Source organism: Pseudomonas fragi (genome assembly GCF_025426255.1).
Classification (GTDB): Bacteria; Pseudomonadota; Gammaproteobacteria; order Pseudomonadales; family Pseudomonadaceae; genus Aquipseudomonas; species Aquipseudomonas kulmbachensis.
In genome coordinates this window covers 169,202-283,093 of record NZ_CP104861.1, presented here as the reverse complement: position 1 = coordinate 283,093, position 113,892 = coordinate 169,202, and the positions used below count along the sequence as shown (strand labels likewise).

The window sequence follows — 113,892 nt, the reverse complement described above, 5'->3', positions numbered from 1 at the left end:
GGCCTGAACACCTCGCGTAAGGCGCCATGGGCTGATTGAAGCTGCCAGTTTTTTGTGAGCTCGCCGCACAAACAAAAACGCCCCGATCAGATCGGGGCGTTTTATTGTCGGGCCGTGTTAGGCGGCAATCGACAGTTTGAGCTTGTTCATCGCGCTTTTTTCCAGCTGACGAATACGCTCTGCAGACACGTTGTACTTCTGTGCCAGGTCGTGCAGCGTGGCTTTTTCTTCAGCCAACCAGCGCTGATACAGAATGTCACGGCTGCGGTCGTCCAGTACTTCCAGCGCTTCATGCAGGTTGCTGGTGGAGTTATCGGTCCAGTCAGCATCTTCCAATTGGCGCGCCGGGTCGTACCGGTGGTCTTCCAGGTAGTTGGCTGGCGACTGGAACGCACTGTCGTCGTCAGCTTCGGCCGCCGGATCGAACGCCATGTCGTGACCGGTCAGGCGGCTTTCCATCTCGCGGACTTCACGAGGCTCTACGCCGAGGCTTTCAGCCACACGATGAACTTCGTCGTTGTTCAGCCAGGCCAAACGTTTTTTCTGGCTGCGCAGGTTGAAGAACAGTTTGCGCTGAGCCTTGGTGGTCGCGACTTTCACGATCCGCCAGTTACGCAAAATAAACTCGTGGATCTCTGCCTTGATCCAGTGAACGGCGAACGAAACCAGACGCACGCCCATTTCAGGGTTGAAGCGTTTGACCGCCTTCATCAGGCCGACGTTGCCTTCCTGGATCAGGTCAGCCTGAGCCAGGCCATAACCCGAATAACTACGGGCAATGTGTACAACAAAACGCAGGTGGGCGAGCACCATCTGCCGAGCCGCCCCCAAATCCTGCTCATAGTAGAGACTCTCGGCCAGTTCACGCTCCTGCTCCGGTGTCAGCAATGGAATGCTGTTCACCGTGTTTACATAGGCCTCAAGGTTCGCACCAGGGACCAACGCATACGCAGGTTGCAAAGAAGTGGTCATACGAAAAAACCTCCGTCTTACATAACTCGTGCAGTTCAGCACTGCGAAAGTTGACCGGGAATTCAGAAAAAAGTTCCCAAAAAAAGCTGAAAAGGTCAACAGGTGTAAAAGGAACTACTTGGGCGAAAGCTCACGTAAGTGACGCGCTACTGCAATCCATGCACCGATATACCCTAACAGCACCGCGCCAAGCAAGAGAGACAGACCATCGGCTACCGGCACACCCGCCAAAGCAAAATTGCTGCCGTACAAGCCAGCCAACCCTACCACCGCGTCATTTAACCAGTCCAAGCCGAATGCCAATACGCCCCAGGACAATACTCCCGCACCAAAGCCATAAAGCGCACCCATATAAAGAAATGGCCTGCGTACATAGCTGTCAGTACCACCAACCAGCTTGATGACTTCGATTTCGATACGGCGATTCTCGATATGCAAACGAATCGTATTACCGATAACCAGCAGCAAAGCCGATACCAGCAATACCGTCAAGCCAAACACAAAGCGATCACCCAACTTCAGGATGGCCGCCAAACGCTCGACCCAGACTAGATCAAGTTGCGCCTGTTGCACCTTCGGCAACTGCGCAAGACGCTCGCGAAGGGCTTCAAGGGTGGCTTTATCGACTTCGGCCGGGGTCACCAGCACCACACCGGGCAACGGGTTATCAGGCAACTCTTTCAGCGCTTCGCCCAGCCCTGACTGCTGCTGGAACTCTTCGAGGGCCTTTTCGCGGCTGATAAATTCGGCGTCAGCCACCCCCGCCATACCTTTTATCTGATCGCTGAGTTTTTCACCCTGCTCACTGCTGGCATCCATCTGCAAATACAACGAAATCTGCGCCGCACGCTGCCAGGAACCGCCCAGACGCTCGACATTGTTCAGCAACAACGACAAGCCCATGGGCAAGCTCAGCGCAACGGCCATTACCAGACAGGTAAAAAAGCTGCCAATTGGCTGCTTGCCAAGGCGTTTGAGGCTGTCGAGCAAACTCGCACGGTGGGCCTCAACCCAGGCGTGAAACAGCATGGCGAAGGTCGGACCATCGTCATCATCGTGTTTTTTCTTCGGCGGCTGCGGGTCGGCGGCCTTGGGCGCTACGCGTTCGGACACTTTGGAGCTGCGGGTCGCACTCATACAGCAGCCTCCCCGTCGCCAATCAATCGCCCGCGCTGCAAGGTGAGCATGCGATGGCGCATACGCGCGATCAGCGCCAGGTCATGGCTGGCAATCAGTACGCTGGTGCCCAAACGGTTGATGTCTTCAAATACGCCCATGATTTCCGCCGCCAAACGCGGATCGAGGTTACCGGTGGGTTCATCGGCCAGCAGCAAGGCCGGACGATGGACGATGGCGCGGGCAATACCGACACGTTGCTGTTGGCCCGTGGACAAGTCTCCGGGGTACAGATCGGTTTTATCCGACAACGCCACGCGCTCCAGTGCCGAGTCAACGCGCTTGGCGATCTCGGCCTTGGACAACCCGAGGATTTGCAGGGGCAAGGCAACGTTGTTGAATACCGTGCGATCAAACAGTAACTGGTGGTTCTGGAACACCACGCCGATCTGGCGACGCAAAAAAGGAATCTGCGCGTTGCTGATCTGCCCCAGGTCCTGCCCCGCCAGCAGCAATTTGCCGGTGGTCGGGCGTTCCATTGCCAGCAACAGGCGCAACAGCGTGCTTTTGCCTGCGCCGGAGTGGCCGGTCACAAAGAGGAATTCACCTCGACGGACCCGAAAGCTCAGCTCGTGCAGGCCCACGTGTCCATTTGGATAGCGCTTACCGACCTGCTCGAAACGAATCATGGACGCTCCCGCTCCGCAAATAGAGCCTGGACAAAGGGTTCGGATTCAAAATCACGCAAATCATCGATGCCTTCACCCACACCGATAAAGCGAATAGGGATATTGAATTGCTTGGCCAGGGCAAAAATGACCCCGCCTTTGGCCGTGCCATCCAGCTTGGTCAACGCCAGGCCGGTAAGAGCAACGGTCTGGTCAAACTGTTTGGTCTGGCTAATAGCGTTCTGCCCTGTACCGGCATCCAGTACCAGCAGCACTTCGTGCGGGGCGTCTTCGTCGAGCTTGCCGATAACCCGGCGAACTTTCTTCAGCTCTTCCATCAGGTTGTCTTTGGTATGCAGGCGCCCGGCAGTATCCGCGATCAAAACGTCGATGCCACGGGCCTTGGCTGCTTGCACGGCGTCAAAGATCACCGAAGCCGAGTCAGCACCCGTGTGCTGGGCAATCACCGGAATGTTGTTGCGCTCACCCCACACCTGCAACTGCTCGACGGCGGCTGCGCGGAAGGTATCACCGGCCGCCAGCATGACTTTCTTGCCTTCGAGCTGCAGCTTTTTAGCCAATTTGCCAATGGTAGTGGTTTTGCCCGCACCATTGACGCCCACCACCAGAATCACGAAAGGCTTGTTCCTGGATTCGATTTTCAGCGGCTGCTCAACCGGCTTGAGCATGGCTGCCAACTCATCCTGCAATGACTTGTACAGCGCGTCGGCATCGGTCAGTTGCTTGCGGGCGACTTTCTGCGTCAGGTTTTTAATGATCACCGACGTTGCTTCAACACCCACATCGGCGGTCAGCAAGCGGGTTTCGATCTCTTCAAGCAGATCGTCATCGATAACCTTTTTGCCCAGAAACAGGCTGGCCATACCTTCGCCGATACTGGCGCTGGTTTTGGACAGACCCTGCTTGAGACGGGCAAAGAAGCCGGTCTTGGGCTCAGCCGCAACTACCGGAGCCGGGGCGGGGGCTTCAACCACAGGTACAGGTACAGGTGCAGCCACTACCGGAACAGGCACAGGCACGACCACCGGCGCTACGACGGCAACTGGTTCTGGTTCTGGTTCTGGTTCTACAAAAGTCTCGACCACCTCAAGCACTTCAACCACAGGCTCAGGGATCGGCGGCACGAGATGCGGCGCTTGCACATCCTCGACCAGCGCCACCGGCTCTTCGGCAACGGGCAAGGACGGCCATGGCGCCGGCTCAGGAACGATCTGTGGGACAGGGGCCAGCTCAACAACAGGCGCTGCCGTCACCACTACCACTTCAGGGGTTGCCTCGACGACCACTGGCGTGGCCTCGATCAACGGCTCTGGGGTGATTTCGGGAGCAGGCGCGGGTTGTTCCACGACGGTTTCCTGCGGCTTTCTGCGCAGCCATCCGAACAGGCCTTTTTTCTCGCCAGCCGCAGCTGGGTTCTTCTTGTCGTCGTTGGAACCAAACATGGAGGACGGCTATCTCATCGTAGCGACGCGCCACTGTGGCGCCCCGGCAAATAATATTCGGTGTGAAACAGACTGCAATTTTGTCAGCTTGTTCGCACGCAACTGTGATCCGAGGGTAAAACACACCTCGTGAGCTTCGTATTAACTCGGGTCTGGAACGGGAAAATCGGCAAAAAAGCGAAATTTACCGTGATACATCCACACTTCCAAGCGGGCTTCTATACTGCCCGATCAAACTTCGTCTGATCGTCAAAGGCCTGATAGGCGTGGCCGCCAGTAAAACGGATCAGTATCCTAGCACCTCCTCACCCGCAGACGCTAAGGCCAAGCGGGCAGCCCAACAGGTTTAAAAACGAATGAACGCTCTAGCCCGCCGCGCTGCTGGCCTGTTGCTCAGCACAGTTTTAGTCCCGCTTTCGGCCCTGGCGGCCGAACCACAGCCTACCCACGAGTTCCGCCTGGACAATGGCCTGAAAGTCATCGTGCGCGAAGACCACCGTGCACCCGTGGTGGTATCCCAGGTCTGGTACAAAGTCGGCTCAAGTTACGAGACGCCCGGCAAGACCGGCCTGTCCCACGCCCTTGAACATATGATGTTCAAAGGCAGCAACAAGGTCGGGCCCGGTGAAGCCTCTCTGATCCTGCGCGACCTTGGCGCACAGGAAAACGCCTTCACCAGCGACGACTACACCGCTTATTACCAGGTACTGGCCCGCGACCGCCTGGGCGTTGCCTTCGAACTTGAAGCCGACCGCATGGCCAGCCTTCGCCTGCCGCCTGAAGAGTTCAAGCGCGAAATCGAAGTCATCAAGGAAGAGCGCCGCCTGCGCACCGACGACCAGCCCATGAGCAAAGCCTACGAGCTGTTCAGCGCAATGGCCTACCCTTCCAGCGGCTACCACACCCCGACCATCGGCTGGATGGTCGACCTTGAGCGCATGAGCGTTGGCGAACTGCGCGACTGGTACGAAGAGTGGTATGCGCCCAATAACGCCACGCTGGTAGTGGTGGGTGACGTAACCCCGGACGAAGTCAAAGCCCTGGCCCAGCGCTACTTTGGCCCGGTTGCGAAACGCGAGATCCCGGTTGCCAAAATCCCGCTGGAGCTGCCGACCCCTGGTGAGCGCCTGCTCAAGATTCACGTACAGACCCAACTGCCAAGCCTGATGCTGGGCTTTAACGTGCCAAGTATTGCCACCGCCAAAGACCCGGTTACCGCTAACGCCCTGCGCCTGATTTCTGCGCTGCTGGACGGCGGCTACAGCGCGCGCATGCCAACCCAACTGGAACGCGGCGAAGAACTGGTCTCCGGCGCATCGTCCAGCTACAACGCGTTCACCCGTGGCGACAGCCTGTTCATGCTTTCGGCGATGCCCAACAGTCAGAAAAAAGTCACGCTGGCACAGACCGAAGCCGGTTTGTGGCGCTTGCTCGACGACCTGAAAAAGACCCCGCCTACCACTGAAGAACTGGAGCGCGTGCGCGCCCAAGTGATTGCCGGTCTGGTTTACGAGCGTGACTCGATCACCAGCCAGGCCACCTCGATTGGCCAACTGGAAACCGTCGGCCTGTCCTGGAAGCTGATGGACTCCGAGCTGGCTGATCTGCAAAAGGTCACTCCAGCTGATATCCAGCAAGCGGCCCGCACCTATTTCACTCGCGACCGTCTCAGCGTTGCGCATGTACTGCCCGAGGAGAAAACCCATGAGTGAGCGTAAAGGTTCCCGCTACGCACTGCTCGGTCTGAGCGCCGTCGTACTGGTTGGCGCACTCGGCTACTTTTTCGCCAACCCCGACCAGTCGGTTGCCAGCCAGGCGCTGGATAAGGCCAAGACCGAGCACAAGCTGCAATCCTTGGCCGAACTCGACGGCAAGGCACCCAGCCATCGTGAGCTGGACGTACAGACCTGGAAAACCGCCGAAGGCTCCAAAGTACTGTTTGTCGAAGCCAGGCAACTGCCGATGTTCGACCTGCAACTGACCTTCGCAGCAGGCAGCAGCCAAGACGACTCCACCCCCGGCCTGGCCCTGCTAACCAATGCCATGCTCAATGAAGGCGTGGCCGGCAAGGATGTCGGCGCCATCGCCCAGGGTTTTGAAGGCCTGGGCGCGGAATTCGGCAATGGTGCTTATCGCGATATGGCCATAGTTTCGTTGCGCAGCCTGAGTGACGCCGACAAACGCACCCCGGCGCTCAATCTGTTCTCTGAGGTTGTGGGCAAGCCTGCGTTCCCGGCCGACTCATTGGATCGGATCAAAAACCAGTTGCTGGCCAGCTTTGAATTCCAGAAGCAGAACCCCGGCAAACTGGCCAGCATCGAGCTGTTCAAGCACCTGTACGGCGACCACCCGTACGCCCACGCCAGCGATGGTAATGCCCAAAGCATCTCTTCAATTACCATCGACCAGCTCAAGGCCTTCCACAACAAGGCTTACACAGCAGGCAACGCGGTGATCGCGATTGTTGGCGACTTGTCTCGCGCTGAAGCCGAAGCCATCGCGGCCCAGGTCTCTGCCGCCCTGCCAAAAGGCCCGGCCGTCACCAAGACTCTGCAGCCTGGCGAACCAAAAGCGGGCCAGACTCATATCGAGTTCCCGTCCAAGCAAACCCACCTGCTGCTGTCTCAGCTGGGTATAGACCGTGCTGATCCGGACTACGCCGCGCTCGCACTGGGTAACAGCATCCTCGGTGGTGGCGGTTTCGGTACACGCCTAATGACTGAAGTCCGTGAAAAACGCGGCCTGACTTACGGCGTATACTCCAGCTTCACACCCATGCAGGCCCGTGGTCCGTTTCTGATCAACCTGCAAACACGTGCCGAATTGAGCGAAGGCACGCTCAAACTGGTGCAAGACATTTTGGCTGACTACCTGAAAAACGGTCCGACGCAAAAAGAACTCGACGATGCCAAGCGTGAATTGGCGGGCAGCTTCCCGCTGTCCACTGCCAGCAACGCGGCCATCGTCGGCCAACTGGGCGCAATGGGCTTCTATGATTTGCCTTTGGACTATCTGGAAACCTTCATGCAGAAGTCCCAGGACCTGACCACCGAGCAGGTCAAGGACGCCATGAACAAGCACCTGAGCGCCGACAAAATGGTCGTAGTGACCGCCGGCCCTACCGTGCCGCAAAAACCACTGCCACCTCCTACCGACAAACCTTCAGAGCAACCTCTTGGGGTTCCGGAGCATTAATGGCAAAGCCAAAAAACACATCGCACTCGGGTGCGGGTCAGTTACGCATCATCGGCGGGGAATGGCGCAGCCGCAAGCTGGACTTCCCCCATGTAGAGGGCCTGCGCCCTACGCCGGATCGCGTGCGTGAAACCCTGTTCAACTGGTTGGCCCCGCATATCGGCGGCGCCAAAGTACTGGACGTATTCGCCGGTAGCGGCGCGCTGTTCCTCGAAGCCATGTCCCGCGGCGCGGCCAAAGGCGTGGCGCTGGACAGCAACCGCGATGCGATCTCCAACATTCGCGAGAACATGGGCATCTTGCGTTGCACTGTTGGCGAAGTGCAGCAAACCGACGCCCTGCGCTACCTGGACGCGACCCCGAGTGACACCTTCGACGTGGTGTTCCTCGACCCGCCGTTCAACAAGGACCTGCTCAAGCCTGCCTGCGACCTGCTGGAGCAGCGCGGCTGGCTGGCCGAGGACGCCTGGGTTTACACCGAAAGCGAGTTGCGCCCGTCCGAACTGGGCCTGCCCGCCAACTGGCGTCTGCACCGCGAGCAAAAAGCCGGAGGCGTGAACTACGCCCTGTGGCAGCGCGAGGCAATCGCACAGTAACAGCTAAACCTGTAGATACTCTGTAGCCGCTGCCGCAGGCTGCGATAAGGGCCGAAGGACCTTCGCTTTTGAAAAAGAGCGACCCCTACGGGCTCAATCGCAGCCTGCGGCAGCGGCTACAGATTTTGGACGATTCATTAAACGCGCCTTAGTACACAAGATACCTGTGTAACGCCCTCACCTGCCCTCCCAAGCCCAACCTGTTCTAACGATCAGAAGACCATCGCGCAGCCGTAGTTCACTCGCAGCTCTGGTATCGCGTCGGCTCGAGCTATGAGCCTGCGGGCCAATCCGGGCTGTCCCATGCCCTGGCTGTCGCACTTGAAGTGATGGCCGACCAGATGAGCACTGCGCAACTGGACGACATCAAGCAGTACCTGCCGCGGGCACTGCCAGAGGTTATAGCGCCTGATCCGATACTGGCGAACATTTGTATGTCAGCCATCAGTTGAACACGCAGCACTTGGGTGCAAAGCTCTGATGTGGCAATTTAGAAACCCGCCGTACCTGTAATCCGATGAGAACCACCGTGCCTTTTTCAGCCAGCCATGCTCTACCCCTCAAGCCATTCACCCCGGCTTTGGGCCTCGGCAACCCCCATGTACAAACGTTATGGGGACCGTTATGGCGCACCAAACCTGCCATTGAACATCGGCGTGAACGCTTGTGGTTGAAGGATGGCGACTTTCTCGACCTGGACTGGCACGGCACGCCATCGGCCCATGCACCCGTGGTGTTGGTGCTGCACGGTTTGACCGGCTCATCGGGCTCGCACTATGTACTGGGGTTGCAAAACGCTCTCGCCGCACGTGGCTGGACCAGTGTGGCGCTGAACTGGCGGGGTTGTTCGGGTGAACCCAACCTGCTGACCCGCAGCTACCACTCAGGTGCCAGCGAAGATCTGGCCGAGGCCGTGGCACATCTTCGCGCCAGCCATCCACTGGCACCGTTGTATGCCGCAGGCTATTCGCTTGGGGGCAATGTGCTGCTCAAGTATCTGGGCGAAAGCGGTCCCGACAGCGGCCTGCAAGGTGCCGTCGCCGTATCGGTGCCGTTCCGGCTTGACCAGTGTGCCGACCGAATTGGCCTGGGATTTTCCAGGGTCTATCAAGCGCACTTCATGCGCGAGATGCTGGCCTACGTCAAAGACAAGAAACGCAGGTTCCAGCTCGATTCCCAACACGAAGGTCTGGCCAGACTGGCCCAGTTGGGCTCGGTGAAAGCATTGAGCAAAATGCGCACTTTCTGGGAATTCGATGACCGCGTGACCGCGCCCCTTAACGGCTACCTCAATGTCGATGACTACTACCGCCGCGCCTCCAGTCGTTACTTCCTGGGCGCCATCCAGACCCCAACGCTGATTATCCAGTCCGAAGACGATCCGTTCGTGTTCAGGCACAGTATCCCCGAGGCCAGCGAGCTGTCGGCCTGCACCCAACTGGAATTGCACTCCAAGGGTGGGCATGTCGGGTTTCTGGAGGGCTCGCCAGGCAAACCCGCGTACTACCTTGAACGCCGCATTCCGCAATGGCTGGCCGCGCTTGGGCATGAGTCTGCGTAATGGACGGCGCGCAGGGTGAATCGATCCATTTCTGGCAAGCGCCGCCCCTGAGCGGCGTCGAGTTGCTCACGGCACGCTACATCGAACACCGCTTCGTACCTCACGTTCATGATGGTTTTGTGATTGGCATGATCATCGCGGGTGCCCAGCGGTATCGCTATCGGGGCGCCGAGCACCTGGCCGCCACCGGCACGCTGGTTCTGATCAATCCGGACGAAGTGCACAATGGCCACAAAGGCCACGATGCTGGGTGGCGCTACCGGGCGTTTTACCCGGACAACGCGCAACTGCACCAGTTACTTGACGAACTGGAGCTGCCCACGACGCACTTGCCAACCTTCAGCGACACACTGCTGTATGACTGCGACCTGTTCCACGGGTTGTTCCAGTTGCATCAGTTGCTCGAAGGGCCAGAAACCGCGCTGCACCAGCAAACCGTATGGCGCCAGATGATGCTTGCCTTGCTCAACCGTCATGCCCGCCTGCCGCTACCGGCAAAGCCGGGGATCGAGCATCGCGCCGTGCGCCAGGCCAAGGAACTGCTCCACGCCCGACTGGCGCAGCCGCCATCACTGGAAGAACTTGCGGCGGCGGTCAATCTGTCACCGTTCCACTTTGCCCGAGTGTTTCAACGGGCCACTGGCATGCCGCCGCACACTTGGCTGATGCAACAACGCATTGCCCATGCACGGGCCTTGCTGCAACAGGGTTGCTTGCCGCTGCAGGTCGCGACGCAATTGGGGTTTGCCGACCAGAGCCACCTGAGTCGGCAATTCAAGAAGGTGTACGGCGTTGGCCCCGGGGCGTATCGACTGGCCAGCGCCAATAGGGTGTAGGGGCAACGGCTCAATCCCCTGTAGCAATGCCCCGCGCAGGATCGTTGATCCACTCACTCCAGGAGCCGGCATAGAGCCTGCCCAATGGATAGCCCGCCAACCCCAATGCAAACAGGTTGTGGCACGCCGTCACCCCAGAGCCGCAATAAGCCACCAACTCCTCGGGCGAACGGCCCGCGAGCTTTTCGGCGAAACGCTGCCTGAGCTGCTCGGCAGGCAGAAAGCGCCCGCTGCTGTCGAGGTTTTCGCTGAATGCCGCACATTGCGCGCCCGGAATATGCCCGGCGACCGGGTCAATCGGCTCGACCTCGCCACGAAAGCGCGGTTGAGCGCGGGCGTCGATCAAGGTCAACTCCGGTTTGGTCAGGCGTTTTTGCAATTGTTCGGCACTCAGCAACATATGACTGTCGGGTTTGCCCATCAACGTGCCACGCAAGGTCGGTGCTGCATCCAGACTCAAAGGGAAACCCGCGCCATGCCAGGCCTTGAGCCCACCATCCAGAATAAACACGCCGTCACGCTTGCCCAGCCAGGTCAGTAACCACCATGCCCGAGCGGCATAAGCGCCCGGGCCATCGTCGTACAACACCACATCGCTATCGGCATTCACACCCCAGCTGCGCAGTCGCTCAAGCAAGGTCTGCGGATCGGGCAGCGGATGACGGCCAGTCACGCCTTTAATCACTGGCCCGCTCAGGTCACGGTCAAGATCGGCAAACTGCGCGCCGGCAATATGCCCTTCGGCATAGCTGCAACGGCCATAGTCAGGGTCTTCAAGGGCAAAGCGACAATCCAGAATAACCAGACCGGGCAGCGCCTGACGTTCATTCAGGGCTTGCGGGCTGATCAGTTGCGCAACGGGCATAGTGAACTCCTGTGAGGGGGTGAAATGCAGTTATTGAGCGTACAGCGCATGTTCCAGAGGCACGTAATATTCCTTGATCAGCTCATCGACCGCTTCACGGGCCTGGTCGGTGACAAAACCCGACTCCAGCACCAGCAGTTGATACACCCCACGCTTGATCGCCTGCTCGCTGAGCTGATCACTGTTCTCACGGGTAGTGCACAAAAAACCGACCCACGAGGTGAGAATAATCCACGCATTCAAGCTCAGGGATTCGATTTGCTGGGGGGTCATGCGCAATATTTCGGCCTCGACAAACCCGGCATAGATCGCCTGCGCCTGCACCAGGCAGTGCTGTGAAAAACGTCGATAGCGGATGGCCAGCTCCGAGTCACTGTGCAATAAATGCTCAATGTCGCGGTACAAAAAACGGTAGCGCCACATCGCATCCAGCAGTTGCTGCAGGTAATGACGCTTGTCGGCCACGCTCGGCAAACGCCCTTCGGGTGGGTGTAAAAAACCCGATACCAGCGCTTCGTACTCACTGAACAAGACCGAGATAATCGCCTGCTTGTTCGGGAAGTGGTAATACAAATTGCCCGGCGAAATCTCCATATGAGCCGCAATGTGGTTGGTGCTCACACTGCGTTCGCCCAGCTGGTTAAAAAGCTCCAGGCTGCTATTGGCGATGCGCTGGCTGGTTTTTAGTCGTATGGCCATAGGCTTGGGCTTAAATTAAAAACGAAAGGCATCTTACGGCCTAACCTTGAATCGATAAACAACACGGCTGTCAGGCCCTTCGATTGACAACTTAGAGCATAGGCTCTAAAAACATTACTGCTCTCCAACGATAAAAACCGATAAAAAAACCGCCTGGAGCAACCATGTCTGTCGACAGTACTCACGTTCACGACACCTCAGCCCTGCAGGGAGATCTCCAGGCCCTGCTCGACAAACAGCGCCTGGCCTACACTTCTCATCCATTCCCGCCACTTGCCCAGCGCCAGCAATGGCTAAAAAGCCTGCGCCAGATGTTAAGCGCCGAGCGTGAAATCCTGATCGATGCCATCAGTCAGGATTTCAGCCACCGCAGTCCCGACGAAACCCTGTTTGCCGAACTGATGCCTTGCCTGCACAGCATCGATTACACCTTGCGACACCTCAAACGCTGGATCAAACCCACGTCACGTAGCGTGGGCATGATGTTTGCGCCCGCCAGCGCCAAGGTCATGTATCAACCGCTCGGCGTGATCGGGATTATCGTGCCGTGGAACTACCCGCTGTATCTGGCGATAGGCCCTTTGGTCGGCGCGCTCGCCGCCGGGAACCGGGTCATGCTCAAACTCAGCGAGTTCACCCCGGCCACAGGGCGCTGGCTCAAGGATTTGCTGGGGCGCATCTTCCCCGAAGACATGGTGGCCGTGGTCCTGGGCGAAGCCGATGTCGCCGTGGCGTTTTCCGGCCTGGCGTTTGACCACTTGTTGTTCACCGGCTCCACCCATGTGGGCAAGCAGGTGATGCGCGCCGCGTCTGAAAACCTGACGCCTGTGACCCTGGAACTGGGTGGTAAATCCCCTGCCATCGTGTCGGCCGATGTACCACTCAAAGATGCCGCACAGCGCATTGCCTGGGGTAAAACCCTGAACGCCGGGCAAACCTGTATCGCACCTGATTACGTGTTGGTGCCGCACGACCGGGTCGACGGTTTTGTCGACGCCTACCGCCAGGCTGTGCACAACTTTTATCCGACGCTTATCGACAACCCGGACTACACCGCAATCATCAATGAACGCCAGCTGGAGCGTCTTGAACGACTGCAGGCCGACGCGACGCTCAAGGGCGCACGCCTGATCCCCCTGTACGAACAGGGCCAGGGACGGCGCATGCCCCACACCTTGGTGCTGGATGTGAACGACGACATGCAGGTCATGCAAGACGAAATATTCGGTCCGCTGTTGCCCGTTGTGGCCTACACCAATCTCGAACAAGCGCTGGCCTACATCAACACTCGACCTCGCCCCTTGGCGCTTTATTATTTTGGCTACAACAAGGCCGAGCAACAGCGCGTCATCCAGCACACCCACTCAGGCGGTGTGAGCATCAACGAAACGCTGCTGCACGTGGCCATCGACGACCTGCCCTTTGGTGGCGTCGGGCCCTCGGGCATGGGCCATTACCACGGCCACGAAGGCTTCTTGACCTTCAGCAAAGCCAAAGGGGTATTGGTCAAGCAGCGCCTGAACAGCTCACTGATGATCTACCCGCCCTACGACCGACAATGGGTGCGGCTGATCCAAAAACTGTTTATCCGCTAGCGGAGCCTTGGCCATGCCCGATTTCAGTATCGAAAGCGCCCTGCTATCACGTCGCGGGGTCTTGAAGGTCAGCGTGTGCGCCAGTGCATTACTGGCCACTGCCGGGCTGACTGCCAGCCTCAGCGGCTGCTCAGCCAGCGCCAGCGCTCGCGGGTTTTCTGTGTTGCGCAGCAGTGACCTGGCTTTTTTGCGGGCACTGATCCCGGTCATGCTCGCTGGCAGCGTGGTCGCAGCATCAATGCCAGACGCGGCGAAGGCCACGCTGAACAAACTGGACAACAACCTCAATCACTTGTCGCCTGCGCTGCTCGGCCTTACCCAACAACTGTTCGACGTATTGGCCATGCCCGTGACACGCGGTCCGTTGACCGGGGTTTGGGGCCGATGGGAAAACGCCAGCCCGGAACACATTCAGCACTTTCTACAGCGCTGGCAAAACAGCAGTCTGAACCTGTTGAAAATGGGCCATGGCTCGCTGGTGCAACTGGTCATGATGAGTTGGTACGAATGCCCGCAATCATGGGCCGTCTGCGGCTATCCCGGCCCGCCAAAAATCTGAGCAGAGCCTTGTAGCCGCTGCCGCAGGCTGCAATGGGCCGCGTAGCGACCCCGCGCATTCAAGTTAGTACAAAGGTCCTGCGGCCCTTATCGCAGCCTGCGGCAGCGGCTACAAAAACAGCGCTTTTCAACAATAATAATTTCACTCCAGAGCACTCCTTTATGCCCGTAACCGATCCGTTCCGCGAAGGCCTGGCCCGAGGCTGGAAAACCTATGATGGCTCGCAGCTGGAGAACGACCTCACACTGGAGGCAGACGTCGCCATTGTCGGTAGTGGCGCAGGCGGCGGCACCACGGCTGAAATTCTCAGCGCAGCGGGCTACAAGGTTTTGCTGATAGAAGAAGGGCCGCTTAAAACCAGCAGCGATTTCAAACTGCTCGAAGACGAGGCCTACGCCAGCCTGTACCAGGAAGGCGTCGGACGCATGAGCAAGGACGGCGCCATCAGCATTCTGCAAGGCCGGGCGGTGGGTGGCACCACACTGGTCAACTGGACCTCAAGTTTTCGCACCCCGGCGCCGACCCTGGAGCACTGGGCCCGTGAACACGCGGTCGTGGGCCACAGCGAAGCGCAGATGGCCCCTTGGTTCGAACAGATGGAACGGCGCTTGGGTGTTGCGCCCTGGCAAGTCCCGCCCAATGCCAACAACGAAGTGATCCGCAACGGCTGCGAAAAGCTCGGCTACAGCTGGCATGTGATCCCGCGCAATGTGCGCGGCTGCTGGAACCTGGGCTACTGCGGCATGGGCTGCCCGACCAACGCCAAGCAATCGATGCTGGTCACCACCATTCCCGCAACCCTGGAAAAAGGCGGTGAACTGCTCTATCTGGCCCGCGCCTGGCGGTTATCGATCAGTGGCGATCACGTTACCGGCCTGGAATGCCAGGCCATGGACAGCCGCTGCGTAACCCCTACGGGCCGCAAGATAACGGTCAAGGCGCGGCATTACGTGCTGGCCGGTGGTGGCATCAACACGCCTGGCCTGCTGATGCGCTCCGACGCGCCCGACCCGCACAAGCGACTGGGCAAACGGACGTTTCTGCATCTGGTCAACTTCTCTGCTGCGCAATTCCCTACCGCCATTAATCCTTTTTACGGTGCGCCACAGTCGATTTACTCCGATCACTTTCAATGGAAAGACGGCACCACAGGGCCCATGGGCTACAAACTCGAAGTACCACCGTTGCACCCGGCATTAGCTGCAACCTTGTTTGCCGGTTTTGGCCAAAGCAGTACCGCCCAGATGGCCCAACTGCCTAATACCCACATGATGCTGGCGCTGATGCGCGACGGGTTTCATCCCGACAGCCCCGGCGGCAATGTGCAATTGCGCAGCGATGACAGCCCGGTGCTCGATTACAACCTCACCGACTATGGCTGGGAGGGACTCAAACGCGCTTTTCAGAGCATGGCCGAAATCCAGTTTGCAGCGGGCGCCAGCGCGGTCATGCCGCTGCACTGCGATGCCCGTTACATGAAAAGCCTGAGCGCAACCCGTGAACTGATAGACAGTTTGAGCCTTGAGTTGTATCGAACACGCTTGGCCAGTGCCCATGTAATGGGTGGGTGTGCAATGGGCGAAAATTCTCAAATGGCCGTCACCGACAGCCTCGGACGCCATCATCAATTGCGTAACGTATCGATCCACGACGGCTCGTTATTCCCCACCAGCATTGGTGCCAACCCACAATTGTCGGTGTACGGACTGACGGCAAAACTCACGACACAATTGGTCGAGCGCCTGAAAAATTCATGAAAAAGCAGTTAATTCGTCGCGTCTATAGTGCTTTCTTCTTCGAATGGCGACTTGGCCGACCGGGAATGCTGCGATACCATCCGATTCCCCAACGGATTCCCGCCAGGACGACGCGATGAACCGAGTGTTGTACCCAGGTACATTCGACCCTATTACCAAGGGCCATGGCGATCTGGTCGAACGCGCCTCGCGCCTGTTCGATCATGTGATCATTGCTGTCGCTGCCAGCACCAAGAAAAACCCGCTATTTCCTTTGGAACAGCGTGTGGAGCTGGCTCGTGAAGTCACCAAACACCTGCCCAATGTTGAGGTGGTCGGTTTCTCGACGCTGCTCGCGCACTTTGCCAAAGAACAGAATGCCAATGTGTTTCTGCGTGGCCTGCGTGCCGTGTCGGACTTCGAATACGAGTTCCAGCTGGCGAACATGAATCGCCAACTGGCCCCTGATGTCGAAAGTCTGTTCCTCACGCCATCAGAGCGCTATTCGTTTATATCGTCGACGCTGGTGCGTGAAATCGCAGCCTTGGGCGGCGATATCAACAAATTTGTACACCCGGTTGTGGCCGAGGCCCTGACCGAGCGTTTTCGCAAGAAATAACCACTGAAGCGGCGCCCGCGTGCACTGCGGGCGCCAATGCGGCACAATTGGCGCATTCGATTTCAGTTGCCCGGGCCAACCGCCCCGGCCGGAGTACCCATGTCCCTGATCATCACCGACGATTGCATTAACTGCGACGTCTGCGAACCCGAGTGTCCGAACGCCGCCATTTCCCAGGGCGAAGAGATCTACGTGATCGACCCGAACCTGTGCACCCAGTGCGTAGGCCACTACGACGAACCGCAATGCCAGCAGGTTTGCCCGGTCGACTGCATCCCTCTGGATGAAGCCCACCCGGAAACCGAAGAACAGCTGATGGAAAAGTACCGGGCAATTACCGGTAAGGCCTGATTCGTGCTTGCACCTCCTGTAGCCGCTGACGAGGCACGAAGGCTGGGGTCGACTGCGCGGCAGTCGTAAACCTGAGCCCTCGATATACCTGTCATATCGAGGTGGCTAATCGCAGCCTTCGTCCCTCGACAGCGGCTACAGAGATACTTCAAGCAGGCTTGCTCCCACTGAGGCTGACCTGGAACAGAGTATCTACAAGTGCATCGTCACGGCTACGTCTGGCAACGCGGGCAGAACACGCTGGCGCGCTGGCCCAACTTGACGTCACGCAGCTCCGTGCCACAGACCTTGCACGGCTCATAACCACGCCCGTATACGAACAGTTCCTGCTGGAAGTAACCGGGCTGGCCGTCACCGCCAATAAAGTCGCGCAAGGTGGTTCCACCACGTTCGATGGCGGCAGCCAAAATCCGCTTGATCTCGATCGCCAGCTTTAAATAGCGTGCCCGCGAAATGCTCTTGGCCTCGCGACGTGGGTCGATCCCGGCAGCAAACAACGCTTCGGTCGCATAAATATTGCCTACCCCCACCACCACGGCGTTGTCCATGATGTACGGTTTTACAGCCATCGAGCGTTTGCGTGACAGCTGGAACAGCCGATCACCGTCAAACAGGTCCGTCAGTGGTTCAGGCCCCAAACGCACCAGCAATTCGTGGTTCAGCGGGTCCAGGCTCCAGAGCATGGCTCCAAAGCGGCGCGGGTCGGTGTAGCGCAAGGCCAGCCCGGACTCCAGCTCGATATCCACGTGCTCGTGCTTGGCGGCGGGCAATCCGGCCTCCACCAACCGCAAATTGCCCGACATGCCCAAATGACTGATTAGCGTGCCGACTTCGGCGTTGATCAGCAAATACTTGGCACGCCGTTCGACCAGCACAATACGTTGCCCGGACAGGCGCACATCAAGGTCTTCGGGGATCAGCCAGCGCAGGCGCCGCTCGCGCACAATTACCCGACTGACCCGCTGCCCTTCAAGGTGCGGGGCGATGCCACGGCGGGTGGTTTCGACTTCAGGTAATTCAGGCATGGAGGCTCCGTACTCTGGGATAGCTGGCGATTCTAGCGGAAATATCCGAGCCGCTGGGTCCGTGATCCGACGCAATGCGGTGAATCAGCCAAGCCTCAAGGTTATGTCTAGGGCTATAATCGCGCCCTTTTCAATACCCGGAGCGACGTCATGTCCCTGCCAAGCCTGCGCCTTAAAGCCAATGCCGATCGACGCCTGCGCGCCGGCCACTTGTGGGTCTACAGCAACGAAATCGATGTAGCCGCCACACCGCTTAACGGTTTTAAGGCCGGCGACCAAGCGGTACTCGAAACCGCCGGCGGCAAGCCGCTGGGCATCGTTGCCATGAGCCCCAACAACCTGATCTGCGCCCGTTTGCTGTCGCGCGACATCAAGCTGCCACTGGATAAATCGCTGCTGGTTCACCGCCTGAATGTGGCCCTGTCCCTGCGCGAACGCCTGTTCGACAAGCCTTACTACCGCTTGGTATTCGGCGATTCCGACCTGCTGCCGGGCCTGGTGGTTGATCGTTTCGGCGACATTCTGGTGGTTCAGCTGGCCTCGGCCACCATGGAACAGCATAAAGACGACGTGATCGCGGCACTGGTGCAAGTCATCAAGCCAAGCGGCATCTTGTTCAAGAACGATTCGGCTGCCCGTGATGCCGAAGGCCTTGAGCGTTATGTCGAAACCGTCTTTGGCCTGGTGCCGGAGTGGGTATCGCTGGAAGAGAACGGCGTGAAGTTCGAAGCGCCAGTTATTGGCGGGCAGAAAACCGGCTGGTTCTACGACCACCGCATGAACCGCGCACGCCTGGCCCCGTACGTTCAGGGCAAGCGCGTACTGGACTTGTACAGCTACATCGGTGGCTGGGGCATTCAAGCCGCAGCGTTTGGTGCCAGCGAAGTGTTCTGCGTCGACGCCTCCTCCTTTGCCCTCGATGGTGTTGAGCGTAACGCTGCGCTGAACGGCTTTGCCGAGAAAGTTACCTGCATGGAAGGCGACGTGTTTGAAGCCCTCAAGGAACTTAAAGCCAACGAAGAGCGTTTCGACGTGATCGTGGCCGATCCTCCGGCCTTCATCAAACGCAAAAAAGACCTGAAAAACGGCGAAGGCGCTTACCGTCGCCTGAATGAGCAAGCCATGCGCCTGCTGAACAAGGACGGGATTCTGGTCAGCGCTTCGTGCTCCATGCACTTGCCCGAAGACGACCTGCAAAACATCCTGCTGACCAGCGCCCGTCATCTGGACCGCAACATGCAGTTGCTGGAGCGCGGCGGCCAGGGCCCGGATCATCCGGTTCACCCAGCAATCGCTGAAACCCGCTACATCAAGAGCATCACTTGCCGTTTGCTGCCTAACAGCTAAGACGGACATCGCCCCGTAGCAGCTGCCGTAGGAACGAGGCTGCGTTCGATTGCGAAGCGATCGTAAAATCTGAGCCCCCGGTCTAGCTGCTAAACCGCATATTCTGATTTCACGATCGCTTCGCAATCGAACGCAGCCTTCGTTCCTCGGCAGCGGCTACAGAGTATTCAGGGCTTTTGAGGTTTCTCCAGCTTCGGGCTCAGCTCCACTCCGCCAATCTGCAGCGATTGATAACGTGGTTTCACCACTTTCACGTTGCCCTGGCGTATTTGCTCAATCAGCGCTAACGCGCTTTCATCGCCAGCATAGGTACCGGCTCGCCGCCATTTACCTTGTGTGTCGCGCGTGTAAAAGCTCAGAGGCTCAGACCATTTGTTCTTGGGCAATTGCAGCACCTCAACCTGCCCGTCCTGATCCAGATCCACAGCCCATAGCGCGCAACCCGGAGCCCAGCAAGACGGCCCACCAATTTCCTGCGCGTCAAACTGCTCGCTGCCCTCGACCTTGGGACCGATCCATTCCAGCAGCCGGTCTGACTCTCGAGGACCGTTGCCCGTGCTCACTTCCTTGAGACGCCTCAACAACACTTCTCGTCCAGGCTCGGTCAACACCAGCCCCTGCTCGACTTGCGCCAATAAAGCCTCGTACGCCTGCTTACCTTGTGGCCCCAGACGATTGCGCAATGTGTCTGCATCAAAGGTGTCTACCGGCGTCTTGCCGCTGAGCACGCGCTGTACCTGATTGTTCGCACTCAGTTGTAACGGACTGAACCACGGCGTATGAATCGCCAGCAACAGCGCCACACACAGCAACGCAATCAGCGGGTTGCTGAGGCGCAACCTGCCCAGCCAGACCGGCTGCGGAACAAGCACCGCCCAAAGCGCCGCCATACTGTGAACAAAAATCACCAACACCAGCAGCATGGCCAGAACCCGCGACGGCGTCAGGCCGTACTGCTCAATGCGCAGCCAGGTTGAATACCCCGCCAATACCACCAGCACCGGCAAACACAGCAGGCACAGGTCAATCACCCGTACCAGCCAGGTTGGATAACCGCTGCCCTGGGTCCCGTCCTGAAACACCCCATTGAGCAAAAACAGATTGACCGCCACCAGCCACAGCATGATCGGCGTCGAATAACCGGTGTCCCAGATCGGTTCCAGCCCGGTAAAGGGCAAGGCAAAGCTGAACACAATGACAATCAGCGCACTCAACGGCAGCAGGAAGCGGCACAGCGCCAGCAAAATCCCGCGCAACAGACCGATGACCCGATCCTTTTCACGGCCCATATGCACGCCCAGGGCAAACACCATCGCCAAGCTGACGCATATAAACCCGTCGGTTGAGAACAGCTTGTTCAGCGCCACTATCCCGAGCATCTTGAACAACCCGCCCCACAGCAACAGCAACGCCCAAAACACTGCGTTCAACAGCACGCCCAGCAAGACGATAAATACGGTATCCCAAGCATGGCGAAACAGATCTTCGTAGCGCGGGAAGCGCCCTTCGCGGGTCGGCCAGCTCAGGATAAACACCGTGCACACGTAGGTAATCACTACGCCAAAGAAGCTCCAGCTACCCACCAGCCAACTACCGGCGCGCCAATACTCATCGCCGTCCAAAAACACCCAGCCACTGATCGCCGCCATCACTGCCGTGAGCCCAAGCACCAACCATGCAACGCCGCGTTGGCGGATGTTCTCACCCAGCAGCAACAGGTTGATACCGCCCACCAGCACCGCCGTTATCAGCGCATACCTCACCCCGGTATCGCCCATGGAAGTCGCCAGCCACAGCACTAGCCCCTGCACCAGGCCGATGGCCAGATATGTTTTGACAGTACGATTGAGGGTTAGCATTCACAGAGCCCATTCAAGAATCATTCCTGCACTTTATAACTTGAAAGCCTTGAACGCCTAGATACCCATTACTGCAAACAACCCTGGAGCAACCTACAGGCCCATTCCCTCCGCCCGCCAGCCGTGTAGAATCGACGTATTCATCGCCAATCATCCCCGGCGGGTTTATGAGCTCAGGCCCAGGCGCGCGGCGATCCCGCAGCGTTCACGGCAGCTAGCGGTTACGTAGTCATTTTCTGTGTGATCCGTCAGTCATTAGAAGCTCACTTCCCTGTTTGTTACCTGATTAGCCGCCCGGAGTTGCTCCATGCCTGACTATCGTTCGAAAACCTCCACCCACGGCCGCAACATGGCCGGTGCCCGCGCTTTGTGGCGCGCCACGGGGATGAAAGATGCCGACTTCAAGAAGCCGATCATCGCCATTGCCAACTCCTTTACCCAGTTCGTACCCGGCCACGTCCATCTGAAAGACATGGGCCAGCTGGTTGCCCGCGAGATCGAACGCGCTGGCGGCGTTGCCAAGGAATTCAACACCATTGCCGTAGACGACGGCATCGCCATGGGCCATGACGGCATGCTGTATTCGCTGCCGAGCCGCGAGATCATCGCCGACTCCGTGGAGTACATGGTCAACGCCCACTGCGCCGACGCCATTGTGTGCATCTCCAACTGCGACAAGATCACCCCAGGCATGCTGATGGCCTCGTTGCGCCTCAACATCCCGGTGATTTTCGTTTCGGGCGGGCCAATGGAAGCGGGCAAAACCAAGCTCGCCAGCCACGGCCTGGACCTGGTAGACGCCATGGTCATCGCCGCCGACTCCAGCGCTTCTGACGAGAAGGTTGCCGAGTACGAGCGCAGCGCTTGCCCGACCTGCGGTTCGTGCTCCGGCATGTTCACCGCCAACTCGATGAACTGCCTGACCGAAGCCCTGGGCCTGGCCCTGCCGGGTAACGGCTCGGCACTGGCGACCCACAGCGACCGCGAGCAGTTGTTCCTGCAAGCCGGCCGCACCATTGTCGACCTGTGCCGCCAGTACTACGTCGAGAACGACGAGTCGGTATTGCCGCGCAATATCGCCAACTTCAAGGCGTTCGAAAACGCCATGACGCTGGACATCGCCATGGGCGGTTCGACCAACACCATCCTGCACTTGCTGGCCGCGGCCCAAGAGGCCGAAATCGACTTCGACCTTAAAGACATCGACCGTCTGTCCCGCCACGTGCCGCAGCTGTGCAAAGTGGCGCCGAACATTCAGAAGTACCACATGGAAGACGTGCACCGCGCTGGCGGCATTTTCTCCATCCTCGGCTCGCTGGCCCGTGGCGGCTTGTTGCACACCGACCTGCCGACGGTACACAGCAAGACCCTGGCCGAAGGCATCGCCAAATGGGACATCACCCAGACTGACGACGAAGCCGTGCACACCTTTTTCAAGGCCGGTCCGGCCGGTATCCCGACGCAAACCGCGTTCAGCCAGTCGACCCGCTGGGAAACCCTGGACGACGACCGTGAACACGGCTGCATCCGTAGCGTTGAGCATGCCTACTCGCAAGAAGGCGGCCTGGCCGTGCTGTACGGCAACATCGCGCTGGATGGCTGCGTAGTCAAAACCGCTGGTGTCGACGAATCGATCCACGTGTTTGAAGGTAATGCCAAGATTTTCGAAAGCCAGGACAGCGCCGTACGCGGCATTCTGGCTGACGAAGTGAAAGCCGGTGACATCGTGATCATCCGTTACGAAGGCCCGAAAGGCGGCCCGGGCATGCAAGAAATGCTCTACCCGACTTCCTACCTGAAATCCAAAGGCCTGGGCAAAGCTTGCGCCTTGCTCACCGATGGTCGCTTCTCGGGTGGTACCTCCGGCCTGTCCATCGGCCACGCTTCGCCGGAAGCGGCTGCTGGCGGCGCGATTGGTCTGGTGCAGGACGGCGACAAAGTGCTGATCGACATTCCTAACCGCTCGATCAACCTGTTGATCAGCGACGAAGAGATGGCCGCTCGCCGTGCCGCGCAAGACAAGAAAGGCTGGAAACCGGTAGAAGTGCGTCCGCGCAAAGTCACCACCGCCCTCAAGGCCTACGCCTTGCTGGCCACCAGCGCCGACAAGGGCGCGGTGCGTGATAAAGCACTGCTGGACAAATTGGTGCCATAAGCCAATACGCTGAGCAAAAAAAATCCCGGCCATGTGCCGGGATTTTTTATGGGCAACATAACCGCCCTTGTGGGAGCGGGCTTGCCCGCTCCCACAGGAATTACTGGATCTGATCAGGCTTGACGATCACCCAATTCTTGTCCGCCGTCACCGGCAAACCTTCCTTGGCCTGCGCCGCCGCGTTCTTGGCCATCATGCCTTCCAACTGCGCCATGTATTTGTCCTTGCGGTTGATCCACAGGTGCACCCCGCCCTTGGCCACGTCTACACCGTGGAACAGCATGTAGCCATCACTGGACGGTGTATCGCCACCCACCAGCACCGGTTTTTTCCACTGATCGATATAGGTCAGGATCGCCGCCTGCTTGCCCGCCATCCAAGTCGCCGGGGTCCATAGATACGGCGTCAGTTCCAGCCCCAGGTTGGCTTTTTCATTGTAAGTACCGGCGCTTATCTGTTTGCGCGCCGTGGTCAGTTCACCGGTTTTACGGTCTTTAAGCAATGTGCTCACGCCAATCACGTTCTGCGGTTTGACGTTGTAGCCGTACTTGGGATCGGCCGCGACCATGCGCACCAATTCTTCCGAGGCAGCGGTCATCACGTAGACCTCGATGCCGTTCTCCATCAGCTTGTTGAACAGCTCGACCTGACCGGTAAACACCTTGGGCGGCTGAATCTCGGAGGTCTTGACCACATCACCCTCGAAGTAAGTGACCGGTACTGGCTTGCCCGACGCCATCAACTCGTCCACATAACCCTTGAGCTCTTGCAGGGTAAAACCGGAAAACACTTGGGCCACCCACGGATAGCAGACCATGTCGTCGACTTCGCACAGGCGATAGTAGTAACTGAACAGGCTTTCCTTGTGCTCGGCAGTGTCTTTGAACGGGATCAGCTTGAGTGACGGGTCGAGGCTGTCGCGGGTGATCAGGCCCTTGTTTTCCATATAAGGCAGCAAGGCCTCTTCCAGATCGTTGCGATAGCTGGTGTTGTCCATGTCAAAGACCGCAAAGTTGCCCTTGTTCGCATTGGCGGCGATCATGGCCTCCAGCTGCTTGGCCTGGTCAGCGGGCCAGTGTTTCAATTCTGTGGCCAACGCTTGGCCCGTAAGGCCCAGGCACAGGGTTGCAGCGATCAACTTGGCGGTCAGTTTCATCAGCTATGCTCCACGTCAAAGGCATCGAAGCTAACAAACCTGTGTGACAGTTTTAATCTGGGCGCGACCGCCAGCGTCTTGAATGCGCCACGCGCCTTATTCCAAAATCCAAGGTAGTCATTCCACATCGGTATATTTGTAGATATATCAACCTGTTAGCATTTCCGGTTCGAAATTGTTACATCCCAAGACTGGTACAAGTCGTCCCTCGGAGCTTTCATGAATTTCCCGCTGATCCTCAATCTGCTGGTGTTCCTCGCGTTGCTGTTCGGCTTGTCGCTGACCCGCCATACCGCGTGGAGCCTGGCGAAAAAAGTCTTGCTGGCACTGGTTCTCGGCGTGGTCTTCGGCCTGTGCCTGCACATGACCTACGGCGCAGACAGCCCGACCCTGAAAACCTCGATCGGCTGGTTCGATCTGGTCGGCAGCGGCTACGTGCAACTGTTGCAAATGATCGTGATCCCGTTGGTATTCGCCTCGATCCTCAGCGCTGTAGCCCGTCTGCATAATGCCTCGTCCCTGGGCAAGATCAGCTTCCTGACCATCGGCACGCTGCTGTTCACCACCATGATCGCGGCGCTGGTAGGTATCGGCCTGACCAACCTGTTTGGCCTGACCGCCGATGGCCTGGTCGCGGGCGCAGCGGAAATGAGCCGCTTGCAAGTGATCCAGAGCGACTACGCGGGTAAGGTTTCAGACCTGAATGTGCCGCAACTGCTGCTGTCGTTTATCCCGCAAAACCCGTTTGCCGATTTGGCCCGAGCCAAGCCAACGTCGATCATCAGCGTGGTGATTTTCGCTGCATTCCTGGGTATAGCCGCACTGCAACTGTTCAAGGACGAGCCGGAAAAAGGCGGCAAGATCCTCAGCGCCATCGACACCCTGCAAGCCTGGGTAATGCGTCTGGTACGTCTGGTCATGAAGCTGACCCCATACGGTGTACTGGCCCTGATGACCAAAGTGGTTGCCATGTCCAACCTGCAAGACATCATCAAGCTCGGTAGTTTTGTGGTGGTGTCCTACATCGGCCTGGCGCTGATGTTCGTGATTCACGGTGTGATCGTGTCGGTTTCCGGGGTTAACCCGCTGCGCTTTTTCCGCAAGGTTTGGCCGGTACTGACCTTTGCCTTCACCAGCCGCTCCAGCGCCGCCAGCATTCCGCTGAGCATCGAAGCACAAACCCGCCGTCTGGGGATTCCGTCTTCCATTGCCAGCTTTGCGGCCTCGTTTGGCGCCACCATTGGCCAGAACGGCTGTGCCGGTTTGTACCCGGCAATGCTGGCGGTGATGGTTGCCCCGACCGTGGGCATCAACCCGCTGGACCCGATGTGGATCGCATCGCTGGTAGCGATTGTGACCTTGAGCTCGGTGGGCGTGGCAGGTGTGGGCGGTGGTGCAACCTTCGCCGCACTGATCGTGCTGCCTGCGATGGGCTTGCCAGTGTCGCTGGTGGCGTTGCTGATTTCGGTCGAGCCGTTGATCGACATGGGCCGTACGGCGCTGAACGTCAGCGGTTCAATGGTGGCCGGTACGGTGACCAGTCAGATTCTGAACCAGACCGACAAGGCCATTTTGGCTGAAGACGATCACGGTGATCTGGCGCACGCTTAATACCTGACTGACCCCGCGCCCACTCATGTGGGAGCGGGCTTGCTCGCGATTCAGGCAACGCGGTTTGTCTGTACCAACGCGGTGATGCAATCGCGAGCAAGCCCGCTCCCACAGAGTAATGGCTTGCCTTTAAGCCCTTTCCCACACTTCAAAGCTGAACGCCGGCTTGCCATCCGCCGCCCCGTGCAGCTCTTCTGATACCAACTTCCACTGCGCCTGATCAAACTCAGGGAACCAGGCATCGCCTTCCGGGCTCAGGCCCACCCGCGTCAGGTACAAACGGTCGGCATCCGCCAGCCCCTGGGTGTACAGCTGCGCACCGCCAATCAACATCACTTCACTGACGCCCTGCTCGGCTGCCCATGTCTCGGCGCGCTCAACCGCAGCGTCCAGCGATGCAAACACCTCGGCACCTTCGAGCTGCAAACCGGTCTGACGGCTGACCACCAGGTTCAAACGACCCGGCAACGGGCGGCCCAACGAATCCCAGGTTTTACGACCCATGATGATCGGCTTGCCCAAGGTAGTGGCCTTGAAATATTTGAAATCCGCAGGCAAATGCCACGGCATGCTGTTGTCGACGCCGATCACGCGGTTTTCAGCGAGTGCCGCGATCAGGCTAAGGGGGAGTGATTTTTTCATGCCGGCGAGGATACCAGAGCAACCCGAGCCGGCAGTACCCCGTCCGACGTAACAGCGGTTATGCTCTTGGCTCACTTGAATGGAATGTCGCGTGACTCAACTTTCCCCATTACAACGCCTCTGGTTGACCGAAACCGTGCGCCTGCGCGAAGAACACGCAGGCCCGCTGGACGACCTTGAAGCCAATCGCCGTGCTCGCACCACAGCCGGTGACTTGTCCACTCGCCTGCAAAACCGCGCTCTGTGGCTGGCCGAGCGTGACGGTTTGCTCAGTGCCATGCAGCACTGGCTGCAAGGTGCCCGACTGGCGCTGCTGGTATTGGCCGTGCTGGCGGTGATCAGTGGCGCCGGTCTTGCGTTTGCTGCCTTGGGCGACGGGCAAACCCCGGTCAACGTGTTCTGGGCACTGGGCAGCCTGCTCGGGCTCAACCTCATACTGCTGCTGAGTTGGGCAACGGGCCTGCTGTTTGCCGGTGAACACGGTGCCAGCCTCGGCCGCCTATGGTTGTGGCTCAGCGAAAAGCTCGCCCGTGACGCCAAGGCCGCACAATTGGCCCCGGCTCTATTGCTGTTGCTGCAACGGCGCAAACTCAATCGCTGGGCACTCGGCACGCTGGTCAATGGCCTGTGGCTGCTGGCGATGCTCAGCGCGCTGGTGATGATGCTGTTGCTGATGGCCACCCGCCGCTATGGCTTTCTCTGGGAAACCACGATCCTGGGTGCCGACGTGTTTGTCGCCGCCACCCGTGCCCTCGGCGCCCTGCCCAACTGGCTGGGTTTTGGCGTACCGACCGTGGAGATGATCCGCATCAGCAACGACACCCGCCTCTATAACAACGAACTGGTGCGTCAGGCGTGGGCCGTCTGGTTGGTAGGCGTGGTGCTGATCTATGGCGTGATCCCGCGTCTGGTACTGGCAGCTTTGTGCCTGTGGCGCTGGAAAAGCGGGCGCAACGCCCTGCAACTGGACCTTAACCTGCCTGGCTACAGCCAGCTGCGCGAGCGCCTGATGCCCAGCAGCGAACGTCTGGGCGTCAACGACATAGCCCCCGAGCAATTGCACACCGTGCAGGCGGGCCATAGCGATTTGCACACCGATGGCGCATTGCTTGTGGCCATTGAGCTGGATGACCAGCACCCGTGGCCACCCAAGTTGCCCGCCACGGTCAAGGACGCGGGCATTCTCGACAGCCGCGAATCCCGGCAAAAACTGCTGGAGCAAATGACCCGCTTCCCACCTGCCAGGCTCGCCATCGCTTGCGACCCGCGCCGTTCGCCGGATCGCGGCAGCTTGGCGCTGATCGGCGAGCTGGCGCGCAGTGCCCGCGAAACCCGCATTTGGCTGCTACAAGCCCCACCCGGCCAGGCACTGGATGCCGACCGCCTGGGTGATTGGCACGCAGCGCTGGAAAAGCTCGGGCTACCGTTCGCAGCCAGCGCGCCGTTGAACTGGCTGGAGACAGGTCATGACTAAACCACTGACGCTGGCCGTAGTCGGCCACACCAATGTCGGTAAAACCTCGTTGCTGCGTACTCTGACCCGTGATGTCGGCTTTGGCGAGGTGTCCCATCGCCCCAGCACCACGCGCCATGTCGAAGGGGCGCGGCTGTCGGTAGACGGCGAACCACTGCTGGAGCTGTACGACACACCGGGGCTGGAAGATGCCATTGCCCTGCTCGATTATCTTGAGCGCCTCGACCACCCCGGCGAGCGTCTTGATGGCCCAGCGCGGGTGGCCCGCTTTCTCGAAGGCAGCGAGGCGCGCCAGCGCTTTGAGCAAGAAGCCAAGGTGCTGCGCCAATTGCTGGCCTCGGATGCCGGGCTGTATGTGATCGACGCCCGCGAACCGGTACTGGCCAAATACCGCGACGAACTCAGTGTGCTGGCCAGTTGCGGCAAGCCGCTGCTGCCGGTGCTCAACTTTGTCAGCAGCCCGCAGCACCGCGAGCCCGAGTGGCGCGAAGCTCTGGCCCGCCTCGGCTTGCATGCGCTGGTACGGTTTGACAGCGTGGCCCCGCCCGAAGATGGCGAGCGCCGTTTGTACGAAAGCCTGGCACTGCTGCTGGAGCATTCACGGGGGGCACTGCAACGACTAATCACCGATCAAGAGGCCCAGCGCGAAGCCCGCAAGCACAGTGCACTGCGCTTGATCGCCGAACTGTTGATCGACTGCGCTGCGTGCCGACGCAGTGTGGCCAGCGAAAAAATCGCCGAGCAGCAAGCGACCCAACAACTGCGCGAAGTCATCCGCCAACGCGAGCAGCGCTGCGTAGAAGCGATGCTCAAGTTATATGGTTTTCGTAACAGCGACGCCGCCGCCAGCGACTTGCCGTTGCTCGACGGACGCTGGGGCGATGACTTGTTCAACCCTGAAACCCTCAAGCACTTGGGTGTTCGGCTAGGAGGCGGGATTGCCGCAGGCGCGGCGGCCGGGGCGGGTGTGGACTTGATGGTCGGCGGCCTGACCTTGGGCGCCGCCGCACTGGCCGGGGCCATTGCCGGTGGCGCACTGCAAACCGCACGCAGCTACGGCAGTCGCTTGTTGGGCAAGCTCAAGGGCCAGCGCGAACTGACCGTGGACGACAGCGTGCTGCGCCTGCTGGCCTTGCGCCAACGGCAATTGCTGCATGCGTTGAATGCGCGAGGGCATGCGGCGGTGGACAGCATCAAGGTCGCCACCCCGCAGGACAAGACCTGGCGCGAAGGCAAATTGCCTGAAGCCCTGAACAAGGCCCGGGCGCACCCGCAATGGTCGTCGCTTAACCCGCATCCGAAGTTGAGTCAGGCTGAGCGCCAGGAGCAGATCGAGGTGTTGGCCCAGCAGATCTGACCTTTTTTGTGGGAGCGGTGCTTAAGCCTCTAACAGGCGCACAGCCTTGTCCTTGAGAATTTGCAGGTCCATCAGCGGCACATGCTCCTCCTTGGCCTGCTCGTCCCACATGCGCATGCGCAGGCTGAGCTGGCACAGCGGGTCTTGCTCGAACGCATCCGCCTCAACCTCGCTCATCACCCCGCCCTGATACCCCAGCGTTCGAATGCTGGCTTCACTCAGCAAATCGTAATACCCCGGCTGACGCAAGGTCAGGTAGCGCTTGGCCTGTACGTGGTATTCCACCAGTTTGACCAGCCGCTCGCTGAACCCGGCGCGGAGCAAATAACTGGCGCCTACCTGCTCATGGCTGACCACCCCATAGCCATCCATGTTCTTTGCATCATTGACGCAGAAGTGGCCAATATCGTGAAAGAACGCCGCCAACACCACCTCGTCGTCACAGCCCTCATTCAGCGCCAACTGCGCGGCCTGGGACATATGCTCAATTTGCGACACCGGCTCGCCGATGTAATCGTCAGTGCCGTATTGCTGATACAAACCAAAAACCTCTTCAACCACTTGCTGTGCGCGTGTCATCACATCTCCTCCAGCATCCGGGCGATATTGCCCTCGGCCATCGCCGGGCCCACGCTCATGCCCACGCCGGTGTGCATCAGCGCCGCATTCAAGCCGGGCGCCACCTCCAGCCAGGTGAAGGGTTTGGCCCCCTTTGCACCATAGACGCCCTGCCAGCGCTCGACCACTTGGACTTCACAGCCAAGGGTTTCTTCGCATAGCTGTAGCATCCAGTTATCGACCTGTTCGCCGTTGAAAGGCGACGGATCACGACTGTAATCGTGAGAATCGCCGACGATCAAATCACCGTAAGGCGTGGGACTGATCAGCAGGTGAATACCGTGCTCATCCAGATTCGGGTGGTTGCGCTGAATTTCGGACAGTACTGCCGCAGCTTCTGGCAAGTCAGCAAAAGCCCCGTAGTGCACACAACTCAGCCCGGTCAGCAGCGCGTGCCGCAGCTTCAAATCGACCGTGGGCCGCACGCGCAGCATTTGCAGACGGCAAACCTGCGGGTCAAGTTTGGCCAGTGGCTCAGCCAGCAAAGTCAGGTAATCATGCCCCGAGCACACAATCACCTGTGAGCCTTTGAAACTGCCCGACGTCGTGTGGACCTGGCCGGGCTCGACCTCGCGCACCAGGGTCGAAAAATGAAACTCGACGCCCAAATCTCGTTGCAGACAAGCGATCAGCGCCGGGATAGCTTCCCGTGAGTAAACCTGCTGATCGTCCAAGCCGTGCAAGGCAGCGCGGTGATGGCTGAATTGGCCGCCATACAGCGTATCCATTGCCGCCCCGCGCAGCAGTTCGGCGCGATAGCCAAATTCCTGCGCCCGGCCTTGGCAGAAGGCTTCGAGCAAGTGCTCTTCGGCTTCGGTGCGAGCGAACAGGTACGAGCCATTGCGCTTGAGATCAAAGCCTGCGCGCTGCGCCCAGTCAGCCCAAATGCTGCGGCTGGCCTGGGCCAGATCGAGCATCACGCCCGGTGGCTGGCCGGTGACCAGCGCTTGGCCAAAGTTGCGCACCGAGGCGCCCAAGGGCGTGGCGGTGCGCTCGAAGACGTGCACCTTGAGCCCGCGTTTTGCGGCGGCGTAGGCGTGGGACAGGCCGAGGATGCCGGCACCGACGATAAGGATGGGTTGAGTCATAATGATGTCCTGAAGGGCAACCTTACTCTCCTGTGGGAGCGAGCCTGCTCGCGCTTGAATCGCTGCGGTGTAACAGATGCACCGCGTCAGTTGCTTCGCGAGCAAGCCCGCTCCCACAGATTTATTCGTAGCGTCGAGAATTACTGCGCCACTTTCTCGGACTTGCCGTCATAGCGCTTGCGCCATTCGGTCAGGATGCTGTCGCGATTTTTCGAAGCCCAGGCAAAGTCGTTCTTGATCAGACGCTGCTCGTAATCCGCTGGCAGTTCGGTCTGCGGCTTGGCGATACCAGGCTGAGCGAGGACGGCGAAGTTCTCTTTATAAAGCTCCATCGCCGCCGGGCTTGCGGAGAAGTCAGCGAGTTTTTTCGCCGCTTCTTCGTGCGGCGAACCCTTGATTAGCGCAGTCGCTTCGATTTCCCAACCCAGGCCTTCTTTTGGCAACACGATGTCCAACGGTGCGCCCTGGCGCTTGAGCTGCACAGCCGGGTATTCAAACGAAATACCAATCGGGAATTCGCCCGCAGCCGCCAGTTTGCAAGGCTTGGAACCAGAGTGAACATACTGGCCGATGTTCTGGTGCAGGTCGTCCATAAATTGCCAGCCCTGCTTCTCGCCGAAGGTCTGCAGCCATGCGCTTACGTCCAGAAAACCAGTACCGGACGAAGCCGGGTTGGGCATCACGATCTTGCCCTTGTACTCGGGCTTGGTCAGGTCTTGCCAGCTCACCGGCTTGGTCAGACCCTGCTTTTCGGCTTCGATGGTATTGAAGCAAATGGTCGCGGCCCACACGTCCATCCCCACCCAGGCGGGCGGATTGGCTGCATCGCGATAATTGGCGCCGATCTTGGCCAGATCCTTGGGCGCATAGCTTTGCAGCATGCCTTGCTGATCCAGAATCGCTAGGCTGGAAGCGGCCAAACCCCATACCGCATCGGCTTGTGGACGGGCTTTTTCAGCCAACAGCTTGGCGGTGATGATGCCCGTGGAGTCGCGCACCCACTTGATCTCTACGTCCGGGTTGGCCTTTTCAAAGGCTTGCTTGTAGGTCTTGAGCTGTTCGGCTTCCAGGGCCGTGTACACAGTCAACTCGGTTTTGGCAGCAAACGCATTAAAGCTAAACGCGGTGAGGACAGCAGCGGCAAGAGCAAGCGGCTTGAACATGGTGCGGTTCCTTTATTCGTTGTAGGGGCAGGGTTGTGTGGGCACGGGTTATTGAGCAGGAGCGCCCTGGCGCCAGGCCTGGGAGCGGCGCAACAAACCGCGCGAAGCCCAGGCCAGGAGCAGGGACACACCCGCCGAGGTGAACAGGATCAGGGTCGACATGGCCGCCGCACCGCCAACGTTGCCGGCGTCGTCCATGTTCAGCACCGCCACCGCAGCAAGGATGGTGTCGGGGCTGTAGAGGAAGATTGCCGCCGACACGGTGGTCATCGCCGAGACGAACAGGTAACGGATGATGTCCAGCAACGCCGGTAGGCAGATCGGTACGGTGACGCGCCAGTAATGGCGATAAAGCGGCGCTTTCAGCGACAGTGCGGCGGCTTCAAACTCGCCGTCGAGCTGACGCAGTGCGGTGGTGGCGGTCATTTGGGCGGTGGTCAAATAGTGAGCAATGGTGCACACCACCAGCAGGGTCATGGTGCCGTAGAGCACGTGCAGCGGGTTGCCGGGCAGGTTGAAAAAGAACACATAGCCCAGCCCCAGTACCAAACCGGGTACGGCCATCGGCACGAAACTGAGCATGCGCAGGGCCAGGTTGAGGCCTTTCTGGCTTCTGGTCTTTTCCATCAGGTAGGCACCGGTGAAGATCACCGCGCTACCGATCAAGGCGGTACACAGCGCCATCGTCACGCTGTTGCGATAGGCCAGCCAGCCACCGCCTGCGGTGTCGTTGAACTGGTAATGAGCAAGCGACAACGACAGGTTGTACGGCCAGAATTTGACCAACGATGAGTACACCGCCATCCCGAATACCAGCAGCAAGGTGGCGCAAATCAACAGCACAATGGCCAGATAGCAGCGGTCACGCACTTTAGACGGCACCGGTTTGAACACCTGGGCACGGCCGCTCATGGAATCACCATGCTGGCGGCGCAACCAGGCATCGACGCCGAAGCTGAACAGTGCAGGCAGCAGCAGGACCATGCCGATCAAGGCGCCGCGACCGAATTGCTGCTGACCGACTACGGCCTTGTAGGCTTCCAGCGCTAGCACTTGATAGTCGCCCCCCACCACCACGGGCACGCCGAAGTCGGTGATGGTCAGGGTGAACACCAGACAGAACGCAGCGAATACCGCTTGCTTGGTGCCCGGCCAGGTGATGCTGCGAAACGCCTTGAAGGGTCCGGCGCCCATGCTCGAAGCTGCATCAAACAGGCGTGCATCGGCCAGCGACAGGGCCGACAGCAAAATCATCAAGGCATGAGGGAAGGTATAAATCGCTTCGCCGAGAACAATGCCCCAGAAACCGTAGATATTGTCCGAAATCAGCCCGCGCAACATGCCCTGGTTACCGAACAGGTACACCAGTGCGATACCCGGCAACATCGACGGCGCCATCAGCGGCAGCAGTGACAGCCCGCGCCAGATACGCTTGCCGGGGATCATGGTGCGTTGCAGGGCGTAGGCAAAGAGGTACGCCAGCGGTACCACAATCGCCGCCACGCTAAGAGAAACCTTAAGGCTATTACCCAGCAGCCAGTGGAAGTTGTCGCTGGTGACCAGTTCCCGCGCAGCAACCCAACCGCCACCCTGACCGTCTTCGGCACTGAAACCGCGCCAGAAGATCGCCAGCAACGGCATCAGCACCGCAACGCTCAACAGCAGCAATAACAGGAGTTTGCCGCCAACCACGAAAATGCGGTCACCGAGTTCCGCTCTGGAAGCTTTGCGCGGCATTTTACCGGGCAATGGCAGGGCCATTTCAGCGGCCATCTTAGGCAAACACCTGCAAGCTGCCCGGCGGCAGGGCGACAAAGATGTCCGGGGCGCCGAGCCGCGGCAGGTCCTGACTGCCGACTTCAGCTGTCAGCGCGTGGCCCGGTAAATGGTTGAGTTCAAAACTCATGCGGCAGCGATTACCGAGAAAGGTGATTTCCCGCACCCGAGCCGGGAACAGATTTTCCTGATGCAGCACCGGGTTCACGCTGATGGCTTCGGGGCGGCAGAACAGGCGGCCCGAGGCGGCACGTCCGGCATCGTCTGCCAAGCGCATGCTCATCCCGCCTACCTGGGCGTGACTGGCGCTGTTGCGCTGGAACGGCAGCCAGTTACCCTGGCCGACAAACTCGGCGACAAACGGGGTGGCGGGTTTATCGTAGATTTCTTGCGGGGTAGCGTATTGCTCGACCTTGCCGTTGTTCATCACGGCGATGCGGTCGGCCATCAGCATGGCTTCGTCCTGATTGTGGGTCACCATCAATGTGGTGATACCCAGGCTGCGCTGCAATTGGCGCAGTTCGGTACACAGGTGCTCGCGAACCCGGGCATCGAGAGCCGACATCGGCTCATCGAGCAACAGCAAGGAGGGCGCTGGCGCCAAGGCTCGGGCCAGTGCAACACGCTGCTGCTGGCCACCGGAAAGCTGGCCCGGGAATTTCTTTTCACTGCCGGTCAAGCCCACCAGCTCCAGCATGTCGCCAACGCGTTTGCGCACCACATCGCGATTGCTGCCCGCCAGGCCGTAGGCGATATTGGCTTCAACAGTCAGATTGGGAAACAGGGCGTAGGACTGGAACAGAATTCCGTAGTCGCGGGCTTGAGGTGCAAGCTCAGACACATCGCGTTCACCCAGATACAAGGCGCCGTTGTCCTGGCGCTCAAGCCCGGCGATGCAACGCAGCAACGTGGTTTTGCCGCAACCGGAGGGCCCGAGCAGGCACACCAGTTCACCGGCGGCCACTTCCAGCGAGACGTTGTCCAGCGCGGTAAAGGCGCCAAAGCGCTTGCTCACATTGCGCACCTTCATCGGTACGCCGGGTTGGGTCAAAGCGGTTGCGTTCGAGCGGTTCATGGGTGCACCTCATCAAGCAGATGGGGCTCATCCTAGAGACGCAATGCGTACAAGATGTGGCAGCAAGGCCAAAGCTGCCGATAGTGGTATTGGTGAATTTGGGTGATCCACACTCTGTAGCCGCTGCCGAAGGCTGCGATCAAGCCCGAAGGGCTTGCGCCTGTTCAAAAACCCAAAGTCTCAGGCCGGAGCCATTTCCTGCGCCAGCCCCAGAAATGCTGCTGGCAAACGCGCGGCCTTGCGCTCTTTGAGGCAGTACAGGTACTCGTGGATAACCGGCGCACTTTCCAGGGTCAGCACTCGCAGTTGCGGGTCGTGGGGGACTTCCTGGCGGGCGATGATACTGATGCCGATATTGCGCAACACCGCCTCACGAATCGATTCCCGGCTGCCGATTTCCAGCAGCGGACCAAAACTGACGCCAGCACTGGCAAGCAGTTCTTCGGTCAACTGGCGTGTGGTCGAGCCCTGTTCGCGCATCAACAGACAATGCCCGGCCAACGCGCTCAACGGCACATGGTCGAGATTGGCCAGCGGGTGATTGCGATGCACCGCCAGCACCAGCGGATCGGCACCCAGTACGCGGCGAATCAGGCGCGGGTCTTCCAGCAACTGCGACGAAGCGGCAATGTCGACCCGATACTCGTCCAGCGCTTCAAGCACCTGCTGGGAGTTGCCGATATCCACCGACACGTCGATCTGCGGCAAGCGCTCGCGAAAGGCTTTAACCAGATCGAGGATGTAATACGGCGCCGTGGCGGCAATGCGCAATGTGCCAGTGCCTTGGCCGCTATTGCGCAAAAAGAACTCAATATCGGCTTCTTGCTGCAGCAGCGCCTTGACCATCGGCAGCAGGCGCACGCCCTCATCGCTCAGGGTCAGGCGCCGTCCGCCGCGATAAAACAGCTCCACGGCGTACTGGCTTTCGAGGTTACGGATCTGCGTGGTCACGGTCGGCTGGCTAAGCCCGAGCTTCTTTGCGGCCTGAGTAATGCTGCCCAGTTGGGCCACCCGGTAAAACGCTTTCAGCTCGGCACTCAGCACAGCGGCCTCTCTTGGTCTATTTGCGCAGCAGGCGCAAACCGTTGAACACCACCAACAGGCTGACGCCCATGTCGGCAAATACGGCCATCCACATGGTGGCCAACCCAAGGAAGGTTACCGCAAGAAAGATCGCTTTAATGACCAATGCCAGGGCGATGTTTTGTTTAAGGATGCTGGAAGTTTGACGTGACAGGCGAATGAATGCTGGAATTTTGCGCAGATCGTCGTCCATCAGGGCTACATCTGCAGTCTCTATCGCGGTATCTGTGCCCGCCGCGGCCATCGCAAAACCAATCTCGGCGCGAGCCAAGGCCGGAGCGTCGTTGATCCCGTCACCCACCATGCCAACGTGATGCCCTTTGGCGTACAACGCCTCAATCGCCTTGAGCTTGTCCTCCGGCAACAAGTTGCCTTGCGCTTCGTCGATCCCGACCTGTGCGGCAATAGCGCGGGCGGTGTGCGGGTTGTCGCCGGTCAGCATCAGGGTTTTGATGCCCAGTTCATGCAGCTCGCGAATCGCTTCGCGGCTGGTTTCCTTGACGGTATCTGCCACCGCGAACAACGCCATCGGACCAGAACTGTCACACAACAAGATGACGGTTTTACCTTGTTCTTCCAGCGCAAAAAGCTTCGCTTCCAGCTCGGGCGAGCACAGGCCCAGCTCTTCAACCAGACGGTGATTGCCCAAATGATAAAGCTTACCGTCGATTTCCCCGCGCACACCACGACCTGCCAGGGCGGCGAAGTTATCCACAGCGCTCAATGCCAGTTTTTTATCCACAGCCGCATTGGCCACGGCCAGTGACACCGGGTGGTCGGAGCGGCTGGCCAGGCTTGCAGCCAGCAACACCGCACTGTCGGCAAACAGCGGATCAAGCGGCAGATAGTCGGTTTGCACCGGCTTGCCGTGGGTGATGGTGCCGGTCTTGTCCAGCGCCAGAAAATCGAGTTTGTGGCCACTCTCGAGATACACCCCACCCTTGACCAGAATCCCCTTGCGGGCCGCTGCGGCCAGGCCGCTGACGATGGTTACCGGGGTCGAAATCACCAGCGCACACGGGCACGCCACCACCAACAACACCAGTGCGCGATAGATCCAGTCGAACCACACGCCGCCCATGAACAAGGGCGGGATCACAGCCACTGCCATGGCGAAAACGAACACCAGCGGGGTATAGATTTTCGCGAAGCTGTCGACGAAGCGCTGGGTCGGTGCCCGTGCACCCTGGGCTTGCTCCACAGCGTGGATGATTCGCGCCAGCGTCGAGTTGTTGGCCGCCGCTGTCACCCGGTACTCCAGGGCACCGGACTGGTTGATGGTGCCCGCGAAAACTTTATCGCCTACGGTCTTCTCGATAGGCAGGCTTTCGCCGGTGATCGGCGCCTGATCGATGGTCGAGTTGCCGGACACCACCTCACCGTCCAGGCCAATGCGCTCACCAGGCCGCACCCTTACCAAGGTGCCCAGGGCGATATCTTTGACTTCAAGCTCGACCCAACTGCCATCCGCCTGTTGCACGGTGGCCTTGTCTGGCGCCATTTGCATCAGCCCGCTGATGGCATTGCGGGCGCGGTCGAGAGATTTGGCTTCGATCAACTCGGCCACGGTAAACAGGAACATCACCATGGCCGCTTCGGGCCACTGACCGATCAGCACCGCGCCGGTCACGGCGATGCTCATCAGCGCATTGATGTTCAGGTTAAGGTTTTTCAGGGCAATCCAGCCCTTTTTGTAGGTGGTCAGACCGCCGCTGAGGATCGATACCAGTGCCACCAGCGCGATCACCCACGTAGGCGCGGCATCGGTGAAATGCAGCACTTCGGCGGCCAACGCACCCACCCCGGCTACGGCCAGCGGCCACCAGTGTTTTTTGACGGGCGGCGCAGCCGGGGCTGCATCTGTTCCCGATTCAATGGGATCGGCCTGCATGCCCAGGGATTTTATCGCCGCGATAATCGGCGCGGTCGACGGCAGGTCATGGGTCACGCCCAATACCCGGTTGATCAGGTTGAACTCCAGTTGCTGCACACCCGCCAGCTTGCCCAGCTTGTTCTGGATCAGGGTCTGCTCGGTGGGGCAGTCCATCGCTTCGATGCGAAAACTGCTCAGGCGCGCACCCGCAGTGGGAGCAGAGCCGAGCTTGATCACGCTGGGGCCCGCCGCTGCTGAACAGCAGCTATGGGCATGACTGTCGTGGTCGTGCTTCTCGCCATGATCATGTTCGTGATCGTGATCGTGATCGTGATCGTGGTGGGGCTTGTGCGGGGTGTGAATGGAGTCGCTCATCAGGTTGCGTCCGGGAAAGGTGCCTATTGCCAAGTAAAGACCCTGTAGCCACTATAGGGTCAAGCAACCTTTCGGAGATAAGTGCGATGAAAATTGGTGAGTTGGCGAAATTGACCGACTGTCAGGTCGAAACCATCCGTTATTACGAGCGCGAAGGGTTGCTGCCGGAGCCTGCACGCAGCGAGGGTAATTACCGTTTGTACACCCAGGCCCACGTTGAGCGGCTAACGTTTATCCGCAATTGCCGCAGCCTGGACATGACCCTCGAAGAGATCCGCAGCCTGCTCAATCTGCGCGACAGCCCGCAGGACCAGTGCGAAAGCGTAAATGCGCTGATCGACGAACATATTCATCACGTCAAGGCACGGGTCGACAGCTTGCTGGTCTTGCAGACACAACTGCTCGAGCTGCGCCAACGCTGTGGCGAAGGGCCGAACGGAGAACACTGCGGGATTTTGCAGCAGCTGGAAGTCAGCGGATCGGTCAGCGCGCCGGAAGGCGAGCCAAGCCATGTGGGCAGAAGCCACGGGCATTAAAGCGCCCCCCTTGTGGGAGCGAGCCTGCTCGCGAAGCGCTTGAGGGCTTCGCGAGCAGGCTCGCTCCCACAGGGGGATATCGGGGGTTTTACACCGCCATCGGCGCGGTCATCGGCGCGTGGTGCTGGTAGCCTTCGAGGCTGAAGTCACTCGGCTCAATCAGGCCCAGCCACTCTGGCTGGTACACGCCCGTCTTGGCGAATTCCGGTACGCGGTCCGAGATCACCAGTTTTGGCATCGGGAACGGTTCGCGGGTCAGTTGCTCGTTGAGCATGTCCAGGTGGTTTTCATACACATGGGCATCGCCGATAAAGTAGGTAAACCAACGCGGCGTGTACCCGGTCAGGCGACCGATCAAGCTCAGCAGTGCAGCGCCTTCGGTCAGGTTGAACGGTGTGCCTAGGCCCAAATCGTTGGAACGGATATAGAGGGTCAGGGAGATTTCTTTCGTCTCCACATTCGGGTGGAACTGGTACAGCAGATGGCACGGCGGCAGGGCCATTTCGTCGAGCTGGGCGCAGTTCCAGCCGTGGAACAGAATACGTCGGCTGCCCGGGTCGTTGATGATGGTGTCGACACACTGACGCACCTGATCGATGGCCTTGTAGAGCACCACATAAGCCTGACCGTCTTCTTCACCTTCGGCGATCTGACGGTAGCCTTGGCTCAGGCACAACTCGATGGCAGCCTGGTTGCTGCGCTCGATTTGCTTGTAAGCAGGCCATTTGCGCCATTGCACGCCGTAGATTTCGCCAAGGTCGTCTTCACCCTGACGGAACGGGTTGGCCAGCCACTGGGCGTTTTCGTTGGCGTTCTGATCCCACACCTTACAACCCAGCGCGCGGAAATCTGCCGCGCTGTTTACCGGGCGCAAGAAACCGCACATCTCGCCGATGGCAGATTTGAACGCCATGCGCCGGGTCGTGATGGCCGGAAAACCTTCCTTGAGGTCATAGCGCAACATGGCGCCGGGCAGACTGATGGTCTTCACACCGGTACGGTTGGCTTGCAGGGTGCCGTTTTTAATGACGTTGGCAACGAGGTCGAGATATTGCTTCATGGTTTTCCTACCGTTTGAATGCAGGGCGGCGTGCGCCCTGCGATTCGAATTTAAAGCGCAGCTTTGTTAGCCGCTGAATCGCGGTGGTAAGCCCACCAGATCAGGAGCAGGCCGCCCACAATCATCGGGATGCAGAGAATTTGCCCCATCGTCACCCAGCCGAACGCCAGATAGCCTAGCTGGGCATCCGGCACGCGGACGAATTCGACGATAAAGCGGAAGATGCCGTAGAACAGGGCGAACATCCCGGACACCGCCATGGTTGGCCGAGGTTTACGCGAATACAGCCAAAGAATCAGGAACAGTGCCACACCTTCCAGCGCAAACTGGTAAAGCTGCGACGGATGGCGGGCCAACTGCTGCGGGTCGGTGGGAAAGATCATCGCCCACGGCACATCACTGGCCTTGCCCCACAATTCGGCATTGATGAAGTTGCCGATGCGCCCTGCCCCCAGACCAATCGGCACCACAGGGGCGATAAAGTCCATGATCTGGAAGAACGACTTGCCATTGCGTTTGCCGAACCACCAGACAGCCAGCATTACGCCAATCAACCCGCCGTGGAACGCCATGCCGCCTTTCCACACTTCGAAAATCAGCAGCGGGTTGGCGATGTAGGCGCTCAGGTCGTAGAACAGCACGTAACCCAAACGACCACCGACAATCACGCCCATGGCCACCCAAAACACCAGGTCAGAGAGTTTCTCTTTGGTCCAGGTCGGGTCGAAACGGTTGAGGCGGCGCGACAGGATCAACCAAGCGGCACCAATGCCGATCAGGTACATCAAACCGTACCAATGGATTTTCAGCGGTCCGATGGCCAGTGCCACCGGGTCAATCTGCGGGTAAGGCAGCATTGCGACTCCTTGTTAGATCAGGAAACTCAAACCGACACAGAACAACAGTGCGGCAAACAGCCGTTTCAGCAGGCGTGGCGAAAGCTTGTGAGCCAGTCGCGCACCAAAACGGGCGAAAAACATACTGGTCAGGGCAATCCCGAGCAGCGCCGGCAAGTAGATAAAACCGAGACTATGCGCGGGCAGGTCGGGGTTATGCCAGCCAATGATCATGAAACTTAATGCACCCACCAGCGCAATCGGCAAACCGCAGGCCGCCGAAGTCGCTACGGCTTGCTGCATCGGCACGCTGCGCCAACTGAGGAACGGCACGGTCAATGAGCCGCCACCGATACCGAAAATTGCCGAAGCCCAGCCAATCACTGTGCCAGCGATCGTCAGGCCCACTTTGCCCGGCACCGTGCCGCTGGCCTTGGGTTGCAACCCCAGGGCCATTTGTACGGCGATCACCAGGGCGAACACGCCGATGATTTTCTGCAGGTGGGGACCGGCAATGGCTTCTGCCGTGATTGCACCGATACCCGCGCCGATCAGGATGCCTAGTGTCATCCAGACAAACAGCGGCCAGCGTACGGCGCCTTTGCGGTGGTGCTCACGGATCGAGTTGATCGAGGTAAAAATGATCGTGGCCAATGACGTGCCGACGGCCAAATGGGTCAGCACCTCACTGTTAAAACCCTGCAGGGTGAAACTGAACACCAGCACCGGCACGATGATAATTCCGCCACCGACCCCGAACAGCCCGGCCAGTACGCCCGCAAAGCCTCCCAACACCAGATAGAGCAGAAATTCCATTACTCGCCCCCCAAATTTGACCCGCATGGTAACGGAGCAAGGGCTTGGGCTCCACTGCGCTGCACGGTATGGCGCGAGCCGCCTGAGCAATCTATAAGTAGTGTGGTTAAAAAAACATTAAGGACTGCCCATGTGTCTGATTGTCTTCGCTTGGCGCCCCGGCCACGCACAGCCTTTGGTCGTTGCGGCCAACCGCGATGAGTTTTATGCGCGCCCCGCCAAATCCCTTGCACAGTGGACCGATGCGCCGCAGGTGTACGCTGGCCGCGACCTTGAAGCTGGCGGAACCTGGCTGGGGGTTGGTGCCGATGGGCGCTTTGCCGCCCTGACCAATATCCGTGAACCGCACAAGCCGCCTTCACGACGCTCACGTGGCGAGCTGGTGGCGGACTTTTTGACCTCAAACCTGCCAATTTCCGAGTATTTCGCACACGTTGGCCGACGTTCAGTCGACTATGCCGGGTTTAATCTTCTGCTGGGAACCCGTGATCAACTCTGGCATTTCAACTCCAGAGACTTGGCGCCACAACCGTTGAGTGCGGGGATTTATGGTTTGTCGAATGCCGGGTTGGACACCCCCTGGCCCAAACTGCTGAAGGCCAAGGCGGCGCTGGCCGAAGTGCTCGACGATCCGCAACCGCAGGCACTGCTGGCCTTGCTCAAGGATACGCAAACCGCACCGTTCAGCGAGCTGCCCGATACAGGCGTGGGGCTGGCCACGGAGAGTTTGTTGTCGAGTGTGTTTATCGCCAGCCCCAGTTACGGCACCCGCGCCAGCACGGCGTTGATCGTCAATGCTGACGGCTCAAGGTTGATGGTAGAACACAGCTTCGGGCCGCTTGGAGGGCGTTTGGGCGAGGTACAAGTACAAGCTTGAAGGCGAAAAACCTGTGTAACCGCTGTCGAGGTACTTCACACGTGGGAGCGAGCCTGCTCGCGAAGATCATTCGCGAGCAGGCTCGCTCCCACTGGGGGCTTGACCTGGAACAGAGTATCTACACAGCTCTCGCCTCAATACGGCTTGATCGCCGCCGGATTCATCATGCGGGTCAGGCCCATGTTCTTCAGGGCCAGCTGTATGGTGCTGCGAATGACCTGCGGGTTGTCGATGGTCATCACTTCGGCCAGCAGTTCCTTGGCGCGGCTCAGGCTGACCTGGCGCAGCATCCATTTCACTTTCGGCAAGTTGGTGGCGTTCATCGACAGGCTGTCAAAACCCATCGCCATCAGCAGGATCGCCGCCGCCGGATCACCGGCCATTTCACCACAGATACTCGCCGGTTTGCCTTCCGCATGGGCGTCGCGTACCACCGACTGCAGGGCTTGCAGCACCGCCGGGTGCAGGTAGTCGTACAAATCGGCCACCCGCGGGTTATTGCGGTCCACGGCCAACAGGTACTGGGTCAGGTCGTTGGAGCCCACCGACAGGAAGTCCACCTGGCGCGCCAGTTCTTTGGTTTGGTACACCGCCGCCGGGATTTCGATCATTACGCCAATCGGCGGCATCGGCACATCGGTGCCTTCGTCACGCACTTCACCCCAAGCACGGTGCAACAGGTGCAGGGCCTCTTCAAGTTCGTGGGTGCCAGAGATCATCGGCAGCAAAATACGCAGATTGTTCAGGCCTTCACTGGCCTTGAGCATGGCCCGGGCCTGAACCAGAAAGATTTCGGGGTGATCGAGGGTGACGCGAATCCCGCGCCAGCCAAGGAACGGGTTCTCTTCCTTGATCGGGAAATACGACAGTGACTTGTCGCCGCCAATGTCCAGGCTGCGCATGGTCACCGGTTGCGGGTGGAAGGCGGAAAGTTGCTCGCGATAAATCGCTAGCTGCTCCTTTTCGCTCGGAAAGCGCTGGTTGATCATGAACGGCACTTCGGTGCGGTACAGACCCACGCCTTCGGCCCCACGCTGTTGCGCACGCGCTACATCGGCCAGCAGGCCGGTGTTGACCCACAACGGCATGCGATGCCCGTCCGGGGTGATGCACGGCAGCTCACGCAGGGCATCGAGCCCTTCGGACAGCTGGCGTTCTTCTTCGACAACCTCGGCGTATTGCTTGCGCAGCACTTCGCTGGGGTTGGTGTAGACCTCGCCGTGGTAGCCGTCGACGATCATCTGGATGCCGTCGACCTTCGAGTACGGCAGGTCAACCAAGCCCATTACCGTCGGAATACCCATGGCCCGGGCCAGAATCGCCACGTGGGAGTTGCCCGAACCCAGTACTGACACCAGACCTATCAGTTTGCCCTCGGGTACTTCGCCGAGCATGGTAGCGGTCAGTTCTTCGCTGACCAGAATGGTGTTTTCGGGGTAGACCATGCTTTGCTGGCGGTCATGCTGCAAATAGGCCAGCAGGCGGCGACCGAGGTCGCGTACATCCGACGCCCGCTCACGCAGGTAGTCGTCGTCCATCAATTCAAAACGGTTGACGTGATCGGTCACCACCTGGCGCAGGGCACCCTGAGCCCACTGCCCGGTCTTGATCACATTTTTGACTTCGCTGCCCAGCGACGCATCGTCGAGCATCATCAGGTACACGTCGAACAGCGCCTGCTCTTCGGGACGCAGCTGCGTAGCGAGTTTTTTAGAAACCGCACGCATGTCGTTGCGTACGCCTTCGAGAGCGGTCTTGAACAGCGCAATTTCGGCCGGGATATCGGTGATGGCCTTGTCGGGCACCACGTCCAGATCCGCCGGTGGCAGCATGACCACCGCAGTACCCACCGCCGCGCCTGGAGAACCCGGCACACCGACGAACTTGGCTTCCTGGATACCCTTGCCCTGACGCCCCAGACCACGAATCGAACCTGTGGCTTCGGCATGGGCAATAACCCCGGCCAACTGGGCGCTCATGGTTACCAGAAAGGCTTCTTCACCTTCGTCGAACTGACGGCGTTCCTTTTGCTGGATGACCAGAACCCCGACCACACGGCGGTGGTGGATGATCGGCGCCCCCAGGAAAGAGGCATAGCGCTCCTCTCCGGTTTCGGCAAAGTAGCGATAGCGCGGGTGATCGGCGGCGTTTTCGAGGTTCAGAGGCTCTTCACGGGTGCCCACAAGGCCCACAAGGCCTTCGTTGGGCGCCATGCTGACTTTACCGATCGAGCGCTTGTTCAAGCCCTCGGTGGCCATCAGGACAAAACGGTTGGTCTCTGGATCAAGCAAATAGACCGAGCAGACCTGGCTGCTCATGGCTTCTTTGACGCGCAACACAATAATCCCCAACGCCGCCTTGAGATCCTTGGCGGAGTTAACTTCCTGGACGATCTTGCGCAGCGTATTGAGCATGGCTCGGGGTCGAACTCCGTGTCAGGCGCGCGTTAAAAGGCGCGGGGCAAGCTCTTTGAGAGCGCGACGGTAGACCTCGCGCTTGAATGTCACCACCTGGCCCAACGGGTACCAATAACTGACCCAACGCCAGCCATCGAACTCCGGTTTACCGGTCAAATCCATCCGCACCCGCTGCTCGTTAGAGACCAGGCGCAGCAAAAACCACTTTTGCTTCTGACCGATGCACAGCGGTTGGCTGTGGGTACGCACCAGTCGTTGCGGCAAACGATAACGCAACCAGCCTCGCGTGCAGGCGAGTATTTCTACATCTTCGCGTTCAAGGCCAACTTCTTCGTTCAGCTCACGGTACAAGGCGTCTTCCGGCGTCTCATCAGGGTTGATACCTCCCTGTGGAAACTGCCAGGCGTCTTGATTGATACGGCGAGCCCAAAGTACCTGACCAGCGTCATTTGTCAGAATAATCCCGACATTAGGGCGGAAACCATCGGGGTCGATCACGGCAACAACCTCGCAAACGCATGTCGCCGCATTGTTCCACAAAGGTTGTGAAAGCAGCAACGCGCCTTCCTGCCTTATGTGCACTCTTATTAAAAGACCGTATTCTTGTGGCCTTTCCTCAGACAACTCAACGGGTAACCTCAATGCGTCTGGCTTTATTCGACTTGGACAACACCCTTCTGGGCGGTGACAGCGATCACGCCTGGGGCGATTACCTGTGCCAACGGGGCATTCTCGATGGCGATGCCTACAAGGCGCGCAACGACGAGTTCTACCAGGATTACCTGGCCGGCAAGCTCGACAACGCCGCGTACCTTAACTTCAGCATGGAAATTTTTGGCCGCCATGACATGGCGCAACTGGATCAGTGGCATCGCGAATTCATGCGCGACTGCATTGAGCCACTGATGCTACCCAAGGCTCTGGCCCTGCTGGCCAAGCACCGTGATGCGGGTGACACACTGGTGATCATCACCGCCACCAACCGTGTGGTTACTGCACCCATTGCCAAAAAACTTGGCGTGGAACATCTGATTGCCACCGAGTGTGAAATCGTCGATGGCCGCTATACCGGTCGCAGCACCGACGTGCCGTGCTTCCGTGAAGGCAAAGTGACACGCCTGAACCGCTGGATCGCAGAAAACGGCTACAGCCTTGCAGACAGCTACTTCTACAGCGATTCGATGAACGACTTGCCGTTGCTGGAACAGGTTGACCATCCGGTGGCGGTAGATCCTGATCCAAACTTGCGGGCTGAAGCCATCAAGCGCGGCTGGGAAATCATCTCGCTACGCGACTGACACACAACCTGTGGGAGCGGGCTTGCTCGCGATAAGATCGCCGCGTTTTTTCTGCAAGACCGCAGTGATGCCATCGCGAGCAAGTCGAATCGTCGCACCGCCGCTCCCACACAAGCAATTGTGCTTAAACCGGCTTGGCGCCCATCAACCCCGCAATGGCGATAAAGCAGACTGCACAAAAAATCGCCAGCACCAGCGTAAACCACGGATACCTTGCCATTCGCCCCAACCGCAGGCGATTGAGGCGCACCACCAGCCACAACCAGCTCAAGCTACCCAGCAGATACAAGCAGCTGCCCATCAACAACCATAATTGGCTCAACGGCCAACCGGCCAGGTGTACCAGAAACCAGCCACTGACCGGCAATGCCAACAAGCACAGCCCCATCAGCCCCCAAACAAAGCTCCAGGGCCGCTGCACCACACCGCCCGACAGGTTTTTATCGCCTGCCCGCCAACGCCGAATCACCAAGACCAGCAAGGCAATGGCGCTGACAAACAACAGCAGTGTCGACACGCCATGCAGCAGTTTTAACGCGGTGAACGTTTCCATTTGATTAATCCCTTGAGCCGTTCAATCAGCGTAGCGGCTATCAGCCAAGAAACAGTTGATAGGCCGGGTTATCGCTCTCATCCCAATACGGGTAGCCAATTTCAGCCAGCGCCGCAGGCACCAGATGGCGTTCGTCGGCAGGGACTTGCAGACCGGCCATTACCCGACCATCAGCCGCACCGTGATTACGGTAATGGAACATCGAAATATTCCAGCGCCCACCCAGCTTGTTCAGGAAGTTGAACAGCGCACCCGGGCGCTCCGGGAACTCGAAGCGGAACAGCAATTCATCGCTGACCTTGGCCGCACGCCCACCCACCATGTGCCGAATGTGCAACTTGGCCAGTTCGTTTTCGGTCAGGTCGACCACCGGAAAGCCCTGTTCAGTCAGGCTGGCCAGCAGTGCGCTGCGCGGATCGTTTTCGGGGTGGGTCTGCACGCCGACAAAAATGTGGGCCTCGCTGCCGGTGTGGTAGCGGTAGTTGAATTCCGTGATCTGGCGCTTGCCGATCGCTTCGCAAAACGCCTTGAAGCTGCCTGGCTCTTCGGGAATGGTCACTGCAATGATGGCTTCGCGACCTTCGCCCAACTCGGCGCGCTCAGCCACATGGCGCAAGCGGTCGAAGTTGACGTTGGCGCCTGAGTCGATCGCCACCAGGGTCTGGCCGCGAACGCCGCGCTGCTCAACGTACTTCTTGATCCCGGCCACGCCCAATGCACCAGCAGGTTCGGTGATCGAGCGGGTATCGTCGAAGATATCCTTGATGGCTGCGCAGATTTCGTCGGTACTGACGGTGATCACTTCATCTACATAGTCTTTGCAGATATCGAAGGTGTGCTGACCAATCTGCCCCACCGCCACGCCGTCGGCAAAAATTCCCACCGTTGGCAGCACCACGCGCTCACCTGCCGCCATCGCGGCTTGCAGGCAGTTTGAATCATCGGGCTCGACGCCAATGATCTTGATGTCCGGACGCAGGTACTTCACGTACGCCGCAATACCGGCAATCAGCCCGCCACCACCCACCGGGACGAAAATCGCATCCAGCGGCGCCGGGTGCTGGCGCAGAATTTCCATCGCCACGGTGCCCTGCCCGGCAATGGTGTGCGGGTCATCGTAGGGGTGAACGTAAACGTAGCCTTCCTGTTCGACCAACTTGAGCGAATAGGCCAGTGCCTCGGGGAACGAGTCGCCATGCAGAACCACAATACCGCCACGGGAGCGCACACCTTCAATCTTGATCTCGGGGGTGGTTTTAGGCATGACGATGGTGGCTTTGACACCCAGTACCTTGGCCGCAAGCGCCAGGCCTTGGGCGTGGTTGCCAGCAGAAGCCGTCACCACACCGCAAGCACGTTCGGCGTCCGTCAGGTGCATGAGCTTGTTGTAAGCGCCACGAATCTTGAACGAGTACACCGGCTGCAAGTCTTCGCGCTTGAGCAAAATCTGGTTGCCAAGGCGCAGGGTCAGCTGGTTGGCAGCTTGCAATGGGGTTTCTACGGCAACGTCATAAACGCGCGAGGTGAGGATCTTCTTAACGTACTGTTCGAGCATCGGAAAGCTTCACTGGGCGGGTGGGCAGGGACCAACGAGTCTAACCCAGCGTTTGCGCGGGCGACCATACGAATCCAAAGGTTTTAAGTGCTTGGGTTATACTTATGCCCTTTTACCCTTCCCGCCCCGGAGCCCGCATGACCCAGGATCAACTCAAACAGGCCGTAGCCCAGGCTGCTGTCGACTTCATCCTTCCAAAACTGGATGACAAGAGCATCGTTGGGGTCGGCACCGGCTCCACGGCCAACTGCTTTATCGACGCGCTGGCTCAACACAAAGGCGCATTCGACGGCGCAGTAGCCAGCTCCGAAGCTACTGCCGCTCGCCTCAAGGGCCACGGTATTCCGGTGTATGAACTAAACACGGTCAGCGATCTGGAGTTCTACGTTGATGGCGCCGATGAAAGCGACGAAAACCTGAACCTGATCAAAGGCGGTGGCGCAGCCCTGACCCGCGAAAAGATCGTTGCGGCCGTGGCCAAGACCTTTATCTGCATCGCCGATGCCAGCAAGCTGGTGCCGGTACTGGGCGCGTTCCCGCTGCCAGTTGAAGTAATCCCGATGGCCCGCAGCCACGTAGCCCGCGAGCTGGTCAAGATCGGCGGCGACCCGGTTTACCGCGAAGGCGTGGTGACAGACAACGGCAATATCATCATCGACGTGTTCAACATGCAGATCACCAACCCGGTTGAGCTGGAGCGTCAGATCAACGCCATTGTCGGCGTCGTGACCAACGGCCTGTTCGCTGCCCGCCCGGCAGACCTGCTGTTGCTGGGCACCCCTGAAGGCGTGAAAACCCTCAGCAAGTAACCGCAAATCCTGTAGCCGCTGCCGCAGGCTGCGATAAGGGCCGCAGGGCCTTCGCTCTTCAACAGAGCGACCCCTTCGGGCTCGATCGCAGCCTGCGGCAGCGGCTACAGAGATACTTCAAGCGTGGGAGCGAGCCTGCTCGCGAATATCATTCGAGAGCAGGCTCGGCTTGACCTGGAACAGAGAATCTACAAGGCTGCATAGCTACGGCTTTTTGAACACGTAGAACAGATTCGGCTCACTCACCACGTACACCGTACCCTCGTCGTCCATGGTGATGCCTTCTGCTTGTGGCACTGACCGGGTCAAACCATGTTTGCCCTTTTTCAGCGACAGCGTGCTGATCGGCCGCCCTTCCAGATCCAGTTCGAGCAATAACTTCGATTCATCCGACAGCGCCAGTAAATGCCCGGTGCGTTCGTCGAACTGCAGGCTCGACAAATCCCGTACAAATATTCGCGCATCACGTCGCGGGTTAGTCACCACATGGGTGGCATAGGGTTGCTGCGGATTGTCCTGAGGAAAACCGCGGACCTCGTAGATCAGCATCGGATCGCGCTCTTTGGCCACAAACAGACGCTTGCCGACCGAGTCGTAGGCCAGGCCTTCAAAGCCCTTGTTACCTGATCGATTGAGTCCCAGCGTCAGTTGCTGCGCATCGCGGGCATCCAGCACCTGCGTATTGTCATCAACCTTAACTTTGATCAACCGTTGCTGGTGCTCATCGGTAATGACGTAGGTGTTCTCGCCAATAAACTCGACCGCTTCGGCATCGCCAAACCCGACCAGTGCAATACGCCGCAGGACTCGGCCATCGAGGGACAACTCAACCAGTTCGGCGTGTTTGTTGGTCACTGTGAACAGGGTTTTGCGCAGCGGATCGTAGGTCAGTGCCGACACGTTGTCTTCAAGCCCCTCAATCACCTTGCCTTGCACCACGGCACGGTACTCGCCCAGGTTGATCGCGTTGGGGTCGGCGGTTTGCCACAGCTGGCTTAGCTGAAACCAGCTGCGCTCAAACAGGCGCAAGTGTTGTGCGCCAAAGCCGGCGGCCACTAGAGCCACCAGCGTTATACAGAGAACAAGAGCGGTAGAACGGTTGACACGGCGCATGGGTCGAACTCTAAACAGATCAGGCGAATGAGATACCACGACTGCATGAATTCAACCTTAATCGGCGGGTTTGTTTACTGGGCCTTCTTCTCGAAGCGATAAAACAGGTTCGGCTCGCTCACCATATACAGCGTGCCGTTCTCATCAATCGCGACCCCTTCGGCCCGCGGAATGGTGTTTTTCAGGCCATTGAAACCGCCGAGCAAGGTGATGAAGCTGACCTGCTCACCCAGCTCATCGAGTTCCAGGAGCATATGCGAATCTGCCGACAGTACCAGCGTATGACCGGTGCGCGGGTCGATACTCAAGGCAGACAGGTTACGCATGTCCAGCTCATCGCTTGGCACTTTCTGCTTGCTGCCAGTGAGTTTCTGGCTGCCGTCGCTTTTCCAGACAAACAGCTGCGGCGGGCGCTCTTCGCCAAGCAACAGTTGCTGGCGACGGGGGTCCCAGGCAATCGCCTCGAAGGCCTTGTTCTGGTTCTTCGAAGGACCCAGATCGTACTTGGGGAAGTCGGCGATATTCAGGGTTTTAGTGTCGGCATCGATGTTGATGATGCTCAACATGTGCTCACGCTCGTCAACAATGGCCAGCAGACCGTTCTCCATCACCGTCAGGCCTTCCGGGTTGCTCCAGCCCACCAGCGGGATTTTGCGCAGTACTTCGCCGTCGAGGGTCAATTCCACCAGAAACGGGTTTTTACCCATCACCGAAAACAGCGTTTTGCTCAGAGGGTTATAGGCCAGATCCGAAGCTTCGTCCTTCTCCATCCCCGGCAACACCTTGGCATCAATCACCGCCGTATAGTTGGGCAACCACACACTTTCGTTTTGCTCGGACGAGTTCTCAAACCGCTCCAGCACCCACAACTCGCCGCGGTCATCCCAATGCATGGCCACCGTTAATCCATAGAGCAACACGCCAAGCAGCAAAAGCCAGTAATACCAGCGCAGTCTGAAGCGAGAGAGTCCAGAGACGGGCGGGGTCAACTGAGGGTCTTGGGCCATTTGAATGATCTTCCGAGAAATTTGGCAACGTCTAAATATCACAAACCGGGCAAACCTACTGCCTCGCACGCACTGATTATGCAAATGACCTGTGAAATTAATGGTAAAAAACCACCAACCCGTCATGGCACTGGCCCTTCCTGATTGAACGAGTGATATGACCTGCCCGTTCAAACACGTTTAAAACATTAATCAAACCGCAAGAAAACGCTTCAGTTTCCGTCCCTGACACCTGCAACTTAACTATTGAGATAAAGCGCACACACCTCATATAACTTTACAGACTACTTGTTCACAACCACAACACTAACACTCTCTAAACACTTATATAAAAGCATCCAACCAGTAGGATATTTCCGAATAACCCAACGACAATTACATTCGTTCCATTCTGCCTTGACACTTATAGCCATAGCCTCTTATCTAATAAAACCGCTCTGGCCCGTATCCAAAGTAATCATTCATCGCACAGCCTCTGTGATACCAGCGTCAGGCCACTGCACCAAAGCCATCACGGGCTCCTTTGGCACTCTCCTCTGCCTGCGAAAACCGTCTGTGCAGACCTGTGCCGTCCCCTTACACACTGGAAAGGAATCTTTATATATGCCCTTTACCTCATGCATCAACAAACTGACGGCCCCTGCACTTCCGAACCCCGGCAAGCCTACTATCTGCGCGCGAGCCGCCGAACACTTGCTTATTACAATAGCCCCCTACAAAAACATGGAAGAAGGCGATCTTGTTGAGTTGTTCTGGGACGGCTGCTATGTAACATCACAGCAACTTGTCAAGCTCGATGTCGGCCAACCCGTTTTATTAAGAGTGCCACAGAGTTTTATTCAAAATGGTGTGGCGCGCCTTTATTATCGGGTCATGCATATCGGCAGCAGCCCGGCACTGTCAGCGCAACTTAAAGTCCTTGTCAAACTTGACTGCCCTGGTGGAGAGGCCATCGGTGAAGAAAATCAGGGACTTGCCCCACTCATGATCCCCGAGCCGATTCAGCGCTACGGGGTTAACCCCAGCCAGATGAAACGCGGCGTACCGGTGATTATCGAGCCTTACCGCAACATGGCCTGTGAAGACGCAATCACTCTGCTCTGGGGCGACGTGCGCCTGGACCTACCCATATTGCGCAAGGCGGATGTCGACAAACCCGTCTGCGTGTTCGTCCCCCCGTACATCATTCAGGAAGCCGGCGAAGACCCCAAACTGGAAGTCACCTACTGCGTGATTGACCGTGTGGGTAACAATTCGCGCTGGGCACCCGCACGAATGCTCAAGGTGGGCGCCCCAAAACTCTATATTAACCCCGCCCCACGGGAGGTGCTGCGCGCTGCGGAACCCCGACCCAACTGGCGTAGCTGACCCGTGCAGGACTGAAAAAACATCTATCCATATTCCTAAAAGCTAGTTCTTTTAATTTTTATACTCGATTAGGGTATATGAACCGGACCACCGGACTCTCAGCTTTTATCCGCGCCGCTCAAGCGGCGCTCCCATGAAACGTGAGGTAGGTATGGTCCGTAACACAATCACCCTTGTGCATAACGCCAGGGCATTGAGTGCAGCCAAGGAGCGGTACTAATGTCCAATTTGGCCAATGCACACCTGCAGAGTGACCTGGATGTCGCGCCTCTGTTGCTGGCAGCGCATGTTCTGCGCACCGACAACGAAGCCCTTGAAGCCGCCCGTACACTGGCTGCCAACGCCCGAGAGCACGCAGCCAAGCGCGACCGGCAACGTAAACTGCCGTGGTCGCTTGTAGAAGAGTTCACCCGTAGCGGCCTGGGCAGTATCTCGATTGCTCGTGAATTTGGCGGGCCACAGGTGTCGTTCGTGACCTTGGCTGAAGTGTTCGCGATCATCTCGGCAGCCGACCCGGCGCTGGGGCAGATTCCGCAGAATCAGGTAGGCATTCTCAGTCTGATTTCGGCCACCGCGACCCAATCGCAAAAAGAGCAGTTGTTCGCCAGCGTGCTGCAAGGCTGGCGCATCGGTAATGCCGGGCCGGAGCGCGGCAACAAAAACACCCTCGAATTGAAGGCTCGCATCACCGCAGATGGCGACGATTTCGTTATTAGCGGTCAGAAGTTTTACTCAACCGGTGCCTTATTTGCCCACTGGATCGCGGTAAAGGCCCTCAACGATGATGGCAAGCAGATCATTGCCTTTGTTCGTCGCGGTACTCCAGGCTTGCGCGTCGTCGATGACTGGTCCGGCTTTGGCCAGCGCACCACCGCCAGCGGCACCGTATTGCTCAACAACGTGCGGGTCGAAGCCGAGCTGGTGGTCGACAACTGGCACCTGGGCGAAACCCCGCATATTCAAGGCGCCGTGTCGCAGTTGATCCAGGCGGCCATCGACCTAGGCATCGCTCGCGGTGCCATTGCCGACACTATCAGCTTTGTACGCGAACGCTCGCGCCCATGGATCGACGCCAAGGTCGAACGCAACAGCGATGACCCCTACGTGATCGCCGACATCGGCAAGTTGCACATTGAACTGCACGCCGCCGAAGCGTTGCTGCGCAAAGCCGGCCGGGTACTCGATGAAGTCAGTGCCGCGCCGATCGATGCTCCTGCCGCTGCACGTGCCTCGATTGCCGTGGCCGAAGCCAAGGTAGTGACCACCGAGCTGTCATTGCTGGCCAGCGAAAAGCTCTTCGAACTGGCCGGTAGCCGCGCCAGTCTCGCTGAATTCAACCTCGATCGTCACTGGCGCAATGCCCGGGTGCATACCCTGCACGACCCGGTGCGTTGGAAGTACCACGCCATCGGCGCTTTTCGCCTCAACGGCACCCTGCCTGCCCGGCATTCCTGGATCTGACCCTGGAGATACCCATGTCACTGATTTCCAAACAGGTCCCGGTTATCCACAGCGATGCCGAGGCCTTGCGCGTGGCCCGTGAACTGGCGGCGCATTTCAAGCGCGACAGCGTCCTGCGCGACAGCGAACGCCGCCTGCCCTTTGATGAGCTTGAACTGTTTTCCCACACCGGCCTGTGGGGCATCACCGTGCCCAAGGCCTACGGCGGCGCGGGCGTTTCCAACGTTACGCTGGCGCAGGTGGTGGCACTGATCGCCGCAGCTGACGCCTCGCTTGGGCAAATCCCGCAAAACCACTTCTATACTCTCGAAGTCCTGCGGGTGAATGGCAGCCACGAGCAAAAACAGCGCCTTTATGCCGAAGTCCTGGCCGGGCAACGTTTCGGCAATGCCCTGGCTGAAATCGGCACCAAAACCGCCCACGATCGCACCACCCACCTGGCCAGGGCCGAACACGGCTATCGCATCACCGGCCGCAAGTTCTACGCCACCGGCGCACTGTATGCGCAGCGTATTCCTACATCGGTTGTGGACGACGACGGCATCCAGCATCTGGCGTTTGTACACCGTGACAGCGACGGCCTGAGCGTGATCGACGACTGGAGCGGCTTTGGCCAGCGCACCACGGGCAGCGGCTCGGTGGTGTTCGACAACGTTCTGGTCGCAGCCCAGGACGTGATCCCGTTTCAAAGCGCATTTGAGCGCCCGACCCCGGTTGGCCCGCTGGCGCAGATTCTGCACGCAGCCATCGACACCGGTATCGCCCGCGCCGCCTTTGAAGATGCACTGCATTTTGTGCGCACCAAAACCCGGCCCTGGATCGACGCCACCAGCGATATTGCCAGTGAAGACCCACTGACCCTGAAAAGCTTCGGCCACTTGAGTGTGCGTTTGCATGCCGCCGAAGCCTTGCTGGAGCGCGCGGGGGAATTTCTCGACAGTGCCCAGAGCAACCCCACGGCCAGCACGGTGGCCGCCGCATCGATTGCCGTTGCCGAGGCGCGAGCCATCAGCACCGAAATCTCGCTGGCCGCGGGCAGCACCCTGTTTGAACTGGCTGGCAGCCAGGCCACCCTTGCCGAACACGGACTTGACCGCCACTGGCGCAACGCACGCGTCCATACGCTGCATGACCCGGTACGCTGGAAGTACCACGCGGTAGGCAATTACTACCTCAACGATGCCAACCCGCCATTGCGGGGGACCATCTGATGAGCAAAAAGAAAATCCTCATCAATGCCTTCAACATGAACTGCATTGGCCATATCAACCACGGGTTGTGGACGCACCCACGGGACAACTCGACCACCTTCAATACCCTGGAGTACTGGACAGAACTGGCGCAGTTGCTGGAGCGCGGACTGTTTGATGGGCTGTTTATCGCCGACATCGTGGGCGTGTATGACGTTTATCAGCAATCGGTCGATGTTCCGCTAAAAGAGGCGATCCAACTACCGGTCAACGACCCGTTGCTACTGGTTTCGGCCATGGCGGCTGTCACCAAAAACCTCGGCTTTGGCCTAACTGCAAACCTTACTTACGAAGCGCCGTATTTGTTCGCACGCCGCATGTCGACCCTCGATCACCTGACCCGTGGCCGCGTGGGCTGGAACATCGTCACCGGCTACCTCGACAGCGCAGCCAAGGCCATGGGCCTGACCGAGCAAGTCGAACACGACCGTCGTTACGATCAGGCCGATGAGTACCTGCAGGTGTTGTACAAGCTCTGGGAAGGCAGCTGGGAAAACGGCGCGGTGCTCAATGACCCGGTGCAGCGCATCTACGCCCAGCCCGACAAAGTGCACAAGATCAAGCATGCCGGGGAGTTCTATCAGGTGGAGGGTTATCACCTCTGCGAGCCGTCGCCCCAGCGCACCCCGGTGCTGTTTCAGGCGGGCAGCTCGGATCGCGGCCTGGTGTTTGCCGGGCGCCATGCCGAGTGCGTGTTTATCAGCGGCCAGACCAAGGCGGCGACCAAAGTGCAGGTCGACAAGGTTCGCGCCAGCGCCGTGGCGGCAGGCCGCAACCCGGACGATATCAAGCTGTTTATGGGCCTGAACGTGATCGTTGCACCGACCGAGGCCCAGGCACTGGCCAAGCGTGACGAGTACCTGAGCTATGCCAGCGCCGAAGCCGGAGTGGCGCATTTCTCCAGCTCCACAGGCATCGATTTTGCTGATTACGAACTGGACGAACCGATCCAGTACGTGAAAAACAACGCGATTCAGTCGGCAACAAAAGTGCTGCAAAACAACGACTGGACCCGCCGTAAATTGCTCGAACAGCACGCGCTGGGCGGACGTTACATCACCTTGGTGGGCTCGCCGGAACAAGTCGCCGATGAGCTGGAGTCATGGATCGCTGAAACCGGCCTCGACGGCTTCAACCTGACCCGCATCGTCACCCCTGAGAGCTACGTCGACTTTATCGATCTGGTGGTGCCCGAGCTGCAACGCAGGGGTTCCTACAAGACGGCTTATGACACCGGCAGCCTGCGACAAAAACTGTTTACCGACGGCGCTGCGCATTTGCCCGAGCGCCATACCGGTGCGGTCTTCAGGCATAACCCATAAACCTTCTTTATTTGTATTTGTGGGAGCGGGCTTGCTCGCGATGGCATCACTGCGGTTTGCCTGAAGCACCGCGTTGCCTGAGTCGCGAGCAAGCCCGCTCCCACAGAGATACAAAATCCGACACGTTGACAGGACACCTCTTATGAACAAAAAGCACGCACTGGTTCTGGCCCTCGGGCTGTTGAGCGGTATTGCCCACGCCGCCGAAAAACCGCTTAAGGTAGGCACTACCGCCGCCTTTGCAATCCCGCTGGAAACCGCTGTGGCCGAGGCTGACAAGCAAGGGCTCAAGGTCGAGCTGGTGGAGTTCACCGACTGGATCGCGCCCAATGTCAGCCTGGCCAGTGGCGATATCGACGTGAACTACTTCCAGCACATTCCGTTTTTGGAAAACGCCAAGACCGCCGCCGGGTTTGATCTGGTGCCCTACGCCAAAGGCATCATCAACAACGTGGGCCTGTATTCGAAAAAGTACAAAAGCCTCGACGCCCTGCCTGAAGGCGCCACCGTCGCCATTGCCAACGATCCGATCAACAGCGGCCGCGGCCTGCAACTGCTGGCCAAGGCCGGGCTGATCACCCTCAAACCCGGGGTTGGTTACAAGGCCACCGAAGAAGACATCATCGCCAACCCGAAGAAGATCAAAATCCTGCAGGTAGAAGCCGTGCAACTGGTGCGTGCCTACGATGATGCCGACCTGGTGCAGGGCTATCCGGCCTACATTCGCCTGTCCAAAACCTTCGACGCCGAGTCAGCGTTGCTGTTCGATGGCATCGATCACCCCGAGTACGTGATTCAGTTCGTGATCCAGCCCAAGAACAAGGACGACCCGCGTCTGGCCAAGTTCATCGACATCTATCAGCACTCCCCCGTGGTCAAGGCCTCGCTGGATAAAACCTACGGCACCCTGTACCAGCCCGGCTGGGGAGGCTGATCATGAATGTGGCTATTGCTCGCGAACGACTCGAACAACCGCAGCCCAGTGCGAACCATACCGAGCTGCACCCCGAGCTGAGCCACGCCCATGTGCGTTTTATCGGTATCGGCAAAACCTATGACGGCCGCCAGGGCCCGGTTGAGGCCCTCAAAGGTATCGATCTGGCGATTCAACGCGGGGAAATCTTCGGCATTATTGGCCGCAGCGGCGCCGGTAAATCGTCGCTGATTCGCACCATCAACCGCCTGGAGCAACCCAGCAGTGGCCGGATTCTGATTGATCAGGTCGATATCGCTGGCTTTAACGAAGACCAGCTGGTCGCCCTGCGCCGCAAGATCGGCATGATCTTCCAGCACTTCAACCTGATGTCGGCCAAGACCGTGTGGCAAAACGTCGAACTGCCGCTAAAGGTGGCGGGCGTCCCCAAGCTGCAACGCGAACAAAAAGTCCGGGAACTGCTGGAACTGGTAGGCCTGCAAGACAAGCACACGGCCTACCCGGCGCAACTGTCGGGCGGGCAAAAACAGCGCGTCGGCATTGCCCGTGCGCTGGTTCACGACCCAGCGATTTTGCTCTGCGACGAAGCCACTTCGGCCCTGGACCCGGAAACCACGCAGTCGATTCTCGGCTTGCTGCGCGAGATCAATCAGCGCCTGGGCCTGACCATCATTCTGATCACCCACGAAATGGCCGTGATCCGCGATATTTGCCACCGCGTGGTGGTGCTTGAACAAGGTCGGGTGGTCGAGCAAGGGCAGGTGTGGCAAGTGTTCGGCGACCCGCAGCATGAGGTCAGCAAGACCCTGCTCGCCCCCTTGCAAGACACCCTGCCAGAAGCCTTGCAGGGCCGTATCACCGCGCAGCCCCTGTCTGCGCAATCAAGCGTGATCCTGCGACTGCGCTTTACCGGAGGTCAGGAGCCCGATCTTGGTGCATTGTTCAGCGCCCTCGGTGGCCAGGTGCGGTTGCTGCACGGCGGGGTCGAACACATTCAGGGGCATGCCCTGGGCCAACTGCTGCTCAGCGTGACCAGCACCTCACTCGGCGCGGACGAGCTACGCAAGCGCGCCAAACAATGGGCACAACACGTCGAGGTAGTAGGCTATGGGATTTGACCGTTTGTGGCAGGGGGTGATCGACACCTTCCTGATGGTCGGCGTGTCATCGCTGATCGCGCTGATTCTGGGCATTCCGCTGGCGGTGATTCTGGTCACCAGCGGCAAGGGTGGCATTTATGAGGCTCCGACGCTGAACAAGGCATTGGGTGCGTTCGTGAATCTTTTTCGCTCAATCCCATTTCTGATTTTGATGGTAGCGCTAATCCCGTTTACTCGCCTGATTGTGGGTACTACCTACGGCGTATGGGCGGCGGTCGTACCGCTAACCATCGCGGCAACCCCGTTTTTTGCCCGAATTGCCGAAGTCAGCCTGCGTGAGGTCGATCACGGATTGATCGAAGCCGCCCAGGCTATGGGCTGTAAGCGTCATCACATCATCTGGCACGTGCTGTTGCCTGAAGCCTTACCCGGTATCGTCGGCGGTTTCACCATCACCCTGGTAACGATGATCAACTCTTCAGCCATGGCCGGTGCGATTGGCGCAGGCGGTTTGGGCGACATCGCGTACCGCTACGGCTATCAGCGCTTTGATTCACAGGTGATGCTGACAGTGATCGTATTGCTGGTGATTCTGGTGGCCGTGATTCAACTCGGCGGCGACCGCCTGGCCCTGGCACTGAACAAACGCTGAGGTATAGTCGGCGGTCTGAATGCCGCCGACTGAGCCTGCGATGACCCTTGACCCAAAGACCCTCGAACAGATTGCTGCCACCACCCTTGGCCACTATCAACAGAGCGCTGAAGGCTTCCGTGAAGGCACCCGCGACCACGACGTGAGCCAGAATATCGACGCCCTGCTGCGCCATATCCAGGGTACAGCGCCGTTTTCAATTCTGGATTTTGGCTGCGGGCCGGGGCGCGACTTGCAGACCTTTACCCGGCTGGGGCATGTCGCAGTCGGGCTGGATGGCACCGAGCGCTTCACCCAAATGGCCCGCGAAGACAGCGGCTGCGAAGTGTGGCACCAGGACTTTCTCAAGCTCGACTTGCCTGCCGAACGCTTCGACGGCATTTTCGCCAACGCCTCGTTGTTCCACGTCCCAACCCAGGAGTTGGGGCAAGTCCTGGGCAAGCTGCACGCCAGCCTGAAACCCGGCGGCGTACTGCTCAGTTCCAACCCTCGAGGCGACAACCGCGAAGGCTGGAACGGTGAACGCTATGGGGCATATCACGATCTTGAAAACTGGCGAGCAATGCTGACGGCTGCCGGTTTTGCTGAACTGGAGCACTACTATCGCCCGGCGGGCCTGCCCCGCGACCAGCAGCCCTGGCTGGTGAGTGTGTGGCGTAAACCCCCCTCAACTCAACAACCGTAGCAGCTGCCGAAGGAACGAGGCTGCGTCCGGCGGCGAAGCCGTCGTAAACCCTGAGAACTGGATTCAACTGGCACACCGCAGTGTCTGATTTTGCGACGGCTTCGCCGCCGAACGTAGCCTCGCTCCGCTCGTCAACTGCTACGGATCAGCCAAAGAACCAGTAGCACACCAAAATCGCAGCCACCACACCCGCAAACTCGGCCAGCAAGGCGCAGCCCACCGCATGCCGCGCGCGCTGGATGCCTACGGCGCCAAAGTACACCGCCAGGACATAGAACGTGGTTTCAGTGCTGCCCTGCACCGTGGCCGCCACCAACGCCGGGAAGCTGTCCACACCCTGGGTTTGCATGGTTTCGATCAGCAGTGCCCGCGCAGCACTACCCGAGAACGGCTTGACCATCGCCGTAGGCAATGCGTCGACAAAACGGGTGTCCCAGCCCAGCCACTCGACCACATGGCGAATACCGTCGAGGCCAAAGTCCAGTGCCCCGGAAGCGCGCAATACGCCCACCGCACAAAGCATCGCAACCAGATACGGCAGCAGGTTCTTGGCCACGTCGAAGCCTTCTTTGGCACCTTCGACAAACGCTTCGTAAACCTTGACCTTGCGCAGCGCACCAATCACCAGAAACAGCATGATCAGCCCGAACAGGGTCAAGTTGCCAAGGATCGAGGACAAACTGGCCAACGCCGTGGCCGACAGGGTCGCCAGCAACGCCATGAAGCCACCCAGGATCAACGCGCCCGGCACCAGATACGCCAGCACCACCGGGTCCCACAGCCGCAAGCGCTGCACGACAGCGACCGAAAGCAGCCCGACCAGGGTCGAGGCGCTGGTCGCCAGCAGAATCGGCAGGAACACCAGCGTCGGGTCCGGAGCCCCTTGCTGGGCGCGGTACATAAAGATAGTGACCGGCAATAGAGTCAGGGACGACGCGTTGAGCACCAGAAACAGGATTTGCGCATTGCTCGCGCTGGTCGGGCTTGGATTGAGCTCTTGCAGCGCCCGCATGGCCTTCAGACCAATGGGCGTAGCCGCATTGTCCAAACCCAGGCCATTGGCAGCAAAGTTAAGCGTGATAAACCCCAGCGCCGGGTGACCGGCCGGAACTTCCGGCATCAGGCGCTTGAACAGCGGCCCCAGCGCCCTGCCCAGCCAATCGACGATGCCGGCTTTTTCAGCAATACGCAGAAAACCCAGCCACAAGGTCAGGGTGCCGAACAGCAGAACCATCACTTCGACCGACAACTTGGCCATGGCGAAGATGCTTTCCACGATCGCGGAGAAGATCCCGGCATTGCCCCCCACCAGCCATTGGGCGAGCGCCGACACCATCGCGACGACGAAAAAGCTGAGCCATAGGCCGTTGAGCATCGAGAAAACTCCTGGAAGATGGGCGAATGATAGCGGCCAAGCCCCAGAAACAACAAACCCCGGACAAGTCCGGGGTTTGTGGGAGTGCAGCTACCGCGTGGCGATTACTCGCCTTTTGGCAGTGCTTCTTTGCTGCGCCAGTGCGGCAGCGAGTTCCAGTAGCGCTCGCCCTTGGCGTCGTCGTACATGCCTTCCCAACGCGAGATCACCAGTACTGCCAAGGCGTTACCAATCACGTTCAGGGCAGTACGGGCCATGTCCATCACACGGTCAACACCGGCGATAAAGGCCAGGCCTTCCAGCGGGATACCCACGCTGCCCAGGGTGGCCAGCAGCACCACGAAAGACACGCCCGGTACACCGGCGATGCCTTTGGAGGTGACCATCAGGGTCAACACCAGCAGCAATTGCTGGCTGATCGACAGGTCGATACCGTACAGCTGAGCGATAAAGATCGCCGCGATACTTTGGTACAGCGTGAACCATCAAGGTTGAACGAGTAGCCGGTCGGAACCACAAAGCTGCAAATCGCCTTGGGTGCGCCGTAGGCTTCCATCTTCTCGATCACACGCGGCAGCACGGTTTCGGAGCTGGCAGTGGAGTAAGCCAGAACCAGCTCATCCTTGAAGATGCGCATCAGCTTGATCACGGAGAAACCGAACAGCTTGGCGATCAGGCCCAGTACTGCGAAGGCGAAGAACAGGATGGCGGCGTAAACCAGTACCACCAGCTTGGCCAATGGCACCAGGGAGGCGAAACCGAAGTTGGCAACCGTCACGGCGATCAGCGCGAACACACCGATTGGCGCGTAGTTCATGATCATGTGCGTGACTTTGAACATCGACTCGGACACGCCCTGGAAGGTTTTCACCAGAGGGTCGCGCAGTTCGGCGTTCAGGCTCGACAAGCCGAGACCGAAAGCACCGAGAAGAAGATGATCGGCAGCATCTCACCGCGAGCCATGGCCGCGAAGATGTTCGAGGGGATCAGGTTGAGGATGGTCTCGATAAACGCATGTTCATGCGTTACTTCAGCAGCAGTGGCTGCATATTTGGAGATATCGACCGTGCCCAGGGTGCTCATGTCGATCCCGGCACCGGGTTGGAACACGTTGGCCAGCACCAGGCCGACCAAAATCGCGATGGTGGTAACCACCTCGAAGTAAAGAATGGTTTTAAGACCGATGCGACCGAGTTTCTTCGCATCTCCCACGCCTGCAATCCCGACAACCAGTGAAGAAATCACGATTGGGATTACGATCATCTTGATCAGACGGATAAAGATATCGCCGGCAGGTTGCAGAACGTTACTGATCCACCAGGCCTTTTCAGCACTGAAATGGTTAAGCAGCGCGCCGATTGCAATCCCGAGGACCAGACCAATCAGGATCTGCCAGGCGAGGCTAAGTTTTGCCTTCTTCATGTCATTACCCTTACTTCAAGTGGACTCGGGCAGAGGCTCAGACTAGAGCGCCGCAAAGCGCAAAAATCTGAAACCTCCACCCCCGTAGAAGGTCGCCCAAACCGAGCCAGAAAGGCTCTTTGGCAGGCGAAAAAAGGCGCAACTATTCCCATGCATGAGGTGGCCGTCTAATGCCGTAAACGCCTACCCTATGCCGAATCGGCATGGGTTTTGTCCGACAAGACCTCAAATCGCCTCTTTTGCGATTCCACAGAATAGACGACATAAGCGCCGTAGACCGGCTGTTTCAAGGTCTTTTTGACGAAGGCGGGGGTGGCATAAAGCCGCATATATCCAAGAAATATCCGACAACACAATTCAGATATAAGGACGGGCTATTTTTCTCTTTGTCGATATACGGTCGACGTTTCGAAGGACGGTTCAGGCCACATTTATTTTTTAAAAAATGAACCCTGATAAGACATTACGTATGACAGAAGAGTTTCTACAGGCACAAAAAACCAAGGTAAACCCTTGGTAAAGTCAAAGCATGTAACCGGTTTCATGATCCGCTGCCGCCGCCCTTTAACAGGGCAGCGACCATTGCTTTAAATGAAGGGGCGAACATCTCTAGCCTCGACCGCGACGACCAAAGATAAAGGACACCACAAACATCACCAGGAACACCACAAACAGGATCTTGGCGATACCGGTAGCGGTACCCGCAATACCACCGAAGCCCAGAACAGCAGCGATGATGGCGATAATCAGGAAGGTAACTGCCCAACTCAACATGGTGATTCTCCTTATTACTGTGCAAAACAGAATGATGCCAAAGGTGTGTCTCAACGCCCCAACCAGGGCCTCAAGGTTGTGAACGCTTAAAACACCCAACGTTCCGGTGCAGGTTGCGAATGGGCTGTTTGTGTTTCATCAGAGGCCGCCAGTTCATAGTGGCCAATGGATTGAGCCGCAGGACCCAATGCTTTGAAATGCTGCTGGATTGGGACCGAGTGCTGAACTATCGCAACAGGTTGCGGCTCTGACTGCCAACGGCCCCATTGCTGACCACCAATTAATGTCACCGACAACGCGAGGCTGGCGAACAGGCCTTGTTGCAGATGCAATGACGAAATGCGCATGCTGGCGAAATCTTGATGATTCATGCTCCAACTCCTGCCACCCCGTGGTCTTTGTAGTGACGTCGCCAGCTTTGGCGACTTTTATACACAGGAGATTGCAGGTCGCGTGCCAGCTCTTAAACTAAGATAAAATGCTTATAAATCAGATACTTACTATCATTTCAAAAAGCACTCTGCGCGCATCTTGCACGATATACGCGACTTAGGTCGTGCGTTTTGCACGACCTGGCAGGCACGAAGGCCTATAGATACTCTGTTCAAGGTCAAGCCACCTGTGGGAGCGAGCCTGCGGCTCCAAAGGGGATTTTTTTCTTCCTGGAGTTCAACCTAAATAGCTTTGAAATCAGCCAGTTGCTCCATGCAGCACCCAGCCTTCAGTGCTAGCCTCTGCATCAATCCTGAAAAATCATGCAACTTGCCCGATTATTCCGACACTAACCAAGATCACTCATAGAGGAACGTAGGAAATGGAATCAGCCAACGAGCAACAGGGCCGCATTCTGCTGGTCGACGACGAGTCCGCCATCCTGCGTACATTCCGTTATTGCCTCGAAGATGAGGGTTACACCGTGGCCACCGCCAACAGCGCGGCGCAGGCCGAGTCGCTGCTGCAACGCCAGGTGTTCGACCTGTGTTTTCTGGATCTGCGCTTGGGCGAGGACAACGGCCTGGATGTGCTGGCCCAGATGCGCATTCAAGCACCGTGGATGCGTGTGGTGATTGTCACCGCCCACTCGGCCGTCGATACCGCCGTTGATGCGATTCAGGCCGGTGCTGCAGACTATCTGGTCAAACCGTGCAGCCCAGACCAATTACGCCTGGCGACAGCCAAGCAATTGGAAATGCGCCAGTTGTCTGCCCGCCTTGAAGCCCTGGAAGGCGAGGTGCGCAAACCCAAGGACGGTCTGGACTCCCACAGCCCGGCCATGATGGCGGTGCTGGAAACCGCCCGCCAGGTTGCCGGGACCGATGCCAATATTCTGATCCTCGGGGAATCCGGCACCGGTAAAGGCGAGCTGGCCCGGGCGATTCATGGCTGGAGTAAACGGGCCAAGAAGTCCTGCGTCACTATTAACTGTCCGTCATTGACGGCAGAGCTTATGGAAAGCGAACTGTTCGGCCACACCCGCGGAGCATTTACCGGGGCCAGCGAAAGCACGCTAGGCCGGGTTAATCAGGCTGATGGCGGGACATTGTTCCTGGATGAAATCGGCGACTTCCCACTGGCACTTCAGCCAAAACTGCTGCGTTTTATTCAGGACAAGGAATACGAGCGTGTCGGCGACCCCGTGACTCGCCGTGCCGATGTGCGGATTCTGGCCGCCACCAACCTCAACCTTGAAGACATGGTGCGCGATGGCCGTTTTCGTGAGGACTTGCTCTACCGCCTGAACGTAATCACCCTGCACCTGCCACCGCTGCGCGAACGCAGTGAAGACATCCTGACCCTGGCGGATCGTTTTCTCGCCCGCTTCGTCAAGGAATACGCCCGCCCTGCCCGAGGCTTTAGCGAAGAAGCCCGGCTGGCGCTGGCCAATTACCGTTGGCCAGGCAATATTCGCGAGCTGCGCAACGTGGTCGAGCGTGCGAGTATTATTTGCCCTCAGGAAGTGGTCGAAGTCAGCCACTTGGGCATGGCCGAGCAAACCACGCCCAATGCCCCGCGTATTGGAGCGGCACTGAGCCTGGATCAGTTGGAAAAAGCCCATATCGGCGCCGTTCTGGCCACCAGCGAAACCCTGGATCAGGCGGCAAAGACCCTGGGCATTGACGCCTCGACGCTGTACCGCAAACGTAAACAGTACAACCTGTGAGCATCCAATGAGACTTGCGATCAAGCTGCGTACACGTCTGTTCCTGAGCATTTCGGCGCTGATTACAGTGGCGCTGCTAGGACTGCTGCTCGGTGTCGTCAGCGTGATGCAAATGGCCAAAAGCCAGGAAGCATTGATCCGCAATAACTTCATCACCCTGGATCTGGGCCTCAAGCTGCGTCAGTCCCTGGGTGACCAACTGGTCCTGATGTTGCACAACCAGCCAGACCAGAAAGCGTTGCAGGCATCGACCCAGGAGTATCTGAAACTGCTCGATGAAGGCATTGAGCACGAGCGCAAAAACCATTTGCAAAGCGGTTTTGCCAAGGCCCGAGTGGACTACGAAAACTTTTTGCTGGCGCTCAACCAGGCTGACGACGCCCAGCTCAATCTGAGCAGTGACCAGGAGCTTTCGAGCCGATTCAATCAATTGCGCAACGGCCTGATTGCCGAGCATCGCCGTGCACTCGACGATATCTACGCGGCACAGGCTTCGGCCCGTGATCGAGCCGTGATCATTGCCTCTTTGCTGGGCATGGTCGGCATTGCCGTGTTGATCATCGGCTTTATTACCGCCCACGGTATTGCCAGGCGTTTTGGTGCACCTATCGAGGCGCTGGCCAAAGCCGCCGATAACATTGGCAAAGGCAACTTCGAGGTGGTGCTACCGCTCTCTTCCGCCACTGAAATGAACCTGCTGACACGGCGCTTTGGCATCATGGCCGAGGCTTTACGCCAGCATCAGGCAACCAATGTCGACGAACTGCTGGCGGGTCAGCAACGCCTTCAGGCGGTGCTCGACAGCATTGATGACGGGCTGTTGATGATCGATCAGCAGGGTCGGCTTGAGCATTTGAACCCGGTGGCACAACGACAACTGGGCTGGGATGAAAGCCGTCTTGGCCAGCCACTGGGCGAAGCGCTGAAACGCCAGGAGCTCGACCAGCAACTGCAGACCGTGCTGCGCGGTGGCAGCCTCGAGCGGTTGCCGGAAGACTTGAGTGTCGACATCGAGGGCGAAAATCGCCTGCTGACCTACAGCCTGACCCCAGTCAGCCAGCCTAAAGGACCGATTCTCGGTGCTGTAATGGTGCTGCATGACGTGACCGAGCAACGCGCCTTTGAGCGCGTGCGCAGCGAGTTCGTACTGCGCGCCTCCCACGAGTTGCGTACCCCAGTGACCGGCATGCATATGGCGTTCGGCCTGTTTTTGGAGCGCGCGCGGTTCGATCCACAGTCCCGTGAAACCGACTTGCTCAATACCGTCAACGAAGAAATGCAGCGCCTGATGCAGTTGATCAACGACCTGCTGAACTTCTCCCGTTATCAAAACGGCATGCAAAAACTCAAACTCGCTCCCTGTAATATTCAGGACATGCTCGAACACGCCCGCGCCCGATTGGCAGCGCCTGCAGCCGCCAGAAATATCGAGTTGATCATCGACCTGCAACAGCCATTGCCTGCCCTCAATGCCGATGAGGCCCAACTGGAACGAGTGCTGGACAACCTGCTGGATAACGCCTTGCGCCATACCGCCAACGGCGGGCAAATCCGGCTGCAGGCCCGCCGTCATGGCGAGCGGGTAATCATGAGCGTCGAAGACAATGGCGAAGGCATCGCCTATAGCCAGCAAGGACGTATTTTCGAGCCCTTTGTGCAAGTGGGGCGTAAAAAGGGCGGTGCTGGCCTTGGGCTGGCGTTGTGCAAAGAGATCGTGCAACTGCACGGTGGACGCATCGGGGTGTACTCGCGCCCCGGCCAGGGCACGCAGTTTTACATGGCGCTCCCGCTGCTATAACAGGAGCGTTATTGTTTTTGCGTGTTCAGGACTTTCAAGATAGCCGCACTTTCAGCATCGGGCGTGCCATCGAAGCGTGAGGGCCTGAAGTGCATCTGGAATGCCGCCAGCACGTGGCGCGTTGCAACATCCAGCTCCCCGGTTTGCGGGGTCTCATAGCCCAACTGCGCCAGTTGCTGCTGGAACCAGGTAATGCTCGGCAACGCGTAGGCGAACAACGCCTGCTCCTGAGCGACTGCCTGAGCGTTAGGCCACATGCCAAAGCCTGCATCGGCCAGACGCTTCCAGGGAAACAGCGGGCCCGGATCGAGCTTGCGCAGTGGCGCTATATCGCTGTGGCCAACGATGTTGTGCGGGGCGATCTTGTAGCGGGTGGTGATGTCTTTAAGTAACGCGATGACAGACTGGATCTGACCTTCGGTGTAGGGATACCAGACGCGTCCTTGTGGCGTATCGCGAAAGCCCTTGTTGACGATTTCAATACCGATGGAGGTGGAGTTGAGCCATGTGCGACCTTTCCACTGGCTTTCGCCCGCGTGCCAGGCGCGCTGGTTTTCATCGACCAGCCGGTAAATCGTCGGTGGTGTATCGCCCACCAGGTAGTGACTGCTGACAGGCCCACTGGTTAGCAACTCCAGCGAGCGCTCCAGGGAGGTTGAGGTGTAATGAAGCACCACGAACTGCACGCGGCTGTCGTGATTGACCGAAGGATGACTGGTATCCATGCGCAAGCCGTTGCTGCAACCAGCCAGCAGGGCAAGGGACAAGAGCAGAGCTGAAAATTTCATGGGCGATGACAACACAACTAAACAATTAATCGACAAGCATACCTCACCGGCCTTGTCCCGCAGCTGTATGGGGCTAAAGGAGAGGTTCCTCACCTCTTTAATGTAGCCGCTGTCGAGCTCCGCGAGGCTGCGATTACCTGGCTATTGATCGCAGCCTCGCGGAGCTCGACAGCGGCTACAGAAATTCGGAATTTCGATGGCTCGGGATTTACAGGAACTCGGTGGCTACGCAATTGCGGCCACGATTCTTGGCCCGATATAACGCTTCATCTGCCCGTTTGAGCACATGATCGCTGCGATCACCCACCCTGAACGCCGATACACCGATAGAGGTGGTAACGGTCACGGGCTCGCCCTTGAAGTGGAACGGACACGCCTCGATCGCCGCGCGCAGTTTTTCAAGCTGCTGCAAGCCCGCCTCAGGCGTTGTACCAGGGATCAACAAGACAAATTCCTCGCCACCAAAACGCGCAACAAAATCAGCTGGACGCAGGTGCTTGCGCAACTGGGCGGCAATGATCTTGAGTACCTTGTCGCCTGCCAGATGACCGTAGCCATCATTGATGCGCTTGAAGTGATCGAGGTCGAGCATGGCAATCAGCAGGGGGTTGCCGTGGGTTTGCCACTGTTCGACCTCATATTGCAGACGTTCCCCCCAGGCCGCCCGGTTAGGTAAGCCGGTGAGGGGGTCGATCAATGCTTTCTGGCGCTGCTCTTCAAGGTGTTCACGATAGCCTTGGGCCTGCTGCTCCATATGCGCGATACGCTCGGCCAACCCTTGCAGATGGGCTGAAACTTCCTGTTCGCGAATAGCGCGCTGCTGCTGGTGATGGTCCATCGTGCCCAGCAACCCTTCGAGGCGGTTTTCCAGGAGGTGCTTGAGACTGTTGAGGTCCACGGCGTCCTGCACACTGTTTTGCAAACCATCGACGTGTTCGCGCAGTTGGGTATGCAAGTCGTCGGCGGCAGAGCGTCCTTCGGCATGCCCCTCACTGGCGGCCTGAAGGTTGTTCTGAAACGACTCAAGACGCCCGTTGAGCTGTTTGAGATACGTCTCGAACTCATGTTGACCACTATCAGTAATCGCCAGCATCAAGACCGCAAGGTCGTCGAGGATCGGCAGTAATTCGTACCAGTTAAGCCCTTTTTCAAGACGCTTACGCATCGCCTCGGCTTGGGGGCGGTGGTGCTCGGGCAGCGACAGGCCGCTCAACAGTCCGAGTAATGTCGATTCAATATGCAGCGCGACGCTGCTGTAGGAGGGTTCCGGACTTTCAGGCAGTGCATGGACGGCATCGACCTCAACCGACTCAGCCTGCGGGCTGTCAGCCGTTTCATCCGGTGGCTGCTCGACCAGCGCCACTAATGATTCAAGCGCGCCGCTGGATGCCTGTTCATCCGGCACCTCAGGAACCAGCTCCTCTGGCTCGTGAAGTACTGAGGCCTGATCCTCGCTTGCAGCCGTTGGCGTCAACAGCGGTTCAGGCTGCGCAATGGGCGCTGCCAGCGGTTTGACGGCAACCGGCGTGGCAGGAGCTTTCGCCGTATGGGGCTCGGCAACCGACACCGTAATTGGCTCGCTCGCCGCCTTGTCGGTTTCTTGCGCCCCGAACAGGCGCTGCAGCAAGCCCGGCTTGGGTGCTTCTGCGCCATTGAGCTGCGGCGCCAGTGCCTGCCCCTGCAAACGGCTGAGTTCGTCCAGTAGCAGCGGTAGCTCACGGGCGTGGGTTACCCGGTGATCGAGCTGTTTGGCAAAGGCCTTGAGCGGCTTGCTGACTTCGCGAGGCAGCGCTAACGCTTGCAGTTGCGTCACCAGGGTATTGAGCGCAACGCTGACCTGCTCAACCCGGGTTTCGCGCCGCTGCTCGGAGTCGAGCACGGCTTTTTCAAGACGTGGCAGCAAAGCGGCCAAGGCAGCGTCCATTTCATTGGTGCGCACCGCTTCACGCATTTCTTTCATGCACTGGTCGACGGTGCGATCGGTGCCTTCAGCCGCCAAGGTGCTGCGCACCAAACCACGGCGCAGCAAGTCGAGACGAGCATTCCAGCGCCGCTCCAGCTTGTCTTGCTGCTCGACGCTTTTCAGGTATTTCTCTTTCCAGCGCGAAGCCTCATCACTCATGCCTGGGGCTCACTGTCAGTCGGGCGCAACGCGAGCTGTGAATCGACCCCGACAGAGCCAGGCAAACGGATATCAACCGCCACGGGCAGATGGTCCGAGATAGGTTGATTCAGCACTTGCACACGCTCAAGGGTCAGGCTGGGACTGAGCAAAATATGATCAAGACAACGTTGCGGACGCCAACTGGGGAAGGTGGCCTCCATTTGCGGCGCCAGCAACCCGAGGTCGCGCAAAGGTGAGGTTTGCAACAGGTCGTTGGCATGGGTGTTCATATCGCCCATCAGCACCTGATGCTGATAGCCACCAATCAGCTCGCGAATGTAAGCCAGCTGTCGGGTACGGGTTTTGGTTCCGAGCGCCAGATGCATTATCACGACCACCAGCGCATCAGGGCCATCACCAAAACGCACCAGAATCGCGCCACGACCCGCAGGGCCGGGCAAGGGGTGATCTTCAATCATGGTTGGACGCAGTCGGCTCAGCAGGCCATTGCTGTGCTGGGCCAGACGACCGAGGTTGCGATTGAGCTGTTGATACCAGTAGGGGAATTCGCCCTGTTGGGCCAGGTACTTGACCTGATTGATGTAGCCGGAGCGGTGGCTGCCACCGTCGGCCTCTTGCAGGGCAACCAGATCGAAGTCGCCCAACAAGTCGCCAATGCGCTCCAGATTCCCGGCCCGCCCTTTGTGTGGCAGTACATGCTGCCAACTGCGGGTCAGGTAATGTCGGTAGCCTTGAGTACTGTTACCGACCTGGATATTGAAACTGAGCAGTCGCAAACGCCGATCATCCGGCATCCCGCAGGCTGCCAGATGATCCTCGTTGACCTGCGGCTCATGCAGACCAACGATTCGTTCGCCTTTCCAGCGGCGCATGGGAGAGGGCGCCGCTTAGTTTTTAGCGTTCGCGGCACGCTCTTTGGCGATCAACTGATCGGCAACATTCAATGCGCCTTCAGGACCACCGGCAGTGCCCAGGTCGAAGCGGTACTTACCATTGACCACCATGGTCGGTACGCCGGAGATCTGATAGGCCTGAGCCTTCTTCTTGGCATCTTCAACCTTGCCTTTGACGGCGAACGAGTTGTAGGTGCTCAGGAATTTGTCTTTATCGACGCCAACGCCGGCCAGGAACTCACCCATTTCTTCTGGGGTAGCCAGTTTCTTGCCGTCATGAATGGCCTGGAACACAGCTTTGTGGACCTTGTTTTCAACGCCCATGGCTTCAAGGGTGATGAACAGTTGGCCGTGAACATTCCAGATCCCGCCAAACATGGCAGGGATACGCACGAAATTCACATCTGCCGGGAGTTTTTCAGCCCAAGGATTGATGGTCGGTTCGAATGCAAAGCAATGCGGGCAGCCATACCAGAACAGTTCGACAACTTCGATCTTGCCAGGCACGGCAACCGGGACGGCGCTGCTCAGCTCTACATATTGTTTACCCGCTTCAAGCGGTTCGGCAGCTTGAGCGGTCATGCCAAACAGGCTGGCACTGACGAGAGCGGCGCTGAGAATCAGATTACGCATGCTTTACTCCTGGGCAGATAAGGTCGCATCAACGTGACCTGTATTCAGACAGGTCCGCTATGGCTTGAGTTCGATAGTGTAACGGTAGATGCCATGAAAAAGGGCAGCCGAAGCTGCCCTTTGAGGTTCCCATTCAAGGATTAAACGATCGTTAACGTGGCCAGACGTATCAACACCTGGCCCCGCGACCGTTACAGCCTTAGTGCAGACCTTGAATGTAGCTGGCCAGCGCCTTGATGTCCTTGTTGCTCATCTTGGCAGCGATGCCGCGCATGATCATCGAATCACCATCGTTGGTGCGATCGCCTTCGCGGAAATCAGTCAGCTGCTTCTCGATATAGCTTGCATGCTGACCGCCCAAATGCGGGAAGCCGGCTGCTGCGTTGCCTTGACCGTCCGGCGAGTGGCATCCGGTGCAGGCTGGCATGCCTTTCTCAAGGTTACCGCCACGGAACAAGGCTTCACCCTGGGCAACCAGTGCCGGGTCAGCTGCGCCAACCGAGTTTTTTTGGCTTGAGTAGTAAGCAGCGATGTCGGCAAGGTCCTGATCGTTCAGGTTCGCCAGCAGGCCGGTCATTTCCAGCACCTGGCGCTTGCCGTCCTTGATTTCATGCAACTGCTTGAGCAGGTAGCGATCACCCTGCCCGGCAAGTTTTGGAAAGTTTGGGGCCATGCTATTGCCGTCTGGACCGTGACAAGCGCCACATACAGCGGTTTTTGCCTGACCTGCAGCAGCATCGCCTACAAGAGCGGTGCCTGCAGCCTGGGCAATACCGGTGACGCCCAAGGTCAACAGCAGACTCACTAGTAATTTGTTCATCAGCTAATCCAACTACGGCTAAGGGTTAAAGAGTTATGGGCCGGGCTTACTCGTTCATCCACTGTAGGACGGATCGGTAATTCTCGACACTGCAGTCCATGCACAAACCACGCGGCGGCATCGCCTTGAAACCCTGGGTCACGTGTTGCACCAGCGCTTCCATACCGTGCTCAAACCTTGGCCTTAAGCTGACCAGCATGGCAAACAATACAAACGCGGTTGTACACGGCTTCCGGATCCTGTGTAGCCTGAATGCTGTAACGTGGCATCAAGACACCGGCACTAGCAGCCATTTCGTCATAAAACGACCTTTTCAGGGTTGGGAGCCTGCTGCGTTCTAATGCGCAACCTAGGTTTTTCGCTCCCGTGTTCTTCATCCTACGCTGGGACAAAGCGCACACAAAATCTGCGGCATTATATACTGGCGTCACTGAAACGGAAACGACACGCTCGCCGCGTCCATTCCTGACGCCGCTCACATCGGAAATCCCATGCAACTCAAGAACCCCATTCTCGGTCTGTGCCAACAGGCTACCTTCATGCTCAGCGCTGCCAAAGTCGATCAATGCCCCGACGACGAAGGCTACGAAGTCGCGTTTGCCGGGCGCTCCAACGCCGGCAAGTCCAGTGCACTCAACACTTTGACCCACGCCAGCCTGGCGCGTACGTCGAAAACGCCTGGGCGTACGCAACTGCTGAACTTCTTCCAGCTGGACGAAGAACGTCGCCTGGTCGACCTGCCGGGTTACGGCTACGCCAAGGTGCCAATCCCGCTGAAGCTGCACTGGCAGCGTCACCTGGAAGCCTATTTCGGCAGCCGTGAAAGCCTGCGAGGCGTGATTTTGATGATGGATATCCGTCATCCAATGACCGATTTCGACCTGTTGATGCTCGACTGGACCGTGTCGAGCGGCATGCCGATGCACATTTTGCTGACCAAAGCAGACAAACTGACGTACGGCGCTGCAAAAAATACGCTGCTCAAAATCCAGTCGGACATTCGCAAGCAATGGGGTGATGCCGTCACCATCCAATTGTTCTCCACCCCTAAACGCATGGGCCTGGAAGAAGCGTACACCGTGCTGGCACGCTGGATGGAGCTGCCGAACAAAGGCGAAGAACTGGTTGAGGCCGGCGAGTAAGAAATCGCAGGCAAAAAAACCCCGGACTTCGCATGGGGGAAGGAAGTTCGGGGTTCAAGTACTGGACCGCTAGGGCGGGGTCCAGATATCTGCCAACACTTAACACAACATTAGGAGCATTGAAGGGCTTCAGCAGCCATTCAATAAATCTGATGGTGATTGGCAGATTTAGTTCCGAAGGCTTAAAAACTCTTTGAATTAAGCCCTCAAATCTTATGTGGGAGCGGGCTTGCTCGCGATGGTATCGCCGCGGTTTATCAGATACACCGCGGCGCTTGCATCGCGAGCAAGCCCGCTCCCACAGAAAGAAACTGTGTGCAGCCCCTTTAGTGCGCCTCATCCCAGTTGTTGCCCACACCCACTTCGACCACCAGCGGCACATCGAGCTTGGCTGCATCACTCATGTGTACACGCACCTCATCGCGCACCTGATCCACCAGGTCTTCGCGTACTTCGAGTACCAATTCATCGTGTACCTGCAGGATGACGCGGGCATCCAGGCCAGACGCACTCAGCCAGTTATCCACAGCCACCATGGCTTTCTTGATGATATCGGCCGCAGTGCCCTGCATCGGGGCGTTGATTGCCGTGCGCTCGGCACCTTTGCGCAGTGCCGGGTTTTTCGCGTTGATTTCCGGCAGGTACAGGCGTCGACCGAAAATGGTCTCGACATAGCCTTGCTCGGCGGCCTGGGTGCGGGTCCGCTCCATGTAGTCCAGCACCCCCGGGTAGCGCGCAAAATAGCGGTCGATATAGGCCTGAGACTGTTTGCGGTCGACACCGATTTGCTTGGCCAGGCCAAAGGCACTCATGCCGTAGATCAGACCGAAGTTGATCGCCTTGGCGCTGCGACGCTGGTCGGTGGTCACATTAGCCAACTCAACCCCGAATACCTCGGCGGCCGTGGCGCTGTGCACGTCCAGATTGTTGCGGAAGGCGTGCAGCAGGCCTTCGTCCTTGGCCAGGTGCGCCATGATCCGCAATTCGATTTGCGAGTAGTCCGCCGCCAGCAGTTTGTAGCCTTTAGGGGCTACAAACGCCTGACGAATCCGCCGACCTTCTGCGGTACGAATCGGAATGTTCTGCAGGTTTGGATCACTGGAGGACAAACGACCGGTGGCCGTGACCGCCTGGTGGTAGGACGTATGAATTCGCCCCGTACGCGGATTGATTTGCTCAGGTAGGCGATCGGTGTAAGTGCTTTTCAGCTTGCTCATCGAGCGGTACTGCATCAGTACCTTGGGCAGCGGAAAGTCCTGCTCGGCCAGTTCGGCCAACACCGCTTCGGCGGTCGAAGGCTGGCCTTTGGCAGTTTTGCTGATAATCGGCAGACCGAGTTTTTCATACAGAATCACACCCAATTGCTTAGGCGAACTTAGATTGAATTCCTCACCCGCGATAGCGAAAGCCTCACGCTCAAGCGCAACCAGCTTGTCACCCAGCTCAACGCTCTGAATGCCCAGCAGATTGGCATCCACCAGTGCACCCTGACGCTCAATACGCGCCAGTACCGGCACCAGCGGCATTTCAATATCAGTCAACACGGTGTTCAGGCTTGGAATTGCAGCCAGCTTTTCGTGCAGTACATGGTGCAAGCGCAGGGTCACGTCGGCGTCTTCAGCTGCGTACGGCCCGGCCTGTTCCAGCGAAATCTGGTCAAAGGTCAGTTGCTTGGCGCCTTTGCCTGCGATGTCCTGGAAGCTGGTGGTGGTGTGCCCCAGGTACTTGAGGGCCAGGCTGTCCATATCGTGACGGCTGCCCGTGGAGTCGAGCACATAGGACTCAAGCATGGTGTCAAAGGCAACGCCCTGCACCATGATCCCGCACGCCTGATCGCCACCGATGGCGCAGTTGGCCAGAATATTCATGTCGTACTTGGCGTGTTGTCCGACCTTGGCTTTGCTCGGGTCTTCCAGCAACGGCTTGAGAGCACGCAAAACAGTGTCGCGATCCAGCTGCTCGGGCACGCCCATATAGGAGTGGGTCAACGGAATGTAGGCCGCTTCGCCGGGTTTGACCGCGAACGACAGCCCCACCAGCTGCGCCTTCTGCGCATCAAGGCCAGTGGTTTCGGTATCAAAGGCAATCAACTTGGCGTCGTTGAGCTTTTTCAGCCACACATCGAAACGAACCTGATCAAGGATGGTTTCGTACTGCTGTTGCGCTTCGGCCGGGGCTTCAGGCGCTTCATGAACAATAACCTGGCCGGCACGCTTGGCCTCGCGCTCAACCTCGGCAATCCAGCTTTTGAATTCCAGTTCGGTGTATAGCTCAATCAGTTTTTCGCAGTCGGGGGCCTTGAGGTGCAAGTCTTCCAGGCCGACGTCCAGCGGCACATCGATCTTGATCGTGGCCAACTGGTACGACAAAAATGCCATTTCCCGGTGTTCTTCAAGTTTGGCGGGCAGATTTTTCGCGCCACGGATGGGCAGGGTCGGCACGATATCGAGTTTTTCGTATAGGTCGACCAGCCCCCCGCCTACGCCTACCAGCAAACCAGAAGCGGTTTTTGGACCAATACCCGGCACCCCAGGAATGTTGTCGGACGAATCGCCCATCAGCGCGAGATAGTCGATGATCTGCTCGGGCGAGACGCCAAACTTCTCTTTAACGCCCTCAATGTCCATCACGCTGCCGGTCATGGTGTTGACCAAGGTGATGTGCCCATCGACCAGTTGCGCCATGTCCTTGTCGCCGGTCGAGATGACCACCGGTCGGTCTGCCGCGGCGCTGCTGCGGGCCAGAGTACCGATTACATCGTCCGCCTCAACGCCTTCAACGCACAGTAAAGGGAAACCCAGCGCGATCACGCTGGCGTGCAATGGCTCGATTTGCACCCGCATGTCATCGGGCATGCTCGGGCGATTGGCCTTGTATTCGGCGTACATGTCATCGCGAAATGTCCCGCCCTTGGCATCAAAAACCACCGCAAACGGACTGTCCGGATACTGCTTGCGCAGGCTTTTGAGCATGTTCAACACGCCCTTTACGGCGCCGGTGGGCAGGCCCTTGGACGTAGTCAGCGGCGGCAGCGCGTGAAAAGCGCGGTACAGATATGAAGAACCGTCCACCAGGACGAGGGGAGCTTGGCTCATGAGCAGGATCAACCTTTTCGGCGAGTCCGGCGCTAGAATGTCCGGACCAATGACGACAAAGGGACAAGGTTATCATGCGCACACTCAATCGCCTGTTGCTGACCGGTTTGTTTGCATTCACTCCGCTGGTAACCTTCGCAGCAGATGAAGCAGTCACCGCCGATCCAGATGTAACCATTCGCACGGAAGGCGATAAAACCATTCAGGAATACCGTCAAAACGGTTTTCTGTACGCCATCAAGGTCACCCCAAAAGGGGGCAAACCGTACTTTTTGGTACGCGCTGATGGTACTGATGCCAATTACATCCGTTCCGACCAGCCGGATATGCTGATTCCTTCGTGGAAAATCTTCGAATGGAAGTAGCGTCTTAACTTTAATTGGCGCCGCCTCGCACGGCGCCCGTACTGGCAATTTAAATCATGTCTGTATTCACCCCACTGACTCGCAGCGAGTTGGAAACCTTCCTTGCGCCTTACGAACTCGGCCGCCTGCTCGATTTCCAGGGGATTGCCGCGGGTAGCGAAAATACCAACTACTTCATCAGCCTGGAGCAGGGTGAGTTTGTCCTGACCCTGGTTGAGCGCGGTCCGGTCAAAGAGATGCCGTTCTTTATCGAGTTGCTGGATGTGCTGCATGAGGCCGATTTGCCGGTGCCTTTCGCCCTGCGCACCGTTGACGGACAAGCCCTGCGTGAACTCAAGGGCAAGCCGGCGCTGCTGCAGCCGCGCCTCGCGGGCAAGCACATTCGTGAAGCCAACGCCCAGCACTGCGCTCAAGTCGGGGAGTTGCTCGGCCACTTGCATACCGCCACCCGCAACAATGTGCTGGAGCGCAAGACTGACCGCGGTCTGGACTGGATGCTGGCTGAAGGGCCAGCGCTGATGGCCGACCTGACGCCTGACTCGGCTGAACTGCTGCAAAAGGCGCTCCAGGAAATCACTGAGCACAAGGCACAGATTCTGGCGCTTCCCCGGGCCAATCTGCACGGCGATTTGTTTCGCGATAACGCGATGTTCGAAGGCACGCACCTGACGGGGCTGATCGACTTTTACAACGCCTGCTCTGGGCCGATGCTGTACGACGTGGCGATTGCCCTGAATGACTGGTGCGCTGACGAAGAAGGTCAAATTGATGGCCCGCGCGCGCGCGCACTGCTTGGCGCCTATGCTGCTCTGCGCCCGTTCACTGCCAGTGAGGCCGAGCTGTGGCCAACCATGCTGCGTATTGCCTGCGTGCGGTTCTGGTTGTCACGCCTGATCGCCGCCCAGACTTTTGCCGGTCAGGACGTGCTGATTCACGATCCGGGCGAATTTGAAACGCGCCTGGCATTGCGTCAGAAAGTAACCCTCCATCTGCCGTTCGCGTTGTAAGTATTTTCGTAGCAGCTGCCGAAGGAACGAGGCTGCGTCCGGCGGCGTAGCCGTCGTAAAATCAGCACAAGCGATCATTCAATTGAAACGCGCATCCTGATTTTACGATTGCTTCGCAATCGAACGCAGCCTCGTTCCTACGGCAGCTGCTACGCGTTTAGCGTCAACTCAGCCTTACAAACTCTCCAGGCACCCCGCCAGGTCATTGCCCAGCTTTTCCAGCAACTGCTCATAACCCTGCGCTGTCGCCGGGGTGTAGCCACCCAACGCATCCAGTTCCGCCAACTTGACCGGCAAGCCCGCAGTCAGAGTATCCGCCAGGCGCGGACGCAGCGGCGGGTCACTGAACACACAGGTCTTGCCCACTTCCTGCAAGCGCTTGCGCATGGCCGCTACGTGCTGAGCACCCGGCTGCACTTCCGAAGCCACACTGAACGTACCCGCGTGTTTAAGGCCGTAGGCGCTTTCAAAGTAGTCGTAGCCTTCATGGAAGACGAAGAACGGTTTGTCGGCAATGCCCGCCAAGCGCGCTTTAAGGCGCGCATTCAATGCATCCAGACGCTCATTGAAAGCCTTGAGGTTGCTCTGATATTTCGCCGCATTGGCCGGATCTTTTGCGCTCAGGTCCGCCGCCATTTTGGCAGCGATCACCCGCGCGTTGTCCGGGGCCAGCCACAGGTGAGCATCCAGCGTACCGGGACGATGATCGTGATCGTGTTCAGCCGCATCTTCTTCGTGCGAGTGGCTATCTTCGGTGAAATGACGCAACTTCAATCCCGGCAGGGCTTGTACCGTTACCGATGGCAGGGTGCGGGTCTTGATCACCCGGGGCAAAAAGCCTTCCATGTCCGGGCCGATCCAGTACAAAAGATCAGCCGACTGCACACGCCGTACGTCGGATGGGCGCAACGCATAGTTATGCGGCGAGGCGTTAGGCGGCAAAAGCACCTCCGGGTGCCCGACGCCGTCCTGTACGGCAGCTGCAATCAGCTGTAGCGGTTTGATGCTGGTCAGCACATTGACCTCGGCCTGAGCCGGGTTAATCACAAGCAAACTGGCACTTAGAGCAAGAAATAAGGAAAAAAGACGGGGCACGATGAGCACTCATGGTGGCTGAAACAGGTAACATAATAACGTCTCTCTCAAAAATCGTCGCCGCCCATGCCTATAACACCGCTTGCCAGTCGTCCACATGACCATTCTCATTGTGTCCACAGTGCGCTTACTGAGGCAGATGTCCTGTGCGCACAAAAGGGCCTGCGCCTGACCGCATTGCGTCGACGAGTGCTGGAGCTGGTGTGGCAGAGCCACAAGCCGCTCGGCGCCTACGACATCCTGGCGGTACTCAGCGAGCAGGATGGGCGCCGCGCTGCACCGCCGACCGTTTATCGGGCATTGGACTTCCTGTTAGATAACGGCCTTGTACACCGCATTTCGTCGCTTAATGCCTTTGTCGGCTGCAGCCACCCCGAACATCCGCATCAAGGCCAATTCCTGATTTGCCGCAGCTGCCATGCGGCCATTGAACTTGAACAAAAAACCATCAGTGACGCGATTATCCAGAGCGCGCGCGATGTCGGCTTTACTGTCGAAGGCCAGACCGTCGAAGTGGTTGGTTTGTGTTCGGGTTGCCGGGAGGCCTGATGAGCGCTGCACTGATTCGCCTGCAACACGTGACCGTGACCTATGCCGGGCAAAACGTACTCGACAACATTGAGCTGAGCGTTGAGCCGGGCCAGATCGTGACCCTGATCGGCCCCAACGGCGCGGGTAAAACCACGCTGGTCAAGGCCGTGCTCGGCCTGCTCAAACCCAACAGCGGCAGTGTTTGGCGCAAACCAAAGCTGCGCGTCGGGTATATGCCGCAAAAACTGCACGTCGATCCTACCTTGCCACTGTCCGTACTGCGTTTTTTGCGCCTGGTGCCGGGGGTGGATCGCGCTCAGGCACTGGCCGCACTCAAAGAGGTTGGGGCCGAAAAGGTCATCGACAGTCCGGTACAGAGCGTTTCAGGCGGTGAAATGCAACGCGTGCTGCTGGCCCGTGCCCTGTTGCGCAAGCCCGAACTGCTGGTGCTCGACGAACCGGTACAAGGCGTGGACGTAGCGGGCCAATCAGAGTTGTACGCCCTGATCACCCGCCTGCGCGACCGTCACGGCTGCGGCGTGCTGATGGTCTCGCACGATCTGCATCTGGTCATGAGCACCACCGATCAGGTGGTGTGCCTCAACCGCCACGTCTGCTGCTCGGGTCATCCGGAGCAGGTAAGCGGCGACCCGGCCTTTGTTGAGCTGTTTGGCAAAAACGCGCAAAGCCTGGCGATTTATCACCACCATCACGACCACGCCCATGATTTACATGGCTCGGTGGTCAGCGAAGGCACCCCGGCGGCATCCGCCCACGTTCATGGAGAAGGCTGCAAGCATGGCTGATTTTCTGCTTTACGCCCTGCTGGCAGGCCTGGCTTTGGCACTTGTTGCAGGCCCTCTGGGTTCATTCGTGGTGTGGCGGCGCATGGCTTATTTCGGCGACACGCTGTCGCACGCGGCCCTGCTGGGCGTGGCAATGGGTTTCTTGCTGGATATCAGCCCGACCATTGCCGTGACCGTGGGATGCCTGTTGCTAGCGGTGCTGCTAGTCACGCTTCAACAGCGCCAATCGCTTGCTTCCGACACACTGCTCGGAATTCTCGCACCCAGCACCTTGTCCCTCGGGCTGGTCGTACTAAGCTTCATGCATGAAGTTAGGATCGATCTGATGGCATATCTGTTTGGTGACCTACTGGCCATCAGCCCAACCGATCTGATGTGGATTCTGGGCGGCAGCGCTGCCGTGCTGACCTTGCTGGTTGCGCTGTGGCGCCCGTTACTGGCAATCACTGTGCATGAAGAATTGGCGATGGTTGAAGGCTTGCCCGTCGCAGCATTACGCTTGACCCTGATGCTGCTTATTGCAGTGGTGATTGCCGTGGCGATGAAAATCGTCGGCGTACTGCTGATCACTTCCTTGCTGATTATTCCGGCAGCAGCAGCTCAACGTCATGCCCGTTCTCCGGAGCAAATGGCACTGGGTGCCAGCGCCCTTGGAGTACTGGCGGTATGTGGTGGCCTTGCACTGTCATGGTTCAAGGACACGCCAGCGGGACCATCGATTGTGGTGTGTGCCGCCGCACTGTTTTTGCTGAGTTTTGTTCTGCCCCGTCGAGGGGTGTAGACTTGCTTGTTTTTTGCGCACTTAGAGAGCCGCAGGAATGAAGCTGTTCAACTCCCGTTACTTGCTCCTGGCCGCATTTTCCTTGCTGCTGGGCGCCTGCCAAAGCACGCCGTCGGCCGACACTACTGCCGCCGACGCACGCGCTGTGGCCATCGCACAGCTGGAGAAAAACCTGGCCAGCAGCGAACTTGCGACTGCTGAGGACCAACTGAGCGCCTTGCAGGCCCAAACTCCGGACGATCCACAACTGGTGCAGTACCAGCGCCAGCTGGCCGAAGCCTACTTGCAGCGCAGCCAGATCGTTCTGCAAAAAGGTGATGTCAACGCCGCAGCCACTGCCCTGAGCCGTGCTCGAGCCCTGATGCCCAAGGCACCTGCACTGACTGGCGGCGTCAACAGCGCCATCACCCAGGCCCGTAAAGCCGAACTGGACAAGGCCGAAGCCGCGCTCAAGGCTGCAGAAGCCCGACCTGCGGCCAAGGTCATCGACCCGGCAGCCGAAAGTACTACCGTAGCGCTGAACATCGACGATATTGAAAAACTTCGCCATCAACTGGATTTGATCGCGCAAGATATTGTCAATTACCAGTGTGCCGTCAGCTTGCAGGTTCCGCGTACGGCTGATTACCCCTGGCTGGCAACGCTGATCAGCAAGCGGGTTAAAAAGCTCGACCCCGGGTTTGACCTGAGCCTTGAGCGTCAGATCATTCGCCATGTGCCTGCGCAATTGGTGCTGACACCGCGCAAGCCTTGAAACAAAAAATCGCCGCCTGTGCCAACCCAGAGTTTTGTGCCCTTGCACAACACTGGCACACGCGGCGATTGGCATTTTCTGACCTCTGATTTCTTATTCCAAAATCAGAGGTTTGGCCATTAATAAATGCTAAGTCAAGCATATGCCGACACGATAAGATGCGTGCCCGGCTTACCGCTGAACTTCTATTTACGCGCCCACAAGGTTCGCTACGTGATTGAGTTTCATAACGTTCATAAAACTTACCGGGTTGCCGGTAAGGACATCCCCGCGTTGCACTCCACCAGCTTGCGTATCGAGAGCGGCCAGGTGTTCGGCCTGATCGGCCACTCCGGCGCGGGTAAAAGTACATTGCTGCGCCTGATCAACCGCCTCGAAACCCCGAGCGGCGGCCAGATCATCGTCGACAACGAAGACGTGACCGCGATGGATTCCAACGGCCTGCGCCGTTTCCGTCAGCAAGTCGGCATGATTTTCCAGCATTTCAACCTGCTGGCCTCCAAAACCGTGGCCGATAACGTAGCGATGCCGCTGACACTGGCCGGTGAATTGTCCCGCAGTGCCATCGACCAGCGCGTTGCCGAACTGCTTGAACGCGTAGGTTTGTCCGATCACGCCAAGAAATACCCGGCGCAACTCTCGGGCGGCCAAAAACAACGTGTGGGCATTGCCCGTGCCCTGGCCACCAAACCCAAGGTGTTGCTGTGCGACGAGGCCACCAGTGCCCTCGACCCACAAACCACCGCCTCGGTTTTGCAGTTGCTGGCAGAGATCAACCGCGAACTGAAACTGACCATTGTGCTGATCACCCACGAGATGGATGTGATCCGTCGCGTGTGTGACGTAGTGGCGGTGATGGATGCTGGAGTTATCGTCGAGCAAGGCCCGGTGGCCGAGGTGTTCCTGCACCCCAAGCACCCGACCACCCGGCGTTTTGTGCAAGAAGACGAGCAAATCGACGAGAGCGAGCAGCGCGACGATTTCGCCCACGTCCCTGGCCGCATCGTACGCCTGACCTTCCAGGGCGAAGCTACCTACGCACCCTTGCTGGGCACAATTGCCCGCGAAACGGGTGTGGACTACAGCATCCTGGCCGGTCGCATTGACCGCATCAAAGACACCCCTTATGGGCAACTGACCCTCGCCATCACCGGTGGCGACATGGAAGCGGCGTTTGCCCGCTTCATTGCCGCTGACGTTCATATGGAGGTGCTGCGCTAATGGAAACTTTCTTGGGCTTTTTCGCCAATATCGACTGGTACGAAATCTGGCTGGCCACCGGCGACACCATGGTCATGCTCAGCGGTTCGCTGCTGTTCACCGTGTTGCTTGGCCTGCCGCTGGGCATCCTGCTGTTTCTGTGCAGCCCACGCCAGTTGCTTGAACAAAAAAATCTGTATGCCGCGCTGTCGTTTGTGGTGAACATTCTGCGTTCGCTGCCGTTCATCATCCTGTTGGTCGTCATGATCCCCTTCACCGTGATGATTACCGGCACATCATTGGGTGTTGCAGGGGCTATCCCGCCGCTGGTGGTGGGCGCCACGCCATTCTTTGCACGCCTTGTTGAAACCGCCTTTCGTGAAGTGGATCGCGGCATCATCGAAGCCACCCAGGCAATGGGCGCCAATACGCGTCAAATTATTACCAACGCCTTGTTGCCAGAAGCGCGCCCCGGCATATTTGCAGCGATTACGGTGACCGCGATTACGCTGGTGGGCTACACCGCAATGGCGGGCGTGGTCGGCGCTGGCGGCCTGGGCGATTTGGCCATCCGGTTCGGCTACCAGCGTTTCCAACCGGACGTGATGATCGTCACAGTGGTGCTGTTGCTGATTCTGGTGCAAATTCTGCAGACCGTTGGCGACAGGCTGGTGGTGCACTTTTCCCGCAAGTAAGTGCGACCCGAGTTTATAAACGTAACCGCCAGCCCGCGGCTGGCAGATACCTGACCTCAGGTATTCACAAGGAGTTGCTGAATGAAGAAGTTATTTGCTGCTGTCGCAGCTGTTGCTGCGTTCTCGGCCCACGCTGGCGATCTGTCGGTAGCCGCATCCCCGGTGCCGCATGCCGAAATCCTGGAGTTCGTGAAACCTGCACTGGCCAAAGAGGGCGTCAACCTCAAGGTCAAGGTCTTCACCGACTACATCCAGCCCAACGTACAAGTCGCCGAAAAGCGTCTGGACGCCAACTTCTTCCAGCACCAGCCGTACCTGGATGAGTTCAACAAGGCCAAGGGCACCCACCTGGTCAGCGTTGCCGCTGTTCACCTGGAGCCGCTGGGCGCTTATTCGAGCAAGTACAAAAAGCTTGATGAGATCAAGGACGGCAGCACCGTCGTGATCCCCAATGACGCCACCAACGGCGGCCGCGCGTTGCTGCTGCTGGACAAGGCAGGCCTGATCAAGCTCAAGGACTCGAGCAACATCCTGTCCACGATCAAGGACATCACTGCCAACCCGAAAAACCTGAAGTTCCGCGAGCTGGAAGCAGCCACTATTCCGCGCGTGCTGACCCAGGTTGATCTGGCGCTGATCAACACCAACTATGCGCTGGAAGCCAAGCTGAACCCGGAAAAAGACGCACTGGTCATCGAAGGCAGCGACTCGCCTTACGTGAACATTCTGGTAGCTCGCCCGGACGATAAAGATTCGGCTGACATGCAAAAGCTGGTTGCAGCGCTGCACACCCCGGAAGTAAAAGCGTTCATTCTTGAGAAGTACAAAGGCGCCATCGTTCCGGCGTTCTAAGCCTGTTCTGTAGCAGCTGCCGAAGGAACGAGGCTGCGTTCGATTGCGAAGCGATCGTAAAATCAGAGTGCGTGGTTCAATTGAATGATCGCGTGTACTGATTTTACGACGGCTGCGCCGCCGGACGCAGCCTCGTTCCTTCGGCAACTGCTACAAAATCCAGCCCCCTTACTTCCTCTCAACCAACCCCGGCAACTGGGCAACCATCTTCGGTGTGCTAAACGGTGCGCGAATAAAACCTCGCTGAGTACCGTCCGGCCCGATCAACGCCAGGTTGCCGCTGTGATCCACCGTGTAATTCGGTTTACTGGTATCCGCCGGGATAAACGGGATGCTCACCGCGTTCGCCAACGTTTGCAGCTCATCGATAGAACCCGGCGTCAGACCCACAAACTGCGGATCGAAGTAGCCCAGGTATTGCTTGAGCTGTTGCGGGGTGTCGCGATTGGGGTCGACGCTGACCAGTACGATTTGCAGTTTGTCCTGCACCTCTTTAGGCAGCTCGCTTTTGATCTGGCGCAGTTGCGCCAGGGTGGTCGGGCAGATGTCCGGGCAGAAGGTGTAGCCAAAAAACAGCATGCTCCATTTGTCTTTCAGCTCATTCATCACCACCGGCTGACCGTCCTGATTGGTCATCTTCAGGTCCGGCAACTGACGGCTTTGCGGCAGCAAAATAATTCCTGCATCAATCAGCGACGTGTTATCGCCCTGGCCTTTGCCCGACATCATTTTGTTAAACGTCAGGCCCATGACCAAAGCCACCAGCGCAACGAGGATATAGACGGTTTTTTGAGTTCTAGTCATAGGTTCAACATTAGATAGTGGTCGACAAGCAGCGCGATAAACAGCAAGAACAAGTAATAGATAGAGTACTTGAACGTGTTGATCGCCGCGTGCGGCTGGGTGCCACGGTACAGCACCCACGCCCAATGCAGAAAGCGTGCGCCCAACCCTAGCGCACAGGCCAGATAGAGCAAGCCGCTCATGTGAATCACAAACGGCAGCAGGCTGACCGCCAGCAATACCAAGGTGTACAGCAGGATATGCACCTTGGTGTAGTGCTCACCATGGGTTACCGGCAACATTGGAATATCCGCCTTGGCGTATTCCTCCTTGCGATGTATGGCCAGCGCCCAAAAATGCGGCGGGGTCCAGGCGAAGATAATCAACACCAGCAGCAAAGGCTCGGCAGTCACCTGCCCCGTCACCGCCACCCAGCCCAACAATGGCGGCGCCGCCCCGGCCAACCCGCCGATAACGATGTTTTGCGGCGTGGCCCGCTTCAGGAAGCCGGTGTAAATCACCGCATAGCCGAGCAGCGACGCCAGTGTCAGCCAGGCCGTCAGCGGGTTGGTAAACGCCAGTAACAAGCCCATGCCCGCCAATGCCAGCAACAAGGCGAATGCCAGCGCCGCAAGCGGCGACACTCGCCCCTGCGCCAGCGGCCGCTTCTGGGTGCGCGCCATGACCGCGTCAATACGCCGGTCCACCACATGGTTGACCGCCGCCGCGCCCCCCGCACACAGGCCGATGCCCAGATTGCCGAAGATCAGCACGGTCCAGGGCACTCCGGCGCGTGTTGCCAAAAACATGCCCACCAGTGAGGTAATCAGCATCAGTACCAGCACTTTGGGTTTGGTCAGCTCCAGATAATCGCGCCACAACGCCTGCTGCGGGCGTTCGCCAATCACGGTCGCCACGGCTGCTCTCCTTTAAGGCTGTAGGTCCAGCGGGCAAAGCGCGGGGCCCTGACCCTGACCAGCGCCGTTCGTGCGTGGTAATTGACCAGCACCAGCGTCAGCAACAGCGCAGCGCCCCCGGCGTTGTGTGCCACCGCCACCGCCAGCGGCAAGCCAAACAGTACGTTGCTAAGCCCTAGGCTGATTTGGGCCGCCAAGGCCACCAGCAGCAACCCGGCCAAGCGGGTCATGCCGACCTTGCGCAGCTGCCAGGCCAGGCCCAGCAATACCAGGGTCAGCAGCATCGCGCCGAGGCGGTGGGTAAGGTGAATTGCGGTGCGGGCTTCACTGTCCAGTTGCCCGCCCAGGTAGTTGGGACCAATGTGCTGAGTCAGATGAAAGCCATTGGCAAAATCAGCCTCGGGCCACCATTGCCCGTGACAGGTCGGCACATCGACACACGCCACCGCGGCATAGTTGGAGCTGACCCAGCCACCTAGCGCAATTTGCATGATCGCCAGCACCAGCCCGGCCGTAGCCCAACGCTGCAACCGCCGCGGCACGGCCAGCGCAGGCAATACGCCGGACAGGCGCAGGGTCAGCAAAAACAGCAGGCTCAAGGTCGCAAAACCGCCGAGCAAATGCCCGGTAACCACTTGCGGCCACAGTTTGAGCGTCACCGTCCACATGCCAAAAGCCGCCTGGGCCAGCACCACCAGCAAGATAAACAGCGGCAGCTTGAGCGGCTGATCCGGCAGATGCCGTTGCGACCAGGCCCGTGCCGCCAGCAACACAATCAACAGGCCCAGGGTGCCGGCGAAATAGCGATGGGTCATTTCACTCCAACCCTTGTCGGCCTCTACCGGAGTATCCGGAAAGTGCAGTTCGGCATGGGCCAGTTGCGCCTCGGTCTGCGGCACGCTGATAAAACCATAGCAGCCAGGCCAATCCGGGCAGCCTAGCCCCGCGTGCGTCAGGCGGGTGTAGGCGCCGAGCAGCACCACCACCAACGCCAGCAAAGTGGCAAGCAACGCGAGGCGAAATCCAGCTTTGGCCATGACCGTGCCCTCTATCCGATATTGGACAGCTTCAGCAGATGGCGCAGGTCGTTGAGCACGTCCTTGCCAATAACCCCTGGGCCGTAGCGCAGCACCAGATTGCCGTGGGGGTCGACGATCCACAGTTGCGCCGCACCGTTGCCTTCTGCGCCCTGTGTATAAGTCGGCAAGTCCAGGCTGTAGCGCTGTAACTGCGGGTATTCGAGTTGCAGTTTGGCTCCATAGGCCGCGTCCACCGGCTGCGCGACCGCCAACCCGTGGGTCGCACGTGAGGCATCGCGGCCCAGGCCGATTTGCAGTTGGCGCGCCAGATACACCAACTGCTGGCAATCCGCAGCGCAACCTTGGGGCGCCGTCACCAGCAGTTGCCAGCGCTGCTCGTCGGACGCCACCCCAAGGGCGGCTAGGCTTTGCCCATTGCCTATGAGTTCGCCGTGATAGCTGCGACTCTCGGGCACCCAGAACTTGAGTTTGTACATGCCCGTGGCCAGCACCATCGGGCCGACAGTGAGTAGCAAGATAAGGATCAACTGCAACCGCCCGCGCCGTCGTGTAGCCGGGGACGGGGTGCGCGCGGTATCAGGCGGATTGATGGCCGTTCCCATGGCGTTTCTCCTGAGCAGTGTGCCAACCGAGGTACAGATAAAGACCGAGCAACGCCAGCGCCATGGCGAACCATTGCACGGCATAGGCGGTGTGTTTTTCCGGGCCCATGCCCGTGGAAATCAGCGGCCAGTCGGCCTGATAGGCAGCGGGACCGGGAGCGATACGTACCTCATCGGCAAAGCCTTCGCGGCCCAGCTCGACCCACAACTTTGCAGGCATGACTGCCGTCACCAGCCGTGGCCAAGGCGCATCCAATGGATCAGCGCTCAGTTGAAAGGGCGCGCCCGGCGACTCGTAGACCCAGGCCTGAACATCCAGAATCTGTTCGGGGGTGCTGAACTGCGGCGGCGTGCGACGGCTCGGCCACGGCAGCCAGCCGCGATTGAGCAACAGCCACTGGCCGCTGGCCTGATCCTGAAACGGCTGCAGCAATTCGACGCCGACCTGGCCGTCACGTACCCGGTTATCCAGCAGCAGGCTGTGCTGCCCATCGAAATGCCCGCGCAGTTGCACCCGGCGAAAGGCCGGTTCGTCAAGGTTGAGGAGTTGGCCAACTGTCACCGGCGCGGCCACCTGCCGTTCGGCGTAGCTCTGGAGCAGTACACGTTTTTGCTCGCCGCGGCCAAGCTGCCAGAAACCCAAAAACACTAATATCGGCAGCAACGCCAACACCACCAGGGTAGGCGCCATGCCGGGGCGAAAGCGCGTCATAGCACGTAAACAAACAAAAACAGGCCGAGCCACACCACGTCTACAAAGTGCCAATACCAGGTCGCGGCCTGAAACCCGAACTGGTGCTCAGCCGTAAAATGCCCGCGCACGATACGAATCAGCATGATCAGCAAAATCAGCGCGCCAATGGTCACGTGGGCACCGTGAAAACCGGTGAGCATAAAGAACGTAGCGCCGTAGATCCCGGAGCCCAGAGTCAGCCCCAGCTCCGTGTACGCATGGATATATTCCTCGGCCTGAAACCCTAAAAAGCCTGCACCCAGCAACACCGTCAGCCCCAACCAGAACTTCAGGGCCCCGCGATGGCCTTTGTTCAGTGCGTGGTGGGCGATGGTAAGGGTGACGCTGGAACTGACCAGTAACACCGTATTGAGCAACGGCAAACCCCACGGGCTGATGGTGCCCTTGGGCGGTGGATACAGGGCGGGGTCGGGGGTGTGCAGCAAGGGCCAGGCAAACTGAAAGTCGGGCCACAGCATGTGCGCCACCGCCTTGCTGCCTTCGCCGCCCAGCCACGGGCCAGCAAAGTGGCGGACATAAAACAGCGCACCAAAAAACGCGAGAAAGAACATCACCTCGGAAAAAATAAACCAGGTCATGCCCCAGCGAAACGAGCGATCCAGTTGCGTGCTGTAGAGCCCGGCACGGCTCTCCTTGATCACCGCGCCAAACCAGCCAAACATCATGTACGCCACGATCAGGGCGCCGATAAAAAAGATCAGCGGACCATGGGATTCAGGCCGCGCGGCCTTCAGATCGTTGAACCATGTCCCCAGGCCATACACCGTGACCAGCAGGCCCACCGAGGCAATGATCGGCCACTTGCTTTGCGCCGGGACGTAGTACTGATCATGAGTTGCCATGGGGCTTTCTCCTTATCGGGAAGGCTGGTCAGCGTCCTTGCCGGTAATAGCGGCAACGGGAGGATGGCGAGCAGTGATATCAAACAACGTGTAAGCCAGGGTCAGGTGTTTCACATCCTTGGGCATGGCCCGGTCGACGATAAAGCGCATCGGCATTTCGATCCGCTCACCCGGTTGCAGCACCTGTTGGGTAAAGCAAAAGCATTCGGTCTTGTGGAAATACTGCGCCGCCTCAGCGGGTGAAATGCTCGGCACCGCTTGCGCCGACATCGGGTGATCGGTGGGGTTGTAGGCCACAAAGATCATCTCGTTGACCGAGCCTGGATTGACCACCAATTGATCGCCCTTGGGGTAAAACTCCCAAACCATGTCTATGGCATTGGTGGACAAGAACTGCACCCGAACCTGACGACTCGGGTCGACCACCTGTTCTCCTTCGTACTGCCCGGCGGTCTTGCCGTTGATGCCAAAGGCTCTGCACATCACGTCGTAAATCGGCACCAGGGCAAAGCCAAAGGCAAACATCACCACCACCATCAGCAACAGGCGCAGGACCAGGCGTTTGATGGGTGTTGAGCTGCTCATAAGCGCCCTCCATACCTGTAGCCGCTGCCGCAGGCTGCGATCGACCGCGAAGCGGGCACAGACGCTTTGTGTGAGCTGTTCACTTGATTTCCGGCGGTGTGGTGAAGGTGTGATACGGCGCGGGCGAGGGCACGCTCCATTCCAGACCTTCGGCACCGTCCCACGGTTTTGCCGGTGCTTTCGGACCGCCGCGAATGCATTTGATGACGATAAACAGGAACAAAAACTGCGTAGCGCCAAACATGAATCCACCAATCGACGACACCATGTTGAAGTCGGCAAATTGCAGGTTGTAGTCCGGAATCCGCCGCGGCATGCCCGCAAGACCCACAAAGTGCATCGGGAAAAAAGTCAGGTTCATGCCCACAAACGACAACCAGAAATGCAGCTTGCCCAAGGTTTCGTCGTACATGTGGCCGGTCCATTTCGGCAGCCAGTAGTAGGTAGACGCGAAGATCCCGAAAATCGCCCCCGGCACCAGTACATAGTGGAAATGCGCCACCACAAAATAGGTGTCGTGGTACTGGAAGTCCGCCGGGGCAATGGCCAGCATCAACCCGGAGAACCCGCCAATGGTGAACAGAATCACAAAGGCCACGGCGAACAGCATCGGCGTTTCAAAGGTCAGCGAGCCTTGCCACATGGTGCTGGCCCAGTTGAACACCTTGACCCCGGTCGGCACTGCAATCAGCAGCGTGGCGTACATAAAGAACAACTCGCCGACCAAGGGAATCCCGACCACAAACATATGGTGCGCCCACACGATAAACGACAGGAACGCGATACTGGCCGTGGCGTAGACCATCGAGGTGTAACCGAACAATGGCTTGCGCGAGAAGGTCGGAATGATCGCGCTGACGGCACCGAAGGCCGGCAGGATCATGATGTACACCTCGGGGTGGCCGAAGAACCAGAACACATGCTGGAACAGCACCGGGTCACCGCCCCCCGCCGCACTGAAAAAGCTGGTGCCGAAGTGAATATCCATCAACATCATGGTCACCACCCCGGCCAGCACCGGCATCACCGCGATCAGCAGAAACGCCGTGATCAGCCAGGTCCAGACAAACAGCGGCATTTTCATCAGGGTCATGCCGGGGGCACGCAAATTGAGAATGGTAGCGATCACGTTGATCGCCCCCATGATCGAACTGATACCCATCAAATGAATGGCAAAAATAAAGTAAGTCACGCTTTCGGGTGCATATGTCGTAGAAAGCGGCGCGTAGAAAGTCCAGCCGAAGTTCGGTCCGCCACCTGCGGTGAACAAGGTCGACACCAGCAGCAAGAATGCTCCGGGTAGCAGCCAAAAACTGAAGTTGTTCATCCTCGGCAAGGCCATGTCCGGCGCGCCGATCATCAGCGGGATCATCCAGTTGGCCAGGCCGACAAACGCCGGCATCACCGCGCCGAAGACCATGATCAGTCCGTGCATGGTGGTCATCTGGTTGAAAAACGCCGGGGCCACGATCTGCAAGCCGGGCTGGAACAGTTCGGCGCGAATCACCATGGCGAACGAACCGCCGAGCAGGAACATGCAGAAGCTGAACCACAGGTACAAGGTGCCGATGTCTTTGTGGTTGGTGGTCAATACCCAGCGCATCAGGCCTTTGGCCGGGCCATGTGCCTGACCGTCTGCATGCCCGTGGTCATCGATAACAGCACTCATGTCCTGACTCCTGCAAACAGCTGGACCAAGAAGCCAGCGGCACGTTGCCCCCGACCGTTGTGCGCGCACATTCCTGAGCGGCTCATTTGCCTTGCGCCTGTTTGAGCGCCAGTACGTCTTTTGGCGTCACCATGTCGCCCTTGTTATTGCCCCAGGCATTGCGCTCGTAAGTGACAACGGCGGCGATATCGACTTCCGACAATTGCTTGCCGAAAGCAGCCATGGCAGTCCCCGGTTTACCGAAGAACACGCGGTGCAGGTGATCGGCGACAGGGCCGGTGGCAATCGGCGACCCCTTGAGGGCCGGGAACATCGGCGGCAGGCCCTGGCCTTCGGCCTGGTGACAGGCCACGCAGGCTGTGTGGTAGACCTTGTCGCCACGGGCCACCAGTTCGTCGAGGGTCCAGTCCTTGCTGGTCAACTCCTTGAGCTGCGCGGCCTGGGCCTTGCGCTCGGTCAGCCAGGCGTCGTAATCGGCGCGGGTTTTGACATCGACCACAATCGGCATAAACCCGTGGTCCTTGCCGCACAGCTCAGCGCACTGGCCACGATAAATGCCGGGCTTCTCGACGCGGGTCCAGGCCTCGTTGATAAAGCCCGGAATGGCGTCACGCTTTACTGCAAAGGCCGGCACCCACCAGGAGTGGATAACATCGGCCGAGGTCACCAAAAACCGCACTTTGGCGCCAATCGGCAATACCAGTGGCTCATCGACTTCAAGCAGGTAATGCTCGCCCTTGGGGGCCAGGTTATGAATTTGCTCGGCGGGAGTGGCCAGGTTGCTGAAGAACTCGACGTCCTGGCCCAGGTATTTGTAATGCCATTTCCACTGATAGCCGGTGACCTGGATATCCACATCCGATTCACTGCTGTCGTAGATATTGATCAGGGTTCTGGTCGCAGGCACGGCCATCGCGATCAGGATAATCAGGGGGATAACGGTCCAGAGAATTTCGACCGTGGTGCTCTCGTGGAACTTGGCCGCTTGCTGACCGGTTGAGCGCCGATGAACGATCATCGACCAGAACATGGCACCGAAGACGATGATGCCGATTACCACACAGATCCAGAAGATGGTCATGTGCAGATCGAATACCGCATGGCTGACTTCAGTCGCACCCGGCGTCATGTTCACGGTCCAGGCCGCTTGTGCCTGGCTGAACACTGACCACAACAGCAGGCCCATCCATAGGTGTGGATGTCGCATCGCGGTGTTCCCCTTTATTTTTCTTGTTATTGCGCCGGTCTGCATCTGTGTAACGGGCAGCGCTACAAGGGGGCGGTTTTAAAACCTGCGAACTCTTACCGCCGAGCCTCGTCTGCTCAAGCAGTCGGGCGTCATCAAAAAACGGTTACAAAAACGAGTATAGACACCGAGCCCAACCCCGCAATGCGAGGGGTGAAAACAATGAAATAAGGCCCATCGACAAATGGCACTCACTGCCCGGTCACAAAATGAATAACAATACTCACCCTGAAAAAAACCTCTCCTTGACTTGAGGAGGGCTACTTTTAAAGTACTTTCCTTAGCACCCCCCTCCCCTGGAGTTCCAATGAACACCGCCGCCATCCGCGTGCAGATCTCGCGTGCCCAAGAACATGAGGCCGAAACGGGCCTGCTCGCCAAGCACCTGGCTGCTCAACTGCCACACCTTCACACCGCCATTCAGTTACCTGAAGTCGACCGTAATGTAGTGATGACACGTTTCGTCAGCGCCTATATCGACCAGGTGCCCGATTTGCTCGATGCAGCCCATGAGGTCGCCCTCGAAGCCGGAATCGAGTCGCAAATCAAGCCGATACTGAAAATCGCCGAGCAGTTCTTTGCTCAGCCACTGCCGCTGCTCGCAGGCCACGAAGGGCTGGAAGGGTTGCTGGACGAGGCTTACCTGGCGCACAGGCTGGTTGAAGAGGTTAACGATCTCTACATCAAACACTTCCAGCAGCCGCTGATCCCGCTGGACATGACCGTGGCCAACCTGATTGCCCACCAGTTGATCGGCGAAGCGTTTGCCAACCAACTCGATGCGGCCGTGCATCACGCTGTTGACCAGATGCTCAACGACGAAAGCTTTGCCCTGGAGTCGGTCGAAGCCTATCGCGAGCGCCTGACCAGCCCGCAGACGGGCGCTGCCTGGAAGCGCTGGCCGTGCCTGTCCAAGCAATTGGGCGTGGGCCTGGCGCTGTAACAGTGGTTGCAGGAAGACTTCAGCTGTGGGAGCGAGCCTGCTCGCGAAGGCCATTCGCGAGCAGGCTCGCTCCCACAGTTCATGCTGTTTAAAACCGCGCCTTAGGCGTCGCGCTCGGGATCGGGCTGGTGCCGTCCAGCGGCAGGAAAGCCCCCTTGTCGGCGTCGTAAGCCTTGATCTCGCTGGTTTCGATGTCGTACACCCAGCCATGAATAAACAGATGCCCGTTGGCCATGCGTGACGCCACCGACGGGTGGGTGCGCAAGTGCTGCAATTGGGCAATCACGTTCTCTTCGGTCAGCACGTGCATGCTTTCGGCTTCATTGGCGCAATTGCAGTTGTCCTGCACCATGGTCTTGGCCACTTCTACATGGTGCAGCCAGGCTTTGACCGTCGGCATTTTTTTCAGGCTGGCGGGGTTAAGCACCGCACGCATCGCGCCACAATCGGAATGCCCGCAAATGATGATGTGTTGCACGCCAAGTGCCAGCACCGCGTACTCGATCGCCGTCGAAACGCCACCGTTCATCTGACCGTAAGGCGGTACAACATTGCCGACGTTACGCGTCACGAACAAATCACCCGGTGCACTCTGGGTGATCAACTCCGGCACGATGCGCGAATCGGCACAGGCGATAAACATCGCACGCGGGTTTTGCGCCGTGGCGAGTTTTTTGAAAAAGGCTTCTTGTTCAGGGAAGATTTCGTGATGAAAGTGCAAAAAACCATCAACGATATGGTGCAGTGCCGAGTCGGCACTTTCAGCAACTACCGAAGGCTGTGGTTTGGGCTTGTCAGTCATCGTTGTATCCCTGGGCAAAGTGGAGACGAATGTTACCTGAACTCATTTCCGGGTGAAAATACACAGCCGTTGTAGCCGCTGCCGAAGGCTGCGAAAAGGGCCGAAGGACCTTCAAAGTTAAGGGTTCGTTGCGCAACTCAGCGCTGCCAGCGCTTTGGCCGCCTCTTCCAACTCCAGCTCACTGAACACCTGAACGCCGGCACGGGTCAGCAACGCCGCAGTCACGCCCTGGCCCTCGACCTTGACGCCGCTAAAGCTGCCGTCATAGGTCAGCCGATTACCACAAGACGGGCTGTTGGCTTTGAGAATAGCAATCCGGATACCGTGCTGCTGCACCAGCTCCAGCGCCTGATGGGCTCCTGACACAAACGCCTCGGTCACGTCCTCACCGGTTGCGGTGATCACTGACGCCATACCGCCGAGCACTTCAACGCCTTGGCCGCCGGGTATCTCCGCCGCTGCACGGGGCGTGGGCAAGCCGCCCGCAACCTCCGGGCACAAGGCTATCACTCGGCCTTCGGCCTGCCATTGCGCCAACTGCGCGTACGGACCGCTGGCGCCGCCGTCGTAGCGCACACGATGGCCCAGCAGGCAGCGGCTGATCAACAGTTTGTGGGTCATACAAAAATCTCGGTAGCGCGACGGCGAAACCAGCCGGTCAGCGACAGACGGTCACGGGTGGCGGGCATCACTTCGTGAGGGATTTCACCCGAAAGAAACACCACCAGACAACCACCGATCGGCAGCACGTCATAGTCGACATTTCCGTCCAGGTACATGCGCAAATGTCCGCCGTGCTCGGGCAACCAGCCCTGATTGAGGTACACCACGGCCGACACCATGCGCCGGTCATCGTCGCGAAAACGGTCCAGGTGCCGCAGGTAAAAAGCCCCGGGCGGGTACAGTGCAAAGTGACTTTCAAAGTCCTCCAGGCCCAAAAAAAGCCTGCGATTCATGGCGATTCGCAGGCTTTCCATTAGCTCCAGATAACTGTCGCAGGCCAGAGCTTCTCCCGGCTCCAGCCATTGGATATGGTCCCCGCGGATACCCTCGCGGACCTCCTGCGTCAGACCGCGCCCAACCGCTGCAGGGGTCAATTCACCCTCAGCAGAACGTTTATGGCACTCAGCCGCCAGTTCGAGGGTCAAAGCCTCGGGCAGAAAAATATTTTGCTGTGACCATCCCTGCGCGTACAGGTCGTCGACGATGCGTAGCAACAGCGGGTGATCAGAGGGTATTTGCATGGCGCGCATAGTATCGAGCCGCCTCAGAATCTGACAGCTCCGTCTGGCTGGCAACGTCGAAATAATTGACCTGCGCATTTTAAGCCGATTAGAGAGATACGAATTCTCGACAAGTCCTACGCCACACCCGGACAATAGCGCCCTGCAGACAGGAGTCCCTCATGCGCCGTTTGTTTTTACTGTTGATGATGTTTTGTACGTTACCCGCATTGGCAGACAACCTTGATGATCTGTTTACGGTCGCTGGCTGGCCGCAACAACGCGCGCATTTCAATGACGCCCTCAGCGCCGCCCAACAACGCTATAGCAGCAATTTGCCGCCTGCCGTGTATCAGGCCCTGGTCAACAACAGCAACCAGCGTTTTGCGCCTGCTGCAATGGATCAGCGAGCCAAAGACCAGATGCGCAAACACCTGCCGGATCCTGATCCTGCGCTGAGCTTTTTTCAGTCGCCATTGGGCCGCAAAATTGTGGCCGCTGAACTGCTCGCCACCCGTCGCGATCAACTGGCCAAGCACGCCCAAGGCTTGCCACGTATGGAGGCCAGCGCCACCCGCCAGTTGCTGATTAATCATTTATCCCGCGCGCTACCCGCCCGTGAAGCAGGTGCGGAAGTCAGCCTGGCGATTGCCGGGGTAGCCGCTGACAGTTTGAGTTCGATGATCCCGGGACTGTTGGGCGGCGGCCAGGCGCAAGGCATGTTGAATGGCCAGCGCCAGCGGTTGATGGACCAGATCGCGGGCGAGCTGGATAACACTTTGCTCTACGTGTATCGCGATTTGTCTGACCCGGAGCTGGAAGAATTCGTCACCTTCGCCCAGTCACCTGAAGGCAAAACCTATTATCAGGCAGCCTTGGCCGCGATCCGCGCCGGGTTGGCGGTAGGCCAAAGCCTGTAGATACTCTGTTCCAGGTCAAGCCCCAGTGGGAGCGAGCCTGCTCGCGAATGATTTTCGCGAGCAGGCTCGCTCCCACGCTGAAGTATCTCTGTAGCCGCTGCCGCAGGCTGCGACAAGGGCCCAACAGCAGGATCGCTGCCTGCTGCAGCGGCTACACATGATTGTATCAACCTCAAAAATACTTATCCAAAAACGCGAAGTACTGCCCGCGAATCTCGGCTGTTTCATTGGCCAGATGATGCCGCGCCTCGGGCAATAACAGCACCTGTGGCTGATTGAACCTGGCGTTCAACACTTCAAGGTTATGGTGCCAATCCACCGTTTTGTCGGCCTGCCCCTGAATCACCAACGGCTGACGCGCACTCGGTGACGCACCTTCAATACGCGGAATCCAGCGTGCCAGCGCGCCCACCCACGCCGTCGGCAGACGTACCGGCTGCAGTGGATCTGCCTGCAGGAACGGCAAAAAATCCGGGTCGTTAGAGTTCTCGCTAAAGCGGCGGGCGATCGCTTTGACGAAAGGGCGTAGCAGGTAATAGCTGAGTTTGGACCAGCGCCAGCCTAGTGGCCGAACCAGTGGCGAGAGCAAAATCGCCTGGCCCTGAGCCGGGCTTTGCTGCCCGTAGTGCAACAGGTGATCGAGCACAATCGCGCCACCCGTGCTTTGCCCGCACAGATGCCAAGGCTGCGGCAATTGCAGCGATTGCGCCTCGATAAACAATCCTTGCAGCACTGCCTGGTACTGCGCGAAATCATCAATACTGGCCCGCTCCCCACTCGACAGCCCGTGCCCCGGCAGGTCGCAGGCAATCACCACAAACCCCCGGTTCAAGCCCCACTCGATCACGTGCCGATACAGCCCCATATGATCGTAAAAACCGTGAATCACAAACAGCGTCGCCACCGGTGCAGACTCAGGCCACCACACCTGGCTGACCAGTTCATAACCGGCCGCACTAAAGCGCCCCAACTGGCGTTTCAGTGGAACCGGGCGATGAGGAAAGTCCAGCCCATAAAAATGCTGATACGCCAGCCCCTCACTCGATAACGGCTGGCCCGCGACCAACGACTGCAGGCTGGCGCGCAAGGAATCGGGGGCAAACGGGGCAGGCATAAGGGCTTCCAGACAGGGCGCAACTGCGCAAAACAGGCTTTATAGACCATCGATATTCATCTGTCAGGTCAAGCATGGCAAGCTACGCGGCCTTCAAGGAGCTTTTGCATGCCGGTGCCCACATTGAAAACCCTGCTGGCCTGCCTGCTGACGCTGATCTGCGCGGTGGGGTTGTGGCTCGCTTATGACTGGTTTCAAAGCCGTTACATTCGTACCTTCAGCGATCAGACCGCGCTGTTTGCCGGGGACGTCCTGAGCCTGCCTGCCGAACTGTCCGGCCCGGGCGCCATCCGCGTGGTGCACTTCTGGGATCCGGCCTGCCCGTGCAACGTCGGCAACCAGCAACACCTCAGTGAATTGCTGGCTCATTACGTACCGCAAGGCGTCGAGTTCTATTCAGTGCAAAAGCCCGGCACCCACGGTCAGTTGCCTGCCACCCTGGGCGCGCTCAAACCCCTGGCCAGCGTGCCCGGCGCCGAGCACCTGAGCGCCAGCCCGGCGGTGGCCATCTGGGACCGCAGCGGCCAACTGGCCTACTTCGGTCCCTACAGTGAAGGCGCTACCTGCAACGCCAGCAACAGCTTTATCGAGCCGATCCTCCAAGCCCTGAGCGAAGGTCGCCCGGTCAAGGCCACCCACACCATGGCCGTAGGCTGCTACTGCCCGTGGCAACCGCAACCCTGAGCGAAAAAAGGCTTTAAATGGTTGGCCGGGAAGGGCTCGAACCTTCCACCTCACCCTTATCAAGGGCGCGCTCTACCCACTGAGCTACCGGCCAGTCAACTTATCCACAGTCTGTTTTCCCGTCCAATAACGCTGCCCCATCAGCAGCGCGAAACAGGCCACAAGGCAGCAGCCTGCGAGGCTGATAAATACACCTTGGACATTTAATAGCGGCCCATTACTGCGCCCCGCGAGTATCACGCCAAAGCCAGCTGCCAGGGTGATGATGGTTTTGGTCAGCCCGCTGGCCACCCCCGCGACCTGTTCATCGACAACCGCCTGCGTTGCAATCAAGGTCAGGGCATTGGCAATCCCCAACGAGGCGCCGCACAAGGTCACCAGCAGCAGATAAAGCAGCCAGCCATAGGCAAGGGCCGCACCCGCCAGCAGCATTGCGCTGAAACCCAGGCATATCGCCATTGCCGACACCGCCTCAGAGCTTGGGATACGCCCGGCAATCGGCCCGCCACACGCCAACAACGCCGCAGGCGCCAGAAAGGCCATACCCGCCTGCAAGGGGCTCAGGCTCCATACGGCTTGCAATGACAGTGGCACCACAAACAGATGCACCACCGTAGCGGTATTCACCACGGCACCGGCCAGCGTCAGCATCCAGTACGGCGGATTGCGCAACAGGCTGGTGTCGATCAAAGGCGCGGTAGCGTGCTTTTCTCCCCATACAAAAAGGCTGGCACACAGCACAAACATCCCCAGCGCCAGCCCCACCCGGGGCATTGCCCGTGCCGGGCTGCCCAGCTCATCCAGCAGCAAGCCCAAGGCCGCCAGCCCCAGACTCACCAACAACAGCGCGGGTCCGTTGACCGCCGCACGCGCGCCACAAACACGCGGCTCAGCGATTCGCCAGCAGCACGCAAGTGCGACCAGCACCACGGGCAGGTTGATCCAGAAGATAAGCCGCCAGCCAAACCACTGCGTCAGCGCCCCGCCAAGAAAAGGGCCGATCACCGTGGCAATTGCCCCCAGCCCCAACGCCAGGCCAATCGCCCGCCCGCGCTGCTCACTCGGATACAGATGGCTCAACAGCGCCAACCCCGAGGGCATGATGCACGCAGCGCCAATGCCTTGAAGCACCCTGGCAGCCACCAGCCAGAGCAGCGACGGGGCCACGGCGCACAACAACGACGCACTGCCAAATAACGCCAGCCCCAAGCGTAACAAGCGCCCGTGACCAAAACCGTCGCTCAGGCGCCCGGCGGCCAGCATAAAAATGCCCACCGACAGCAAATAGCCGCTGACCACCCACTTGAGCCGGCCAACCGGCACGGCATAATCCTGCGCGATCGACAGCAATGCCAGATTCAAAGCAAACGCATCCAACTGAATACAAAAGATCCCGGCAGAAAATGCCAACAGCGCCAACCGGCGCGATCGATCAGAGAAAAAAGTCATAGGCTTCCCCACTCAATACAGCCCTGCCGAATGAGGTTCGTATGTGTGCTCAAGGATACTTTTCAAAAATTGCTCAAAGTCGGCCTCAAGCCTAAGCCCAATCTGCGGCCGGTAGCTGTAGAGGCCCTCGCAGAAACGCTTGTCGAGGCTGCTGTCGAGAAATAGCGCGTACGAAAAGCGATCCGCCTTGCCAGGCTCGTGAGGCTGTTGCACCACGCGGTGGGCGACCGCAGCCACCGGTGTGGCCGTGTGCCGGGTCAATATCTCCATCGCACAGCCGAAGTTGACGATAAAACTGCCGGGGCGGGGATCAATCGGGTACCAAAAACCATCGCGCAGCACCTCAAGCCCTGGTTCCAGCGACCGCAGCACAGTGACCCAACCCGAGTCCTTGTGAATATTCAAACCACGGGCATTCACCTGCGGGCGAAAGTGGTTGAAGGTCAAGGTATGCGTGCCCTGGCTGGCCATGCAATGCCCGGTGGCCTTGCGCCAAAGTGCCGGGGGAATATCCAGAGATGCCAGCACCGCCAGCAGCACCTCGATGGCCAGGGTTTTCATGCGTTGCGCCTGAATGCGCACTGCTTCGGGGAATAACCTGTGCCAGTCGCTACTGCGCAGAAAGAACTGCTCGGTCTGGTCCGCGTCCCGGCAAAAATAGCCCTGATGTTTGCCCAGTTCCGTTTCGGTTTGCGTGCAAAAACCTCGGTAAGTGCCGTGACCCGACAAATAAAACTGGCGGGCAAAGCGATCACCCGGTGCCAGGTCGAATGCCTGTGCGGGCTCCACAAAGAAAAATCCGTCGCGCAGCGCCTGTTGCAGCCCCTCAGCCTGGTCAAAATGCAGTCGACGCGCAGACAGCACGGCCCGCTGCCACTGGTACTTACACTCGGTCATGGAAGCCATAACCCATTCCTTGCGCCTTAAGCACCGAAAATGCCCGAAACGACTGATACACCTCAAGCGCGCCCGAGCCGCTGTACTGATAAAGACTCATGTCAAAGTTGGGGCCCATATACACCGTAAATGACGAGCGATCCGGTGTGTCACGGACTGGCACGGTTTCGATGACGCGATGCAGCACGGCATGCCCCGGCAGACGCAGGTGTGCCGTCAATATCTGATAGGCATCGCCCAGGTTGACGATAAAGCAACCCGGTTCAAGGGGAACCGCCTGCCACATACCTTGGTGATAAATTTCAAAACCCGGCTGATCAGCCGCAATCACCGTAATAAAACCACTGTCGGTATGCTCGACAATCCCCAGGGTGCCCCTGACCCCGGAGCGATAGTGATTGAGGGTGGTGTAACACAGGCTGGTTTCATCCAACGTGCCTCCGGTAATGGTTGCCCAGTGGTCCTGATGCACACCGCTGGCTTCAAACAGATGACGCAAAGCCTGCAAGGTCACAACCTTGATGGCCCCAAGCAACCGGGTAATCGACAGCGGGAAATACTCGCGCCACAAGTGACTCTCGATTTGCAGCTGCTCGACCTGATTGGGTCGGTCTTCATAGCCCAGCTTTGAGCGCTCGTGGGGGGCTTCGCGATGACCGCGCAGCACATCCTGCGCATCACACCTGGGTCGGTAAAAATTGCGGCAGATCTCAAACCCCGGGTTTACATCCAGTGAAGGCGGGATTTGCAGCAAAAACGCCCCCAATGCCAGCGCCTGTCCAAGGCTGCTGTCACTGAACTCAAGCCCGTGCCCGGTGAGCTGCGCACGGGGCAAAGACAACGAAACCGATTGATTGCTCATGCCACCTGCACCTCAATCTTCCTGTGGATAACTTTGCCCGGTACTACAACCTGGCGGTTTGATCGTAAGTACGTGCCACTTCCTGCTCGGCAAACTGCGCAACGCTCTGCACAACCACAGCGCGACCGTTGCGGTACTGATAGAGATTGCCGTCGAGGGCCGAGTCCAGAAACAGTGTGTAGGACGTTCGCTCACTCTCCACCGGTCGAGGCTCCAGTTGTGCCACCCCGTGGATATTGGCCCTGACCGGGGTTGCCAGGCGCTCGGTCAGCACCTCGAACGAGCTGCCGAAATTGATAATGAAATAGCCGGGTAGAGGGTTGATGGCGCGTACCTGCCCATCAATCCAGGCGTACAGGCCGGGCTCGGTGGAGCGCAGCACCGTGACCCAGCCCGAGTCGCGGTGAAACTTGCAGCCACGGGCATTTTTTGCGCAGCGGAAATGGTTGAACGCGAGCATCTGGTGGCCACAGTTATCGGTCAGGCCTGACGATATACGGGGCCAATCGAACGCAGGTAGCTCCAGATAAGCAAAGGTGTTGCGCAGCACATTCAAGCCAAGCGAGGCCAGTTGCGTGCCCAGCATCGCCACCGCTCGCGGCAGCAAGTGCCAGTTGTCGCGCTCAATATAAAAGTTCTCCCACTGATCGTGGGGGCGATCGAAGTAGCCCTGATAAAGCCCCGGCACCTCCATCTCGCGATAACCGTCATCGGGCAGGTAAAACTGCCGGGCAAATTGGTCAGCTGCAGCGCAGACCATGCCCTGAGGAATTTTCAGCAGAAAAAAACCCTGCTCAATGCCCCGGGCAAAGCCATCGGCTGAATCGAATACCAGCCGACTGCCCGAAAACCGTGCACGCTCCAGCGTCAGTGGCGGGTACATGGCTTGCGCATGGGCCTGATGCAGCGGCGAAGGCAGGGTCAGGCTGTCACGGTAGGTGGCGCTACGGGTGCTGGTCATCGGCGTGACCTCCTTTTTTCAGGCGCAGGGTCATTACTCCGGACCGGGCAGGCTTGGGCATGGCGCAATAACGCCTCAGGCTCAGGTCGATACCCGTGCTGCTCACTTCGTAATGCCCATAGAGCTCACGCAACAACAAGCCCTGCATTTGTACCGAGAACAGGCGGCCCGGACATTTGCGTGGGTTGCGCCGGGTATTGAGCATGCTGAACGAGTTGATGTCGTAACGATTGCGCGCCAGCAGCGACGTACAGAAGGCGTGGGGCTGATCGCCACTTTTTTGCAGAACCAAAATATTGCCCGGGTCGAAAACCTCAGGGCGAGGGAACACCTGCGGGTCTCGATTGGCCTGCCAGCGGTCGAGCCACAGCAGGGTTTCTGCAGGAATCACCAGGCGCTGCCCTCCATGTTCGATCTCGCATGCCTTGATGGTGCGCCGCCACAGCGCAGTGGGATTGGAGCCGCCAAGACGCAGCGCTTCCATCACCGCTAGATCAATCACATGCGGGGCGTGATCGCTATCGTTTGTGGCCGCCAAAATGATCTCGCGCTTTACCCGCGGCGAGGTTTCGATATAGGCCATCGACCACAGCAGGCTCAGCGCGGTGGTGTCGTAGGTCGCGATGATGATGGTGCCGATTTCCAGCGCCTGATCCTGGCTTAATTGCGCGATAGCCTGGCGGGTGAAGGCCAGCCCCCACAGCGCGAAGTGGCCAAGGATCAGGTTGGATGAAGGCGCCACGCCAATGGACTCAAAATTGCTGAGAAGCAGGTCTTTGACAAACGGCATCAGCGCCGGTTGCTGCTCTAACCCTTGGGCATCGTCATGGCTGATCACCTTGGAGGCCTGCTCGAAAAACCCGCTGACAACACCCTTGAACCGATCATCTTCAAGGTACTGGGCCAGGGTTTTTACCCTGCAATCCAGTACCCCCGGCAAGTGGCTGTCTACATGGCTGACCCACTGCATAGCCAATTGCTCCATGCACAACGGCAGATTCTGAAGTGGCCGCAGATAGGCGCCAGCCAATCGAAAAATCTCGGGTTTCAACCCGTCGATAAAACGTTGACTGCCCAACGCCTGCTCTACCACTCGGCGCTTGTGGGCTCGCCGCGGATCACTGATATGCAGCGAGCCCAAAAAGCCGCCAAACAGTTCATGGTTGGCCTCGGTTGAGGCCGCGAGGTACTCGTCATCGAGCAGCGGCCTATTGTTGATCTGGTACAGAGCCAAGCGCCCACCCATCCAGAAACTGCAGAGGCCGCCCGCCTGTTTGGCGCAGCTGCGAATGCCGCTAAATCGAAAGTACTCGGTGGCCGGCAACCCCAGTTCCACCGTGGCGTGATGGAACGCATCGCCATGCCCCTGCACAGGGCACGGCCCCGGGTGATGGGCAATCACACCGACAAAGGGAGCCTTGGGGTTACTCATGGGCCGCATCCGGAGCCGGAACCGACTCGATGCCGAATGTGGTGTGCCGGTCTTGCCAGGTGAACTGGTTGAACCGGCGAAGAAAGGCTTCAACGCTCATTAACCGCAGCAGTTCGCCCTGGGGCTGCAACTCATACAGATCGCCACAGGCAGGCGGGTTGATAAAAGTTGCAAAGGAAAAACGGTCTTCGCCCTTGGGCACCGCCGGGCACTCGCGCACGCGGTGCTCAATCGCCCGGGCAGGCAACGGCAAACGGCCACTGAGCGCTTCAAGGCATGCCCCAAAGTTGACGATAAAACACCCAGGCACAGGTGCGATGGACTGCCACTGACCACCGATAAAGGCTTCGAAGCCCGGTTGGCGGGTATAGAGCAGCGTCACAAAGCCGGTGTCCCTATGTTCGGCACAGCCTGGCAAACGACGCTCGGGGCGATAATGGCTGGCGGCAAACCAATGAGTGCCCTCACCCGTCACGGCGCCACCACTGATCCGATGCCACAGATGCTCCGCCACCCCAAGTTCCCATAGCGCTGCCTGAAAAATTACCTGTCCTACTGCATCCATTACCTGGGCCATCTGCACTACAGCACAGGGCAAACGCCCGGCCCATCGCGACTTGTCGACCAACAGATGCTCGGTTTGAAAGTGCTCACGGTCAAAGTAGATATCCGTTTGCTGGCGGAACCCTCCATAGTTCGTGTGATCTGTAGCGGGCAGATAAAACTCGCGACACAGCTTGATACCCGGTTCAAGATCCAAATACTCAGGCACTTTCAATAAAAACAAACCCTGTGCAATCGCGTCGCGCAAACTTCCATCTTTATCAAATACAAGTTTGTCTTTAATAAGCGAGGCGCAATGCAGGTGAGCGTCAGGATAAATCATCAGGCATATCCCCCGAATAAAAAGTGCCTTGATAGATCTCCCGATCATTGTTATCGATTAGTTCCCGCGCATCGCATACGCGCTGCAAACCCCGAATCGGACAATAATTAAAAATTCCCCTGTCACGAGGTAGAAAGTTACTGGAACTGAAATGACCAAAGCTGGAGCGATCTTCGGTTTGCCGTGCAACACGGTGCAGAATGGCCGCCACTGGGGAGTTGCAGCGGGCGGTTAACCATTCCATTGACAGGCCAAAGTTAATGACAAATTTATCAGGCGCACAGGGAACCCTTTCCCAACTATCAGACCGGTTAACCTCAAGCCCAGGTTGGGTCGTACGCAAAATCGTCAAAAAACCATCATCTTTATGGGAGCTCAAACCCACTTTGGCCAATTGCGCACGATAATGGTTAAAGGTCAGGTGATAAGCGCCACCACCATGGGAGCAGTTCCCCGTGGCCTGGGTCCAGACCCGTGCAGGTATACCTGCGTAATCGAGTGCTGCGCAAAGAATCTGCCGGGACAATGCGGTCATTTTCTCTCCAGTATCAGCAACCTCGGCCGGGTAATGGCTGGCCCAAAACCTGCGCTCTAGCAAAAACTGTTCAATCTGGTCGACCCGCTCATGAAAACCCAGCAAACCGTCGCCAAACTGGCAGGCGGTAATGGACTTGAAATGCCCATATTCACTGGCATCGCCCCGGTAGAACTGATTAGCAAACTGGTCAGCCGCACCAACATCAAGTTCAGTAGGGATCTTGAGCAGAAACACACCGTCGGCAAAGGCTTGGTGTCGGTCCTGGTCGCTGGCAAAACTCAATCGACGGCCCGTCATCCAGGCACACACCAAATCAGCGGTACAGCTTACGGGCCGGGTATCCACGCGCTTGTGGTAAACCGTGCTGTAGAGCTGATTCGCAGGGGCTGGCGCCCTAAAGCTGCGCATATTCAACGCCCTTTCACACACAGAGAAACGATGGTCAGCGCCTTGAGTTCTTCAGGCGCCAGAGGATGCAAACCTTGGGCGATCTCCGACAGGGTGCTGAACGACCCTGGGTAGATCATGACCGAGTGCCCCTGTTGTTGCAGGCAGGCAAAAATCGCAAACTCTTCAAGAAAATAATCCGCCGAAAACGCGACCTGCCGCGCCCATTCTGATGGCTCCAACAGATCGAATTTTTTGCGCAAATAGTGCTCGGCAAAGCGTTTTACCGATTGATTGAACCGAGCATCCGTACGATAGAGCTGCAGGAGCTGGCGATGAAAATACTGATAGCCAACTTGCGCCTGAACCCCGTGACAGGTGAGAAAGCGAAACCGTGTGGCCGTACTGAAACGGTCAAATACCGGCTGGTTTTCCCGCATAAAACGCTCACCCAACGCCAGTGCTGCAACCATCGCCACTGGCGGCTGCAAGTTATGCACTGATTGCAGGGTCAACCGATGAATACTGTCCCCGACCAGCACCGTACACTGCGCAAATCGCCGAGAAATCCACTCCAGAATTCCAGCCAGCTTCTGTGGGTAGAAGTGGCTATTTTCAAGGCTTATTCCAAGAAAACAACTACCTGACAGTTCAAAATCATTGCGCTTTGCAAGCGGTGACACCGAGGCTATCTTGGCTTTATATTTAAATGATCGAGCCTCAATAACACAGGCTGTCTGCAAAACCGAATTATTACTTATATCAAATGACATACTTACTCCTTGTCAATAAACTGACTAAAGGCAGGGTGTCCATGCAATTGATTAAATATCCAAGCGGGCAGGCAGGCGATAAACTTCTTATAAATAACGTTACTTAATTTATAGACAGGCATCCTAATCTGCACAACGTCTTACCATGTAAGACCAAGCCCTGAATTTTGTACGAAATAACCTGCGCGCATTGAATGACTGACTTTCTCAATCAAGTCTCAGCCCCTACACTCGCTGTAGTTATTACCCTAAGGACGCTCCATGAAACGCAGCCTTACCGTCATCGCCCTTGTCGTCGCCGCCATCGCAGGCGGCGGGTTCTGGTACGTGCAGAGCAAACTGCCCACTCGTCAGGGGCAAGTTGCGCTTGATGCGCTGCAAGGGCCGGTCACGGTGCGGTATGACGAGCGCGGGGTGCCGCATATACGGGCGGGCAATCAGGCAGACATGTACCGCGCTCTCGGCTATGTACAGGCGCAGGACCGACTGTTTCAGATGGAAATCATGCGCCGCCTGGCGCGGGGTGAGCTGGCCGAGGTGCTCGGCCCCAAGCTGGTCGATACCGACAAGCTGTTTCGCAGCCTGCGCATTCGCGAACGGGCCGCCAGCTACCTGACTGAACTGGATCAGCAATCCCCGGCATTCATGGCCTTGCAGGCGTATCTGGACGGGATCAATCAATACCAGGCCAGCCACGCCAAACCTGTGGAGTTCGACCTGCTGGGCATCACGCCACGGCCCTTTACCGCCGAAGACACCATCAGCGTCGCCGGTTACATGGCCTACAGCTTTGCCGCGGCCTTTCGTACCGAGCCAGTGCTGACTTATATACGCGATCAGCTGGGCAGCGATTATCTGAAAATATTTGATCTGGATTGGCAACCTCAAGGTGTATTGGCCCCGGTGCTGGCAGCCAATGACTGGAAAGCCTTGGGGGCGTTGGCCCAGCTCAGCGATCAGGCCTTGAGCCAGGTGGGCTTGCCGCAGTTTGAAGGCAGTAATGCCTGGGTGGTGTCGGGCAAGCGCACGCAAAGTGGTAAACCACTGCTGGCGGGTGACCCGCATATTCGCTTTTCGGCGCCCTCGGTGTGGTACGAGGCCCAACTTTCGGCGCCCGACTTCGATCTGTATGGCTACCATCAGGCGCTGGTGCCGTTCGCCTTCCTGGGCAACAACCGCGACTTTGGCTGGAGCCTGACCATGTTCCAGAACGATGATCTGGACCTGATCGCCGAGAAGACCAACCCCGACAACCCGAATCAGGTGTGGTACCACGGACAGTGGGTCGACATGACCAGCAGCGAACAACAAATTGCGGTCAAGGGCGAGGCGCCGGTGACACTGACCCTGCGCCAGTCACCCCACGGGCCAATTATCAATGACGTGCTGGGCACGACCGCGGGCAACACGCCAATTGCCATGTGGTGGGGGTTTCTGCAGACGAAGAACCCGATTCTCGAAGGTTTCTACCAGCTCAACCGCGCCGACAGCCTGAGCAAGGCCAGGACCGCGGCCACCTACATTCAGGCACCGGGGCTCAATCTGGTATGGGCCAACGCCAAGGGTGACATCGGTTGGTGGGCAGCGGCGCAATTGCCCAAGCGTCCAGCCGGGGTCAATCCGGCGTTTATCCTCGATGGCAGCACGGGCCAGGCCGATAAAGACGGCTTTTACCCGTTCAGCGCCAACCCGCAGGAAGAAAACCCGGCACGCGGCTATATCGTATCGGCCAACTTTCAACCGGTGTCGCCTGCTGGCATCGAGATTCCCGGCTACTACAACCTGGCGGATCGCGGCCAACAACTGAATCGCCAGCTCAGCGATACCAGCGTGAAGTGGAACCTGAAGAACAGCCAAGCGCTGCAACTGGGTACCGCTACCGACTACGGCCAACGCGTGCTCAAACCGTTGTTGCCGGTGCTGCGCGAAGTGGTCAGCGACCCCGCCGAACGCAAGTTGGTGGAACAATTGGCGCAGTGGAAGGGCGATTACCCGCTGGACTCAACCGCCGCCACATTGTTCAACCAGTTCTTGTTCAGCCTGACCGAGGCAACCATGCGCGACAAATTGGGCGATGCCTTTTTTGACGCCATGCTGAGCACCCGCGTGATCGATGCGGCTTTGCCGCGCCTGGCCGCCAGCCCGGATTCGCCGTGGTGGGATAACCGCAATACAACGCAAAAAGAGACCCGCGCTGACACGGTCAAGATCGCCTGGCAAGCCAGCATGGCCCAACTCAAGACCGCCTTGGGTGACGACCCTGCCCAATGGCGCTGGGGCCGCGCCCACACCCTGACCCACGACCACCCGCTGGGGAGGCAAAAACCGCTGGACTGGCTGTTCAACGTCGGCCCCTTCGCCGCCCCCGGTAGCCACGAAGTACCGAACAACCTCAGCGCCAAACTCGTCAACGCACCTTGGCCGGTGACCTACGGCCCATCTACCCGGCGCCTGATCGACTTTGCCAACCCGTCCCACGGGCTGACCATCAACCCGGTAGGCCAAAGCGGCGTGCCCTTCGACAAGCACTACCGCGACCAGGCCGAATCCTACATCGAAGGCGATTACGACAAACCGCACATGGACGAAGCCGAAATCCAGCTCAATACGCGCAGTACGTTGCGGCTGGTGCCGGTGAGGTAAAGGTTTTCAGGGGGCTAGCGCAGGGCGTAATCCAATACGATCCCCACAAAAATCGCCAAACCTGCCCAGTGGTTGTGCAAAAAGGCTCTGAAGCAGCGCTGCGGATCGCGGTTACGGGTGTACCAGAATTCCCACGCAAAGCACGCTGCAGCGCCCAGTAGGCCAAGGCGGAACCAGCCACCCAGTTCAAAATGCGCTCCCGCCAGCAACAGACAGCCCAAGGCCAGGCCTTGCAGGCTCAGGATGATTACACGGTCGGCATCGCCAAACAGGATGGCGGTGGATTTGACACCGATCTTGAGGTCGTCGTCGCGGTCGGTCATGGCGTAGTAGGTGTCGTAGGCCACTGTCCACAGCAGGTTGGCGATGTACAACAACCATGCCGCAGCCGGCAGGCTGCCGGTTTCAGCGGTGAAGGCCATCGGTATGCCCCACGAGAACGCAGCGCCCAGTACCACTTGCGGGTAGTAGGTGAAGCGCTTCATGAACGGGTAAGTCGCAGCCAGTGCCAGCCCGCCGAATGAAAGCCAGATGGTTGGCGCATTGGTGAACAGTACCAGCAGGAAACTGACTCCCATCAGCAGCGCAAAAAACACCAACGCCTCTTTACTGCTGATTTTCCCACTGGCCATAGGCCGCTGCTCTGTTCGTTTGACGTGGCCATCCACTTTGCGATCGGCAAAATCGTTGATCACGCAGCCCCCCGCTCGGGTCAGGATCACGCCGAAGACAAAAATCAGCAGGTTGCTCAACGAGGGCACGCCCTTGGCCGCAACCCACAGCGCCCACAAGGTCGGCCACAGCAGCAGATAAATGCCGATGGGTTTGTCCATGCGGGTCAGTTGAATGAAATCCCAGGCGCGAGGGTTCAGGCGATTGAGTGATTTGAGCAAACGCGTGTACATCAGTTGTTCTCCGACCGGGCACTGAGGGCGGCCCACAGTTTGGGTAAAAACACTTCGGCCACCAGCACGCTCAGTGCCCCGCGCACAAAGCGCGAACGGCGGCCCCACAGCAGGTCGGCCTGATCGACCGGTGGCAACCAGTGGCGCGGGTAGTGGCACACTTGCAGCGCGCCGCGCTCAAATGCCTGATCGCTAAACAGCAGTTCGCCCAGTGAACGGGTGCCGAGTTCGTCCATGTTCAGACCACCCTCCTCCAGTGAGCTTTGGGCCGCCACGCTACGAGCGAACACCCACGGCTGCCCGTGACCACGTAAATACACTTCGCGCACCCAGCCCTGAACGCCCAGGGGCAGGTCAAGCGCTGCACACTCGTCCGGGCGCAATTGTTGCCAACCTTCAAAAAGCGGAAGCACACTGAAGGAATTATCTGAAACTGCAGTAAGGCGCCGAGTCAGAGAGCCCTCGTCAAATAACCAGTCGAGGGTCTGTGCATCAGGCAGCGCAGCAAGATGGCCTTGTTCAAGCCAGACAGGGGAGATCAGCGGAGAAGTTATGTGCGGCACGGTGGGTCATAATTGGCAGCCATTGAGGTCGGCGAGCTTATCACGCTGGTCCTTGAATGAGCGGTCGAGGTCCTTTTGGCAGCATTGGTGCTTGCATCTGCCTGTGGTCATCAGTACAAAACGCCCTGAATTTAACGAGCAACACGGCAGTCTCGAAAAGTCCGTGAGCTCGTTCAAGCCTGAACCTTTAGGAAGTACCCCGATGAAAAAGTGGCAATGCATTGTTTGTGGACTGATTTATAACGAAGCCGACGGCTGGCCGGATGATGGCATCGCCCCCGGCACACTGTGGCAAGACGTGCCTGAAGACTGGCTGTGCCCGGATTGCGGCGTCGGCAAAATGGATTTCGAAATGATTGAAATCAACTGATCGACCCTTTTAAAACCCTGACTCACTCTCTGGAGATTGGAATGAACGCACCTGTCGTGATCGTTGGCACTGGGCTGGCTGGCTATAACCTGGCCCGTGAGTTTCGCAAGCTGGACAGCGAAACCCCGCTGCTGCTGATCACTGCCGATGACGGGCGCTCCTACTCCAAGCCAATGCTGTCCACCGGTTTTGGCAAGAACAAAGAGGCCGACGGCCTGAGCATGGCAACGCCTGAGGCGATGGCCGAGCAACTCAAGGCCCAGGTGCGTCCTCACACCCGTGTCAGCGGGATCGACCCGGGCCACAACCAGTTGTGGATCGGTGAAGAAGCCGTGCCGTACCGCGACCTGATCCTGGCGTGGGGCGCGCAAACGGTGCAGGTACCCGTGGAGGGTGACGCGCAGGACGCGATCTTCCCGATCAATGATCTTGAAGATTACGCCCGATTTCGGGCAGCAGCGGCAGGCAAGCGCCGCGTTCTGATTCTGGGTGCAGGGTTGATCGGCTGCGAATTTGCCAATGACTTGATTGCGGGCGGTTATGAGGTGGATATGGTCGCGCCCTGCGAGCAGGTGATGCCAACCCTGTTGCATCCTGCTGCCGCGGCGGCGGTCCAGGCCGGGCTTGAAAGCCTGGGCGCCCGCTTGCACCTGGGCCCGGTGTTGACCCGTCTGCAGCGTACTGACGCCGGGCTCGATGCGCATTTGTCCGATGGCAGTGTGATCCCGTGCGATGTGGTGGTGTCTGCCATCGGCTTGCGCCCGCGTATTGATATGGCGGCCGCTGCCGGGATTCAGGTCAATCGCGGGATCGAAGTAAACCGTCAGCTCCAGACCTCCCACGACAACATCTACGCGCTGGGCGATTGCGCAGAGGTCGATGGTTTGAGCCTGCTGTACGTAATGCCGCTGATGAGTTGTGCCCGCGCACTGGCGCAAACTCTGGCGGGCAACCCGACGACCGTCAGCTACGGGGCAATGCCGATTACGGTCAAGACTCCGGTTTGCCCACTGGTGGTGTCACCTGTGCCGCGTGGCCATGAGGGTGTATGGACCGTGGAGGGTCAGGGCGCTGATATCAAGGCGCTGTGCCGCGACGCCAACGGACGACTGCTCGGTTATGCCCTGACCGGCGAAGCCGTTCGTGAAAAACTCGCACTGAACAAAGAGCTGCCTGCTCTTTTGGCGTAAACACTGCGCACTCTGTCGCATATGGCATTGCCTGGACTCAACAAAGCCGGTGCAGAGGCTGGCGTCGGGCTTGGCCGCGTGCCATTCTCACACCGGTCTGCCGCAGTTTAGAGCCTGCGGCGCCTTGGAGCTGCTCCGAAGAGAGCAGCACGGACATAACAACAAAAAACCGTCAATGAGGCTTCATCATGCGTAAACCAGATCTCGCCGCCGCTATTGCTGAAAAGGCCGACCTAACCAAAGAACAAGCCAACCGCGTACTCAATGCCGTGCTTGAAGAAATCACCCAGGCCCTGCATCGCAAGGACAGCGTCACGCTGGTCGGCTTCGGCACCTTTATTCAGCGTCATCGCGGTGCCCGCACCGGGCAAAACCCGCAAACCGGTCAGCCAGTCACCATCAAGGCCAGCAACACGGTAGCGTTCAAGCCGGGCAAGTTCCTCAAGGACAGCGTTAATCCTTAAGGCACCGACCCGATGAAGAATGGGCAAGCTGGCCCTTCCAGCAGCCCATTCTTGATAACGAACGAGTCGATTGTGCGGCCATAAGTGGCAAAACCCATCCCATCTACGCCTATCTCTGCAGATTTATGGCGTTCTTCGCTCAAGTCGTTACACTGCGCCGGCCATTTATCTATTCCCCC

106 protein-coding genes, 1 tRNA gene and 3 pseudogenes (1 of these 110 running past the window's edge) are annotated in these 113,892 nt (G+C 58.5%); 48 read left to right on the top strand and 62 right to left on the bottom strand.

The features are described from left to right. Positions 1-39, top strand: partial view of a monofunctional biosynthetic peptidoglycan transglycosylase gene (gene mtgA, locus N7D90_RS01395; protein ID WP_405046609.1) — the final stretch only. 717 nt of this gene lie to the left of the window's left edge; 39 of the gene's 756 nt are visible here — the last part of the coding sequence; the start codon falls outside the window, past its left edge; the stop codon is at positions 37-39. 78 nt (positions 40-117) lie between these two features. Here mtgA and rpoH read toward each other — a convergent pair whose 3' ends face one another. The 4 genes from rpoH to ftsY all read right to left on the bottom strand — a co-directional run bounded on the left by rpoH (position 118) and on the right by ftsY (position 4,219). Beyond that, a complete protein-coding gene (rpoH, locus tag N7D90_RS01390; RefSeq protein WP_004419731.1) occupies positions 118-972 on the bottom strand; it encodes an RNA polymerase sigma factor RpoH in 855 nt (284 codons plus the stop codon). Between the two features lie 114 nt (positions 973-1,086). Then, a complete protein-coding gene (gene ftsX / locus N7D90_RS01385; RefSeq protein ID WP_261740560.1) occupies positions 1,087-2,109 on the bottom strand; it encodes a permease-like cell division protein FtsX in 1,023 nt (340 codons plus the stop codon). After that, positions 2,106-2,777 (bottom strand): cell division ATP-binding protein FtsE, encoded by a 672-nt coding sequence (gene ftsE, locus N7D90_RS01380; protein WP_261740559.1) that lies wholly within the window; start codon positions 2,775-2,777, stop codon positions 2,106-2,108. Before ftsE ends, ftsX begins: the two co-directional genes overlap by 4 nt. Continuing rightward, entirely contained in the window at positions 2,774-4,219 is a 1,446-nt protein-coding gene (gene ftsY, locus N7D90_RS01375) for a signal recognition particle-docking protein FtsY (protein ID WP_261740558.1), read from the bottom strand. Before ftsY ends, ftsE begins: the two co-directional genes overlap by 4 nt. A 356-nt stretch (positions 4,220-4,575) precedes the next feature. Here ftsY and N7D90_RS01370 point away from each other — a divergent pair, with 356 nt between their 5' ends. The 6 genes and pseudogenes from N7D90_RS01370 to N7D90_RS01345 all read left to right on the top strand — a co-directional run bounded on the left by N7D90_RS01370 (position 4,576) and on the right by N7D90_RS01345 (position 10,407). Next, positions 4,576-5,931, top strand: coding sequence for a M16 family metallopeptidase (locus tag N7D90_RS01370; RefSeq protein WP_261740557.1), 1,356 nt, complete (start codon positions 4,576-4,578; stop codon positions 5,929-5,931). Beyond that, positions 5,924-7,414, top strand: coding sequence for a M16 family metallopeptidase (locus N7D90_RS01365; RefSeq protein ID WP_261740556.1), 1,491 nt, complete (start codon positions 5,924-5,926; stop codon positions 7,412-7,414). The genes N7D90_RS01370 and N7D90_RS01365 overlap by 8 nt, the downstream gene beginning before the upstream one ends. Next, entirely contained in the window at positions 7,414-8,010 is a 597-nt protein-coding gene (gene rsmD / locus N7D90_RS01360; RefSeq protein ID WP_261740555.1) for a 16S rRNA (guanine(966)-N(2))-methyltransferase RsmD, read from the top strand. The genes N7D90_RS01365 and rsmD overlap by 1 nt, the downstream gene beginning before the upstream one ends. A 215-nt stretch (positions 8,011-8,225) precedes the next feature. Beyond that, positions 8,226-8,321 (top strand): annotated as a pseudogene (locus N7D90_RS01355) (hypothetical protein); the annotation flags it as partial. Positions 8,322-8,527: 206 nt separating this feature from the next. Further along, positions 8,528-9,571: a hydrolase gene (locus N7D90_RS01350; protein ID WP_261740554.1), complete on the top strand. Its 1,044-nt coding sequence runs from the start codon at positions 8,528-8,530 to the stop codon at positions 9,569-9,571. Continuing rightward, complete coding sequence (locus N7D90_RS01345; protein WP_261740553.1) at positions 9,571-10,407, top strand: AraC family transcriptional regulator; 837 nt, start codon at positions 9,571-9,573, stop codon at positions 10,405-10,407. Before N7D90_RS01350 ends, N7D90_RS01345 begins: the two co-directional genes overlap by 1 nt. 10 nt (positions 10,408-10,417) lie before the next feature. Here the strand turns inward: N7D90_RS01345 and N7D90_RS01340 are convergent, their stop codons facing one another. Together N7D90_RS01340 and N7D90_RS01335 are read right to left on the bottom strand one after the other, a co-directional pair. Beyond that, on the bottom strand, positions 10,418-11,272 hold the full coding sequence (locus N7D90_RS01340) for a sulfurtransferase (protein ID WP_261740552.1): 855 nt from the start codon (positions 11,270-11,272) through the stop codon (positions 10,418-10,420). Between the two features lie 30 nt (positions 11,273-11,302). Continuing rightward, positions 11,303-11,971 (bottom strand): TetR/AcrR family transcriptional regulator, encoded by a 669-nt coding sequence (locus N7D90_RS01335; RefSeq protein WP_261740551.1) that lies wholly within the window; start codon positions 11,969-11,971, stop codon positions 11,303-11,305. Positions 11,972-12,135: 164 nt separating this feature from the next. On the opposite strand from N7D90_RS01335, the gene N7D90_RS01330 reads away from it, so the two are divergent. From N7D90_RS01330 to N7D90_RS01310, 5 genes are all read left to right on the top strand, one after another. Continuing rightward, on the top strand, positions 12,136-13,566 hold the full coding sequence (locus tag N7D90_RS01330) for a coniferyl aldehyde dehydrogenase (protein ID WP_261740550.1): 1,431 nt from the start codon (positions 12,136-12,138) through the stop codon (positions 13,564-13,566). A 13-nt stretch (positions 13,567-13,579) separates the two neighbouring features. After that, positions 13,580-14,125 (top strand): twin-arginine translocation pathway signal protein, encoded by a 546-nt coding sequence (locus N7D90_RS01325; protein ID WP_261740549.1) that lies wholly within the window; start codon positions 13,580-13,582, stop codon positions 14,123-14,125. 161 nt (positions 14,126-14,286) lie between these two features. After that, complete coding sequence (locus N7D90_RS01320) at positions 14,287-15,882, top strand: GMC family oxidoreductase (RefSeq protein ID WP_261740548.1); 1,596 nt, start codon at positions 14,287-14,289, stop codon at positions 15,880-15,882. A gap of 115 nt (positions 15,883-15,997) precedes the next feature. Beyond that, on the top strand, positions 15,998-16,480 hold the full coding sequence (gene coaD, locus N7D90_RS01315) for a pantetheine-phosphate adenylyltransferase (RefSeq protein ID WP_048361282.1): 483 nt from the start codon (positions 15,998-16,000) through the stop codon (positions 16,478-16,480). Between the two features lie 99 nt (positions 16,481-16,579). Beyond that, positions 16,580-16,831, top strand: a complete 252-nt coding sequence (locus N7D90_RS01310; RefSeq protein WP_016782613.1) for a YfhL family 4Fe-4S dicluster ferredoxin — start codon at positions 16,580-16,582, stop codon at positions 16,829-16,831. A 212-nt stretch (positions 16,832-17,043) separates the two neighbouring features. On the opposite strand, the gene mutM is transcribed toward N7D90_RS01310, so the two are convergent. Further along, positions 17,044-17,856 (bottom strand): bifunctional DNA-formamidopyrimidine glycosylase/DNA-(apurinic or apyrimidinic site) lyase, encoded by an 813-nt coding sequence (mutM, locus tag N7D90_RS01305; protein ID WP_261740547.1) that lies wholly within the window; start codon positions 17,854-17,856, stop codon positions 17,044-17,046. A gap of 150 nt (positions 17,857-18,006) precedes the next feature. Between mutM and N7D90_RS01300 the strand changes: the two genes are divergently transcribed. Then, complete coding sequence (locus N7D90_RS01300; protein WP_261740546.1) at positions 18,007-19,203, top strand: class I SAM-dependent rRNA methyltransferase; 1,197 nt, start codon at positions 18,007-18,009, stop codon at positions 19,201-19,203. A gap of 167 nt (positions 19,204-19,370) precedes the next feature. Here the strand turns inward: N7D90_RS01300 and N7D90_RS01295 are convergent, their stop codons facing one another. Further along, a complete protein-coding gene (locus tag N7D90_RS01295; RefSeq protein WP_261740545.1) occupies positions 19,371-21,062 on the bottom strand; it encodes a DUF4153 domain-containing protein in 1,692 nt (563 codons plus the stop codon). A 307-nt stretch (positions 21,063-21,369) separates the two neighbouring features. Here N7D90_RS01295 and ilvD point away from each other — a divergent pair, with 307 nt between their 5' ends. After that, complete coding sequence (gene ilvD / locus N7D90_RS01290; RefSeq protein ID WP_261740544.1) at positions 21,370-23,217, top strand: dihydroxy-acid dehydratase; 1,848 nt, start codon at positions 21,370-21,372, stop codon at positions 23,215-23,217. Between the two features lie 100 nt (positions 23,218-23,317). On the opposite strand, the gene N7D90_RS01285 is transcribed toward ilvD, so the two are convergent. Next, entirely contained in the window at positions 23,318-24,373 is a 1,056-nt protein-coding gene (locus N7D90_RS01285) for a haloacid dehalogenase-like hydrolase (protein WP_261740543.1), read from the bottom strand. Between the two features lie 219 nt (positions 24,374-24,592). Here N7D90_RS01285 and N7D90_RS01280 point away from each other — a divergent pair, with 219 nt between their 5' ends. Continuing rightward, positions 24,593-25,984 (top strand): L-cystine transporter, encoded by a 1,392-nt coding sequence (locus N7D90_RS01280; RefSeq protein WP_261740542.1) that lies wholly within the window; start codon positions 24,593-24,595, stop codon positions 25,982-25,984. Between the two features lie 129 nt (positions 25,985-26,113). On the opposite strand, the gene N7D90_RS01275 is transcribed toward N7D90_RS01280, so the two are convergent. Then, the gene (locus tag N7D90_RS01275) at positions 26,114-26,626 is read right to left on the bottom strand and encodes a dihydrofolate reductase (protein WP_261740541.1); all 513 of its coding nucleotides are present in this window, start codon (positions 26,624-26,626) and stop codon (positions 26,114-26,116) included. Between the two features lie 91 nt (positions 26,627-26,717). Here N7D90_RS01275 and N7D90_RS01270 point away from each other — a divergent pair, with 91 nt between their 5' ends. Next, complete coding sequence (locus tag N7D90_RS01270; protein WP_261740540.1) at positions 26,718-28,100, top strand: DUF2868 domain-containing protein; 1,383 nt, start codon at positions 26,718-26,720, stop codon at positions 28,098-28,100. Then, positions 28,093-29,457 (top strand): GTPase/DUF3482 domain-containing protein, encoded by a 1,365-nt coding sequence (locus N7D90_RS01265; protein ID WP_261740539.1) that lies wholly within the window; start codon positions 28,093-28,095, stop codon positions 29,455-29,457. The genes N7D90_RS01270 and N7D90_RS01265 overlap by 8 nt, the downstream gene beginning before the upstream one ends. Before the next feature lie 21 nt (positions 29,458-29,478). Here N7D90_RS01265 and N7D90_RS01260 read toward each other — a convergent pair whose 3' ends face one another. The 7 genes from N7D90_RS01260 to N7D90_RS01230 form a co-directional block, all read right to left on the bottom strand. After that, positions 29,479-30,036 carry a phosphonate degradation HD-domain oxygenase gene (locus tag N7D90_RS01260; RefSeq protein WP_261740538.1) on the bottom strand — a complete coding sequence of 186 codons (558 nt, stop codon included), beginning with the start codon at positions 30,034-30,036 and terminating at the stop codon, positions 29,479-29,481. Continuing rightward, positions 30,036-31,163: a TIGR03364 family FAD-dependent oxidoreductase gene (locus tag N7D90_RS01255; RefSeq protein ID WP_261740537.1), complete on the bottom strand. Its 1,128-nt coding sequence runs from the start codon at positions 31,161-31,163 to the stop codon at positions 30,036-30,038. Before N7D90_RS01255 ends, N7D90_RS01260 begins: the two co-directional genes overlap by 1 nt. 140 nt (positions 31,164-31,303) lie before the next feature. Further along, positions 31,304-32,326, bottom strand: a complete 1,023-nt coding sequence (locus tag N7D90_RS01250; protein WP_261740536.1) for a putative 2-aminoethylphosphonate ABC transporter substrate-binding protein — start codon at positions 32,324-32,326, stop codon at positions 31,304-31,306. Between the two features lie 48 nt (positions 32,327-32,374). Then, a complete protein-coding gene (locus N7D90_RS01245) occupies positions 32,375-34,099 on the bottom strand; it encodes a putative 2-aminoethylphosphonate ABC transporter permease subunit (protein WP_261740535.1) in 1,725 nt (574 codons plus the stop codon). 1 nt (position 34,100) lies between these two features. Further along, positions 34,101-35,177, bottom strand: coding sequence for a putative 2-aminoethylphosphonate ABC transporter ATP-binding protein (locus tag N7D90_RS01240; RefSeq protein WP_261740534.1), 1,077 nt, complete (start codon positions 35,175-35,177; stop codon positions 34,101-34,103). A 180-nt stretch (positions 35,178-35,357) separates the two neighbouring features. Continuing rightward, positions 35,358-36,221, bottom strand: a complete 864-nt coding sequence (locus N7D90_RS01235) for a LysR family transcriptional regulator (RefSeq protein ID WP_261740533.1) — start codon at positions 36,219-36,221, stop codon at positions 35,358-35,360. A 16-nt stretch (positions 36,222-36,237) separates the two neighbouring features. Then, complete coding sequence (locus N7D90_RS01230) at positions 36,238-38,508, bottom strand: heavy metal translocating P-type ATPase (RefSeq protein WP_261740532.1); 2,271 nt, start codon at positions 38,506-38,508, stop codon at positions 36,238-36,240. A gap of 86 nt (positions 38,509-38,594) precedes the next feature. Here N7D90_RS01230 and cadR point away from each other — a divergent pair, with 86 nt between their 5' ends. Continuing rightward, positions 38,595-39,044, top strand: coding sequence for a Cd(II)/Pb(II)-responsive transcriptional regulator (gene cadR, locus N7D90_RS01225; protein WP_261740531.1), 450 nt, complete (start codon positions 38,595-38,597; stop codon positions 39,042-39,044). An 88-nt stretch (positions 39,045-39,132) separates the two neighbouring features. On the opposite strand, the gene N7D90_RS01220 is transcribed toward cadR, so the two are convergent. The 3 genes from N7D90_RS01220 to N7D90_RS01210 are packed head-to-tail and all read right to left on the bottom strand — an operon-like array spanning position 39,133 to position 41,756. Then, entirely contained in the window at positions 39,133-40,104 is a 972-nt protein-coding gene (locus N7D90_RS01220; protein WP_048361300.1) for a thymidylate synthase, read from the bottom strand. A 50-nt stretch (positions 40,105-40,154) separates the two neighbouring features. After that, on the bottom strand, positions 40,155-40,961 hold the full coding sequence (lgt, locus tag N7D90_RS01215) for a prolipoprotein diacylglyceryl transferase (RefSeq protein ID WP_261740530.1): 807 nt from the start codon (positions 40,959-40,961) through the stop codon (positions 40,155-40,157). Positions 40,962-40,973: 12 nt separating this feature from the next. After that, the gene (locus N7D90_RS01210) at positions 40,974-41,756 is read right to left on the bottom strand and encodes a sulfite exporter TauE/SafE family protein (RefSeq protein ID WP_261740529.1); all 783 of its coding nucleotides are present in this window, start codon (positions 41,754-41,756) and stop codon (positions 40,974-40,976) included. 130 nt (positions 41,757-41,886) lie between these two features. Here N7D90_RS01210 and N7D90_RS01205 point away from each other — a divergent pair, with 130 nt between their 5' ends. Further along, positions 41,887-42,633, top strand: coding sequence for an NRDE family protein (locus tag N7D90_RS01205; protein WP_261740528.1), 747 nt, complete (start codon positions 41,887-41,889; stop codon positions 42,631-42,633). 134 nt (positions 42,634-42,767) lie between these two features. Here the strand turns inward: N7D90_RS01205 and ptsP are convergent, their stop codons facing one another. Both ptsP and N7D90_RS01195 read right to left on the bottom strand, forming a co-directional pair. Beyond that, the gene (gene ptsP / locus N7D90_RS01200; protein ID WP_261740527.1) at positions 42,768-45,047 is read right to left on the bottom strand and encodes a phosphoenolpyruvate--protein phosphotransferase; all 2,280 of its coding nucleotides are present in this window, start codon (positions 45,045-45,047) and stop codon (positions 42,768-42,770) included. Positions 45,048-45,068: 21 nt separating this feature from the next. After that, positions 45,069-45,548 carry an RNA pyrophosphohydrolase gene (locus N7D90_RS01195; protein WP_019828104.1) on the bottom strand — a complete coding sequence of 160 codons (480 nt, stop codon included), beginning with the start codon at positions 45,546-45,548 and terminating at the stop codon, positions 45,069-45,071. 143 nt (positions 45,549-45,691) lie between these two features. On the opposite strand from N7D90_RS01195, the gene N7D90_RS01190 reads away from it, so the two are divergent. After that, on the top strand, positions 45,692-46,348 hold the full coding sequence (locus tag N7D90_RS01190) for an HAD family hydrolase (protein WP_261740526.1): 657 nt from the start codon (positions 45,692-45,694) through the stop codon (positions 46,346-46,348). A 124-nt stretch (positions 46,349-46,472) separates the two neighbouring features. On the opposite strand, the gene N7D90_RS01185 is transcribed toward N7D90_RS01190, so the two are convergent. Continuing rightward, on the bottom strand, positions 46,473-46,901 hold the full coding sequence (locus N7D90_RS01185) for a DUF2269 domain-containing protein (RefSeq protein ID WP_261740525.1): 429 nt from the start codon (positions 46,899-46,901) through the stop codon (positions 46,473-46,475). 40 nt (positions 46,902-46,941) lie between these two features. Continuing rightward, the gene (ilvA, locus tag N7D90_RS01180) at positions 46,942-48,456 is read right to left on the bottom strand and encodes a threonine ammonia-lyase, biosynthetic (RefSeq protein ID WP_261740524.1); all 1,515 of its coding nucleotides are present in this window, start codon (positions 48,454-48,456) and stop codon (positions 46,942-46,944) included. Positions 48,457-48,593: 137 nt separating this feature from the next. Between ilvA and rpiA the strand changes: the two genes are divergently transcribed. Beyond that, positions 48,594-49,265 carry a ribose-5-phosphate isomerase RpiA gene (rpiA, locus tag N7D90_RS01175; protein ID WP_261740523.1) on the top strand — a complete coding sequence of 224 codons (672 nt, stop codon included), beginning with the start codon at positions 48,594-48,596 and terminating at the stop codon, positions 49,263-49,265. A gap of 204 nt (positions 49,266-49,469) precedes the next feature. Here rpiA and N7D90_RS01170 read toward each other — a convergent pair whose 3' ends face one another. Together N7D90_RS01170 and N7D90_RS01165 are read right to left on the bottom strand one after the other, a co-directional pair. Continuing rightward, positions 49,470-50,378, bottom strand: coding sequence for an SdiA-regulated domain-containing protein (locus N7D90_RS01170; RefSeq protein WP_261740522.1), 909 nt, complete (start codon positions 50,376-50,378; stop codon positions 49,470-49,472). A gap of 74 nt (positions 50,379-50,452) precedes the next feature. Further along, a complete protein-coding gene (locus N7D90_RS01165; RefSeq protein ID WP_261740521.1) occupies positions 50,453-51,385 on the bottom strand; it encodes an SdiA-regulated domain-containing protein in 933 nt (310 codons plus the stop codon). A gap of 603 nt (positions 51,386-51,988) precedes the next feature. Between N7D90_RS01165 and N7D90_RS01160 the strand changes: the two genes are divergently transcribed. The 8 genes from N7D90_RS01160 (at position 51,989) to N7D90_RS01125 (ending at position 60,157) form a co-directional block, all read left to right on the top strand. Continuing rightward, positions 51,989-52,753 (top strand): hypothetical protein, encoded by a 765-nt coding sequence (locus tag N7D90_RS01160; protein WP_261740520.1) that lies wholly within the window; start codon positions 51,989-51,991, stop codon positions 52,751-52,753. A gap of 219 nt (positions 52,754-52,972) precedes the next feature. Beyond that, complete coding sequence (locus N7D90_RS01155) at positions 52,973-54,214, top strand: SfnB family sulfur acquisition oxidoreductase (RefSeq protein WP_261740519.1); 1,242 nt, start codon at positions 52,973-52,975, stop codon at positions 54,212-54,214. Between the two features lie 14 nt (positions 54,215-54,228). Continuing rightward, positions 54,229-55,425, top strand: a complete 1,197-nt coding sequence (locus N7D90_RS01150; RefSeq protein WP_261740518.1) for an SfnB family sulfur acquisition oxidoreductase — start codon at positions 54,229-54,231, stop codon at positions 55,423-55,425. Beyond that, positions 55,425-56,786 carry an LLM class flavin-dependent oxidoreductase gene (locus N7D90_RS01145; RefSeq protein ID WP_261740517.1) on the top strand — a complete coding sequence of 454 codons (1,362 nt, stop codon included), beginning with the start codon at positions 55,425-55,427 and terminating at the stop codon, positions 56,784-56,786. Before N7D90_RS01150 ends, N7D90_RS01145 begins: the two co-directional genes overlap by 1 nt. Positions 56,787-56,928: 142 nt before the next feature. After that, the gene (locus N7D90_RS01140) at positions 56,929-57,720 is read left to right on the top strand and encodes a MetQ/NlpA family ABC transporter substrate-binding protein (RefSeq protein WP_261740516.1); all 792 of its coding nucleotides are present in this window, start codon (positions 56,929-56,931) and stop codon (positions 57,718-57,720) included. 2 nt (positions 57,721-57,722) lie between these two features. Next, positions 57,723-58,838, top strand: a complete 1,116-nt coding sequence (locus tag N7D90_RS01135) for a methionine ABC transporter ATP-binding protein (protein ID WP_261740515.1) — start codon at positions 57,723-57,725, stop codon at positions 58,836-58,838. Then, positions 58,828-59,472 (top strand): methionine ABC transporter permease, encoded by a 645-nt coding sequence (locus N7D90_RS01130; RefSeq protein ID WP_261740514.1) that lies wholly within the window; start codon positions 58,828-58,830, stop codon positions 59,470-59,472. The genes N7D90_RS01135 and N7D90_RS01130 overlap by 11 nt, the downstream gene beginning before the upstream one ends. Positions 59,473-59,512: 40 nt before the next feature. Continuing rightward, positions 59,513-60,157 carry a class I SAM-dependent methyltransferase gene (locus N7D90_RS01125; protein WP_261740513.1) on the top strand — a complete coding sequence of 215 codons (645 nt, stop codon included), beginning with the start codon at positions 59,513-59,515 and terminating at the stop codon, positions 60,155-60,157. 145 nt (positions 60,158-60,302) lie between these two features. Here N7D90_RS01125 and N7D90_RS01120 read toward each other — a convergent pair whose 3' ends face one another. From N7D90_RS01120 to N7D90_RS01105, 4 genes and pseudogenes are all read right to left on the bottom strand, one after another. Further along, on the bottom strand, positions 60,303-61,532 hold the full coding sequence (locus N7D90_RS01120) for a nucleoside recognition domain-containing protein (protein WP_261740512.1): 1,230 nt from the start codon (positions 61,530-61,532) through the stop codon (positions 60,303-60,305). A 104-nt stretch (positions 61,533-61,636) separates the two neighbouring features. After that, positions 61,637-62,954: pseudogene (gltP, locus tag N7D90_RS01115) on the bottom strand (glutamate/aspartate:proton symporter GltP). A gap of 609 nt (positions 62,955-63,563) precedes the next feature. After that, positions 63,564-63,728 (bottom strand): DUF1328 domain-containing protein, encoded by a 165-nt coding sequence (locus N7D90_RS01110; protein WP_261740511.1) that lies wholly within the window; start codon positions 63,726-63,728, stop codon positions 63,564-63,566. Between the two features lie 86 nt (positions 63,729-63,814). Further along, on the bottom strand, positions 63,815-64,099 hold the full coding sequence (locus tag N7D90_RS01105) for a hypothetical protein (protein ID WP_261740510.1): 285 nt from the start codon (positions 64,097-64,099) through the stop codon (positions 63,815-63,817). Positions 64,100-64,542: 443 nt separating this feature from the next. On the opposite strand from N7D90_RS01105, the gene algB reads away from it, so the two are divergent. Both algB and N7D90_RS01095 read left to right on the top strand, forming a co-directional pair. Continuing rightward, on the top strand, positions 64,543-65,889 hold the full coding sequence (gene algB / locus N7D90_RS01100) for a sigma-54-dependent response regulator transcription factor AlgB (protein ID WP_261740509.1): 1,347 nt from the start codon (positions 64,543-64,545) through the stop codon (positions 65,887-65,889). Positions 65,890-65,896: 7 nt separating this feature from the next. After that, entirely contained in the window at positions 65,897-67,687 is a 1,791-nt protein-coding gene (locus N7D90_RS01095) for an ATP-binding protein (protein WP_261740508.1), read from the top strand. A gap of 8 nt (positions 67,688-67,695) precedes the next feature. On the opposite strand, the gene N7D90_RS01090 is transcribed toward N7D90_RS01095, so the two are convergent. From N7D90_RS01090 to N7D90_RS01065, 6 genes and pseudogenes are all read right to left on the bottom strand, one after another. Next, on the bottom strand, positions 67,696-68,475 hold the full coding sequence (locus N7D90_RS01090; protein ID WP_261740507.1) for an N-acetylmuramoyl-L-alanine amidase: 780 nt from the start codon (positions 68,473-68,475) through the stop codon (positions 67,696-67,698). A gap of 208 nt (positions 68,476-68,683) precedes the next feature. After that, positions 68,684-70,597 (bottom strand): diguanylate cyclase, encoded by a 1,914-nt coding sequence (locus N7D90_RS01085; protein WP_261740506.1) that lies wholly within the window; start codon positions 70,595-70,597, stop codon positions 68,684-68,686. Further along, the gene (locus N7D90_RS01080; RefSeq protein WP_261740505.1) at positions 70,594-71,472 is read right to left on the bottom strand and encodes an endonuclease/exonuclease/phosphatase family protein; all 879 of its coding nucleotides are present in this window, start codon (positions 71,470-71,472) and stop codon (positions 70,594-70,596) included. The genes N7D90_RS01085 and N7D90_RS01080 overlap by 4 nt, the downstream gene beginning before the upstream one ends. A gap of 15 nt (positions 71,473-71,487) precedes the next feature. Continuing rightward, positions 71,488-72,126, bottom strand: a complete 639-nt coding sequence (locus N7D90_RS01075) for a thiol:disulfide interchange protein DsbA/DsbL (RefSeq protein ID WP_261740504.1) — start codon at positions 72,124-72,126, stop codon at positions 71,488-71,490. Between the two features lie 199 nt (positions 72,127-72,325). Continuing rightward, positions 72,326-72,946 (bottom strand): c-type cytochrome, encoded by a 621-nt coding sequence (locus tag N7D90_RS01070; RefSeq protein ID WP_261740503.1) that lies wholly within the window; start codon positions 72,944-72,946, stop codon positions 72,326-72,328. Between the two features lie 46 nt (positions 72,947-72,992). Further along, positions 72,993-73,247 (bottom strand): annotated as a pseudogene (locus N7D90_RS01065) (c-type cytochrome). Positions 73,248-73,437: 190 nt separating this feature from the next. Between N7D90_RS01065 and yihA the strand changes: the two are divergent. Beyond that, positions 73,438-74,088, top strand: a complete 651-nt coding sequence (gene yihA, locus N7D90_RS01060; RefSeq protein WP_261740502.1) for a ribosome biogenesis GTP-binding protein YihA/YsxC — start codon at positions 73,438-73,440, stop codon at positions 74,086-74,088. 326 nt (positions 74,089-74,414) lie between these two features. Here yihA and polA read toward each other — a convergent pair whose 3' ends face one another. After that, a complete protein-coding gene (gene polA, locus N7D90_RS01055; protein ID WP_261740501.1) occupies positions 74,415-77,183 on the bottom strand; it encodes a DNA polymerase I in 2,769 nt (922 codons plus the stop codon). A 74-nt stretch (positions 77,184-77,257) separates the two neighbouring features. Here polA and N7D90_RS01050 point away from each other — a divergent pair, with 74 nt between their 5' ends. After that, positions 77,258-77,548: a DUF2782 domain-containing protein gene (locus N7D90_RS01050; RefSeq protein WP_019828138.1), complete on the top strand. Its 291-nt coding sequence runs from the start codon at positions 77,258-77,260 to the stop codon at positions 77,546-77,548. Between the two features lie 56 nt (positions 77,549-77,604). Next, positions 77,605-78,555: a homoserine kinase gene (locus N7D90_RS01045; RefSeq protein WP_261740500.1), complete on the top strand. Its 951-nt coding sequence runs from the start codon at positions 77,605-77,607 to the stop codon at positions 78,553-78,555. Between the two features lie 174 nt (positions 78,556-78,729). Here the strand turns inward: N7D90_RS01045 and znuA are convergent, their stop codons facing one another. Further along, positions 78,730-79,650 carry a zinc ABC transporter substrate-binding protein ZnuA gene (gene znuA, locus N7D90_RS01040; protein ID WP_261740499.1) on the bottom strand — a complete coding sequence of 307 codons (921 nt, stop codon included), beginning with the start codon at positions 79,648-79,650 and terminating at the stop codon, positions 78,730-78,732. A gap of 66 nt (positions 79,651-79,716) precedes the next feature. Here znuA and N7D90_RS01035 point away from each other — a divergent pair, with 66 nt between their 5' ends. The 7 genes from N7D90_RS01035 (at position 79,717) to N7D90_RS01005 (ending at position 85,269) form a co-directional block, all read left to right on the top strand. Next, positions 79,717-80,199, top strand: coding sequence for a Fur family transcriptional regulator (locus tag N7D90_RS01035; RefSeq protein ID WP_261740498.1), 483 nt, complete (start codon positions 79,717-79,719; stop codon positions 80,197-80,199). Beyond that, positions 80,199-80,987: a zinc ABC transporter ATP-binding protein ZnuC gene (gene znuC, locus N7D90_RS01030; RefSeq protein ID WP_261740497.1), complete on the top strand. Its 789-nt coding sequence runs from the start codon at positions 80,199-80,201 to the stop codon at positions 80,985-80,987. The genes N7D90_RS01035 and znuC overlap by 1 nt, the downstream gene beginning before the upstream one ends. Continuing rightward, positions 80,980-81,768: a zinc ABC transporter permease subunit ZnuB gene (gene znuB, locus N7D90_RS01025; RefSeq protein WP_261740496.1), complete on the top strand. Its 789-nt coding sequence runs from the start codon at positions 80,980-80,982 to the stop codon at positions 81,766-81,768. The genes znuC and znuB overlap by 8 nt, the downstream gene beginning before the upstream one ends. A gap of 37 nt (positions 81,769-81,805) precedes the next feature. Beyond that, positions 81,806-82,522 carry a PA5502 family lipoprotein gene (locus N7D90_RS01020; protein WP_261740495.1) on the top strand — a complete coding sequence of 239 codons (717 nt, stop codon included), beginning with the start codon at positions 81,806-81,808 and terminating at the stop codon, positions 82,520-82,522. 213 nt (positions 82,523-82,735) lie between these two features. Next, the gene (locus N7D90_RS01015) at positions 82,736-83,743 is read left to right on the top strand and encodes a methionine ABC transporter ATP-binding protein (RefSeq protein WP_261742532.1); all 1,008 of its coding nucleotides are present in this window, start codon (positions 82,736-82,738) and stop codon (positions 83,741-83,743) included. Then, positions 83,743-84,417, top strand: a complete 675-nt coding sequence (locus N7D90_RS01010) for a methionine ABC transporter permease (RefSeq protein WP_261740494.1) — start codon at positions 83,743-83,745, stop codon at positions 84,415-84,417. Before N7D90_RS01015 ends, N7D90_RS01010 begins: the two co-directional genes overlap by 1 nt. 81 nt (positions 84,418-84,498) lie before the next feature. Further along, a complete protein-coding gene (locus N7D90_RS01005) occupies positions 84,499-85,269 on the top strand; it encodes a MetQ/NlpA family ABC transporter substrate-binding protein (protein ID WP_261740493.1) in 771 nt (256 codons plus the stop codon). 168 nt (positions 85,270-85,437) lie between these two features. Here the strand turns inward: N7D90_RS01005 and N7D90_RS01000 are convergent, their stop codons facing one another. From N7D90_RS01000 to coxB, 9 genes are all read right to left on the bottom strand, one after another. Then, positions 85,438-86,073 carry an SCO family protein gene (locus tag N7D90_RS01000; RefSeq protein WP_261740492.1) on the bottom strand — a complete coding sequence of 212 codons (636 nt, stop codon included), beginning with the start codon at positions 86,071-86,073 and terminating at the stop codon, positions 85,438-85,440. Further along, a complete protein-coding gene (cyoE, locus tag N7D90_RS00995; RefSeq protein ID WP_261740491.1) occupies positions 86,070-86,969 on the bottom strand; it encodes a heme o synthase in 900 nt (299 codons plus the stop codon). The genes N7D90_RS01000 and cyoE overlap by 4 nt, the downstream gene beginning before the upstream one ends. Further along, on the bottom strand, positions 86,957-88,006 hold the full coding sequence (locus N7D90_RS00990; RefSeq protein WP_261740490.1) for a COX15/CtaA family protein: 1,050 nt from the start codon (positions 88,004-88,006) through the stop codon (positions 86,957-86,959). Before N7D90_RS00990 ends, cyoE begins: the two co-directional genes overlap by 13 nt. 11 nt (positions 88,007-88,017) lie before the next feature. After that, positions 88,018-88,611 carry a hypothetical protein gene (locus N7D90_RS00985; RefSeq protein ID WP_261740489.1) on the bottom strand — a complete coding sequence of 198 codons (594 nt, stop codon included), beginning with the start codon at positions 88,609-88,611 and terminating at the stop codon, positions 88,018-88,020. Then, on the bottom strand, positions 88,586-89,323 hold the full coding sequence (locus tag N7D90_RS00980) for an SURF1 family protein (RefSeq protein WP_261740488.1): 738 nt from the start codon (positions 89,321-89,323) through the stop codon (positions 88,586-88,588). Before N7D90_RS00980 ends, N7D90_RS00985 begins: the two co-directional genes overlap by 26 nt. Next, positions 89,320-90,207, bottom strand: a complete 888-nt coding sequence (locus N7D90_RS00975; RefSeq protein WP_261740487.1) for a cytochrome c oxidase subunit 3 — start codon at positions 90,205-90,207, stop codon at positions 89,320-89,322. Before N7D90_RS00975 ends, N7D90_RS00980 begins: the two co-directional genes overlap by 4 nt. Before the next feature lie 12 nt (positions 90,208-90,219). Continuing rightward, on the bottom strand, positions 90,220-90,792 hold the full coding sequence (locus N7D90_RS00970; RefSeq protein WP_261740486.1) for a cytochrome c oxidase assembly protein: 573 nt from the start codon (positions 90,790-90,792) through the stop codon (positions 90,220-90,222). A 79-nt stretch (positions 90,793-90,871) separates the two neighbouring features. After that, positions 90,872-92,461, bottom strand: coding sequence for a cytochrome c oxidase subunit I (gene ctaD / locus N7D90_RS00965; RefSeq protein ID WP_261740485.1), 1,590 nt, complete (start codon positions 92,459-92,461; stop codon positions 90,872-90,874). 82 nt (positions 92,462-92,543) lie between these two features. Then, positions 92,544-93,668, bottom strand: coding sequence for a cytochrome c oxidase subunit II (gene coxB / locus N7D90_RS00960; RefSeq protein ID WP_261740484.1), 1,125 nt, complete (start codon positions 93,666-93,668; stop codon positions 92,544-92,546). Positions 93,669-94,014: 346 nt separating this feature from the next. On the opposite strand from coxB, the gene N7D90_RS00955 reads away from it, so the two are divergent. After that, positions 94,015-94,650 (top strand): hypothetical protein, encoded by a 636-nt coding sequence (locus tag N7D90_RS00955; RefSeq protein ID WP_261740483.1) that lies wholly within the window; start codon positions 94,015-94,017, stop codon positions 94,648-94,650. 88 nt (positions 94,651-94,738) lie between these two features. On the opposite strand, the gene N7D90_RS00950 is transcribed toward N7D90_RS00955, so the two are convergent. The 3 genes from N7D90_RS00950 to N7D90_RS00940 form a co-directional block, all read right to left on the bottom strand. After that, positions 94,739-95,452 carry a carbonic anhydrase gene (locus tag N7D90_RS00950; protein WP_261740482.1) on the bottom strand — a complete coding sequence of 238 codons (714 nt, stop codon included), beginning with the start codon at positions 95,450-95,452 and terminating at the stop codon, positions 94,739-94,741. 117 nt (positions 95,453-95,569) lie between these two features. Further along, positions 95,570-96,073 (bottom strand): DUF523 domain-containing protein, encoded by a 504-nt coding sequence (locus tag N7D90_RS00945; protein WP_261740481.1) that lies wholly within the window; start codon positions 96,071-96,073, stop codon positions 95,570-95,572. After that, positions 96,070-96,705: a 2OG-Fe(II) oxygenase gene (locus N7D90_RS00940; RefSeq protein ID WP_261740480.1), complete on the bottom strand. Its 636-nt coding sequence runs from the start codon at positions 96,703-96,705 to the stop codon at positions 96,070-96,072. The genes N7D90_RS00945 and N7D90_RS00940 overlap by 4 nt, the downstream gene beginning before the upstream one ends. 152 nt (positions 96,706-96,857) lie before the next feature. Between N7D90_RS00940 and N7D90_RS00935 the strand changes: the two genes are divergently transcribed. Beyond that, the gene (locus tag N7D90_RS00935) at positions 96,858-97,595 is read left to right on the top strand and encodes a DUF2059 domain-containing protein (protein WP_261740479.1); all 738 of its coding nucleotides are present in this window, start codon (positions 96,858-96,860) and stop codon (positions 97,593-97,595) included. Between the two features lie 172 nt (positions 97,596-97,767). On the opposite strand, the gene N7D90_RS00930 is transcribed toward N7D90_RS00935, so the two are convergent. Next, a complete protein-coding gene (locus tag N7D90_RS00930; RefSeq protein WP_261740478.1) occupies positions 97,768-98,709 on the bottom strand; it encodes an alpha/beta hydrolase in 942 nt (313 codons plus the stop codon). A 108-nt stretch (positions 98,710-98,817) separates the two neighbouring features. Here N7D90_RS00930 and N7D90_RS00925 point away from each other — a divergent pair, with 108 nt between their 5' ends. Further along, positions 98,818-99,393: a DUF6436 domain-containing protein gene (locus N7D90_RS00925; protein WP_261740477.1), complete on the top strand. Its 576-nt coding sequence runs from the start codon at positions 98,818-98,820 to the stop codon at positions 99,391-99,393. Positions 99,394-99,411: 18 nt separating this feature from the next. Here N7D90_RS00925 and N7D90_RS00920 read toward each other — a convergent pair. The 9 genes from N7D90_RS00920 to N7D90_RS00880 all read right to left on the bottom strand — a co-directional run bounded on the left by N7D90_RS00920 (position 99,412) and on the right by N7D90_RS00880 (position 107,578). After that, a tRNA-Ile gene (locus N7D90_RS00920) sits at positions 99,412-99,487 on the bottom strand. Continuing rightward, on the bottom strand, positions 99,478-100,842 hold the full coding sequence (locus tag N7D90_RS00915) for an MFS transporter (RefSeq protein ID WP_261740476.1): 1,365 nt from the start codon (positions 100,840-100,842) through the stop codon (positions 99,478-99,480). Before N7D90_RS00915 ends, N7D90_RS00920 begins: the two co-directional genes overlap by 10 nt. Positions 100,843-100,854: 12 nt before the next feature. Beyond that, positions 100,855-101,748, bottom strand: coding sequence for a 2OG-Fe(II) oxygenase family protein (locus N7D90_RS00910; protein ID WP_261740475.1), 894 nt, complete (start codon positions 101,746-101,748; stop codon positions 100,855-100,857). Further along, positions 101,726-102,601, bottom strand: a complete 876-nt coding sequence (locus N7D90_RS00905) for a 2OG-Fe(II) oxygenase family protein (protein WP_261740474.1) — start codon at positions 102,599-102,601, stop codon at positions 101,726-101,728. Before N7D90_RS00905 ends, N7D90_RS00910 begins: the two co-directional genes overlap by 23 nt. 43 nt (positions 102,602-102,644) lie before the next feature. Next, on the bottom strand, positions 102,645-103,562 hold the full coding sequence (locus tag N7D90_RS00900) for a 2OG-Fe(II) oxygenase family protein (RefSeq protein WP_261740473.1): 918 nt from the start codon (positions 103,560-103,562) through the stop codon (positions 102,645-102,647). Continuing rightward, positions 103,546-104,994, bottom strand: coding sequence for a cytochrome P450 (locus tag N7D90_RS00895; protein WP_261740472.1), 1,449 nt, complete (start codon positions 104,992-104,994; stop codon positions 103,546-103,548). The genes N7D90_RS00900 and N7D90_RS00895 overlap by 17 nt, the downstream gene beginning before the upstream one ends. Then, on the bottom strand, positions 104,987-105,880 hold the full coding sequence (locus tag N7D90_RS00890; protein ID WP_261740471.1) for a 2OG-Fe(II) oxygenase family protein: 894 nt from the start codon (positions 105,878-105,880) through the stop codon (positions 104,987-104,989). Before N7D90_RS00890 ends, N7D90_RS00895 begins: the two co-directional genes overlap by 8 nt. Beyond that, on the bottom strand, positions 105,867-106,700 hold the full coding sequence (locus N7D90_RS00885) for a 2OG-Fe(II) oxygenase family protein (protein WP_261740470.1): 834 nt from the start codon (positions 106,698-106,700) through the stop codon (positions 105,867-105,869). Before N7D90_RS00885 ends, N7D90_RS00890 begins: the two co-directional genes overlap by 14 nt. Positions 106,701-106,828: 128 nt before the next feature. Continuing rightward, positions 106,829-107,578, bottom strand: a complete 750-nt coding sequence (locus N7D90_RS00880) for a tRNA-dependent cyclodipeptide synthase (RefSeq protein WP_261740469.1) — start codon at positions 107,576-107,578, stop codon at positions 106,829-106,831. A gap of 261 nt (positions 107,579-107,839) precedes the next feature. On the opposite strand from N7D90_RS00880, the gene N7D90_RS00875 reads away from it, so the two are divergent. Further along, positions 107,840-110,221, top strand: coding sequence for a penicillin acylase family protein (locus tag N7D90_RS00875; RefSeq protein ID WP_261740468.1), 2,382 nt, complete (start codon positions 107,840-107,842; stop codon positions 110,219-110,221). Positions 110,222-110,235: 14 nt separating this feature from the next. Here the strand turns inward: N7D90_RS00875 and ubiA are convergent, their stop codons facing one another. Together ubiA and N7D90_RS00865 are read right to left on the bottom strand one after the other, a co-directional pair. Then, positions 110,236-111,126, bottom strand: coding sequence for a 4-hydroxybenzoate octaprenyltransferase (ubiA, locus tag N7D90_RS00870; RefSeq protein WP_261740467.1), 891 nt, complete (start codon positions 111,124-111,126; stop codon positions 110,236-110,238). Further along, positions 111,126-111,689 carry a chorismate--pyruvate lyase family protein gene (locus tag N7D90_RS00865; protein WP_395246951.1) on the bottom strand — a complete coding sequence of 188 codons (564 nt, stop codon included), beginning with the start codon at positions 111,687-111,689 and terminating at the stop codon, positions 111,126-111,128. Before N7D90_RS00865 ends, ubiA begins: the two co-directional genes overlap by 1 nt. 202 nt (positions 111,690-111,891) lie before the next feature. On the opposite strand from N7D90_RS00865, the gene N7D90_RS00860 reads away from it, so the two are divergent. The 3 genes from N7D90_RS00860 (at position 111,892) to N7D90_RS00850 (ending at position 113,713) form a co-directional block, all read left to right on the top strand. Then, positions 111,892-112,059, top strand: coding sequence for a rubredoxin (locus N7D90_RS00860; protein ID WP_003437744.1), 168 nt, complete (start codon positions 111,892-111,894; stop codon positions 112,057-112,059). A 41-nt stretch (positions 112,060-112,100) separates the two neighbouring features. Then, entirely contained in the window at positions 112,101-113,249 is a 1,149-nt protein-coding gene (locus tag N7D90_RS00855) for an NAD(P)/FAD-dependent oxidoreductase (RefSeq protein ID WP_315968134.1), read from the top strand. Positions 113,250-113,437: 188 nt separating this feature from the next. Further along, complete coding sequence (locus N7D90_RS00850) at positions 113,438-113,713, top strand: HU family DNA-binding protein (protein WP_016782719.1); 276 nt, start codon at positions 113,438-113,440, stop codon at positions 113,711-113,713. Positions 113,714-113,892 lie beyond the last annotated feature (179 nt).

Bases quoted from the DNA above. Each gene is read 5' to 3' on its own strand.
- rpoH (WP_004419731.1), bottom strand. From the start codon at position 972: ATGACCACTTCTTTGCAACCTGCGTATGCGTTGGTCCCTGGTGCGAAC.
- N7D90_RS01090 (WP_261740507.1), bottom strand. From the start codon at position 68,475: ATGAAATTTTCAGCTCTGCTCTTGTCCCTTGCCCTGCTGGCTGGTTGC.
- N7D90_RS01280 (WP_261740542.1), top strand. From the start codon at position 24,593: ATGAATTTCCCGCTGATCCTCAATCTGCTGGTGTTCCTCGCGTTGCTG.
- N7D90_RS01130 (WP_261740514.1), top strand. From the start codon at position 58,828: ATGGGATTTGACCGTTTGTGGCAGGGGGTGATCGACACCTTCCTGATG.
- N7D90_RS00895 (WP_261740472.1), bottom strand. From the start codon at position 104,994: ATGAGTAACCCCAAGGCTCCCTTTGTCGGTGTGATTGCCCATCACCCG.
- N7D90_RS00905 (WP_261740474.1), bottom strand. From the start codon at position 102,601: ATGAGCAATCAATCGGTTTCGTTGTCTTTGCCCCGTGCGCAGCTCACC.
- ubiA (WP_261740467.1), bottom strand. From the start codon at position 111,126: ATGTACACGCGTTTGCTCAAATCACTCAATCGCCTGAACCCTCGCGCC.
- algB (WP_261740509.1), top strand. From the start codon at position 64,543: ATGGAATCAGCCAACGAGCAACAGGGCCGCATTCTGCTGGTCGACGAC.
- N7D90_RS01020 (WP_261740495.1), top strand. From the start codon at position 81,806: ATGAAGCTGTTCAACTCCCGTTACTTGCTCCTGGCCGCATTTTCCTTG.
- N7D90_RS01085 (WP_261740506.1), bottom strand. From the start codon at position 70,597: ATGAGTGATGAGGCTTCGCGCTGGAAAGAGAAATACCTGAAAAGCGTC.
- N7D90_RS01145 (WP_261740517.1), top strand. From the start codon at position 55,425: ATGAGCAAAAAGAAAATCCTCATCAATGCCTTCAACATGAACTGCATT.
- N7D90_RS01165 (WP_261740521.1), bottom strand. From the start codon at position 51,385: ATGGCCCAAGACCCTCAGTTGACCCCGCCCGTCTCTGGACTCTCTCGC.
- N7D90_RS00880 (WP_261740469.1), bottom strand. From the start codon at position 107,578: ATGTCATTTGATATAAGTAATAATTCGGTTTTGCAGACAGCCTGTGTT.
- N7D90_RS00980 (WP_261740488.1), bottom strand. From the start codon at position 89,323: ATGACGCGCTTTCGCCCCGGCATGGCGCCTACCCTGGTGGTGTTGGCG.
- N7D90_RS01220 (WP_048361300.1), bottom strand. From the start codon at position 40,104: ATGAAGCAATATCTCGACCTCGTTGCCAACGTCATTAAAAACGGCACC.
- N7D90_RS00945 (WP_261740481.1), bottom strand. From the start codon at position 96,073: ATGACCCACAAACTGTTGATCAGCCGCTGCCTGCTGGGCCATCGTGTG.
- mutM (WP_261740547.1), bottom strand. From the start codon at position 17,856: ATGCCTGAATTACCTGAAGTCGAAACCACCCGCCGTGGCATCGCCCCG.
- N7D90_RS00935 (WP_261740479.1), top strand. From the start codon at position 96,858: ATGCGCCGTTTGTTTTTACTGTTGATGATGTTTTGTACGTTACCCGCA.
- N7D90_RS01330 (WP_261740550.1), top strand. From the start codon at position 12,136: ATGTCTGTCGACAGTACTCACGTTCACGACACCTCAGCCCTGCAGGGA.
- ilvD (WP_261740544.1), top strand. From the start codon at position 21,370: ATGCCTGACTATCGTTCGAAAACCTCCACCCACGGCCGCAACATGGCC.
- N7D90_RS01370 (WP_261740557.1), top strand. From the start codon at position 4,576: ATGAACGCTCTAGCCCGCCGCGCTGCTGGCCTGTTGCTCAGCACAGTT.
- N7D90_RS01350 (WP_261740554.1), top strand. From the start codon at position 8,528: ATGAGAACCACCGTGCCTTTTTCAGCCAGCCATGCTCTACCCCTCAAG.
- N7D90_RS01260 (WP_261740538.1), bottom strand. From the start codon at position 30,036: ATGACACGCGCACAGCAAGTGGTTGAAGAGGTTTTTGGTTTGTATCAG.
- N7D90_RS01210 (WP_261740529.1), bottom strand. From the start codon at position 41,756: ATGGAATTTCTGCTCTATCTGGTGTTGGGAGGCTTTGCGGGCGTACTG.
- N7D90_RS00970 (WP_261740486.1), bottom strand. From the start codon at position 90,792: ATGAGCAGCTCAACACCCATCAAACGCCTGGTCCTGCGCCTGTTGCTG.
- N7D90_RS01010 (WP_261740494.1), top strand. From the start codon at position 83,743: ATGGAAACTTTCTTGGGCTTTTTCGCCAATATCGACTGGTACGAAATC.
- ptsP (WP_261740527.1), bottom strand. From the start codon at position 45,047: ATGCTCAATACGCTGCGCAAGATCGTCCAGGAAGTTAACTCCGCCAAG.
- N7D90_RS01155 (WP_261740519.1), top strand. From the start codon at position 52,973: ATGTCCAATTTGGCCAATGCACACCTGCAGAGTGACCTGGATGTCGCG.
- N7D90_RS01095 (WP_261740508.1), top strand. From the start codon at position 65,897: ATGAGACTTGCGATCAAGCTGCGTACACGTCTGTTCCTGAGCATTTCG.
- N7D90_RS00950 (WP_261740482.1), bottom strand. From the start codon at position 95,452: ATGACTGACAAGCCCAAACCACAGCCTTCGGTAGTTGCTGAAAGTGCC.
- N7D90_RS00855 (WP_315968134.1), top strand. From the start codon at position 112,101: ATGAACGCACCTGTCGTGATCGTTGGCACTGGGCTGGCTGGCTATAAC.
- N7D90_RS01295 (WP_261740545.1), bottom strand. From the start codon at position 21,062: ATGCTAACCCTCAATCGTACTGTCAAAACATATCTGGCCATCGGCCTG.
- N7D90_RS01070 (WP_261740503.1), bottom strand. From the start codon at position 72,946: ATGAACAAATTACTAGTGAGTCTGCTGTTGACCTTGGGCGTCACCGGT.
- ftsY (WP_261740558.1), bottom strand. From the start codon at position 4,219: ATGTTTGGTTCCAACGACGACAAGAAGAACCCAGCTGCGGCTGGCGAG.
- N7D90_RS00975 (WP_261740487.1), bottom strand. From the start codon at position 90,207: ATGGCAACTCATGATCAGTACTACGTCCCGGCGCAAAGCAAGTGGCCG.
- N7D90_RS01365 (WP_261740556.1), top strand. From the start codon at position 5,924: ATGAGTGAGCGTAAAGGTTCCCGCTACGCACTGCTCGGTCTGAGCGCC.
- N7D90_RS01105 (WP_261740510.1), bottom strand. From the start codon at position 64,099: ATGAATCATCAAGATTTCGCCAGCATGCGCATTTCGTCATTGCATCTG.
- N7D90_RS01190 (WP_261740526.1), top strand. From the start codon at position 45,692: ATGCGTCTGGCTTTATTCGACTTGGACAACACCCTTCTGGGCGGTGAC.
- N7D90_RS00860 (WP_003437744.1), top strand. From the start codon at position 111,892: ATGAAAAAGTGGCAATGCATTGTTTGTGGACTGATTTATAACGAAGCC.
- N7D90_RS01205 (WP_261740528.1), top strand. From the start codon at position 41,887: ATGTGTCTGATTGTCTTCGCTTGGCGCCCCGGCCACGCACAGCCTTTG.
- N7D90_RS00955 (WP_261740483.1), top strand. From the start codon at position 94,015: ATGAACACCGCCGCCATCCGCGTGCAGATCTCGCGTGCCCAAGAACAT.
- rpiA (WP_261740523.1), top strand. From the start codon at position 48,594: ATGACCCAGGATCAACTCAAACAGGCCGTAGCCCAGGCTGCTGTCGAC.
- N7D90_RS00900 (WP_261740473.1), bottom strand. From the start codon at position 103,562: ATGACCAGCACCCGTAGCGCCACCTACCGTGACAGCCTGACCCTGCCT.
- N7D90_RS00890 (WP_261740471.1), bottom strand. From the start codon at position 105,880: ATGATTTATCCTGACGCTCACCTGCATTGCGCCTCGCTTATTAAAGAC.
- N7D90_RS01250 (WP_261740536.1), bottom strand. From the start codon at position 32,326: ATGTTCAAGCCGCTTGCTCTTGCCGCTGCTGTCCTCACCGCGTTTAGC.
- N7D90_RS01325 (WP_261740549.1), top strand. From the start codon at position 13,580: ATGCCCGATTTCAGTATCGAAAGCGCCCTGCTATCACGTCGCGGGGTC.
- N7D90_RS01320 (WP_261740548.1), top strand. From the start codon at position 14,287: ATGCCCGTAACCGATCCGTTCCGCGAAGGCCTGGCCCGAGGCTGGAAA.
- N7D90_RS00940 (WP_261740480.1), bottom strand. From the start codon at position 96,705: ATGCGCGCCATGCAAATACCCTCTGATCACCCGCTGTTGCTACGCATC.
- N7D90_RS00910 (WP_261740475.1), bottom strand. From the start codon at position 101,748: ATGGCTTCCATGACCGAGTGTAAGTACCAGTGGCAGCGGGCCGTGCTG.
- N7D90_RS01285 (WP_261740543.1), bottom strand. From the start codon at position 24,373: ATGAAACTGACCGCCAAGTTGATCGCTGCAACCCTGTGCCTGGGCCTT.
- N7D90_RS01005 (WP_261740493.1), top strand. From the start codon at position 84,499: ATGAAGAAGTTATTTGCTGCTGTCGCAGCTGTTGCTGCGTTCTCGGCC.
- ftsE (WP_261740559.1), bottom strand. From the start codon at position 2,777: ATGATTCGTTTCGAGCAGGTCGGTAAGCGCTATCCAAATGGACACGTG.
- N7D90_RS01120 (WP_261740512.1), bottom strand. From the start codon at position 61,532: ATGCTCAACGGCCTATGGCTCAGCTTTTTCGTCGTCGCGATGGTGTCG.
- N7D90_RS00850 (WP_016782719.1), top strand. From the start codon at position 113,438: ATGCGTAAACCAGATCTCGCCGCCGCTATTGCTGAAAAGGCCGACCTA.
- N7D90_RS01340 (WP_261740552.1), bottom strand. From the start codon at position 11,272: ATGCCCGTTGCGCAACTGATCAGCCCGCAAGCCCTGAATGAACGTCAG.
- N7D90_RS01045 (WP_261740500.1), top strand. From the start codon at position 77,605: ATGTCTGTATTCACCCCACTGACTCGCAGCGAGTTGGAAACCTTCCTT.
- N7D90_RS01000 (WP_261740492.1), bottom strand. From the start codon at position 86,073: ATGACTAGAACTCAAAAAACCGTCTATATCCTCGTTGCGCTGGTGGCT.
- N7D90_RS01300 (WP_261740546.1), top strand. From the start codon at position 18,007: ATGTCCCTGCCAAGCCTGCGCCTTAAAGCCAATGCCGATCGACGCCTG.
- N7D90_RS01230 (WP_261740532.1), bottom strand. From the start codon at position 38,508: ATGAGCGACTCCATTCACACCCCGCACAAGCCCCACCACGATCACGAT.
- N7D90_RS01310 (WP_016782613.1), top strand. From the start codon at position 16,580: ATGTCCCTGATCATCACCGACGATTGCATTAACTGCGACGTCTGCGAA.
- N7D90_RS01150 (WP_261740518.1), top strand. From the start codon at position 54,229: ATGTCACTGATTTCCAAACAGGTCCCGGTTATCCACAGCGATGCCGAG.
- cadR (WP_261740531.1), top strand. From the start codon at position 38,595: ATGAAAATTGGTGAGTTGGCGAAATTGACCGACTGTCAGGTCGAAACC.
- rsmD (WP_261740555.1), top strand. From the start codon at position 7,414: ATGGCAAAGCCAAAAAACACATCGCACTCGGGTGCGGGTCAGTTACGC.
- N7D90_RS01335 (WP_261740551.1), bottom strand. From the start codon at position 11,971: ATGGCCATACGACTAAAAACCAGCCAGCGCATCGCCAATAGCAGCCTG.
- N7D90_RS00925 (WP_261740477.1), top strand. From the start codon at position 98,818: ATGCCGGTGCCCACATTGAAAACCCTGCTGGCCTGCCTGCTGACGCTG.
- N7D90_RS01035 (WP_261740498.1), top strand. From the start codon at position 79,717: ATGCCTATAACACCGCTTGCCAGTCGTCCACATGACCATTCTCATTGT.
- N7D90_RS01080 (WP_261740505.1), bottom strand. From the start codon at position 71,472: ATGCGCCGCTGGAAAGGCGAACGAATCGTTGGTCTGCATGAGCCGCAG.
- N7D90_RS01135 (WP_261740515.1), top strand. From the start codon at position 57,723: ATGAATGTGGCTATTGCTCGCGAACGACTCGAACAACCGCAGCCCAGT.
- coxB (WP_261740484.1), bottom strand. From the start codon at position 93,668: ATGCGACATCCACACCTATGGATGGGCCTGCTGTTGTGGTCAGTGTTC.
- N7D90_RS00930 (WP_261740478.1), bottom strand. From the start codon at position 98,709: ATGCCTGCCCCGTTTGCCCCCGATTCCTTGCGCGCCAGCCTGCAGTCG.
- polA (WP_261740501.1), bottom strand. From the start codon at position 77,183: ATGAGCCAAGCTCCCCTCGTCCTGGTGGACGGTTCTTCATATCTGTAC.
- N7D90_RS01275 (WP_261740541.1), bottom strand. From the start codon at position 26,626: ATGAAAAAATCACTCCCCCTTAGCCTGATCGCGGCACTCGCTGAAAAC.
- znuC (WP_261740497.1), top strand. From the start codon at position 80,199: ATGAGCGCTGCACTGATTCGCCTGCAACACGTGACCGTGACCTATGCC.
- ctaD (WP_261740485.1), bottom strand. From the start codon at position 92,461: ATGAGTGCTGTTATCGATGACCACGGGCATGCAGACGGTCAGGCACAT.
- N7D90_RS01245 (WP_261740535.1), bottom strand. From the start codon at position 34,099: ATGGCCGCTGAAATGGCCCTGCCATTGCCCGGTAAAATGCCGCGCAAA.
- N7D90_RS00990 (WP_261740490.1), bottom strand. From the start codon at position 88,006: ATGGCCAAAGCTGGATTTCGCCTCGCGTTGCTTGCCACTTTGCTGGCG.
- N7D90_RS01110 (WP_261740511.1), bottom strand. From the start codon at position 63,728: ATGTTGAGTTGGGCAGTTACCTTCCTGATTATCGCCATCATCGCTGCT.
- N7D90_RS01265 (WP_261740539.1), top strand. From the start codon at position 28,093: ATGACTAAACCACTGACGCTGGCCGTAGTCGGCCACACCAATGTCGGT.
- N7D90_RS01075 (WP_261740504.1), bottom strand. From the start codon at position 72,126: ATGCGTAATCTGATTCTCAGCGCCGCTCTCGTCAGTGCCAGCCTGTTT.
- N7D90_RS00985 (WP_261740489.1), bottom strand. From the start codon at position 88,611: ATGGGAACGGCCATCAATCCGCCTGATACCGCGCGCACCCCGTCCCCG.
- N7D90_RS00875 (WP_261740468.1), top strand. From the start codon at position 107,840: ATGAAACGCAGCCTTACCGTCATCGCCCTTGTCGTCGCCGCCATCGCA.
- N7D90_RS01125 (WP_261740513.1), top strand. From the start codon at position 59,513: ATGACCCTTGACCCAAAGACCCTCGAACAGATTGCTGCCACCACCCTT.
- N7D90_RS01170 (WP_261740522.1), bottom strand. From the start codon at position 50,378: ATGCGCCGTGTCAACCGTTCTACCGCTCTTGTTCTCTGTATAACGCTG.
- znuB (WP_261740496.1), top strand. From the start codon at position 80,980: ATGGCTGATTTTCTGCTTTACGCCCTGCTGGCAGGCCTGGCTTTGGCA.
- N7D90_RS00915 (WP_261740476.1), bottom strand. From the start codon at position 100,842: ATGACTTTTTTCTCTGATCGATCGCGCCGGTTGGCGCTGTTGGCATTT.
- lgt (WP_261740530.1), bottom strand. From the start codon at position 40,961: ATGCTGCCTTACCCGCAGATTGACCCGGTGGCACTGGCCATCGGACCG.
- N7D90_RS01140 (WP_261740516.1), top strand. From the start codon at position 56,929: ATGAACAAAAAGCACGCACTGGTTCTGGCCCTCGGGCTGTTGAGCGGT.
- ilvA (WP_261740524.1), bottom strand. From the start codon at position 48,456: ATGCTCGAACAGTACGTTAAGAAGATCCTCACCTCGCGCGTTTATGAC.
- N7D90_RS01160 (WP_261740520.1), top strand. From the start codon at position 51,989: ATGCCCTTTACCTCATGCATCAACAAACTGACGGCCCCTGCACTTCCG.
- N7D90_RS01050 (WP_019828138.1), top strand. From the start codon at position 77,258: ATGCGCACACTCAATCGCCTGTTGCTGACCGGTTTGTTTGCATTCACT.
- coaD (WP_048361282.1), top strand. From the start codon at position 15,998: ATGAACCGAGTGTTGTACCCAGGTACATTCGACCCTATTACCAAGGGC.
- N7D90_RS01255 (WP_261740537.1), bottom strand. From the start codon at position 31,163: ATGACTCAACCCATCCTTATCGTCGGTGCCGGCATCCTCGGCCTGTCC.
- N7D90_RS01185 (WP_261740525.1), bottom strand. From the start codon at position 46,901: ATGGAAACGTTCACCGCGTTAAAACTGCTGCATGGCGTGTCGACACTG.
- yihA (WP_261740502.1), top strand. From the start codon at position 73,438: ATGCAACTCAAGAACCCCATTCTCGGTCTGTGCCAACAGGCTACCTTC.
- N7D90_RS01345 (WP_261740553.1), top strand. From the start codon at position 9,571: ATGGACGGCGCGCAGGGTGAATCGATCCATTTCTGGCAAGCGCCGCCC.
- N7D90_RS01240 (WP_261740534.1), bottom strand. From the start codon at position 35,177: ATGAACCGCTCGAACGCAACCGCTTTGACCCAACCCGGCGTACCGATG.
- ftsX (WP_261740560.1), bottom strand. From the start codon at position 2,109: ATGAGTGCGACCCGCAGCTCCAAAGTGTCCGAACGCGTAGCGCCCAAG.